General features: G+C 68.7%; 94 protein-coding genes and 1 other RNA gene (2 of these 95 only partly in view). 61 read left to right on the top strand and 34 right to left on the bottom strand.

What is annotated here, in order from left to right:
* Window positions 1–1,141, top strand: the 3' end of a protein-coding gene (locus AJAP_RS33500; RefSeq protein WP_038518961.1) for an ATP-dependent helicase. 2,117 nt of this gene lie to the left of the window's left edge; the window shows 1,141 of its 3,258 coding nt (coding positions 2,118–3,258); the start codon falls outside the window, past its left edge; the stop codon is at window positions 1,139–1,141.
* On the opposite strand, the gene AJAP_RS33495 is transcribed toward AJAP_RS33500, so the two are convergent.
* A complete protein-coding gene (locus tag AJAP_RS33495) occupies window positions 1,138–1,524 on the bottom strand; it encodes a DoxX family protein (RefSeq protein ID WP_038518959.1) in 387 nt (128 codons plus the stop codon). The genes AJAP_RS33500 and AJAP_RS33495 overlap by 4 nt on opposite strands.
* 88 nt (window positions 1,525–1,612) lie before the next feature.
* On the opposite strand from AJAP_RS33495, the gene AJAP_RS33490 reads away from it, so the two are divergent.
* Window positions 1,613–2,689 carry a potassium channel family protein gene (locus AJAP_RS33490; RefSeq protein ID WP_037332041.1) on the top strand — a complete coding sequence of 359 codons (1,077 nt, stop codon included), beginning with the start codon at window positions 1,613–1,615 and terminating at the stop codon, window positions 2,687–2,689.
* A gap of 170 nt (window positions 2,690–2,859) precedes the next feature.
* Window positions 2,860–3,264 carry a hypothetical protein gene (locus AJAP_RS33485; protein WP_143202652.1) on the top strand — a complete coding sequence of 135 codons (405 nt, stop codon included), beginning with the start codon at window positions 2,860–2,862 and terminating at the stop codon, window positions 3,262–3,264.
* 201 nt (window positions 3,265–3,465) lie between these two features.
* On the opposite strand, the gene AJAP_RS33480 is transcribed toward AJAP_RS33485, so the two are convergent.
* The gene (locus AJAP_RS33480) at window positions 3,466–4,551 is read right to left on the bottom strand and encodes a neutral zinc metallopeptidase (RefSeq protein ID WP_228694704.1); all 1,086 of its coding nucleotides are present in this window, start codon (window positions 4,549–4,551) and stop codon (window positions 3,466–3,468) included.
* Between the two features lie 216 nt (window positions 4,552–4,767).
* Between AJAP_RS33480 and AJAP_RS33475 the strand changes: the two genes are divergently transcribed.
* The 7 genes from AJAP_RS33475 to AJAP_RS33445 all read left to right on the top strand — a co-directional run bounded on the left by AJAP_RS33475 (window position 4,768) and on the right by AJAP_RS33445 (window position 11,593).
* Window positions 4,768–5,901 (top strand): hypothetical protein, encoded by a 1,134-nt coding sequence (locus AJAP_RS33475; RefSeq protein ID WP_038518956.1) that lies wholly within the window; start codon window positions 4,768–4,770, stop codon window positions 5,899–5,901.
* A complete protein-coding gene (locus AJAP_RS33470; RefSeq protein WP_038518953.1) occupies window positions 5,895–6,536 on the top strand; it encodes a DUF4129 domain-containing protein in 642 nt (213 codons plus the stop codon). The genes AJAP_RS33475 and AJAP_RS33470 overlap by 7 nt, the downstream gene beginning before the upstream one ends.
* Window positions 6,533–7,657, top strand: coding sequence for a DUF4350 domain-containing protein (locus AJAP_RS33465; RefSeq protein WP_038518951.1), 1,125 nt, complete (start codon window positions 6,533–6,535; stop codon window positions 7,655–7,657). Before AJAP_RS33470 ends, AJAP_RS33465 begins: the two co-directional genes overlap by 4 nt.
* A gap of 17 nt (window positions 7,658–7,674) precedes the next feature.
* Window positions 7,675–8,634, top strand: a complete 960-nt coding sequence (locus tag AJAP_RS33460; RefSeq protein ID WP_038518948.1) for an AAA family ATPase — start codon at window positions 7,675–7,677, stop codon at window positions 8,632–8,634.
* Complete coding sequence (locus tag AJAP_RS33455; protein ID WP_038518945.1) at window positions 8,634–9,920, top strand: DUF58 domain-containing protein; 1,287 nt, start codon at window positions 8,634–8,636, stop codon at window positions 9,918–9,920. Before AJAP_RS33460 ends, AJAP_RS33455 begins: the two co-directional genes overlap by 1 nt.
* A gap of 58 nt (window positions 9,921–9,978) precedes the next feature.
* On the top strand, window positions 9,979–10,725 hold the full coding sequence (locus tag AJAP_RS33450; RefSeq protein ID WP_038518942.1) for a maleylpyruvate isomerase family mycothiol-dependent enzyme: 747 nt from the start codon (window positions 9,979–9,981) through the stop codon (window positions 10,723–10,725).
* An 85-nt stretch (window positions 10,726–10,810) separates the two neighbouring features.
* The gene (locus tag AJAP_RS33445; RefSeq protein ID WP_038518939.1) at window positions 10,811–11,593 is read left to right on the top strand and encodes an RICIN domain-containing protein; all 783 of its coding nucleotides are present in this window, start codon (window positions 10,811–10,813) and stop codon (window positions 11,591–11,593) included.
* An 81-nt stretch (window positions 11,594–11,674) separates the two neighbouring features.
* On the opposite strand, the gene AJAP_RS33440 is transcribed toward AJAP_RS33445, so the two are convergent.
* Together AJAP_RS33440 and AJAP_RS33435 are read right to left on the bottom strand one after the other, a co-directional pair.
* Window positions 11,675–12,748: an SET domain-containing protein gene (locus tag AJAP_RS33440; RefSeq protein ID WP_038518938.1), complete on the bottom strand. Its 1,074-nt coding sequence runs from the start codon at window positions 12,746–12,748 to the stop codon at window positions 11,675–11,677.
* A gap of 17 nt (window positions 12,749–12,765) precedes the next feature.
* Window positions 12,766–13,773, bottom strand: a complete 1,008-nt coding sequence (locus AJAP_RS33435; protein WP_038518935.1) for a stage II sporulation protein M — start codon at window positions 13,771–13,773, stop codon at window positions 12,766–12,768.
* Between the two features lie 61 nt (window positions 13,774–13,834).
* On the opposite strand from AJAP_RS33435, the gene AJAP_RS33430 reads away from it, so the two are divergent.
* On the top strand, window positions 13,835–14,716 hold the full coding sequence (locus tag AJAP_RS33430; protein ID WP_038518933.1) for an RDD family protein: 882 nt from the start codon (window positions 13,835–13,837) through the stop codon (window positions 14,714–14,716).
* A 77-nt stretch (window positions 14,717–14,793) separates the two neighbouring features.
* Here the strand turns inward: AJAP_RS33430 and AJAP_RS33425 are convergent, their stop codons facing one another.
* Window positions 14,794–16,056, bottom strand: a complete 1,263-nt coding sequence (locus AJAP_RS33425) for a neutral zinc metallopeptidase (RefSeq protein WP_051972672.1) — start codon at window positions 16,054–16,056, stop codon at window positions 14,794–14,796.
* 267 nt (window positions 16,057–16,323) lie between these two features.
* Here AJAP_RS33425 and AJAP_RS33420 point away from each other — a divergent pair, with 267 nt between their 5' ends.
* The 11 genes from AJAP_RS33420 to AJAP_RS33370 all read left to right on the top strand — a co-directional run bounded on the left by AJAP_RS33420 (window position 16,324) and on the right by AJAP_RS33370 (window position 31,006).
* Complete coding sequence (locus tag AJAP_RS33420; RefSeq protein WP_321167135.1) at window positions 16,324–18,093, top strand: DUF2207 domain-containing protein; 1,770 nt, start codon at window positions 16,324–16,326, stop codon at window positions 18,091–18,093.
* 31 nt (window positions 18,094–18,124) lie between these two features.
* On the top strand, window positions 18,125–19,714 hold the full coding sequence (locus AJAP_RS33415; RefSeq protein ID WP_038518927.1) for a DUF2207 family protein: 1,590 nt from the start codon (window positions 18,125–18,127) through the stop codon (window positions 19,712–19,714).
* Window positions 19,715–19,735: 21 nt separating this feature from the next.
* The gene (locus AJAP_RS33410; RefSeq protein WP_038518925.1) at window positions 19,736–21,055 is read left to right on the top strand and encodes a M16 family metallopeptidase; all 1,320 of its coding nucleotides are present in this window, start codon (window positions 19,736–19,738) and stop codon (window positions 21,053–21,055) included.
* Window positions 21,052–22,428, top strand: coding sequence for a M16 family metallopeptidase (locus AJAP_RS33405; RefSeq protein WP_038518922.1), 1,377 nt, complete (start codon window positions 21,052–21,054; stop codon window positions 22,426–22,428). The genes AJAP_RS33410 and AJAP_RS33405 overlap by 4 nt, the downstream gene beginning before the upstream one ends.
* Complete coding sequence (gene nudC, locus AJAP_RS33400) at window positions 22,428–23,441, top strand: NAD(+) diphosphatase (RefSeq protein ID WP_038518918.1); 1,014 nt, start codon at window positions 22,428–22,430, stop codon at window positions 23,439–23,441. The genes AJAP_RS33405 and nudC overlap by 1 nt, the downstream gene beginning before the upstream one ends.
* A 786-nt stretch (window positions 23,442–24,227) precedes the next feature.
* On the top strand, window positions 24,228–25,478 hold the full coding sequence (locus tag AJAP_RS33395; protein WP_038518915.1) for an ROK family transcriptional regulator: 1,251 nt from the start codon (window positions 24,228–24,230) through the stop codon (window positions 25,476–25,478).
* A 10-nt stretch (window positions 25,479–25,488) separates the two neighbouring features.
* Window positions 25,489–26,871 (top strand): extracellular solute-binding protein, encoded by a 1,383-nt coding sequence (locus AJAP_RS33390; protein WP_037332011.1) that lies wholly within the window; start codon window positions 25,489–25,491, stop codon window positions 26,869–26,871.
* A 4-nt stretch (window positions 26,872–26,875) separates the two neighbouring features.
* Window positions 26,876–27,865: a carbohydrate ABC transporter permease gene (locus tag AJAP_RS33385; RefSeq protein WP_038518913.1), complete on the top strand. Its 990-nt coding sequence runs from the start codon at window positions 26,876–26,878 to the stop codon at window positions 27,863–27,865.
* The gene (locus AJAP_RS33380) at window positions 27,862–28,755 is read left to right on the top strand and encodes a carbohydrate ABC transporter permease (RefSeq protein WP_038518910.1); all 894 of its coding nucleotides are present in this window, start codon (window positions 27,862–27,864) and stop codon (window positions 28,753–28,755) included. The genes AJAP_RS33385 and AJAP_RS33380 overlap by 4 nt, the downstream gene beginning before the upstream one ends.
* Window positions 28,752–30,017: a 6-phospho-beta-glucosidase gene (locus AJAP_RS33375; protein ID WP_038518907.1), complete on the top strand. Its 1,266-nt coding sequence runs from the start codon at window positions 28,752–28,754 to the stop codon at window positions 30,015–30,017. Before AJAP_RS33380 ends, AJAP_RS33375 begins: the two co-directional genes overlap by 4 nt.
* The gene (locus AJAP_RS33370) at window positions 30,002–31,006 is read left to right on the top strand and encodes an N-acetylglucosamine kinase (protein ID WP_038518904.1); all 1,005 of its coding nucleotides are present in this window, start codon (window positions 30,002–30,004) and stop codon (window positions 31,004–31,006) included. Before AJAP_RS33375 ends, AJAP_RS33370 begins: the two co-directional genes overlap by 16 nt.
* 58 nt (window positions 31,007–31,064) lie before the next feature.
* On the opposite strand, the gene AJAP_RS33365 is transcribed toward AJAP_RS33370, so the two are convergent.
* Genes AJAP_RS33365 through AJAP_RS33350 form a run of 4 tightly spaced genes read right to left on the bottom strand, consistent with a single transcriptional unit; the run spans window position 31,065 to window position 33,799 of the window.
* A complete protein-coding gene (locus AJAP_RS33365) occupies window positions 31,065–31,574 on the bottom strand; it encodes an SRPBCC family protein (RefSeq protein ID WP_038518901.1) in 510 nt (169 codons plus the stop codon).
* On the bottom strand, window positions 31,571–31,897 hold the full coding sequence (locus AJAP_RS33360; RefSeq protein WP_016331552.1) for an ArsR/SmtB family transcription factor: 327 nt from the start codon (window positions 31,895–31,897) through the stop codon (window positions 31,571–31,573). The genes AJAP_RS33365 and AJAP_RS33360 overlap by 4 nt, the downstream gene beginning before the upstream one ends.
* A gap of 43 nt (window positions 31,898–31,940) precedes the next feature.
* Window positions 31,941–33,308 (bottom strand): GntT/GntP/DsdX family permease, encoded by a 1,368-nt coding sequence (locus AJAP_RS33355; protein ID WP_037332001.1) that lies wholly within the window; start codon window positions 33,306–33,308, stop codon window positions 31,941–31,943.
* Window positions 33,308–33,799, bottom strand: coding sequence for a gluconokinase (locus AJAP_RS33350; protein WP_038518897.1), 492 nt, complete (start codon window positions 33,797–33,799; stop codon window positions 33,308–33,310). Before AJAP_RS33350 ends, AJAP_RS33355 begins: the two co-directional genes overlap by 1 nt.
* Before the next feature lie 103 nt (window positions 33,800–33,902).
* Here AJAP_RS33350 and AJAP_RS33345 point away from each other — a divergent pair, with 103 nt between their 5' ends.
* Together AJAP_RS33345 and AJAP_RS33340 are read left to right on the top strand one after the other, a co-directional pair.
* Window positions 33,903–34,598: a FadR/GntR family transcriptional regulator gene (locus AJAP_RS33345; protein ID WP_016331555.1), complete on the top strand. Its 696-nt coding sequence runs from the start codon at window positions 33,903–33,905 to the stop codon at window positions 34,596–34,598.
* 38 nt (window positions 34,599–34,636) lie between these two features.
* Complete coding sequence (locus AJAP_RS33340) at window positions 34,637–35,590, top strand: cobalamin biosynthesis protein CobD/CbiB (RefSeq protein WP_174492061.1); 954 nt, start codon at window positions 34,637–34,639, stop codon at window positions 35,588–35,590.
* 544 nt (window positions 35,591–36,134) lie between these two features.
* Here the strand turns inward: AJAP_RS33340 and AJAP_RS33335 are convergent.
* From AJAP_RS33335 to AJAP_RS33325, 3 genes are read right to left on the bottom strand one after another with little or no spacing between them, the layout of a single operon-like run.
* Complete coding sequence (locus AJAP_RS33335) at window positions 36,135–36,755, bottom strand: FMN-binding negative transcriptional regulator (protein WP_038524369.1); 621 nt, start codon at window positions 36,753–36,755, stop codon at window positions 36,135–36,137.
* A gap of 54 nt (window positions 36,756–36,809) precedes the next feature.
* Window positions 36,810–37,631 (bottom strand): SURF1 family cytochrome oxidase biogenesis protein, encoded by an 822-nt coding sequence (locus tag AJAP_RS33330; RefSeq protein WP_038518895.1) that lies wholly within the window; start codon window positions 37,629–37,631, stop codon window positions 36,810–36,812.
* A gap of 23 nt (window positions 37,632–37,654) precedes the next feature.
* Complete coding sequence (locus AJAP_RS33325; RefSeq protein WP_037331995.1) at window positions 37,655–38,116, bottom strand: low molecular weight protein-tyrosine-phosphatase; 462 nt, start codon at window positions 38,114–38,116, stop codon at window positions 37,655–37,657.
* A gap of 130 nt (window positions 38,117–38,246) precedes the next feature.
* Between AJAP_RS33325 and AJAP_RS33320 the strand changes: the two genes are divergently transcribed.
* Window positions 38,247–38,567, top strand: coding sequence for a hypothetical protein (locus tag AJAP_RS33320; RefSeq protein WP_038518892.1), 321 nt, complete (start codon window positions 38,247–38,249; stop codon window positions 38,565–38,567).
* A 97-nt stretch (window positions 38,568–38,664) separates the two neighbouring features.
* On the opposite strand, the gene AJAP_RS33315 is transcribed toward AJAP_RS33320, so the two are convergent.
* Window positions 38,665–39,219, bottom strand: a complete 555-nt coding sequence (locus AJAP_RS33315) for a chorismate mutase (RefSeq protein ID WP_038518890.1) — start codon at window positions 39,217–39,219, stop codon at window positions 38,665–38,667.
* 31 nt (window positions 39,220–39,250) lie between these two features.
* On the opposite strand from AJAP_RS33315, the gene AJAP_RS33310 reads away from it, so the two are divergent.
* From AJAP_RS33310 to AJAP_RS33295, 4 genes are all read left to right on the top strand, one after another.
* A complete protein-coding gene (locus tag AJAP_RS33310; protein WP_038518888.1) occupies window positions 39,251–40,072 on the top strand; it encodes a Nif3-like dinuclear metal center hexameric protein in 822 nt (273 codons plus the stop codon).
* 17 nt (window positions 40,073–40,089) lie between these two features.
* Window positions 40,090–40,827: a zinc ribbon domain-containing protein gene (locus AJAP_RS33305; RefSeq protein ID WP_038518885.1), complete on the top strand. Its 738-nt coding sequence runs from the start codon at window positions 40,090–40,092 to the stop codon at window positions 40,825–40,827.
* Window positions 40,824–41,933, top strand: a complete 1,110-nt coding sequence (locus AJAP_RS33300) for a bifunctional RNase H/acid phosphatase (protein ID WP_174492060.1) — start codon at window positions 40,824–40,826, stop codon at window positions 41,931–41,933. Before AJAP_RS33305 ends, AJAP_RS33300 begins: the two co-directional genes overlap by 4 nt.
* A 112-nt stretch (window positions 41,934–42,045) precedes the next feature.
* Window positions 42,046–43,782 (top strand): hypothetical protein, encoded by a 1,737-nt coding sequence (locus tag AJAP_RS33295; RefSeq protein WP_038518883.1) that lies wholly within the window; start codon window positions 42,046–42,048, stop codon window positions 43,780–43,782.
* Window positions 43,783–43,828: 46 nt separating this feature from the next.
* On the opposite strand, the gene sfnG is transcribed toward AJAP_RS33295, so the two are convergent.
* The 4 genes from sfnG to AJAP_RS33275 are packed head-to-tail and all read right to left on the bottom strand — an operon-like array spanning window position 43,829 to window position 48,736.
* The gene (gene sfnG / locus AJAP_RS33290; protein ID WP_038518881.1) at window positions 43,829–44,920 is read right to left on the bottom strand and encodes a dimethylsulfone monooxygenase SfnG; all 1,092 of its coding nucleotides are present in this window, start codon (window positions 44,918–44,920) and stop codon (window positions 43,829–43,831) included.
* A 33-nt stretch (window positions 44,921–44,953) separates the two neighbouring features.
* Window positions 44,954–47,779 carry a BREX system ATP-binding domain-containing protein gene (locus AJAP_RS33285; RefSeq protein ID WP_038518878.1) on the bottom strand — a complete coding sequence of 942 codons (2,826 nt, stop codon included), beginning with the start codon at window positions 47,777–47,779 and terminating at the stop codon, window positions 44,954–44,956.
* 31 nt (window positions 47,780–47,810) lie between these two features.
* On the bottom strand, window positions 47,811–48,170 hold the full coding sequence (locus tag AJAP_RS33280) for a zf-HC2 domain-containing protein (protein ID WP_228694700.1): 360 nt from the start codon (window positions 48,168–48,170) through the stop codon (window positions 47,811–47,813).
* Window positions 48,171–48,181: 11 nt separating this feature from the next.
* The gene (locus AJAP_RS33275; RefSeq protein WP_037331979.1) at window positions 48,182–48,736 is read right to left on the bottom strand and encodes a sigma-70 family RNA polymerase sigma factor; all 555 of its coding nucleotides are present in this window, start codon (window positions 48,734–48,736) and stop codon (window positions 48,182–48,184) included.
* 246 nt (window positions 48,737–48,982) lie between these two features.
* Between AJAP_RS33275 and AJAP_RS33270 the strand changes: the two genes are divergently transcribed.
* From AJAP_RS33270 to rnpB, 5 genes are all read left to right on the top strand, one after another.
* Entirely contained in the window at window positions 48,983–49,633 is a 651-nt protein-coding gene (locus AJAP_RS33270; RefSeq protein WP_038518873.1) for a DUF4142 domain-containing protein, read from the top strand.
* Window positions 49,630–50,439 carry a ferredoxin gene (locus AJAP_RS33265; RefSeq protein WP_038518870.1) on the top strand — a complete coding sequence of 270 codons (810 nt, stop codon included), beginning with the start codon at window positions 49,630–49,632 and terminating at the stop codon, window positions 50,437–50,439. The genes AJAP_RS33270 and AJAP_RS33265 overlap by 4 nt, the downstream gene beginning before the upstream one ends.
* On the top strand, window positions 50,436–51,719 hold the full coding sequence (locus tag AJAP_RS33260; protein WP_038518868.1) for an NAD(P)/FAD-dependent oxidoreductase: 1,284 nt from the start codon (window positions 50,436–50,438) through the stop codon (window positions 51,717–51,719). Before AJAP_RS33265 ends, AJAP_RS33260 begins: the two co-directional genes overlap by 4 nt.
* Complete coding sequence (locus tag AJAP_RS33255) at window positions 51,640–52,200, top strand: COG4315 family predicted lipoprotein (RefSeq protein WP_228694698.1); 561 nt, start codon at window positions 51,640–51,642, stop codon at window positions 52,198–52,200. The genes AJAP_RS33260 and AJAP_RS33255 overlap by 80 nt, the downstream gene beginning before the upstream one ends.
* 14 nt (window positions 52,201–52,214) lie before the next feature.
* Window positions 52,215–52,613: RNase P RNA component class A (gene rnpB / locus AJAP_RS42675), an RNA gene on the top strand.
* Window positions 52,614–52,710: 97 nt separating this feature from the next.
* Here rnpB and AJAP_RS33250 read toward each other — a convergent pair.
* From AJAP_RS33250 to AJAP_RS33235, 4 genes are read right to left on the bottom strand one after another with little or no spacing between them, the layout of a single operon-like run.
* A complete protein-coding gene (locus AJAP_RS33250; protein WP_038518866.1) occupies window positions 52,711–53,346 on the bottom strand; it encodes a hypothetical protein in 636 nt (211 codons plus the stop codon).
* A gap of 50 nt (window positions 53,347–53,396) precedes the next feature.
* Window positions 53,397–54,539: a hypothetical protein gene (locus tag AJAP_RS33245; RefSeq protein WP_038518863.1), complete on the bottom strand. Its 1,143-nt coding sequence runs from the start codon at window positions 54,537–54,539 to the stop codon at window positions 53,397–53,399.
* Window positions 54,540–54,544: 5 nt separating this feature from the next.
* Window positions 54,545–54,877: a hypothetical protein gene (locus AJAP_RS33240; RefSeq protein ID WP_038518861.1), complete on the bottom strand. Its 333-nt coding sequence runs from the start codon at window positions 54,875–54,877 to the stop codon at window positions 54,545–54,547.
* Window positions 54,878–54,902: 25 nt separating this feature from the next.
* On the bottom strand, window positions 54,903–55,403 hold the full coding sequence (locus tag AJAP_RS33235) for a YbaB/EbfC family nucleoid-associated protein (protein WP_038518859.1): 501 nt from the start codon (window positions 55,401–55,403) through the stop codon (window positions 54,903–54,905).
* 292 nt (window positions 55,404–55,695) lie between these two features.
* Between AJAP_RS33235 and AJAP_RS33230 the strand changes: the two genes are divergently transcribed.
* The 9 genes from AJAP_RS33230 to AJAP_RS33190 all read left to right on the top strand — a co-directional run bounded on the left by AJAP_RS33230 (window position 55,696) and on the right by AJAP_RS33190 (window position 65,931).
* Window positions 55,696–56,559: an SCO6745 family protein gene (locus AJAP_RS33230; RefSeq protein WP_038518857.1), complete on the top strand. Its 864-nt coding sequence runs from the start codon at window positions 55,696–55,698 to the stop codon at window positions 56,557–56,559.
* A gap of 443 nt (window positions 56,560–57,002) precedes the next feature.
* Complete coding sequence (locus AJAP_RS33225) at window positions 57,003–57,269, top strand: hypothetical protein (protein ID WP_005166545.1); 267 nt, start codon at window positions 57,003–57,005, stop codon at window positions 57,267–57,269.
* A 9-nt stretch (window positions 57,270–57,278) separates the two neighbouring features.
* Window positions 57,279–57,755, top strand: coding sequence for a hypothetical protein (locus AJAP_RS43255; protein WP_073847573.1), 477 nt, complete (start codon window positions 57,279–57,281; stop codon window positions 57,753–57,755).
* A gap of 3 nt (window positions 57,756–57,758) precedes the next feature.
* Window positions 57,759–60,713: an ATP-binding protein gene (locus AJAP_RS33215; protein WP_037331966.1), complete on the top strand. Its 2,955-nt coding sequence runs from the start codon at window positions 57,759–57,761 to the stop codon at window positions 60,711–60,713.
* A complete protein-coding gene (locus AJAP_RS33210) occupies window positions 60,710–62,875 on the top strand; it encodes a hypothetical protein (RefSeq protein ID WP_038518855.1) in 2,166 nt (721 codons plus the stop codon). Before AJAP_RS33215 ends, AJAP_RS33210 begins: the two co-directional genes overlap by 4 nt.
* 3 nt (window positions 62,876–62,878) lie before the next feature.
* A complete protein-coding gene (locus AJAP_RS33205; RefSeq protein WP_038518852.1) occupies window positions 62,879–63,475 on the top strand; it encodes a hypothetical protein in 597 nt (198 codons plus the stop codon).
* A gap of 4 nt (window positions 63,476–63,479) precedes the next feature.
* Window positions 63,480–64,478, top strand: a complete 999-nt coding sequence (locus AJAP_RS33200) for a C40 family peptidase (RefSeq protein ID WP_038518851.1) — start codon at window positions 63,480–63,482, stop codon at window positions 64,476–64,478.
* A 102-nt stretch (window positions 64,479–64,580) separates the two neighbouring features.
* Window positions 64,581–65,699 (top strand): hypothetical protein, encoded by a 1,119-nt coding sequence (locus AJAP_RS33195; RefSeq protein ID WP_038524366.1) that lies wholly within the window; start codon window positions 64,581–64,583, stop codon window positions 65,697–65,699.
* 34 nt (window positions 65,700–65,733) lie between these two features.
* Window positions 65,734–65,931 (top strand): hypothetical protein, encoded by a 198-nt coding sequence (locus AJAP_RS33190; protein ID WP_007035345.1) that lies wholly within the window; start codon window positions 65,734–65,736, stop codon window positions 65,929–65,931.
* A gap of 153 nt (window positions 65,932–66,084) precedes the next feature.
* Here AJAP_RS33190 and AJAP_RS33185 read toward each other — a convergent pair whose 3' ends face one another.
* Window positions 66,085–67,050 (bottom strand): ATP-binding protein, encoded by a 966-nt coding sequence (locus AJAP_RS33185; protein WP_038518848.1) that lies wholly within the window; start codon window positions 67,048–67,050, stop codon window positions 66,085–66,087.
* 134 nt (window positions 67,051–67,184) lie between these two features.
* On the opposite strand from AJAP_RS33185, the gene AJAP_RS33180 reads away from it, so the two are divergent.
* On the top strand, window positions 67,185–68,594 hold the full coding sequence (locus tag AJAP_RS33180) for an RNB domain-containing ribonuclease (RefSeq protein ID WP_038518846.1): 1,410 nt from the start codon (window positions 67,185–67,187) through the stop codon (window positions 68,592–68,594).
* Window positions 68,591–69,352: a helical backbone metal receptor gene (locus AJAP_RS33175; RefSeq protein WP_038518844.1), complete on the top strand. Its 762-nt coding sequence runs from the start codon at window positions 68,591–68,593 to the stop codon at window positions 69,350–69,352. The genes AJAP_RS33180 and AJAP_RS33175 overlap by 4 nt, the downstream gene beginning before the upstream one ends.
* Window positions 69,353–69,391: 39 nt before the next feature.
* On the opposite strand, the gene AJAP_RS33170 is transcribed toward AJAP_RS33175, so the two are convergent.
* Both AJAP_RS33170 and gabT read right to left on the bottom strand, forming a co-directional pair.
* The gene (locus AJAP_RS33170) at window positions 69,392–70,822 is read right to left on the bottom strand and encodes an aldehyde dehydrogenase family protein (RefSeq protein ID WP_038518842.1); all 1,431 of its coding nucleotides are present in this window, start codon (window positions 70,820–70,822) and stop codon (window positions 69,392–69,394) included.
* Entirely contained in the window at window positions 70,819–72,150 is a 1,332-nt protein-coding gene (gene gabT / locus AJAP_RS33165; protein WP_051972671.1) for a 4-aminobutyrate--2-oxoglutarate transaminase, read from the bottom strand. The genes AJAP_RS33170 and gabT overlap by 4 nt, the downstream gene beginning before the upstream one ends.
* Window positions 72,151–72,260: 110 nt before the next feature.
* Between gabT and AJAP_RS33160 the strand changes: the two genes are divergently transcribed.
* Window positions 72,261–73,730: a PucR family transcriptional regulator gene (locus tag AJAP_RS33160; RefSeq protein WP_038518837.1), complete on the top strand. Its 1,470-nt coding sequence runs from the start codon at window positions 72,261–72,263 to the stop codon at window positions 73,728–73,730.
* Here AJAP_RS33160 and AJAP_RS33155 read toward each other — a convergent pair.
* A complete protein-coding gene (locus AJAP_RS33155; protein ID WP_038524363.1) occupies window positions 73,714–74,448 on the bottom strand; it encodes a cache domain-containing protein in 735 nt (244 codons plus the stop codon). The two genes, AJAP_RS33160 and AJAP_RS33155, sit on opposite strands and share 17 nt — an antisense overlap.
* A gap of 32 nt (window positions 74,449–74,480) precedes the next feature.
* On the bottom strand, window positions 74,481–75,224 hold the full coding sequence (locus AJAP_RS33150) for a FadR/GntR family transcriptional regulator (protein WP_038518834.1): 744 nt from the start codon (window positions 75,222–75,224) through the stop codon (window positions 74,481–74,483).
* 158 nt (window positions 75,225–75,382) lie between these two features.
* On the opposite strand from AJAP_RS33150, the gene AJAP_RS33145 reads away from it, so the two are divergent.
* From AJAP_RS33145 to AJAP_RS33125, 5 genes are all read left to right on the top strand, one after another.
* Window positions 75,383–76,804: a gamma-aminobutyraldehyde dehydrogenase gene (locus AJAP_RS33145; protein WP_038518833.1), complete on the top strand. Its 1,422-nt coding sequence runs from the start codon at window positions 75,383–75,385 to the stop codon at window positions 76,802–76,804.
* A 20-nt stretch (window positions 76,805–76,824) separates the two neighbouring features.
* Window positions 76,825–77,919, top strand: coding sequence for an ABC transporter ATP-binding protein (locus tag AJAP_RS33140; protein WP_038524360.1), 1,095 nt, complete (start codon window positions 76,825–76,827; stop codon window positions 77,917–77,919).
* A 28-nt stretch (window positions 77,920–77,947) separates the two neighbouring features.
* Window positions 77,948–79,153, top strand: a complete 1,206-nt coding sequence (locus tag AJAP_RS33135; RefSeq protein WP_038518830.1) for an ABC transporter substrate-binding protein — start codon at window positions 77,948–77,950, stop codon at window positions 79,151–79,153.
* 75 nt (window positions 79,154–79,228) lie between these two features.
* The gene (locus tag AJAP_RS33130) at window positions 79,229–80,113 is read left to right on the top strand and encodes an ABC transporter permease (RefSeq protein WP_038518829.1); all 885 of its coding nucleotides are present in this window, start codon (window positions 79,229–79,231) and stop codon (window positions 80,111–80,113) included.
* Between the two features lie 9 nt (window positions 80,114–80,122).
* Complete coding sequence (locus AJAP_RS33125; protein ID WP_038518826.1) at window positions 80,123–80,929, top strand: ABC transporter permease; 807 nt, start codon at window positions 80,123–80,125, stop codon at window positions 80,927–80,929.
* Window positions 80,930–80,974: 45 nt separating this feature from the next.
* Here AJAP_RS33125 and AJAP_RS33120 read toward each other — a convergent pair whose 3' ends face one another.
* Window positions 80,975–84,016, bottom strand: a complete 3,042-nt coding sequence (locus AJAP_RS33120; RefSeq protein WP_228694696.1) for a PQQ-dependent sugar dehydrogenase — start codon at window positions 84,014–84,016, stop codon at window positions 80,975–80,977.
* Window positions 84,017–84,405: 389 nt separating this feature from the next.
* On the opposite strand from AJAP_RS33120, the gene AJAP_RS33115 reads away from it, so the two are divergent.
* Together AJAP_RS33115 and AJAP_RS43850 are read left to right on the top strand one after the other, a co-directional pair.
* Window positions 84,406–93,903, top strand: coding sequence for a polymorphic toxin-type HINT domain-containing protein (locus AJAP_RS33115; protein WP_084098419.1), 9,498 nt, complete (start codon window positions 84,406–84,408; stop codon window positions 93,901–93,903).
* A complete protein-coding gene (locus tag AJAP_RS43850; RefSeq protein WP_148311608.1) occupies window positions 93,900–94,451 on the top strand; it encodes a hypothetical protein in 552 nt (183 codons plus the stop codon). The genes AJAP_RS33115 and AJAP_RS43850 overlap by 4 nt, the downstream gene beginning before the upstream one ends.
* Window positions 94,452–94,551: 100 nt before the next feature.
* On the opposite strand, the gene pip is transcribed toward AJAP_RS43850, so the two are convergent.
* From pip to panB, 3 genes are all read right to left on the bottom strand, one after another.
* Window positions 94,552–95,511, bottom strand: a complete 960-nt coding sequence (pip, locus tag AJAP_RS33110; RefSeq protein ID WP_038518823.1) for a prolyl aminopeptidase — start codon at window positions 95,509–95,511, stop codon at window positions 94,552–94,554.
* 89 nt (window positions 95,512–95,600) lie between these two features.
* Window positions 95,601–96,575: a right-handed parallel beta-helix repeat-containing protein gene (locus AJAP_RS33105; RefSeq protein WP_038518820.1), complete on the bottom strand. Its 975-nt coding sequence runs from the start codon at window positions 96,573–96,575 to the stop codon at window positions 95,601–95,603.
* Between the two features lie 237 nt (window positions 96,576–96,812).
* Window positions 96,813–97,688, bottom strand: coding sequence for a 3-methyl-2-oxobutanoate hydroxymethyltransferase (gene panB, locus AJAP_RS33100; protein ID WP_038518819.1), 876 nt, complete (start codon window positions 97,686–97,688; stop codon window positions 96,813–96,815).
* 244 nt (window positions 97,689–97,932) lie between these two features.
* Here panB and lysX point away from each other — a divergent pair, with 244 nt between their 5' ends.
* Both lysX and AJAP_RS33090 read left to right on the top strand, forming a co-directional pair.
* Window positions 97,933–101,250 carry a bifunctional lysylphosphatidylglycerol synthetase/lysine--tRNA ligase LysX gene (gene lysX, locus AJAP_RS33095; protein WP_038518817.1) on the top strand — a complete coding sequence of 1,106 codons (3,318 nt, stop codon included), beginning with the start codon at window positions 97,933–97,935 and terminating at the stop codon, window positions 101,248–101,250.
* Window positions 101,251–101,344: 94 nt separating this feature from the next.
* Window positions 101,345–101,932: a DinB family protein gene (locus AJAP_RS33090; protein ID WP_038518815.1), complete on the top strand. Its 588-nt coding sequence runs from the start codon at window positions 101,345–101,347 to the stop codon at window positions 101,930–101,932.
* 3 nt (window positions 101,933–101,935) lie between these two features.
* Here AJAP_RS33090 and AJAP_RS33085 read toward each other — a convergent pair whose 3' ends face one another.
* Window positions 101,936–102,472 carry a methylated-DNA--[protein]-cysteine S-methyltransferase gene (locus tag AJAP_RS33085; protein WP_038518813.1) on the bottom strand — a complete coding sequence of 179 codons (537 nt, stop codon included), beginning with the start codon at window positions 102,470–102,472 and terminating at the stop codon, window positions 101,936–101,938.
* 90 nt (window positions 102,473–102,562) lie between these two features.
* On the opposite strand from AJAP_RS33085, the gene AJAP_RS33080 reads away from it, so the two are divergent.
* A complete protein-coding gene (locus AJAP_RS33080) occupies window positions 102,563–103,189 on the top strand; it encodes a VOC family protein (protein ID WP_037335714.1) in 627 nt (208 codons plus the stop codon).
* Here AJAP_RS33080 and AJAP_RS33075 read toward each other — a convergent pair.
* Together AJAP_RS33075 and secA2 are read right to left on the bottom strand one after the other, a co-directional pair.
* Window positions 103,160–104,917, bottom strand: coding sequence for an NAD+ synthase (locus AJAP_RS33075; RefSeq protein ID WP_038524354.1), 1,758 nt, complete (start codon window positions 104,915–104,917; stop codon window positions 103,160–103,162). The genes AJAP_RS33080 and AJAP_RS33075 overlap by 30 nt on opposite strands.
* 148 nt (window positions 104,918–105,065) lie before the next feature.
* Window positions 105,066–107,393, bottom strand: coding sequence for an accessory Sec system translocase SecA2 (secA2, locus tag AJAP_RS33070; RefSeq protein ID WP_038518811.1), 2,328 nt, complete (start codon window positions 107,391–107,393; stop codon window positions 105,066–105,068).
* Window positions 107,394–107,542: 149 nt separating this feature from the next.
* On the opposite strand from secA2, the gene AJAP_RS33065 reads away from it, so the two are divergent.
* The gene (locus AJAP_RS33065; RefSeq protein WP_179948476.1) at window positions 107,543–109,114 is read left to right on the top strand and encodes an alpha/beta hydrolase; all 1,572 of its coding nucleotides are present in this window, start codon (window positions 107,543–107,545) and stop codon (window positions 109,112–109,114) included.
* 52 nt (window positions 109,115–109,166) lie between these two features.
* Window positions 109,167–110,717: an alpha/beta hydrolase gene (locus AJAP_RS33060; RefSeq protein WP_084098417.1), complete on the top strand. Its 1,551-nt coding sequence runs from the start codon at window positions 109,167–109,169 to the stop codon at window positions 110,715–110,717.
* A 79-nt stretch (window positions 110,718–110,796) separates the two neighbouring features.
* Here the strand turns inward: AJAP_RS33060 and AJAP_RS33055 are convergent, their stop codons facing one another.
* A complete protein-coding gene (locus AJAP_RS33055; protein WP_038518809.1) occupies window positions 110,797–111,465 on the bottom strand; it encodes an LppX_LprAFG lipoprotein in 669 nt (222 codons plus the stop codon).
* 89 nt (window positions 111,466–111,554) lie between these two features.
* On the opposite strand from AJAP_RS33055, the gene AJAP_RS33050 reads away from it, so the two are divergent.
* The 3 genes from AJAP_RS33050 to AJAP_RS33040 all read left to right on the top strand — a co-directional run.
* The gene (locus tag AJAP_RS33050) at window positions 111,555–112,820 is read left to right on the top strand and encodes an MFS transporter (protein ID WP_038524345.1); all 1,266 of its coding nucleotides are present in this window, start codon (window positions 111,555–111,557) and stop codon (window positions 112,818–112,820) included.
* A 68-nt stretch (window positions 112,821–112,888) separates the two neighbouring features.
* On the top strand, window positions 112,889–114,232 hold the full coding sequence (glnA, locus tag AJAP_RS33045) for a type I glutamate--ammonia ligase (protein WP_016331613.1): 1,344 nt from the start codon (window positions 112,889–112,891) through the stop codon (window positions 114,230–114,232).
* A 14-nt stretch (window positions 114,233–114,246) separates the two neighbouring features.
* Window positions 114,247–115,343 carry the 5' portion of an amidase gene (locus AJAP_RS33040; RefSeq protein WP_038518807.1) on the top strand. The gene runs 466 nt beyond the window's last position, so only the first 1,097 of its 1,563 coding nucleotides appear in the window; the start codon lies at window positions 114,247–114,249; its stop codon lies beyond the right edge, outside the window.

Here is a 115,343-nt window from a genome sequence, read left to right as displayed (position 1 = left end):
GCCCGCCGCGCTGCGCGGGGACTCGGAGGATCTGCCGGAGCTGCGGATCCCCGAAGGCGCGGACCGCAAGGAAGTCCAGGAAGCGCTGGAACTGCACGAAGAAGGCTTCGTCGCGCGGGAAGCGGATGAAGAGCGGCGGCTCTGCTACGTCGCGCTGACCCGCTCCGAGCACACCATGCTGATCTCCGGCCATTGGTGGAACGAGAGCAGCGCGCGGCCGAAGGGGCCGTCGGAGTTCTTGCTGGAAATCGGCGAGGTGATGCGGGGCAACTCGGTCGGCCGCATCGAGCCCTGGGCCGACGAGCCCGAGACCGACGGCGAGAACCCGCTGGTCGCCGACGCCCGCCGGTCGCGGTGGCCGGTCGATCCGCTGTGGCCGCGGCGCGAGGGCGTCACGAACGGCGTCGACATGGTGCTCGGGGCGATGGAGGACGCCGAGCATGCGGAAGAGGAGGAAGAGGACGATCCGGACGGCTGGATCTCCGACACCAAGGTGCTGCTGGAGGAGCGGGCGCGGGCGCGGGACCGGGTGCAGCAGGTCGTCCTGCCGCCGCATCTCTCGGTGAGCCAGCTGGTCGAGCTGTCGGCCGATCCCGCGGCGCTGGCCAAACGGCTGCGGCGGCCGCTTCCCGTACGCCCCAACACGTACGCGCGGCGAGGGACGGCGTTCCACGGCTGGCTGGAGCAGCGGTTCGGCGGCGAGCAGTTGCTGGAGATCCACGACCTGCCGGGGGCGGCGGACGTCGACGAGGCGCCCGACACCGAACTGGAAGCGCTGCAGACCGCGTTCGAGAAGAGCGAGTGGGCGCACCGGGTGCCGCACGCGGTCGAGGTGCCGTTCTCGGCGGACGTCGTGGGCGTGACGGTGCGCGGGCGGATGGACGCGGTGTTCGCCGACGCGGACGGCGGCTGGACCGTCGTCGACTGGAAGACCGGTGCCGTTCCGGAAGCCGACCGGGTCGAGTCGCTGGCCGTGCAGCTGGCGGCGTACCGGCTGGCCTGGGCGGCGTTGAAGAACATCCCCGTGGAGAAGGTACGGGCGGCGTTCCACTACGTGAAACACGACAAGACCGTCCGCCCGGCGGATCTGCTGGACGCCGAAGGACTACGCCGGCTCCTGCGAAGCGTCCCGACGATCTAAGCGCGGTCGCGGACCTTCAGAGCCCAGGTCACCAACGGGATCTGCAGCGGGACTCGGGCCCAGAAGGCCGCCCGCCAGTGCTTCGGGGCCTTCCGGCGGTCGGCGTCGACGGCCATCTTCACGTTGCCAGGCAGGACCACGACGAACAGCAGCGCGGCCGCGAGCCCGCCGAGCCGTCGCGTCTTCGGATTGGCGACCGCGGCGGCGACGCCCAGCTCGGCCACGCCGGATCCGTAGGTCCAGGCCCGAGGGGAGCCGGGAAGCTGCTTCGGGATGATGGCGTCGAACGGTTTCGGCTGGACGAAGTGCAGGACACCGGCCGCGCCGAGCAGGCCGGCGAGGAAATGGGCGGGCCGTTGAGACGGTCGGGAATCCGAAGACATGCCCTGAGCTTCGCATACCGAGCTGAACGGAAGGTACTTCGGCTATCCTCCCGACCGTGAGTGACGCGGACCAGGCCGGAGCCTGTGCATGAGGGTTCTCAAGCGTTTCCCGGTCAGGCTGAGCGACCGCCCGGACCACGAGCTCGTCGGTGTGATCCGGATGCCGGAGCTGACGGTCAGCCCACTGCGGTCGATCCTCAAACGGATCATCGGCGCGATGCTCGCCCTGCTGGCGACCGTGCTGATCGTCTACCTCGACCGGGACGGTTACCGCGACGCGAACGGCGACGGGCTCACGTTCCTCGACAGCCTCTATTACGCGACGGTGTCGCTGTCGACCACGGGTTACGGCGACATCGCGCCCGCGACGCCGTCCGCGCGGCTGGTGAACGTCCTGGTGATCACCCCGCTGCGGGTGCTCTTCCTCATCGTCCTGGTCGGTACCACACTCGAAGTGCTCACCGAGCGCTCCCGCCAGGCTTTCAAGATCCAAAAGTGGAGGACGAAGGTGCGTGACCACACGGTCGTCGTCGGATTCGGCACGAAGGGCCGGTCGGCGGTCAACGCGCTGCTCGGGGACGAGAACGTCGAACCCGACCACATCGTCGTCGTCGACACGGACCAGCAGGCCCTCGAAGCGGCCACGTCACTCGGGCTGGTGACCGTGCACGGCTCGGCCACCCGCGCCGACGTGCTGCGCGTCGCCGGGGTCCAGCGGGCGCGCGCCGTCGTCGTCGCCCCGAACCGGGACGACACCGCCGTGCTGGTCACGCTGACCGCCCGTGAGCTGGCGCCGAAGTCGCACATCGTGGCGTCGGTGCGGGAGGCGGAGAACGTCCACCTGCTGAAGCAGTCGGGCGCGAACCAGGTCGTGGTGTCGAGCGAGACCGCCGGGCGCCTGCTCGGCATGGCGACGTCGACGCCGCTGGTGGTCGACATGGTCGAGGACCTGCTCACCCCCGAGTCCGGTCTCGCGATCGCCGAACGCCCGGTGGAGCCGTCCGAAGAGGGCGGGTCGCCGCGGCATCTGCCGGACATCGTGCTGGGTGTCGTCCGCGACGGCGTGCTGTACCGGGTGGACGCCCCGCAGGCGGACGCGATCGAGCCGGGGGACAAGCTGCTGTACATCCGCAAGGTGACCGCGGCGGAGACGATCGAGCGGTAGCAGGGGCTATTTGCTATCACTCTGCCTGGACAAATGGGCTCCTCTGTTCTGCCGCTGCCACCACCTCTCCGGGCTCCTGTGTTTTGCCGCGAGGTTCTGGGAGCATGGCGTTCGTGCGCAAGCGATCGGACCCCGCCAGAGGGCTCACCCCGGGGTGGAACTCCCTGGCCGTGGCGGCCGGGGTCGGCCTGCTGGTGGTCTTCCTGGCGTGGTTCGCCGGGCCGGGACTGTTCGGTATCTCGAACGAGACCAAGGGGACGACCGTGCAGGCGGAGGTCGTTCAGCCCGCACCCTGTACCGGCGGCGCCACCGAGAGGGTCAAGTTCGAATTCGGCGGCGCGCCCATGGAAGGTTCGCTCAACGGCTGCGGACACGGCCAGGGTGAGCGCATCGAGGTCGTCGTCCCGGACGGGGCCGCGGGGGACGCCGTGTCGGTGCACGCGGCCGATGCGACGGCCGGAGCGAGCGACGCGCGGCGGCCGCTCGGGCTGGCACTGCTGGTGTTCAGCTGCTTCGCGGGCGGGATGTACGTCTTCCTGGTGTTGCGGGGGCCTCGGGTTCCGGTGACGGCCTGATCGTCGGTCCAGGTGGTCGTGAGTGGCGATTCGGGTTCTAACCCGAATCGCCACTCACGACCACGGTGACCAGCCGCACCGGGCAAGCCGGAATCGCCCACGGCCCCGCATCCGTCGGCGAGCGGCAACCCCCACCCGAAACGCGTGAAGGCCTCCTTCCCTCGGCTCAGCCGAGGGAAGGAGGCCTTCACGCGCGAAGAGTCAGGAAACGGCGCTCGAAGGAGCCGAGAAGGTGTTGCAGTCGGCGATCCGGTTGTTGCTCGCACCGGCCCGCCACCACGACGCGTAGTGCGCGTTCGTCCCGTGATCCTGGCTGCGCGAGGTGTTGTCGCCGCGGGTCTCCTGGTCGTTCCAGGCCTTGTTGTACATGTCCCGGCTGACCGTGCCGCCCTGGTCGACGTGCGCGCCGAGGAACATCCCGGAGAAGCACTGCGCCTGCAGTTCCTTGCGCCGCGACATCTCCAGCCCGGCCGGGCTGTTCTGGCCGGCGTCGTAGATCTTCTGCCAGGCCGCGTCCATCAGCCCGGCGACCTCCTGCACGTGATGTCCGTACTCGTGCGCGAAAAGGGCCAGGTAGACGCCGGGGTTGTTGCCGTACTGGTCGGTCTGCAGACCGCGGAACGGCACGTAGAGGTTGTTCTCGCAGTAGTACGCCGCCGTCGCGATGCCCACTTGGATGGTGCCGCATTCGGTTTCGAAGCTGGCCCCGGTCGGGAAGTGCAGGGCGGGCGGGGTGAACGGCAGGTCGTAGGCGTCGAGGAACGGGCCCCAGGCGTTGTCGAGGCATTTGCCCGCGGCGGTGAAGAACGCCTCGGCGGCCTGCTGGCTGCTCTGCCACTGCGGCAGCGTGCAGACCCGGTTCCGCAGGCCGGCGTTCGGGTCCTGGAGGATCGGGTGGTCACCGAGTTTGAGGATCTTCTGCGGCCCGCTCGACGAAGACGGCGCCTTGGTCGGTGACGACGGGAACGGGTTCGTCGACGACGAGGGCGACGAAGACCCGCTCGGCGGCAGTCCCGCCTGCGAAGGCGTGTTCGGGAGGGTGCTGTAGCCCGCATTCGCTACGTGATCGGAGTCGTCACGATTGAGTGAAACGATCGCGACCAGGCCGAGGACCAGCACGGCGACCGCGCCGAGGCAGATGGCGACGATCGCGCCAACGGACCGGCGCGGCGGCGGAGGCGGGAAGTGGTGCGGCGCGCCCTGCCACTGGGCAGGGGGCTGGCCGTGCACCGGCGGTGGCTGGACGGCGCCGCGTGGCGGCCACTGGCCGTGGGGCGGTTGCGTCATCAAGTCGGTCCCGGTGGTTCTAGGGGCGAACCGGGGGCACCCGGTCCGATGTTCAGCATAACGAGCTAACGGCGTCCCCACCCACAGCTCGGCTGCAGAGGGTATCCAGCGTGAGGCGAGCGGTCACCCATCAGTGTCGTCCCCCCAGCTCTGGCCGGGTGTCGGACCCTCTGGAAGAGTGTTCGTAAGCAACGTGAACGGGTAAGGGGCTGTCGCATGACGGAGACCGGCGGACCGTCCGGGCCGGAAGGCACCGAGACGCCGAAGCCGCAGGCGGGGGAATCACCACAGCCGCAGGCGGATACACCGGCCCCGCCGCAGTCGGACACGCCGACGCCGCCGCAGGGGCAAGCGGCGCAGCAGTGGCAGTCACCCTCCGGGGCGACGCCGCCGCCTCCGCTGCCGTCGTACCAGCCCCCGCCGCAGCAGCAGTACCCGAACTGGAAGGTCGGCCTCGGCAGGCCCGGCGTCATCCCGCTGCGCCCGCTGAACCTGACCGACATCCTCGACGGCGCGGTCACGGCCATGCGCAAGTACTGGCGGATGGTCTTCGGCGCCGCCGCGGTCACCGCCGTGCTCACCGCGGCCATCAACCTGGTCGGACTGCTGCTGGTCGACACGACGGGCGACCTCGAACAGGTCCGCGATCTCGGCCCGGCGGCCACCGATCAGGAACTGATGAACCAGATGGTCGGCATCCTCGGCGGGACGCTGGCGACGTCGTTCATCACCCTCGTCGCCACCCTGCTCGGGACGACCGTCCTGACCGGATTCCTGACCGTCCTGATGGGCAAGGCCGTCCTCGGCAAACCGGTCACGTTCAAAGAGGCCGCGAAGGAGGCGGCGCCCCGGCTGCTGCCGCTGCTCGGGCTGACCGTGCTCTACACGCTGGCGATCCTGGTCGGGGCGATCTTCTGCCTGCTGCCCGCGATCATCCCCTACACCTTCTGGGCGCTGGCCAGCCCGGCGTTCATCCTCGAACGCGGCACCGTGATGGAGGCGTTCCGCCGGTCGGTGAAGCTGGTCTCCGGCATGTTCTGGCGGGTCTTCGGGATCCTGTTGCTGGCGTACGTGATCTCGTCGTTCCTGGCGTCGATCATCACGATCCCGTTCAGCTTCAGCGCCTTCCTGTCGATCTTCGGCAATCTGGACCAGATCTACGTCCCGTCGACCGGTGACCTGATCCTCCAGTCGGTCGGCACGGTGATCGCCCAGACGATCGTCGGCCCGTTCACCGCACTGGTCACCGTGATCCTCTACATCGACCAGCGGATGCGCCGCGAGGGCATGGACATCGAGCTGGCCCGCGCGGCCGGCATCCAGACGCCGCCTCCGCCGCAGGCATGGTGACGCGCTTCCTCACCGAGGTCCCGGTCGACATCGACCGGGACACCGCCCGGCTGCGCGCCGCCGAGGAGCTCTCGGGACCGGCCTACCAGGCCGCGAAACCGAGCTGGCTGTCCGAGGCGTTCACCTGGGTGGTCGAGAAACTGCTGGGTTTCCTCGAAACGGTCAATGGCGTCGTGCCCGGCGGGATCTTCGCCGTGGTGCTGCTGGCCGTCGTGCTGATCGTGCTGGTCGTGGTGATCCGGCTGAAGTCCGGACCCTTGGCGACGTCGGCCAGGAGCGGGCGCGCCGTGTTCGCCGGGCAGCGCAAGGCTTCCGGCGAACATCGCAAGGCGGCCGAGGAAGCCGCGGCGCGGGGCGACTTCGACGACGCCGTGCGTGAGCGGTTCCGTGCCGTGGTGCGGTCCTTGGAGGAGCGGGCGCTGCTCGACGAGAAGTCCGGACGGACCGCCGACGAGGCCGCCCTCGAAGCCGGACGGCTGCTTCCCGACGTCGCCGAGCCCCTGCGCGCCGGCGCCCGGCTGTTCGACGACGTCCACTATGGAGACATCCCCGCCACGGCGGACGGCTACCGGTCACTGTCCGATTTGGACGAACGCTGCCGTCGTGCCCGGCCGGTCGCCTTGGCGGCCGGATGACCTCGGTTTCGCCCGACGCCCGCCGGATCTGGCGCGGGGTGCGGCTCCCGCTCGCGGTCGTCCTCCTGATCGTGCTGACCGGCACGCTGCTCGTGCTCCTCCAGGGCGAGCAGACCACCGGCGCGCTCGAACCGGGTTCCTACGAGCCCGGCGGCGGCCGCGCGCTGGCGACGTTGCTGGAACGGGAAGGCGTCAAGATCCCGGTCGTGCGCACCGCCGCCGAGGCCAAGGGAGTCGCGAGGGACGCGACGGTCTTGATCACCAAACCCGAGTACGTGCCCAAGAGCGCCTTCGCGGAGATCAGGCAGAACGCCGAGCACATCGTGCTGGTGCAGCCGAGCCCCGGCACGGTCGAGGAAGTCCTTCCCGGCGTGCGGGTGAGCGGCCAGGCCGAGATCGAGACCCGCACGCCCGAGTGCGAGGCCGCGGATCCCGTGGCGGCGGGGAGCGCGACGATGGGCGGTCTGAAGTATTCGGCCACGCAACCGCGGGCCCTGGACTGCTACGGCGGCTCGTATCTCGAGGTCCCCGGTCCACAAGGGACGGTGACCGTGCTCGGCACCCCCGCCCCGCTGACCAACGAGTGGCTGGCCGACGAGGGCAACGCGGCGCTGGCGATGCGGATGCTCGGCAAGCACGAGCGGCTCGTCTGGTACCTGCCGACGCCCGCCGACCCCTCGCTGGAGACCGAAAAGAAGCCGCTGTCCGAACTGATCCCGGCGGGCTGGTCGTACGCGGCTCTGCAGGCCGGGGTCGCGGTGGTGCTGCTGGCGTTGTGGCGCTCGCGACGGCTGGGGCCGGTGGTGACCGAGCCGATCCCGGTCGTGGTCCGCGCGGCCGAGGCCACCGAGGGCAGGGCGAGGTTGTATCGCAAGGCGAAGGCCGCCGCGCACGCCGGGGAAACCTTGCGTGAGGCGGCCCGCGCGCGGCTCCGGCCGTTGCTGGGGCTCACCCGCGACGCCGAACCGGCCGCGTTGGTGGAGTCCGTCGCCGCGCGGACCGGCCGGGCGCCCGCGGAGATCGGCGCGCTGTTGTACGGGGATCCGCCCGCGGATGACGCCGCGCTGGTGCGGCTGGCGGACGGACTCGATGTCGTGGAACGAGAGGTGGAGCGGTCTTGAGTAGCGATCAGTCCAGTATGGACGGTGCGGCCGAAGCCCGGGCGGCGCTGATCGCCCTGCGCGCCGAGGTCGGGAAGGCCGTGGTGGGCAACGACGCGGCCGTCACCGGGCTCATCATCGCGTTGCTGTGCCGGGGACACGTGCTGCTCGAAGGCGTTCCCGGGGTGGCGAAGACCTTGCTGGTGCGGGCGTTGGCGGCCGCGCTGGACCTGGAGACGACGCGGGTTCAGTTCACGCCGGACCTCATGCCGGGCGACATCACCGGCTCGATCGTCTACGACGCGCACAGCGGCGAGTTCTCCTTCCGCGAGGGCCCCGTGTTCACGAACCTGTTGCTGGCCGACGAGATCAACCGCACGCCGCCGAAAACGCAGTCTTCGCTGCTGGAGGCGATGGAAGAGCGTCAGGTCTCCAGTGACGGCAAGACGCGGCCGCTGCCCGACCCGTTCATCGTCATCGCGACGCAGAACCCGGTCGAATACGAAGGCACGTACCCGCTGCCCGAGGCGCAGCTGGACCGGTTCCTGCTGAAGCTGACCATGCCGATGCCGTCCCGCGAGGACGAATTCGGCATCCTTTCCCGGCACGCGCAGGGTTTCGACCCGCGTGACCTCGGCGCGGCCGGGGTCACTCCGGTCGCCGGGATCGCCCAGCTCGACGCCGCACGGCGCGCCGTCGCCGGGGTCACCGTGCGGCCGGAGGTGCTCGCCTACATCGTCGACGTCTGCCGGGCGACGCGGTCGATGCCGTCCGTGCGGCTCGGCGTCTCCCCGCGTGGCGCCACCGCGCTGCTGGCGGCGACGCGGGCGTGGGCGTGGCTCGCGGGCCGTGATTACGCCACCCCGGACGACGTCAAAGCCTTGACACGGCCGGCATTGCGGCACCGTCTCGACCTGCGGCCCGAGGCCGAACTCGAAGGCGCGACCGCCGACGGCGTGCTGGACCGCGTCCTCGCGTCCGTGCCCGTTCCGCGCTGATGGCCGTCACCGGGCGGCTCGGGCTGCTGGCGCTCCTCGCGGCGCCGGTGGTCGGTTTCCTGCTGCCCTCGTGGGCCGGGATCGGGCTGGCCGCGGCGGTGCTGCTTCTGGTGGTGGTGCTGGATCTCCTGCTCGCCGGGAGTGTGCGACGGCTTCAGTTCGCGCGGTCCGGCGCGACGTCCGTGCGGCTGGGGGAGGAGTGCGAGGTCACGCTGACCGTGGCCAATCCCGGCGGCCGTCCGGTGCGCGCGTGGCTCCGCGACGCCTGGCCGCCCAGCGCCGGCGCGGAGGACCGGCACCGCCTCACCCTGCCTGCGGGCGAACGCCGTGTCGTGACCACACGACTTCTGCCGACCCGTCGCGGCGACCGGACGGCGGTCCGGGTCACCGTCCGGTCGACCGGGCCGCTGGGGCTCGCCGCCCGGCAGGGTTCGCACGACGTGCCGTGGACCGTGCGGGTGCTGCCGCCGTTCCACAGCCGCAAGCATCTGCCGTCGCGGCTGGCGCGGCTGCAGCAGCTCGATGGCCGCAACGCGGTGCTGATCCGGGGCCAGGGCACGGAATTCGACTCGTTGCGCGAGTACGTGATCGGCGACGACGTCAGGTCGATCGACTGGCGGGCTTCGGCGCGCGCGTCCGACGTCATGGTGCGGACCTGGCGTCCCGAACGCGACCGGCACGTGGTGCTGGTGCTCGACACCGGCCGCGTTTCGGCGGGCCGGGTCGGGGACGCGCCGCGGCTCGACGCGGCGATGGACGCGGCCCTGCTGCTGGCCGTGCTCGCCGCCCGGGCGGGTGACCGTGTCGATCTGCTGGCGTATGACCGGCAGGTCCACGCGGCGGTCCAGGGATCGACGGATCTGTTGCCCGCCTTGGTGAACGCGATGGCGCCGCTCGAACCGTCGCTGGTCGAGACCGACGCGCGGGGCATGGTCGCGGAGGTGCTGCGGCGGACCCGGCGGCGCGCGCTGGTCGTCCTCCTGACCGGGCTGGACGCGGCGCCGCTGGAAGAAGGCCTGTTCCCGGTGCTGTCGAAGCTGACCTCGCGGCATCAGCTGATGATCGCTTCGGTCGCGGACCCGCGGGTCGCCGAGATGGCGGCGGGCCGTGGCGACGCGGAAGCCGTCTACGACGCGGCGGCGGCCGAGCGGGTGCTGGCCGAACGGCGCCAGGTCACCGCGCGGCTGGCGCGGCACGGGGTCGAGGTCGTCGACGCCGTGCCCGAGGATCTGCCGCCGCGGCTGGCGGACCGGTATCTCGCGCTGAAGGCCGCCGGACGACTGTGATGTCGAGAGCCGCGCGCCGGCTCCGACCTCCTGGCGAACCGAGCACCAGGAGGACACGATGGATTTCGACCGGCACTGCGCGGAGATCGTCACCCAGGCCGAATTACTCACGACCGAACTGGCGGACGCCGACCTGACGACGCCCGTGCCGTCCTGTCCCGGCTGGACGCTGGGCGCGCTGGTGCGGCACCTCGGCGGCGGGCACCGCTGGGCGGCCGAGATCGTCCGGAGCCGGGCGACGGCGCCGGTTCCCGACGACCAGGTGCGCCGGGTGGACGGCGACGATTCCGGCCCGTTGCCCGCGTCTTGGCTGGTGGACGGTGCTTCCGCGCTGGCGTCCGCGCTGCGGGACGCGGGGCCCGACGCCGAAGTCTGGGTGCCGTTCCACTACCGGACCGCGTCGTTCTACGCGCGTCGTTTCACCCACGAGACGCTGGTTCACCGCGCCGACGCGGCGCTGGCCGCGGGCCTGGAGTTCCGCGCTTCGCCCGAAGTCGTCCGCGACGCGATCGACGAGTGGATGGAACTCGAATCGCTCCCGCTGCATTTCGAGTTCAGGCCGGAGAAGCGGGAGATCCTCGGCTCCGGCCGGTCCGTCGGTTTCGAGTCGGGGGAACACGCGTGGTTCCTCGGCCTCGACGGCCCGGTCGTCACCTGGGAGCGGGGTCGGCTCGGGGCCGCCGTGACCGTGCGTGGCTCGCTGACGAATCTGTTGCTGGCGCTCTACCAGCGCGAGGACGCCGAGGACGTCGTCGGTGATCTTGATCTGTTCAAGCTGTGGCAGACGCATGTGCGGTTCGGCTGAACCCGATGGAGTGGTGCCGGTTGGCGGGCGGGGGCGCGGGCGGTTAGCTCGGAAGGAGATCCGGACCGACAGGATGGGGCCAGGTTTGCGCAAGCTCGTGCTGTTCTTCGCGGTGCTTCCGGTGGTGCTGCTCGTGTCACCCGCTTCCGCGCAGCCCGCCGGGAAGCCCGTCTACCTCGCCGACGGGGGCGGAACCGTCTCCTTGGCCGCGGCCGACGGCAAGCTTTCGCTCGCGGACGCGAAGGACGCCAACGCGCAATGGGTGTACGACAAGGCGGCGTTGTCGTACAAGCATGTCGCGAGTGGACAGTGCCTGACGGCGATCAGCCCCGTCGACGGCGTCGGCGTCAAACTCGTGGCGTGCGACGGCAAGGACCGCCACCAGCAGTGGCGCCGCAACGCCGGGCTGCCCGGGCTGGTTCTGCTGGCGAACGTGGCGACCGCGCGCTGCCTGACCGCGGAGGCGCCCGCCGTCGGATCGCGTCTGTACCAGGAGGTCTGTTCGCTGCCGGGGCTGTCCAACACCTGGGCGGCGGGGGTGCGGACACTCGCGATCCTGTCGGGGAACGGGCAGCGGCTGTCCACGAAGACGCCCGGCCAGCCGTTCGTGGTGCGCGTGATCGGTGAGAACGGCCAGCCCGCGGCGGACGTGCCGGTGAACTTCTTCGTCCGCGCGGCACGGCCGAAGAACGTGCTGGTCTTCGAAGGCGGCTCCGAGACGGCGGCGGCCAAGACCGGCGCCGACGGTTCGGCGACCAGCCCGAAGATCGTGCTGACCGAACCGGGCGAGTTCGAGATCCGGTTCACCGGCAGCGCGAGCCTGGAGGACGGGAACAGCATCACCTTCGAGGGCAGCTGCACCTGCTGAGCTGCGGCCGGGTTGGTCGTGAGTGGCGTTTCGGGTTAGAACCCGAAACGCCACTCACGACCAACCCGGCCCACGCGAAACCTAAGCCACCAGCGCGAAACTCGAGTAGTACTCAGCCGACGGATCCCGCGAACCGTTCCGGTCCGGGCTGACCTCGGCGCCGACCCAGCCCTGGAACGCGCCCGCGTCGTCGATCACCTGCAGCAGCGGGCGGACGTGACTGTTGCCGAGGTAGCAACCGTTGTAGGACAGGCATTCGCACCAGAACTCGTAGCTGTTGCGCCGTCCGCCGAAGGCGTCGCTCAGGTAGTAGAACCGCCTGTCGCCGGTGTCGATGATCTTCTTCGCGCAGGCCTCGTATCCGGCGCCGGGGAGGCAACAGGAGGTCGGGTCGCATCCGGAGTCGTACTGCACGTACCCGAGGCAGGAGCCGTCGTCGCACTTGTTCCACGCCGGGCCGACGCCGAGCGCGCCGCTGCTGCCGCGGGTCCAGTTCGTGATCGCGCGGCGGTTCACGCCCTGCCCTTCGAGCAGGTACGACCGCTGGGTCGCGCGGACCGAACTCATCGGGGCCTTGCTGGTCTGCGCGAGGGAGGCGTTGCTGCCGTAGGCGATGCCGCTGGTGATCGAGTAGTTGTCGCTCACCAGTTGCAGACGTCCGAGACCGGGCCGCGTCTCCGAAACAGCCCACGTCTCCGTGAGGTTCACGGGAGTGGTGGTGCCGTCGACGGTGCTGCTGGTCCAGGTGATGGCCACCTGACCGGAGTTCTCGGCGTAGGTGCCGGTGAAGTGGCCGTTCGGAGCGCCGGTGAAACCGGGCGCGGTCTTGATCGGGCAGTTGTTGCGGGGATTGGTACCCGGCGCCCAGTCACCGCAGTAGTAGACGTCGCCGCTGTCGACCGGGACGGGGAAGCCCGCCTGGCTCCAGGTCCAGAAGTTGTGCGCGACGGTGTTGTCGGCCGGGTTGAACACGAGATAGCCGAGGCGGACGTAATTGCGGTCGGCGTCGGTCCGGAATCCGCCGACGCTCACCACCCAGTTCAGCTTGCCCGACGGCGCGGACACGGTCCTGGCCTGGGACGCGCCGACGAGGAGCGTCGAGGCGAGTACGGACAGGACGACGATCGCGAAGGCGCGTAACCGTTTTCTCCCCATGAAAGGAGCTAACCAGGTCAGCCCGCTTCCGGTCGAGAATCTCCAGCGTATCGCCAGTCGACATCACCCACTTCGCCCGCTTTCGCGGCGCGACGCCCGACAATGAACACGTAAAGTAAGAATGCGATCTCGGCGATTACTCCGATTCCTATCCTCGCCCAGGTCGGCAGGCCCGACGGCGTCACGAAACCCTCGATCACGCCGGAGATCAGCAGCACGACGGTCAGCCCCAGCGCCATCACCACGACCGACCGCCCTTGCTCGCCGAGCGCCGCCGTCCGGGAACGGCGTCCCGGGTCGATGACCGTCCAGCCGAGCTTCAGGCCCGTCCCGGCCGCGACGAAGACCGCGGTCAGCTCCAGCAGGCCGTGGGGCAGGATCAGCCCGAAGAACACGTCGAGCCGTCCGGCCGAGGACATCAGCGCCGCGCCGATCGCGAGGTTCAGGGAGTTCGCCCAGAGCGCGTAGATCACCGGGACGCCCAGCACCACGCCGAGGAACAGGCAGGTCGCGGCCACCCAGGCGTTGTTGGTCCACACGCGCGCGGCGAAGGAACCCGCGGGGTCGGACGAGTAGTACGTCTCGTATTTCCCGCCCGGCGCGGTCAGGTCCTTGAACTCCTCGGGCGAGGCCAGCGACGCGAGCACTTGCGGGTCTCCGGCGATCCACACCGCCGCGATCGCCATCACCGCGATCGACGCCGCCGCCGACGCCAGCCACCAGCGACGGCTCAGGTACAGCGCCGCCGGGAACCGGTGGGTGAAGAACAGGCCGACCTCGCGCCAGGCGGGACTGTGCGAACCGGTGACGGCCGAGCGCGCCTTCGCGACGAGGCCGGACAGCTGCGCCACGAGCACCGGGTCGGGCGCGACCGAGCGGATGATCGAAAGATGCGTCGCGACGCGCTGGTACAGCGTCACCAGCTCGTCGGCGTCCGGGCCGCTGAGCTTCCCGGCGCGGCCGACGAGGTCGCGCAGCCGGTTCCATTCGGCCTGGTGCGCGGCGACGAACACGTCCACGTCCAACTCGGAGCCCTCCCGGCGATCGTCCTTGGTCGCCCAGCCTATTCGTCACTACGCTTGCCGGGTGGAACAAGAGTCCGAACTCGTCACCGGCGAGGCCGTCGTCCTGGACGTGCGCGCGGCGAAACTGGCCAGCCGCGGGCTCGCCATGATGCTCGACGTCGCTCTCCAGCTGATCGCCCTGATCGTCGCGATGCTGGTGCTCAGCCAGGTCGCCGTCTTCGGTGACGAAGCGCTGGCACTGACGCTGTTCCTGGTGACCCTTGTGCTGATCATGGTCGGCTACCCGGTGATCTGCGAGACACTGAGCCGCGGCCGCACGCTCGGGAAGATGGCGCTCGGCCTGCGGGTGGTCCGCACCGACGGCGGCCCGGTGCGGTTCCGGCACGCGCTGGTCCGCGGGCTCGCCGGATTCTTCATCGACTTCTGGGCGCTGGGCATGCTCGGCGTCGTGGCGGTGGTCACGTCGCTGCTGTCACCCAACGGCCGTCGCGTCGGCGACTACCTCGCCGGCACGCTGGTGATCCGGGAACGCATGCCCGCCGCGCGCACGCCGTACGTCGGGATGCCGCCGCAGCTGGCGTACTGGGCTTCGCAGCTGGACCTGACCCGGCTGCCGAACGATCTCGCGCTGGCCGTCCGCCAGTATCTGGGCCGCACGAGCGAGCTTCGCCCCGAAGCGGCCGAAGCGCTCGGGTACGGGCTCGCGCAGCAGGTCGCGGCGGCGATCGGGGCTCCGGTGCCGCCGGGGGTGCCGTCCTGGGCGTACCTGTCGGCGGTGCTGGCCGAGCGGCGGCAACGGGACCAGGCGAAGCTGCAGCCGGCGGTCCAGTACGGGCCGCCTGCTGTGCAGTCCTATCCGCAGCCGACCGCCCCCGCCCCGGTCGCCCAACCGCAACCGCCCACGGAACCGGCCCCGGAAAACCCCTTCGCACCTCCGGGCTGACCTACCCGCCGTCCCGCGTGCAGGCCTCCTTCCCTTGGCTCAGCCGAGGGAAGGAGGCCTGCACGGACAGTCGCGCATCAGGAAACGTCGGCCGACTTCGCCGCCCACGTGTTGCACTGGAACATCCGATTCTTCTGCGCGCCGTGCTGCCACCACGAGACGGCGTGCGCGTCGGAACCGTGGTCGCGCGGGCCGCCGTTGTGGTCGCCGCGGTCCTGTGTCTGCCAGGCGTCGCGGTACATCGCCTGATCGACCGAGCCGCCGCGCCCCACCGTCGAACCCAGGAACGTCCCGGAGAGACACTGCGCCGAAAGCTCGTTGCGCCGCGACATCTCCAGGCCCGCCGCCGAGTCGGTGCCCGCCTCGTACCGTGCGTCCCAATAGGCCTCTGAGATCCCCGAAAGCGCCTGGATGTGATGCGCGTACTCGTGGGCGAAGACCGCCAGATAGACCCCGGGCCGGTTGCCGTACTGAGAGACCTGAAGGCCTTCGTACGGCATGTACAGCGTCTCGTTCTGTGAGCAGTAGAACGCCGCCACCGAGCCGCCGCTGGCGTCACCGCACGGGCTCGACCAGTTCTTGCCGGACGGGTACTTCACGGTCGGGACCCGGAACGGCAGTTTCGTGTAGTTCATGACCTGCTGCCAGACGCTGTCCAGGCACGGCCGCGCGCTTTCGAAGAACGCCGCCGCCGCGTCCGGGTTGTTCGCCCAGCGCGAGAGGTTGCACGGCTGGTTCGGCAGGCCGACCTGGGAATCGAGCCACAGCGGGTTGTCCGCCAGCTTGTGGTGCGGCTGCGGGCCGGACGGGGCACGGCTGGCGGACGTCTCCCGGGTCGAGCCGGCCGACGTCTCGCGTGTGCCGGTCGAATCACGCGAACTTGTGGCCGTCGTCGTCGACGAAGCTGTATCGCTGGTCGTCGTGTAGTCCGAAGTGGAGGTTGCCGAATAGCTGGAGTAGCCGACGTCCGCGACGTGTTTCGACTTGCCGTTCGCGATGGTGATCACCATGAGCAGCCCGCCCATGACCGCCATCACGGCCACGATTGCGACCGCCGCGATGACCCCGCCGTTCGACTTCTTGGCTTGATATCCCCCGTAGGGCGCGAAAGCGGGCTGGGCGAAACGCGGGCCGTACGGAAGCTGCGGCGGGCCGACGGCACCGGGCCGGAACGGGACCGGCGCGCCGATCTGCGGCGGCGGCAGCGGTGCCGCGCCCGGCGGGGGTAGCGGCATGCCACCGCTCGGCGGACCCGGCCGGAACGGCGGCGGAACCGGCGTCGGCCGGGAAATCGGCGGGCGACCGGGCGGGACGGGACCCGGCCGGTTCGGCGGCGGCATCGGCCGGCCCCCGCGCGGTGGAAGCGGACGCGCTCCCGGCGGCGGGAGTGGACGCCCGCCCTGTGGCGGGAGCGGTCGGCCGCCCTGCGGCGGCCGGGGTGGCTGCCGTGGCGGTGGCGGAGTCGGCCGGCGCCGCGGATCAGGCGGGCCGGGCGGCTGCTGGTTCATCGAGTGGATCCCCCATGCGTTCGGCAACGCCGTTCGCCCAGGTGGCGGATTCGGCGTTTCGGCGGTCAGCATAGATCGGCTGCCCTAGAGTGTGTGGCTGTGTTGACGAAATGGGGGACGGCGGTCGTGGCCGTCGCGGCGAGCTCGGCCTTGATGGCCCCGCCGTCGGATACGAACGTTCCGGAGGCGCCCGGAGCGGGCCCTTCGCTGACCAACGCGCCACAGCTGCCGAAGCCGCCGCCGCTGGGCGCGCGCGGCCAGCTCGGCCTGCTCCAGCCGCCGAGCGGGGCGTCCGCGAACGTCGCGGTGAAGGTGGAACGCGACGGTTCGCTGTCGATCACCGAGCAGGTGACCGTCCCGGGTGGACAGCACCTCGTGCGCCGGATCCCGTTGAAGGTTCCCGCGGGTGAAGAGCAGGACCGCGTGTACGCGATCCGTGACGTCTCGGTCGAGGGCACGGGCAAGACGGAGACGAACGGCGAACAGCTGGTCGCCACCTTCGATGGCGGCGCGGCCACCCTCAAGTACAAAGTGGACGGTGCGGTCGCGGACGTCAACGGCGCGCAGCAGGTGCGCTGGCAGGTCGCGAGCGGCTGGGACGGCGAACTGTCCCGGGTGTCGGCCTCATTCAGCGCGCCGACGCGCGAAACGCCCACAGTGGACTGTTTCGCCGGGTCGCTCGGTTCGGACCGGCAGTGTTCGCTCGCGGAGACCGACCACAGTGGCGTCGTCCGCATCGAGCAGGACAAGCTCGCGCCGGGCGAACGGGTCGACCTCGCCGTCCAGCTCCCGGCGGGCACGGTGCCCGCGAACGCGCGCTTCGAGCAGATCGCCTCGGTCGGCGGCGCCTTCGCCCTCACCACCCTCGCCGGTATCGGATTCGGGGCGCTGGCTCTGTTCCTGATCCTCGGCGCGCTCGCCGTCTGGCTGCTGCGCCGCCGTGACCGGGGCGCGCTCGCCGCGGGCACCGGCCCGGTCGACGTCCTCATGCGGGAGGGCGATCGGGTCTCCTTCGCCTCGCCCGACGGTGTCCTGCCCGGACAGGTCGGGACGGTCGTCGACGAGACGGTCGACGTCGTGGACGTCAGCGGAACGGTGGTCGATCTCGCGGTCCGCAACTACCTGTGGATCGCCGAGGTCCGCGGCGCAGGGACGGTCGATTGGCAGATCGCGCGCCGCAACGCGCCGGACGAGCACCTCGCCGCCTTCGAGCGCGAGATCTACACCGCGCTCCTGCCCGAGGGCACCGATTCCGTGCTGCTGTCGGAACTCCGCGGTCGCGGAGCCGTCGATCTCCGCGTGGCGGGCGAGGCGATGTACGCCGACGTCGTGCGCAAGGGCTGGTTCTCCCGGCGCCCGGACAAGGGCAAGAGCAAACTGACTTGGGCGGGTATCGGGCTGATCGCGCTCGGACTCGTGGCCACCGTCGTCCTGACCTTCACGGCCGGCCACGCGCTGCTCGGCGTCGCGGTCGCGCTCGCCGGGGTCGCGACGTTGCTGGGCGCCGCGTGGGTGCCGCCGAGGACCACGCGCGGCAGGCGCCTGGTCGGCCAGGTGCGCGGGCTGCTCGAATATCTGCACACCGTCAAGGTCGCCGACATCCCGTTGGGGGACCGGGAAATGGTGTTCTCCCGGTCGCTGCCGTACGCCATCGTGCTCGGCGACACCGAGCACTGGCTCCGGACGTTCGAGGGGCTCGACCCGTCGGCGGACGGTTCGGCCGGGCTGTACTGGTTCGGCGGGCTCGAGGGCGATCGGGATCTGCGCCGGTTCGCCGCGCATCTGCCGTCGTTCCTGTCCGCTTTGGACGGTTTGCTCGCCGAGTCCGGGCATTTGCGCTCGCTGCGCCCGGAGCCGGTCCCCGCCTGACGTGAAGTACCGCATTCAGAGGACTAAATGCGTGCTGTTGCCGGTGCTTCTCCTGCTGGTGCTGGGTGCGGCACCGGCGGGAGCGCAGAGCGAACCGCAACTGCCAGCACTGCCGAACAGCGCGGAGATCTCGCTCAAGGTGGAACGCGACGGCGCGCTCACGGTCGTCGAGGCGGTGTCCGTGCCGAGCGAGGCGACGATGACCCGCCGGATCCCGCTCCGCACGGCCGCCCCGCGCGACCGCGACCGGATCATCGGCATCCGGGACGTCGTCATCGAGGGGGCGGGCAACGCCGAGCTGACCGATGACGAGCTCACCGTCAAGCTCAAGGGCGGCACCTCGATCGTCCGGTACACAGTGGACGGTGCGGTCGCCGAAGCCGACGGCCTGACCCGCGTGAGCTGGCAGCTCGCGGGCGGCTGGGACGCCCGGCTCGAACTCGTGCGGGCGAGCTTCGCCGCGCCGGCCATCCCGAACGCGGTCTCCTGTTACGTCGGGCCCGAGGGGTCGCGCGCGCACTGCGCGACCGCCCAGATCGCGCATTCCGGGCTGACCCGGTTCAGCCAGCAGAACCTCGCGCCGGGGCAGCGGATGGAGATCTCCGTCGAACTGCCCGGCGGCACCGTCCCGGCGAACGCGCGGCTGGAGCCGTCGAAGACCTTCGCCGGGGCGTTCGTGCTCACCGCCCCGGTCGGCTGGGCGTGGGGTGGCTTCGCCCTCGTGCTGATCGCGGCCGCCGTCGGCCTTGCCCTCCTGCGGAGGCGGGACAGGCACCCGGGCGACGCGCTCCCGGTCCGCTTGCTCACCGGGAAGGCGTTCTCGTCACCCGACGGTGTGCTTCCCGGACAGGTCGGGACCGTCCTCTCGGGCCGCGCCGACGCCGTCGACCTGGCCGCGACGGTCGTCGACCTCGCGGTCCGGAACTACTTCTGGGTGAGTGAGGAGCCCGGCGAGCTGACCGGCTGGCGGCTCGTCCGCCGCAATCCGCCGGACGAGCAGCTGACCGACTACGAACGCGCCGTGTTCGACCTCCTCCTGCCCGGCGAAAGCGAGTCGGTACTGCTGTCGGAGATCCAGGCCGCGCGGATCGGCGTCGAATCGGTGCGGGAGAAGCTGGACGACAGCGTTGTCGAGCGCCGCTGGTATTCGCGTCTGCCGGGCAGGCTGACGCGCGTCGGCCTGCGGATCTGCCTTTACGGCCTGTTCCTCACCGTCCTGCTGGCCCTGACCGTCGGCTACGCGCAGCTCGGGCTGATCGTCATCGCCGCGGGCGCGGTACTCGCCGTCGCCGCCCGATGGCTGCCGGTGCGCACCGGCGCCGGAGTGCTGCTGCACCGGCGGCTCCTCGGCGTCCGTGAGGCGCTACTGGCGACCAAGGCGACGGACGTCCCGAAGCTCGAACGCGAGGTGCTCCTTTCCCGGGCGCTGCCGTACGCGCTCGCTCTCGGCGAACAAGAACGGTGGGTCGCCGGATTCGCCGAACTGAAGGGTCCGCCCAAGATCTACTGGTACGGCAAGGAAGACGACGGAGAGGTCCCGATCGCGCGGGTGAGCGACTTCACCGCCGCACTGGTGGGAACCTTCGCCGCGACCCGCCAGGGTCGTCGCCTGGAGGCCTGAGTAGCCCGTAGGGTGGTGCGCATGGCCGATCCCGAGCTTGTCCGATTCACCCTCGACAACGGTCTGCGCGTGGTGCTCGCGCCCGACACGACCGCTCCGGTGGTGGGTGTCAGCGTCCACTACGACGTGGGCTTCCGTTCCGAGCCCGAAGGGCGCACCGGTTTCGCGCACCTCTTCGAGCATTTGATGTTCCAGGGGAGCGAGAGCCTGGAGAAGCTCGCGCACTTCCGGTACGTCCAGTCGAGTGGTGGCAGTTTCAACGGCTCCACCCATCCGGACTACACGGACTACTTCGAGGTACTCCCCGCCGCGGCTCTCGAGCGCGCCCTGTTCCTCGAAGCGGACAGGATGCGGGCGCCGAAGCTGACGCAGGAGAACCTGGCCAACCAGATCGACGTGGTCAAGGAGGAGATCCGCCTCAACGTGCTGAACCGGCCGTACGGCGGGTTCCCGTGGATCCTGCTCCCGCCGGTGCTGTACTCCACGTTCCCCAACGCGCACAACGGTTACGGCGGTTTCGAGGATCTCGAACAGGCCACCTTGGACGACTGCGCGGCCTTCTTCGACACCTACTACTCGCCCGCGAACGCGGTGTTGACCGTCGCCGGTGACTTCACCGTCGAGGAGGCCCGCGAGCTGATCGAGAAGCACTTCGGCGACGTTCCGCACCGGCCCGCGCCGCAGCGTCCGTCGTTCGCCGAGCCCGCCCCCGAGGGCGAGCTGCGCGGCGAGCACGTCGACCCGCACGCCCCGCTGCCCGCGGTCGGCGTCGGCTACCGCATGCCGGACCCGATCAACGACCTCGACGGCTACCTGGCGAACCTCGTGCTCGCCGGCGTGCTGACCGATGGCGACGGCTCCCGGCTGCAGCAGCGGCTGGTGCACCGTGAGCCGCTGGTCGTCGACATCGGCGCGGGCGCCGGGCTCTTCGGCCCGTTCGAGGCGCGCGACCCGGACACGTTCACCATCACCGCGATCCACCCGCACGAGGTGAGCACCGACCAGGTCCTCGCCGCGCTGGACGAGGAACTGGAGAAGCTGGCGGCCACGCCGCCGGAGGACCAGGAACTCAAGAAGGTCACCGCGCGCTGGGCCGCGAGCCTGCACTCCGAGCACGACAAGCTGGTGTCCCGCACGCTGGCGCTCGGCTCGTTCGAGCTGCTCTACGGCGACGCGTCGCTGGTGTACCGGCTCGCCGAGAAGATGTCGGCGGTCACCGCGGAAGCCGTTTCGGCGGCGGCGAAGGCGCTGCGGCCGGACTCGCGGGCCGTCCTCGTCGTCCGCCCCGGCAGTGCTGATTCCGAGCAGGCTGATTCCGAGCAGGAAGGTTCCGAGCAGTGAGCGCACCGCACCGCACCGCCGAGGAGATCGGCCGCACGGCCGCCGGGCCGCGTCCGGTCCCGTCGCTGGGGACGCAGCGCGCCGCCGCGGATCTGTCCCATGTGGACACCACGCTGAGCAACGGCCTGCGGGTGCTCGCCGTCCGCAAGCCCACCGTGCCGCTGGTCGAGCTGCGCGTCTGGATCCCGTTCGCCGGTGAGGACAAGCTGCACCCGGCCACCGCCGAGGTGCTGGCCGAAACCCTGCTGACCGGCACCGCCCGTCGCGACCGCATCGAGATCGACGCGGATCTGGCGTTGATCGGCGGCGACCTCGCGTCCGGCGTCGACCCGGAGCGCCTGGTCGTCACCGGCACCTCGCTGGCCGACGGCCTCCCGACGATGCTCGACGTCCTCGCCGACGCGCTCACCGGCGCGTCGTACGCGGACGCCGAGGTCGAGCGGGAACGCGAGCGGCTCATCGAGCGGATCGCCGTGTCCCGCACGCAGCCGAGGACGATCGCCCGTGAGGCGCTGCAGAAGCACCGCTACGGCGACCACCCCGCCGTGCGCGAGGTCCCGCAGGCCGAAGACGTGGCCGTGGTGACGCCCGAGCAGGTTCGCGCGTTGCACCGGGCTTCGGTGCTGCCGCGGGGATCCGTGCTGGTGATCGTCGGCGACATCGACCCCGAGACCGTCATCGGCGACCTGGAGAAGGCGTTCGGCGGCTGGGCTTCGGACCGTTCCGCCGTCCGCCTGCCCCCGCTGCCCGACCTCGTCGGCGGCAATGTCCTGCTGGTGCCGCGGGCCGGTGCCGTGCAGTCGCAGATCCGGCTGTCCGCGCAGACCGTGTCGCGCACGGACCCGCGGTACCCGGCGCTGCAGCTGGCGAACCTCGTCTACGGCGGGTACTTCTCCTCGCGGCTGGTCGAGAACATCCGTGAGGACAAGGGTTACACCTACAGCGCGCACTCCGGATTCGAGTTCACCGACAAGACCGCCGTGGTGAACGTCGACGCGGACACCGCGACCGACGCGACCGCCGCCGCGCTCATGGAGACGCGATACGAGCTGGCCAGGCTGGGTCTCGTGCCGCCGACCGCCGAAGAGGTCGAGTCGGTGCGCCAGTACGCGATCGGTTCGCTGGTGACGGCCGCGTCGTCGCAAGGCGGCCTGGCCGCGCAGCTGTCCGCGCTCGCCGCGACGGGGCTGGGTGTCGAATGGCTCGCCGGGCACCCGGAGCGCCTCGCCGCGGTCACCGCCGAAGACGTCGCGAACGCCGCCCTGGAGTTCTTCGCGCCCAAGCGGTTCACCGGGGTCGTCGTCGGCGACGCCGATGTCCTCGCGCCGAAGCTGACGGCGCTGGGCGACGTGACCGTCGGGGAGCCCGCCTGATGGAGACGCCGTTCGGGTTAGGGGCGCTCCCGACGCTTTCGCGCTCCACGGCGGACCGTCAGGAATCCTTGCGCACCAACCCGGACAGGCTCGCCGAGCGCTGGCCGAACGCCCGGGTCGTGCTGCTCGACGAGCACGCGCGCACCCCGGTGGTGGAGGGTTCCGGCAGCCTCGCGACCCGCAAGTCGCAGGAGTTCGGCACCGAGCCGCCCGCCGAGGCGGTCTTCCTGGGGGAGTGGCAGGGCACCGACTACTGGTCGATGCCCGGCCGCCCCGCCGGCGAGACCGAGACCGTCGAAATGGCGGGCAGCTGGGGCGTCGTGGAACAGGTCGCCCGGCACGAAGGCGAGATCTGGGTCGACCTGCGCGGCTACGGCGACCTGCTCGACGACACGTCTGCCGGGCTGTTCACCACCGCGCAGGCGCTGCAGGCCTGGCGGCGGCAGGCGAAGTTCTGCACGCGCTGCGGAAGCCCGACCGAGCTGGTCCAGCTGGGCTGGGCGAGCAAATGCACCGGCTGCGGCCGGGAGGAGTACCCGCGCACCGACCCGGCCGTGATCTGCCTCGTGCACGACGACGCCGGCGTCAACGGCGAGCACGTCCTGCTGGCCCGGCAGCCGATCTGGCCGCCGGACCGGTATTCGATCCTCGCCGGTTTCGTCGAGGCGGGGGAGTCGCTCGAAGGCTGTGTCGAGCGGGAGATCCGCGAAGAGGTCGGCGTCGAGGTGCGCGATGTGCGCTATCTCGGCAGCCAGCCGTGGCCGTTCCCGCGGTCGATCATGCTCGGTTTCACCGCGCGGGCGGACATCTCTTCTCAGCTGGTGCCCGCCGAGGGGGAGATCGAAGAGGCGTTCTGGGTTTCGCGCGAAGAAGTGCGGGCTGCTTTCGCGAACAGTCAGCTGCGGAACGCGGGCGCCGTGCCGACCCCGATCGCCGGCGGGACGCGGCAGCTGGTGCTGCCGGGGAACTCGTCGATCGCGCGCGTGATGCTGGCGGCCTGGGCCGGCGTCTGACCCGTTCCGTGAAGGCCTCCTTGAGGGACTCGTCTTTGCTTGTCCACTGGTGTGGGTCGCGCCTGACGGGTTCGGGGCGTTGTACATCCGTTGATGAAGGATTTGGGACAGTGAACGTCCCAAATCCTTCATCGACAACGCTCGGCCCGGTCCGGAACGGCGCCCACGCACAGGTCAGCCGTAGATCAACAATTACCGTTCCGTGAAGGCCTCCTTGAGGGACCCAGAGTCCCTCAAGGAGGCCTTCACGGACTCGATAATCGCCGCGTTCGCCTCACTCGCACCAGCAGTCACAACGGCTGCGCGTGAAGGCCCCCTTTCCTCGGCTCAGCCGAGGAAACTCGACCTTCACGCCTTTGCCGAGTACATGAAGGCCCCCTTCATTGCGCCTAGCGCCATGAAGGGGGCCTTCATGTACTCAGGCGGGTTCGACCACGAGCCGGTAGCCAGAGCCGAAGGGTTGGCGATTCGCCCTCAAGGCGGCGAAGAACACCTTGCGGCGGTTCGCCGTCCCCACCGCGTCGCCGAAGGGCCGCCCGGGAGGCCTCGAACCTCCTGAGCGGCCCTTCGTCGTCTGGCACGGACCACTCACCAGGCAGGTCCGCCCGAACAGCCACCCTCCGCACCGGTACGTATACCCGCTGTGCGGAACACGGCAAGCGTTACCTCCCCGTTTCCCGACCCCGTTGACGGCTGTGGCTCGGCTCACTACAGTCCCCGGAAACCGTCTGTAAAGTTTCCTAACGAAGTCGGGAGTGAACTCCAGTGCGAGCCGGCAGTCCGCGAATGCTGCGCGAGATCAACGATCGCGCGGCCATCGAGGTCCTCCTCAGGGAAGGGCCGCTGACGCGCTCCGAGCTCGAAGTCGCGATCGGCCTGTCCAAGCCCGCGACGGCGCAGCTGCTCACCCGCCTCGAACAGGACGACGTCGTCACCAAGGCCGGCGTCCGCGGTGGCGGCCGTGGCCCGAGGGCGCAGCTCTGGCAGGTCAACGGCGGCGTCGCCTACGTCGCGGCCGTGGACTTGACCCCGCAGACGGCCGACTTCGTCGTTTCCGACGTCACGGGCGCGGTGCTCGCCGAGTACCAGGTCCCGCTGCCGGTCCACGAGGGCGCGGACGTCGTCGGCACCTTCGGCGCAGCGCTCACCCACGTCGCGAACAGCGCCGGGCTCGCCGCCACCGATCTCCGCCACGTCGTCATCGGCGCACAGGGCGCGTTCGACCCGCGCACCGGCCTGCTCTCCTCCGCGCCGCACATCCCGGGCTGGCTCGGGTTCGACGTGCCGAGCAGGCTCAGCCGGGAGCTCGGTGTCGAGGTCACCATCGAGAACGACGTCAACCTCGTCGCGATCGTGGAGATGACGGTCGGCCAGGCCGTCGGGCTCGACGACTTCGTGATGATCTGGCTCAGCGACGGCGTCGGCGGCGCGGTGGTGGTCGGCCGCAGGCTGTTGCGCGGCGCGACCGGCGGTGGCGGCGAGATCGACTGGATGCGTGTCCCCGATCCGGTTTCCGTTGCCACGCGGAAGGAAACGGCACGCGGGGGAGATCGTTTCGGCGACCTCGTCGCGTCGCCGGCGGTCGTCGAGCTGGCCGCCGCGCACGGCTTCGAGGCCGAGACCGGCGCCGACGCGGTCGCCAAAGCCCGCAAGAGCGGCAATGAAGCCTTCCTCGACGACCTCGCCCGCCGTGTCGCGGGTGGGGCGGCCAGCCTGATCGCGGTCGTCGACCCCGAACTCGTGCTGCTTTCCGGCGACACCAGCCGGGCCGGTGGCGACGAATTCGCCGCGCTGGTCGCGAAAAGGCTGCACGAACTGGTCCTGCCCCGCACCCCCGTCGGGGTCGCTTCGGTGCAGGGCAACGCGGTCCGCGCGGGCGCGCTCCAGTCGGCGCTCGCCACCGTGCGCAGGGACGTCTTCGGCGTCAACACCCCTTCGCTCCTCGGGCCGAGACGGTCCGGGGCGGGAGAGCCGAACCCGATCGTGGCTATCCCGGATTCACGAACAGAACCACCGTCTCCCGCCCCAACCAACTAGGAGGAGGGTCATGAGTTCCACGACCCAGGTTCGGAGAAGCGGCCGCCGTTGGCGCGGCTCGATAGTGCTCGGCGCGGTCACCGTCGCCGCGCTGGTGTCCGCCTGTTCGGGCGCCGCAAGCGGCCCGAACGGCGGGTCGGGCGACGCGGCGGCCGCCCCGGCCGCGGACGCGAAGCTCACGCTGACCGTCTACAGCAAGTTCACCGACCGTGAGTACAACGTGGTCACCGCCGGGCTCAACAAGCTCAAGGCGAAGTTCCCGAACATCGAGATCAAGCACGAAGGCCAGCAGGACGACGACAAGATCACCCAGTCCATCCGCGGTGGCAACCCGCCGGACGTGGCGATCTCGTTCTTCACCGACAACCTCGGCGCGTGGTGCTCGACGGGCAGCTTCCAGGATCTCAAGCCCTACATCGATCGCGACAAGATCGACCTGAACCAGATCCCGGACGCCGTCCGCAGCTACACCGAATACCAGGGCAAGCGCTGTGCCATGCCGCTGCTCGCCGACGTCTACGGCTTCTACTACAACAAGGACATGTTCGCGGCGAAGGGCATCACGTCGCCGCCGAAGACGACCTCGGAACTGTTCGAGGCCACCAAGAAGCTCACCGAGTTCAACCCGGACGGCTCCATCAAGGTCGCCGGTTTCCTGCCGTCGATGCCGTTCTACGCCAACATGGCGCAGTACTGGGCCCCGAACTTCGGCGCCACCTACATCGGCCCCGACGGCCAGTCGCACCTCGCCGACAGCCCCGAGTGGAAGGCGATGTTCGACTTCCAGAAGCAGCTCGTGGACTTCTACGGCGGCCACGCCAAGGTCGAGCAGTTCAAGGCCGGCCTCGGCGAGGAGTACTCGGCGGACCACGGTTTCCAGCGCGGCAAGCTCGCGATGATGATCGACGGCGAGTACCGCACCGCGTTCATCAAGGACCAGGCGCCGGAGCTCAAATTCGGCACCGCGGCCCCGCCGGTGCTCGACAGCAAGCCGGACCGCTACGGCGGCGCGTTCACCACGGGCACGATCATCGCGATCCCCAAGGGTGCCAAGAACCCCGGTGCCGCTTGGGAACTGATCAAGCAGGTCACCCTCGACACCTCGACGCTGGTCGACCTGTCGAACGGCCTGAAGAACGTCCCGAGCACCAAGGCCGCGCTGACCGACCCGAAGCTCGAGGTCACGCCGGAGTTCAAGACGTTCCTCGACCTGTACAACGGCGGAAAGCTCATGCCCAACCCGTCGACGCCGATCGGTGACGCGCACCTCAAGGCCGTCAACGACTTCGCGGAGAAGTGGCAGGCGGGCAACGTCCCCGACATGATCGCGGGGCTCAAGCAGGTCGACGCTCAGATCAACGACGAGCTGGCCCAGAAACGCGCCGGCGGCTGATCGCATGACTTCGACCCTGGATCCCAGGGCGGTCGCCTCCCCTTCCGCGTCCACCCGGACGCGGAAGGGGAACGCAGCGCGCCGCCGTCGCACCGTCTTCTACTTCATCGCACCGGCGACCCTCGGGTTCCTGATCTTCTTCGGGTACCCGCTGATCGCCACGGTGTACTACTCGTTCACCCGCTACGACCTGATCAACGCGCCCGAGTTCATCGGTTTCGACAACTACATCCGCATGTTCACCAGCGAAGCGCTGGTCGGTACCGCCGCGTACAACACGTTGTGGCTGGTGATCGTGCTGACGTTCTGCCGGGTCGTGTTCTCGCTCGGCGTGGCGTCGATCATCTCGCGGCTGAAGTCGGGCGTCGGCCTGGTGCGGACGCTCTGCTACCTGCCCTCGCTGGCCCCGCCCGCCGCGGCGACCCTGGCGTTCGTGTTCCTGTTCAACCCGGAATACGGCCCGGTCAACGCGTTCCTGCGAGCGGTCGGCATCGACGGCGGCCTGTGGTTCAACGACCCGGCGATGTCGAAGCCCGCGCTGACCCTGCTGGTGATGTGGGGTTCGGGCGAGCTGATGATCATCATCCTGGCGGCGCTGCTCGACGTTCCGCAGGAACAGTACGAGGCCGCCGAACTCGACGGCGCCGGGCCGGTCCGCCGGTTCTGGCACGTCACGCTCCCGTCGATCTCGCCGGTGCTGCTGTTCGGCATCGTCAACTCGATGATCTTCGCGTTGCAGTTCTTCACGCAGGCGATCGTCGCGGGATCGGCCGCCGCGGGCGCGGCCGACGTCGCGGGCAACACGAGATTCATCGGCGCACCACAGAATTCGACGCTGACCTATCCGGTTTGGCTGTACGTCCAGGGTTTCCGGTACTTCAACATGGGTTACGCGGCGGCGATGGCGGTCCTGCTGTTCATCGTGTCGGCCGGGTTCACCTGGATCCTGGTCCGGCAGCTGCGCAAGACCCAGCATCAGGAGGAGGGCGGATGACCACACTGGCCGAGCCCCGGCACACCGCCCCGGCATCCGAACCGCCGAGGGTGCGGGTGCGGCGCCAATGGGACAAGAAGCTGTACTGGATCGCGACGCACAGCGTGGGCATCGCGATGGGCGTGATCTTCATGCTGCCCATCCTGTTCGTGTTCCTCACCGCGGTGATGTCCAGCGATCAGGCGCTCTCGTCGAACTTCTGGCCGAAGGAATGGCACTTCGAGAACTTCATCGAGGTGTTCGAAAAGGCGCCGCTGCTGCAGTATTTCGGCAACAGCATCCTGTATTCGACGCTGGCCACCGTGGGGGCGCTCGTCTCGGCGATTCCGGCGGCGTACGCGCTTTCGAAGCTGAAGTTCCGCGGGCAGAACCTGTTCTTCATGCTGACCATGGCCGCGATGATGCTGCCCCCGCAGGTCACCGTCGTCCCGTTGTACGACCTGTGGGTGCGGCTCGGGTTCACCGGGACCCTGGTTCCGCTGATCGTGCCGTACTTCTTCTTCGACGCGTTCTCGATCTTCCTGCTGCGGCAGTTCTTCCTCACCATTCCGAAGGACTACCTCGAAGCCGCGAAGATCGACGGCTGCAACGAGTTCCAGGCGATGGTCAAGGTGCTGATCCCGATGGCGAAGCCGGGGATCGCGGCCACCGCGATGTTCTGCTTCCTGTTCACCTGGAACGACTACTTCGGTCCGCTGCTCTACACCGGTGAGACCCGCGACAGCTGGCCGCTCTCGCTGGCGATCGCGTCGTTCCGCGGTATGCACCACGTGGAATGGAACCTCACCATGGCGGCCACCGCGCTGATCATGCTGCCGGTGATCGTGCTGTTCGTGTTCGCGCAGAAGTCCTTCGTCAAGGGCATCACATTCACAGGGGTCAAGGGATGAAACTGGCAGTCGTCGGTGGTGGGTCCACTTACACGCCCGAGCTGATCGACGGGATCGCCGGACGGCGGTCCACTTTGGACGTCGACGAGATCGTGCTGATCGATCCGGACGCGTACCGGGTGGAGGCGGTCGGGGACTTCAGCAACCGGTTGCTGAGCCACGCCGGGCATCCGGCGCGGGTCCGCACCACGTCGAGCCTCGAAGAGGGCGTCGACGGCGCGTCGGCGGTGCTGATCCAGCTGCGGGTCGGCGGGCAGCGCGCCCGCCGGGGGGACGAGACGTTCCCGCACGCCTGCGGCTGTGTCGGGCAGGAGACCACGGGCGCGGGCGGCCTCGCGAAGGCGCTGCGCACCGTGCCGGTGGTGCTCGACATCGCCGACCGGGTCCGCAAGATCGCCGGGGACGACACGTGGATCGTCAACTTCACCAACCCCGTCGGCATCGTCACGCGGGCGCTGCTGAACGAGGGCCACCGCGCCGTCGGCCTCTGCAACGTCGCGATCCACCTCCAGCGCACCTTCGCGCATCTGCTCGGTGCCGGGATCGACGACGTCAAACTCGTCCACACCGGACTGAACCACCTGAGCTGGGAACGGAAGGTGCTCGTCAACGGCGAGGACCGCTTGCCGGAACTGCTCGCGGAGCACGCGGAATACCTCGGCGAGCACGTCACCGCGCCCGTCGAGTGGATGCGGCGGATGAACGTCGTGCCGTCGTACTACCTGAAGTACTACTACGGGCACGACGAGCAGGTCGCGAAGCAGCGCACCGAGCGGCCGCGCGCGGACGTCGTGAGCGACGTCGAGGAGGAACTGCTCAAGGTGTACCTCGACCCGGAGGTGGTGACCAAACCGGAGCAGCTGGAAAAGCGGGGCGGTGCCTACTATTCCGAGGCCGCGGTGCAGCTCGTGCACGCGCTCACCTCAGGCGGCCCCGCCGAAGAGCACGTCGTCAACGTCCGTAACGAAGGCACATTCGACTTCCTGCCGGACGACGCCGTCATCGAGGTTCCGTCCCTTGTGGACGGAAACGGGCCGCGCCCGATCGCGCAGCCGCCCGTGGAGCAGCGGTTCGCCGGGCTCATCGCCGGGGTGACCGCGTACGAGCACCTCGCGCTGGAGGCGGCGATCAAGGGCGGCCGGGACCGGGTGGCCGACGCGTTGCTCGCGCATCCGCTGGTCGGCCAGTACACCAAGGCGGATCAGCTCGCCGACTCGCTGGTGCAGATCAACCGTGAGTTCCTGCCGTGGGCGGGGGCATGACGGCCGGCTCACAGGACGTCGTCGTCGCGATCGACGGCGGCAACAGCAAGACCGACGTCCTGATCGTCTCGCGGGACGGGCGGGTGCTCGGGCAGTCGCGAGGACCGGGTGCTTCCCCGCAGAACATCGGGGTCGACGGCAGCGTCCAAGCGCTGGAGAAGCTGGTCCTGGAAGCCCTTCGCGGGGCAGGGCTTCCCGACGAACGTCCTTTCGCGACACATACGTCGGCCTATCTCGCGGGGCTGGATTTCCCGCGGGAGGAAGAGATCCTGCACGCCGCGCTGGCGGCACGCGGCTGGAGCGACACGCTGATCGTCGGCAACGACACGCTCGCGCTGCTGCGTGCGGGCAGTTCCGACGGGACGGGCGTGGCGGTGGTGTGCGGCGCCGGGATCAACGGTGCCGGTGTCAGCGCCGACGGCCGTGAACACCGGTTTCCCGCGCTGGGCAAGATCTCCGGCGACTGGGGCGGCGGCTACCGGCTCGGCGAGGAGGCGCTGTGGTGGGCCGTCCGCGCCGAGGACGGCCGCGGTCCGGGGACGGCTCTGCAGGCCGCCGTCACCGCGCACTTCAAGGCGTCTTCGGTGCTGGATGTGGTGCAGCGCCTGCACTTCCAGGATCTGCACTCCGATTCGATCCACGGCCTGTGCCCGCTGCTGTTCGCCGTCGCGGCGGACGGCGACGAGGTGGCGCAGGACGTGGTCGACCGGTTCGTCGAAGAGGTCGCTCTGCTGGTCTCGGTCATCCTGCGGCGGCTCGAACTCACCGAGGAGGCACCCGAAGTCATTCTCGGCGGGGGAGTGCTGACCGGGGTCGGCGCGCAGGTGATCGCGGAGATCGAACGGCGGTGCCTGAAAGTGGCGCCGCGGGCGTCGATCCAGGTGGTCGATGTGGCTCCTGTGGTCGGTGCGGCGCTGTTCGCGCTGGACACGATCGGCGCTTCCGCCTCCGCGAAGGCCTCTCTGAAGGCCGCGACCAAACGGGTCTAGATCGCGCGTGAAGGCCTCCTTCCCTCGGCTCAGCCGAGGGAAGGAGGCCTTCACGCGCTCAGGAAGCGGCGGGGACGAGCGGCTCGTCCGTCTCCAGCAGCGTCTTGAGGTCCGACAGGATCCAGGCCCAGCCACCGCCGGCGTTCTCGCCCGGTCCGGCGTTGATGTCCTCCTGGGAACCGTTGACCAGGGCGGCCGTCGTCGGCGCGTCGGTGACGTCGTGGGTGACGGTCAGCCGGGTGCCCGCGGTCTTCGTCTCTTCGATCTCGTAGGTGAGCTTGGTGTACGGCTCCTTGTCGAAGGACGGGTCCATCAGGAGCTTCCAGGTGATGACCAGCTTGCGTGGCGGATCCACCTCCAGGACCTCGCCGTCGACCAAGTCGTTGGTGAAACCCGCTTCGACGTACTCGGGCGTCGGGTGGGTGGCGTGCTTGCCGCCCGGCCGCAGGTCGAAGTCGACGAGGCCGGTGTAGCCGTACTTCCGCGACCACTCGGGCTTCGTGATCGCGTCCCAGATCTTCTCCGGGGTGGCCTTGATGTACACGCGGTAAACCTGGGTGTCGGTCATGAGGGCTCCTCGGTCTCGAGTTCGGCTTTGAGGTCGAGCAACGCGGTCACGTTGCGCTCCGTGAACTTGTCGATCCACCTGTCGTGGATCTGCCGGATCGGTACCGGGTTGAGGAAGTGCTTCTTCTCCCGGCCCTCCTTGCGCGTGACGACAAGTCCGGCTTCTTCCAGCAGTTTCAAGTGCTTCATCACGCCGAACCGGCTCATGTCCACTTCGGACTCGAGTTCGGTCAGCGTGCGGCCGTCACGCGCGAACAGCTGGTCGAGCAGGAACCGGCGAGTCGGATCCGCCAGGGCCTTGAAAACCAGGTCGTCGTCGGGCACGTCGGAAGAATAGGTGACTAAAAGGTCACGTGTCAAGCCGGACCTACAACAAGGCGCCCAGCGGCAGGATCAGCGCGATCGCGACCACCGAGATCACCGTCTCCATGATCGACCAGCTCTTCAGCGTCTGCCCGACCGAAAGCCCGAAGTACTCCTTGACCAGCCAGAACCCGGCGTCGTTGACGTGGGAGAAGAACAGTGAACCGGCGCCGATCGCCAGCACCAGCAGCGCGCTGTGCGACGGATCCATGGTCGCCGCGAGCGGCGCCACGATGCCCGCGGCGGACACGGTGGCGACCGTCGCCGAACCGGTGGCGAGCCGGATCGCGACCGCGACCAGCCAGCCGAGCAGCAGCGGCGACAGGTTCGCGCCGGTGGCCAGGCTGGTGATGACGTTGCCGACCCCGGCGTCGACGAGGGTCTGCTTGAACCCGCCGCCCGCGCCGACGATGAGCAGGATGCCGGCGATCGGCGGCAGCGAATCGGCCACTGTGGACGAAAGCTTGTCCCGCGTGAAGCCCGCGGATTTGCCCAGGGTGAGCATGCCGAGCAGTACCGCGGCGAGCAGGGCCACCAGCGGGTCGCCGATGAAGTCGAGCACGCGGCGGAGGTGGTTCTCCTTCGCCAGCAGGATGTCCGCGAGCGCCTTGCCCATCATCAGCACGACCGGCAGCAGCACCGTCGACAGCGTCGCGAGGAAGCCGGGACGTCGTCCGTCCGAAGAGGACGATTCCGGGACGAGCCGCTCCGGCGCGACGGCGTCCGGGACCATCTTGGCGGCCAGCCTGCCGAACAGCGGACCGGCGATGATCACCGTCGGGATCGCGACGAGCAGGCCGAAGGCCAGGGTGAGGCCGACGTTCGCGTTCAGCGCGCCCGCGGCGGCGAGTGGGCCGGGGTGCGGCGGGACGAGACCGTGCAGCACCGAAAGCCCGGCGAGCGCGGGGATTCCCAGCATCAGCAACGGTTTCCCGGTGCGCTTGGCGACCAGCAGGATCACCGGGATCAGCATGACCAGGCCGATCTCGAAGAACATCGGCAGGCCGATCAGCGCGGCGACCAGCGCCATCGCCCACGGCAGGGCGCGGTCGCCCGAGCGGCGCAGGATGGTGTCGACGATCTGGTCGGCGCCGCCGGAGTCGGCGAGCAGTTTGCCGAGCATCGCGCCGAGCGCGATCAGCACGCCGACCGACGCGACGGTGGAGCCGACACCGGAACTGAAGCTCTTGATCAGCTTGTCGACCGGCATTCCGCCGACGAGCCCGAGCACGCCGGAGCCGAGGATGAGGGCGAGGAACGGATGCTGCTTCGCCTTGGTGATCAGGACGACGATCACGGCGATGGCGAGCACCGTCGCGCCGATGAGGCGGGTGTCGTGTCCGGTCCAGGCGGCGGCGAGGGTGGTGGTCATCAGCGGTCCTTGAAAGCGGAAAGGGCGGTTTCGACGATCTCTTCCGGCTTCTTCGCGATGTCGGCGACGAGGCCGTGCTCGTCCGGACGCAGCGGTTCGAGGTCGGCGAGCTGGGAGTCCAAAAGGGACACCGGCATGAAGTGGCCGGAGCGGGTCTTCATCCGATCGGCGAGCAGGTCGCGGTCGCCGTGGAGGTGCAGGAACCAGACTTTCCCGCCGCTGCGCAGGATGTCGCGGTAGCGATACTTGAGCGCGGAAGACGTGACGACGCCGCCGGAGCACTGATGGTCGGAGATCCAGGTGGCGATGGCTTCGAGCCAGGGTTGCCGGTCCTCGTCGTTCAGCGGGTGGCCGGAGCTCATCTTGTCGATGTTCGCCTTCGGATGGAACGTGTCCGCTTCGGCGTAGTCGACGCCGAGGCGTTCGGCGAGTGCCGTGCCCACGGTCGTCTTGCCCGAGCCGGAAACGCCCATCACCACGATGACGGTCATCCGTACCTCCCACGTCGTTGTAGCCGGGACGAGTACAGCTCAAAAGTACTACTTAAGCAACATCAAGTACTACTTAATCGAGTCAGAACGTTAGAGTCGCCTGGTGGGCAACGACAGGCATGCCGAAGTGCTCGACGCGCTCGGCTCCGCGATCGCGAACGGGGAGCTCCCGCCGGGCTCCGTACTGCGCTCGGAGGAGCTCCAAGAGCGGTTCGGCGCCTCTCGCACGGTGGCGCGCGAGGTGGTGCGAGTCCTCGAAACGATGTGCCTGACCAGCAGCAAGCGCCGGGTCGGGGTGATCGTGCGCGAGCCGAGCGAGTGGAACCATTACGACCCGAGACTGCTCCGCTGGCAACTCGACGGCTCCGAGCGGAAGACCGCGCTGCGCACCCTCACCGAACTGCGTTCCGGCGTGGAACCGTGTGCCGCCCGGTACGCCGCGCTACGGGCGACGCCGGAGGAGGGCGGCCGACTCCGGGCCTTGGCGAAGCGGCTTGAGGAGACGGCGCACCGGCGTGACCTCGACACTTTTCTGGGGCACGACGTCGCTTTCCACGATCTGCTGCTGTCCTCGTCGCGGAATCCGATGTTCGCCCAGCTTTCGGCGGTCGTCGCCGAGGTGCTCGCCGGGCGGACCGGGCACGGCCTGATGCCCGAGGAGCCGCAGCCCGAGGCCGTCGCCCTGCACGTCGAGGTCGCGGTGGCCGTCGACGCCGGTGACCCTGACCGGGCCGAACGCGCGATGCGGGACATCGTCATCCAGGCGCGTGACGAGATGGCCGTCCTTCTGGACGGATGATCTTCGAGTAATCTCTGCAGGTCTTCCAGGGATACTGCATGCAGGGGGCGATGGTGAGCGCGGCGCGCGCGATCGGCTTGGTGTTGGGGGTGGCCGCGGACGGGGCGATCGGGGACCCCCGGTCGCGGCGTCCGGTGACGGCGTTCGCCAGGGCGGCTTCGGCGGTGGACGCGAAGGTCCGGTCGAAGCATCCGGTGACCGGGGTCCTGTGGACCGGCGGCCTCGCGGGCTCCGCCGTGCTGGCGGGCGTACTCGCCGAGCGGGCGGGACGGCGCAGCCCCGTCCTGCAGGCGACCACGACCGCGGTGACGACCTGGGCCGTCCTCGGCGCCGCCGGGCTGGCCGCGCACGGCACCTCACTGGCCCGGGATCTCGAAGAAGGCGAACTCGAGACCGCTCGCGGCACACTGTCCACACTGGACCCGCGAGTCGCCGACGATCTCGGCGTCATCGGCCTCTCGCGCGCTTCGGTGGAAACCCTCGCCGAGAACACCGCGGACGTCGTCGTCGCGCCGCTGGTGTGGGGAGCGCTGGCCGGCGTTCCCGGTCTGCTCGGCTCGCGCGCGATCAGCCTGCTGCGCGGCATCGGCCGCGGACGCCCCGAGCGGTACCGGTGGCTCGTCGCCCGGCTGGATGAAATCGTCCATCTCGTGCCCACGCGGGTCGCGGCCGGCCTGACCGTGCTCGCGGCCCCGGTCGTCGGCGGCTCGGCGGGCGGCGCGTGGCGGGCGTGGCGGCGGGACACCGCCGCGCACCCGAGCCCGAACGCCGGCCGCGTCGAGGCCGCTTTCGCCGGGGCGCTGGAGATCCGCGTCGGCGGGCGGACGGTGTATCCGCACGGGGTCGAGGAACTGCCGGTGCTCGGCATCGGGCGCAACCCGGACGCCGGGCATGTGACGCGGGCCGTGGAGCTTTCGCGGGTGGTCGGGTGGCTGGGCGCTCTCAGCGCGGTGGTGCTGGCGGGTCTCGTCGGGCTGCGGCGCCGTCGCTGACCTGCGCTTTCCCGGCGGCGGGGGAGCAAGGGACCTTTGCTACCACTTGGGTCGGGGGTGTGTGGATATAGGGACGTTGAGTGTCCCTGTTTCCACACACCTCTTACTCCGCGTGGTGACTGTGTGGATTTTGTTGCGTTGGGTGACCCGAAATCCACACGGTCCTCGAGCAGGGGGAGCAGGGGACCTTTGCTACCACCAGGCCCCTGACCTGCGGAAAGAGAGCAAGGGACCTTTGCTACCGCGGAGGGTTGTGTGGATTTTGGGACGTTAGATGTCCCGAAATCCACACAGTGACCGCGGGCGGTCCTGGCTGCGCGACGGGCGGGGAGCAAGGGACCTTTGCTGCCACTTGGGTCGGGGGTGTGTGGATATAGGGACGTTGAGTGTCCCTATATCCACACACCCCTTACTTCGCGTGGTGACTGTGTGGATTTTGTTGCGTTGGGTGACCCGAAATCCACACAGTCCTCGAGCAGGGGGAGCAAGGGACCTTTGCTACCACCAGGCCACTGACCTGCAGAAAGAGAGCAAGGGACCTTTGCTACCGCTCCCGCTGAGCCAACCGCGCCCGCGCCCCTGCGTCCATCGGCCCATCGCGTCGCGCGAGCTCGGCGTCGATCCGTGACCGGTCGGCCGGCTGCTTGTTCCCGCCGAACTTGAACTTCGCCCGCACCCCGGTCACGGTCAGCTCGACCCCGCGGATGCCGGGAAGCAGCCGCTTGTCCGGCGCCTCGGTCGCGCTCACCGCCGCCCTGCCCGAACCGGGCTCGAAACGCGCGAGCTGCCGGTCCAGGAGCGCGGCCTTCTCCGCGGCGTCGTCGATCAGCCGGACGTCGCATTCGAGCTGGACCGACGAGTAGTACGACGTCGGCACACCGTGCGGCGGGTCGGCCGGGGTGTTCCAGTCGGAGCGGATGTAGGTGTGTTCGTCGATCACCGCGAGCAGCGCGCGCGGGTGTTCCTCCAGCAGCGGCCAGACCGGATTGGGGCGCGCGAGGTGCAGCAGGACCGTTCGGTCACCGTCATAGGCGAAGTGCACCGGGTTGACGATCGGCAGGTCACGGCCCACGCCGCCGGCGATCAGCTGGCCGAAATCGTGCGTCGAGAGCCAGGCCCGCCATTCGGCGTCGTCGTGGGCGGCGTCCCACGGGTGAATCAGCATGCTCGAAGCCGAACACGCGAAATGGACCTGCGAAAGGTCCATTTTCGGGTCGAATCAGGTGGCCACTTCGGAGCGTTCGTCTTCGGCCAGCATCTCCGCGACGCTTTTGCGCCGCTGCGGCCGCTCGGTGGTCAGCGCGCCGCCCGGCTTCAGCTCGCGGACGGTGAAGTACAGCCACCCCATCACCGCCATCGCGCCGAACGCGATCCACTGCAGGGCGTAGGAGAAGAACGGTCCCGCGTCGGTCTGCGGCAGTGGCAGCGCGCCTAGGACGCCGGGCTGGTTCACGTCGAGTTGGAAATAACCCGGACGGATGTCCAGCTTCGCGGCCCGCGCGACGACCTGCGAATCGACGACGTAGCTCTGCAGCTTCCCGCCGGTCGACTCGTCGGCGAAGGCGTCGCGGTTCTTCCCGTCCTTCTCGTCGTGACGTGCGCGCGTGACGATGTCGACCGTTCCGGCCGGGGGCGGGGCGAAGGGGAGCGCGCGCGATTTGTCGTCGAGCCGGACGTACCCGCGGTCCACCAGCACGATCGTGCCCTCGACGGTCCGGAACGGAGTTAGGACCTCGAAGGCCGCTTCGCCCTGTACGGAGCGCAGACGGGCCACGACCTCGCCCTCGGGCAGGTACGTGCCCTTCAACGCGACCAGGTGCCATTCGGTGCGCTGATCAGGCACGGCGCCGTTGGGGAGCAGCTCCTCCAGCGAGCGCGGCTGCCCGGAGAACGACTCCCGCAGCGCCGCGTTCTGGTGCTCGCGTTCGGTGTTGCGGGAGAACTGCCATGGCGCCAGCAGGGTGAAGCAAGTGATGGCGAAGGTGAACACCACCAACGTCAATGCCAGCCACCCGGGCTTCAGCAGGAACTTCAACCGCACCCCACCACGGTAAGCGGTCGGCCTCAGGCGTGTGCGCGCACCCAGTCGAGCAGGCCCGGAACGGCCCGCTCGATCATGCCGAGGACGTCCTCGAAACCGTCGTCCTCGCCGTAGTACGGGTCCGGGACCTCGGCGCCCTCGGGCGCGGACGGATCGAACTCGCGCAGAAGGCGGACCTTCGCCGGGTCCGACACCTTGCGCCGGAGGAACGACAGATGTCCTTCGTCCGCCGCGAGCAGCAGGTCGGCGGCCAGATGTCCGCGGTCGACCTCGGCCGCGACATGGCCGGTCGGGTAGCCGTGTTCGGCGAGCTTCGCGCGGGCCCGCTTGTCCGCGGCCTCGCCCACGTGCCAGCCGCCGGTGCCCGCGCTGGACACCTGCACGAGGTGATCGAGACCCGCCTCCTCGGCCTTCGCGCGGAAGACGAGCTCGGCCATCGGGGAACGGCAGATGTTGCCGGAACAGACGAAGACGATGTGCAGCACCTGATCAGTGTGAAGGCCGACGGAGATCGACCGCTCACCGGCTCCGAACGGCTACCGGGCGCGCGAAGCTGGAAAGCCGGGACGAAGCGGGAGTAGACCTCCTGGAGAGAAACACGCAGGAAGGTCGCGTATGAGCGCACCAACACCCAGCGTCGAGTCGCCGGCAACCGGGCTCCGCTGGTACCGCATCACCGTCAAGCTTCCGCACCCCTACGAGGTCGGGCGGATCCTGTCGGAGCACCACTTCGTCCAGGCGAGATCGCCGAAAGAGGCGATGACCAGGATGCCGTTGCACCTCCGGTCGAGCGCGTCCGTCGCGCCGTACCAGGTCGTCCGGCCCGACGTCGCCGATCAGGCGACGAAGGCCTATCGCGCGGTGCTGTGGACGGGGCGCGTGATGCGCGCGGCCGGCCGCTGGGCGATCAACAAGGACGCGAAGGCCCTGGACTGAGCCGGGGTGGTAGCAAAGGTCCCTTGCTCTCTTTCCGCAGGTCAGCGACGTCCCTGGCCCAAGTGGTAGCAAAGGTCCCTTGCTCCCCATCCGCAGGTCAGGAGCGTGAACACGCCGACCGCACGGCCTCCGAAAGCGCCCCCGAGTGCAGCCGGTCCAGCCCACGCCGCGCGTCGGCAAGCCGCACCGTGACCGCGAGCCGCGCATCGCACGACCGCCGCGCCCGCGCGTCCCGGGTCTCCGCGAGTTCGGTGAGCAGCCCCGCGTTGAGCCGGTCGATCACCGGCCGCACCTCGGTCCCCAGATCGGGTCGCCCGGGCGGCCGCGTGCCGGGGTGCTCGGTCCACCGCGCGTACAGGCCGCGCTGCACGACCTTGTTCGCCTCGATCTGGTCGCGGAAGAACCGCACCACGCTGTCGGCGTCGAGACCGAGGCCGGGCGCCTTCGCGGCCATCGAGTCGAGGATCTGCCGTTCGCGCACCGGGTCGTCGATCGGCGACGGCGTGCCGAACTTCGCGGCCGCGACCTTGTCGGCGATCTGGACGCGCTGAGCGGCCAGGTCGGTCAGTTCCCAAAGGCCTGGAGACGCCGATGCCGGCGCGGGTGACACCACGAGAAGCAGCGAAACAGCACAGAGCACCCGAAGTCGCATGCCCGGAAACGCTACATGCGAAAATCCCCGGGTGCCCGCGCTAGCCGAAGTCATCGCCGCCCTGGAGCAGGCGTATCCGCCCGAACTCGCCGAATCGTGGGACGCCGTCGGACTCGTCTGCGGCGACCCGGCCGAGCACGTGGACAAGGTCCTGTTCTGCGTCGACCCGGTCGACGAGACCGTCGACGAGGCGATCGCCGGGGGCGCGCAGCTGATCGTCGCGCACCATCCGCTGCTGCTGCGCGGAGTCCACGGCGTGCCGGCGGACAGCACGAAGGGGCGCCTCGTGCACCGCCTGATCCGGGCCGGTGTCGCCCTCTACTGCGCGCACACCAACGCCGATTCCGCGTCCCCCGGCGTCTCCGACGCGCTGGCCGACGCCATCGGCCTGACCGTCCTCGGGCCGCTCGATCCCCGCGAAGACGGCGTCACCGGCATCGGCCGCATCGGTGAATTGCCCGCGCCCGAACCGTTCTCCGCCTTCGTCGAACGCGTCGCGAACGCCTTGCCCCGCACGGAGCCCGGCGTCTACGGCGCGGGCGACCCGGATCGCCCGATCCGCCGCGTGGCCGTTTCCGGTGGCTCCGGCGACAGCTATCTCAAGCGGGCCACCGCCGCCGGGGTCGACGCGTACGTCACCGCCGATCTCCGGCATCATCCCGCCGGCGAGCACCTCGCCGACATCGCCGAAGTCCCCGCCCTGGTCGGCGTCACCCACTGGGCGAGCGAGTGGCCGTGGTGCGAGCAAGCCTCGGGCGTCGTCCGTGCCGCGTTTGCGGGTAACGTCGACGTTCACGTCTCCACGCGGTGCACCGACCCGTGGACGCTACGGGCCACCCGAACCGAGCACTAAGAACTCCAAGGAGCACCGTGAAGGCCGACCCCGCCGTCCAGCGCCAGCTGCTCGAACTCGCGAAGGTGGACGCGGAACTCTCGCGTACCGCCCACCGTCGCCGCACCCTGCCGGAGATCGCCGAGATCGACGCGGGCGAGAAGACGGTGCGCGAACGACGTGACGCGCTGGTCTCGGTCCAGACGGCGGCGTCCGACCTCGACCGCGAGATCGCCCGTCAGGAGAAGGAGATCGAGTCGGTGCGCGCTCGCGGAGACCGCGACCGCAAACTCCTCGAATCCGGTTCCGTCGCGGCGAAGCAGATGACCGACATCGAGCACGAGCTGAACAGCCTCAGCCGGCGTCAGTCCGCGCTCGAGGACGACCTGCTCGAACTGATGGAACGCCGCGAGGCGCTCGAACTCGACGCCCAGCGCACCAGCGCCGAGGTCGCGAAGGCCGAGGGCGAGGTCGCCGAAGCCATCGGGCGCCGCGACGAGCACTTCACCGACCTCGACACCACCAAGGCACGCCGCGACGAAGACCGCGCCAAGCTCCTGCCGCGCTTCCCGGAAGACCTGCTGAAGCTCTACGAGCGGGTCCGCGCGCACAAGGGCATCGGCGCGGCGTTGCTGCGGGCCCGCCGCTGCGGCGCCTGCCAGCTCGACATCGACCGCCGCGAGATCGCCGAGATCAAGGCGGCCCCGGAGGACAACGTCATCCAGTGCGAGAACTGCGGCGCCATCCTGGTGCGCACCCTGGAGTCCGGCCTGTGACCGACCACGTGCTCGTCGAGGCCGACGGAGGTTCGCGGGGCAACCCGGGGCCCGCCGGGTACGGCGCGGTCGTCAAGGACGCGGCCACCGGCGAGGTGCTCGCCGAGCGCAAGGCCTACGTCGGCATCGCGACCAACAACGTCGCCGAGTACGGCGGCCTGATCGCCGGGCTCGCCGCGGCCGCCGAGCTCGGAGCGTCCACAGTGGACGTCCGGATGGACTCGAAGCTCGTGGTGGAGCAGATGTCCGGGCGCTGGAAGGTCAAGCACCCGTCGATGCAGCCGCTGAACGCCGAAGCCAAGGAGCTGGCGGCGCGGTTCTCGCGCGTGCGCTACGAGTGGATCCCGCGTGCGGAGAACTCCCACGCGGACGGCCTCGCGAACGAGGCGATGGACGCGGGGAAGCAGGCGGAAGCGCCGAAGAAGACCGTGAAGCAGGACAGGGTCAGCCCCGTCGGCTGGACCGGCGCGACCGGGACCCCGACCAAACTGCTCCTCGTGCGGCACGGCCAGACGGCGATGTCGGTCGAGAAGCGGTACTCCGGCCGCGGCGACGTACCCCTCACCGAGCACGGCAAGCAGCAGGCGGCCGCCGCCGCGAAACGCCTCGGCGCGATGGAGGGCCTGGTCGTCGACGGCGAGGCGGCGCCGATCATCGCCTCACCGCTGATCCGCACCCAGCAGACCGCGCAGGCGATCGCGGACGCGCTCGGCGGCCGGGTCGAGACCCACCCCGGGCTGATCGAGACCGACTTCGGCGAGTGGGAGGGCCTCACCTTCAAAGAGGCCATGGACCGCGACCCCGAATTCCAGACCAGCTGGCTTTCCGACACTTCGATCGCGGCGCCGGGCGGGGAGAGCTTCGACGGCGTGCACCGGCGGGTCCGTAAGGCCCGCGACGAGCTGATCGCGAAGTACGGCGGCCGGACGCTGGTGCTGGTCAGCCATGTCACGCCGATCAAGGCGCTGCTGCGGATGGGCCTGGACGCCGGGCCGTCGCTGCTGTTCCGCCTGCACCTGGACCTGGCCTCGCTGTCGATCGTCGAGTTCTACCCGGACGGCAACGCCTCGGTCCGGTTGGTGAACGACATTTCGCACCTCTCCTAGCCAGGAGATTGTGGCGCGGATCACGCCTGGATATGACGTGTCGCGGGCGGCCGATGGGGTATTGGCTACAGTTTCGGCGACGGCACGTGAGCGAAAAGGCAAAGACGGGGACATGACGGCGAGCGCACTCAGCGAAGCTTCCGAACAAGGCGTGCCCGATCCGGCGGAGACGCCGGCCCGTCGTGGCCTGGCCGCCCGTGTCGCACCGTACCTGGCGGTCCTCGCCGGAGTGGCGGCGCTGGCCTGGCACGCCACCCTCTACGGCCACTGGATCGTCGACGACGCGGCCATCACCTTCTCCTACGCGCGCAGCTTCACCGACGGCCTCGGCCCGGTGCTGCAGCCGGGGCAGCCCTCGGTCGAGGGCTGGTCGAACTCGACGTGGCTGGTGATGCTGGCGCTCGGCAAGCTCGTCGGCGTCTTCGACAGCGGCATGCTGTTCGGCCTACCCGACTACGTGCTGTTCCCGAAGCTGCTGGGGCTCCTGTTCACCGCCGGAACGCTGGCCGCCTGCCACATCGCGGCGAAGCAGATCTTCGCGCGCTTCGCCTGGCTGGCGACGTTGGTCGTCGGGCTGACGCTGGCCGCGATCCCGTCGTTCGTCATCTGGACGATCTCCGGGCTGGAGAACTCGCTGTTCGGGATGGCCGTCGCGTGGCTCGCCGTGCTGCTGTTCGTGGCCGTGCGCAAGGACACCCTGCTCACCGCGAAGGTCGCCGTCTGGTCCGGGGTGCTGGTCGCGTTCGCCGCGCTGACCCGCCCCGAAGGCCTGATCTACGGCGGCGCGTACCCGCTCGTCGTCCTGTTCCAGCTGCGGAAGCCGCTGCTGGGGCAGAGCATCAAGTTCGTCGTGGTGTCGGTGGTCGCGTTCGCGATCCCGTTCGGGGCGTACCTCGCCTGGCGGATCGCGGAATTCGGCAGGCTGCTGGCGAACCCGTCCATCGCCAAGGGGCAGGGGCTGCCCGGGCTTTCGGCGCTGAAGCAGCCGTTCGAGCTGGTCGGCTACGCCGGTGTCGCCGGCACGATCCTGCTTGCCCTGACCATCGGGTACGCGCTGGTCCGCGCGGAATGGCGGCGCGCGCTGATCGCGCTGCTGGTGCCGCTGGCGCTGGGCATCATCGCCTACGGCGTGATGGTCCCGGACTGGATGGGCCAGCACCGTTTCGCGACGCCGATCTGGATCCTCTCGGTGCTGGCGGGAACGCTGGCCGCCGGTGAACTCCTGCGCCGTTCGCGGGCGGCGCTGCGGACCGTCGTGGTGCTCGTGCTGGTCGCGGCCGCGATCCCGTCCGGGATGGGTTTCGCGTCGGCGTCGAAGAAGTTCCAAGAAGTCCCGACGGTGCCCGCGTGCCTCATCGCCGACCGCTTCGGCCGCGGCTTCAACACCATGGCCGACATCCTGGGCCTCCAGCAGGCGTCGCTGCTGCTGCCGGACCTCGGCGGCTCGTCGATGACCAGCCGCCTGCACCTGGTCGACATGGCCGGGCTGGTCGAGGCGGACGTCGCGGACTTCCTCAAGAAGGGCGACCTGCCGGGGCTGCGCGACTACGTGTTCGACAAGGTCAAGCCGACCTTCATCCACTCGTGGGGCCCGTGGGCCGCGGGCAACGGCATCACCGTCGACCCGCGGATCGACCGCGACTACGAGCCGATCTTCGTGTACCCGGGCAGCGGGCCGCGCAACGGCGACTTCGTGCGCAAGGACGCCGTCTCCAGCCCCGAGAAGCTGAAGGCCGTCCGGGACTACGCCGCGAAGACCATGCCGGACGTGGAGAAGGCGCGCTTCGGCGGGCCGCTCAAGGACTGCGGCCCGACCATGCACCCGGGCCAGACCGTCTACCTCCCGTAAACGCCCGCATTTCGTCCTCTGAATGCGGCCCACCGCATTCAGAGGACTAAACGCGGTCGAGGGCGGCTTCCTTCTCCCGGATCACGGGCAGCACGTGTTTCCCGAAGTGCTCGACGTCCTCCAGGTAGTGCAGGAAGCCGAGCAACAGCAGGTTCGCCCCGCGCTTCTTGTACTCGATCGCCCGGTCCGCGATCTGCTCCGGCGTGCCGATGAGCCCGGTGCGGAAGCCGTCGTTGTACTGCACCAGATCCTTGAACTCCGAGTCGGCCCACATCCCCTTCTTGTCCGATGTGGAGCTTCCCGCCTGCTTGACCGCGCCGCGGAAACCTTCGACCGCCTCGGTGTTCGCCTTCTCGACGATCTCGCGCAGCACGGCCTTCGCCTCGCTCTCGGTCTCCCGCGCGATCACGAAACCGTTGAGCCCGAAGCGAACGGCGTGGTCGTTCTGGGCCGCGTAGCCGCGGACTTCTTCGACCTGCTCGCTGAACCCGTCGAAGTCCTTGCCGTTGCTGAAGTACCAGTCGGAGACCCGGCCCGCGAGCTTCCTCGCGGCGGTGGAGTTGCCGCCCTGGAAGATCTCCGGATGCGGCCGCCCGACCGGTTTGGGTTTGATGTCGAAATCGTGGATCCGAAAGAAATCGCCGGCGAATTCGGCGTGGTCGCTCGTCCAGAGTTCCTTCAGCACGCGAATGAATTCTTCCGAACGACGGTACCGTTCGTCGTGTTCCAGCCACGGTTCGCCGAGGTTCGTGAATTCGTCCTTGAACCAGCCGCTGACCACGTTGACCGCCGCGCGCCCGCCGGAGATCACGTCCGCGCTGGCGATGAACTTCGCGAGCACCCCGGGATGCCACAGCCCTGGATGGACGGCGGCGATCACCTTCAGCCGCTGCGTCGCGAGCAGCAGCGCGAGGCTGAACCCGGTCGATTCGTGCTGGTAGGCGGCACCGTAGCTGGCCGTGTAGCGGACCTGGCTCAGCGCGTACTCGAAGCCGCTGTTCTCCGCGAGGACGGCGAGATCCCGGTTGTACTCGTATCCCCAGTCGGTGCGCTGCTCGATGTCGCTGGTGACCAGACCGCCGCTCACATTGGGGACCCAATAGGCGAATTTAAGTGGTTCGGATTCGATTCCCGGCATGCCGCGGAGTGAACCCGCCGCCCCCGGAAACCGTCAATCGGTGTCCACGCGCTGAGACCGCCCGAGCGCGGAACCCAATTCGGTGCGTCCGGTGATGCCCAGTTTGCGGTAGGCCCCGGACAAATGCAGTTCGACGGTGCGGCGGGTCAGGTGCAGTGCTTCGGCGATCTCCCGGTTGGTGAGACCCTGTGACGCCATCAGCGCGACGCGGTATTCCTGTTTGGTGAGACCGTGTTCGTTGTCCTTCGCCGTCGCGAGACTCGTCCGCGCGTCCCGCAACGCCTCCGCGGCCCGCCTCGCGAGCGGTCGCGCCCCGCAATGCTTGCTCGACTGCGCGGCCATCCGCAGCGTGCCGACCGCCTTTTCGGCCTGCCCGTGCCGGGCCTGCAGCACGCCGAGTTCGGTCAGCGCCTCGGCCAGCGCGAGTTTCGCGGTCGACCCGCCGAGCACGTCGACGGCCCTGGTGAGCAGGCGTTCGCCCTCTTCGTCCTCGCGGACGAGACCGGCCGTGGTCAGCGCGCCGCCGAGGATCCTGGGCGCTCCCCAGCGTTCCGCGGCCTCGAGATCCTCCTCCGCGAGCCGGGCCGCCGCGTCGGTACGGCCGAGCGCCAGCGCGGTGCGGGCGGCGTGCGCCCGCCAAGGCGCGAAGCCGGGGAAACGCATGCCGTGGTGTTCGAGACGGCGGCCGCAGCCGCGCAGATCTTCGTACCCGAGCTCCGGTTCACCGGTGGCCGCACGCAGTCTGCCTCGGGCGTAGAGCAGGTAGTTGTGCGTGAAAAGTGCTTGTGTGGCCCCGAAATCGACGCGATCCAGCAGCGCTTTGGCGACGTCGTGGCGGCCGAGGTCGACCGAGACCTCGATCAGCCTCGCCGCGCACAGCACCGCGATCGGGCAGCGGCTGGTGACCCCGCGTTCGTCGAACTGCCGCACCAGCGATTCGAAGTGGACACTCGCCCGCACCAGGTCTCCGCCCGCCTGCAGGGCGATCCCGCGGGCGAGGGTGGCGAGGGCGCCCTTCGGCACGTGGAAGTCCCACGGCAGGCGTTCGGTGTCGAGCACTTGGCAGAGCTTGTCGGTGAGCGCGGGTTCGTCGGCGAGGGCGGCCGTCGCGAGCGTGAAGAAGTACGGCTGCTCGAACAGTTCGGGCTGCTCGCCGGACAACGCCTCCCCGAAATGCCGGACGGCGTTCGCCGAGGACTCTCCGCCGCGCACCGTGTCGAGCGCGAGGAGACCGGATCGGCTCTGCCGCGAGGCGGGATCGTTCAGCGGCGCCCATTGCCGTTCGAAGTCGCGGAAGTCCGGCGGTGGCCCGAGTCTGCTGCCTGCTTCGGCGAGATAGGTCATGCACAGCAGCGGCCAGACGGCGTCGGGCCCGCCCGCGTCGAGCCGCGCGGCGAACTGGCCGGCGGAGTTGATCGCCAGCCGCGCGTCCGGGCCGCAGCACAGGGAAAGGATCATGGCCGTCGCGACGAAGGCCGCGGTTTCCCGGTCGTCGATGTGGTCGATGGCCTCGCGCACCCTGGCGGGGGCCGAATCCTGGTCGCAGTGGAATTCCGCGTGCGCGAGCTGAAGCAGGATCGCCATCCGCTTGCGTTCGCTGAGCCGTTCTTCGAGCGCGCGTGAGAGGAACCGGACGGACAGCTCCGGGTCGCCCTCGACCACGGAATGCCGGGCGGCCAGCCGCAGGACGTCGACCGCCCAAGGGATCCTGATCGCGGTCGCCTCCAGGAGATGGACGCCGACCCGCTCCGGCGCGGCACCCGCGTCGTGCAGGAGCCGCGCCGCCCGCGACTGGGTGACGGCCCTGGTGGTGAGCGGCATGTCGGCGAGCACCGAGTTGCGGACGAACCGGTAGGTCAGCGACGGCCGGTGGCTGTTGGTCAGCAGGTGCACGCGCACCATCGTGTCGATGGCCTCCAGAGCGGTGCTCTCGTCGACCCCGGCGAGTTGTGCCAGCAGGTCGAAACTCGCGTCCTCGCCGAGGATCGCGACGGCTTCGAGCACTTTCGGCGCGGCGGTGTACTCGTGCATGCGGACCCGCAGCACCTCGCCGATCATCGCCGAGCCCGCGGTGTCCAGATCCATCCCCGGGACCAGGCGGCGGCGCAGCGCGCCGAGCAGGAACGGGTTGCCGCCGGTGACCTCGCGGCATTCCTCGGCGAACCGTCCGACGGAGACCTGGAGGAATTCGGCGACGTGCCGGGTCCCGAGCCCGCGCAGCCGGATGGTCGCCGGGGTGCAGCCGGACATCTCCAGCAGGGCGACCTCACCGGTCTGCAGATGCCCGATCAGCGAGGTCAGCACGACCACCACCGGCAACTGCTCGACCCGGTGCCGGATGTAGGCGAGGCAGCGCATCGACCACGGGTCGGCGAGGTGGATGTTGTCGATGCCGAGGAAGACCGGCCCCTGCTCGGCGGCGTGCCGGACGATGCGGAAGAAGGCGTCGAGCGCCTCCGTCTGTTCCCGTTCGGTCCGGGGAGGGTGATCCGGCAGGATTTCGGCCGCGTGCGGCGTGCGCGGCCGCGGCGATCCGGGTTCGGCGGGCGCGTGGGTGAGCCCTTCGACCAGCTGACGGCCGACGCCGCCGCTCAGGTGGGTTTCCAGCCGGGACGCGGTGGCGATCGCGACGGTGAACCCGGCCGCTTCGGCGAGCTCACCGGCCGCGGTGAGCATCGAGGACTTGCCCATCCCGAACTCGCCGACCACCACCGCGCTGACGGCGCGGCCCCGCAGGGCGGCGCGGAGCAGTCCGGTGATCGTGTCGAGTTCGCCATCTCGACCCAGTAACCCGGCGGCGCGGCGCTTCGGTACCGAAGGCCCGCCGAAGGGACTCTCGGGATTTACTTCGGTATGCACCGTAGAGACCTTCGTGTCGGCTTGCGGCAGACTACTCGCATGTAAGCGGTAACGGGAGTGATCGCTGGTCGTCGAGGGGAGCAGGAGCCGGGATGTCCGCATCCGACGAGATCCGCCGGGACGATCGTTGCGACGACATCAAGGCCGCGACGACGCACGCCAGGAAGACCACGACGAGGTTGGCCGTGATCATCGACAGCCGGCCGCGACATCGCGCGGCGACGGGGGACAGGTAGCGCAGATCGGCCTTCGCCAGCGCGTCTTCCACCGACGCGAATTCCGCGACCTGCCGTCCGCATCGCGCGCAGCCCTTCAAATGCTTCTCGAAGGCGTGCGCCTCGGCGCGGTCCAGCACGCCGAGTACGTACGCCGCCACATCGGTGTGTTTCACCTTTCGCTTCCTCATCGGGACCCCAGTTCTCCTAACGACCGTCGCAATGTCTTCATGGCCGCGTACAGCCGTGATTTGACCGTTCCCTCCGGGATCCCCAATATCACCGCCGCCTCCCGGACCGTATGCCCGGTCAGATACGTCTCGTAGATGACGGCCTGATATTTGCCGTCCAGATAACGCAGTGCTTCGGAAATGACGAGTGCGGACAGTGACTGTTCGGTCCGGTCCGCTATTTCGGCGTTTTCGGAACTGTCCAGCTCGACCTCCTGTGGCCGGGCGCGCCGGTTTCGCCAGCCGTCTATCACGATCCGCTTGGCGACCGTGAGCAGCCAGCCGCGCAACATTCCTGGCTCGCGGTTCAACGTGTCCGAATGCTGCCAGGCGCGGATCAGTGTTTCCTGGACCACGTCTTCCGTCCATTGTTGATCATGGCCCGTCAGGTACATCACCTGCCCGAACAACGTATCCCGGAAATCCTTGTACAGCACCGAAATGAACTCGTCCGGAACCTCGCCCGGCCGATGGTCGCCATCGAACCGGCATCCTCTGCCCACTGCTTCCATAAGATTCGCTACCTCCCCGGCGGTGGAGGATTTCACGGGTTCGTACACCGTAGCGCAGACTATCGCCGTGAGCCATGTGCAGTAGTGGGTCGTTTACATTTAGTCGGCCGGTACGTATCGCGGCGATAAACGGTTCTAAATGTGTCGTGTGATGCACATCACACTGGCCTGCTCCGGCTAGATCGAACCGGCCGCTCCGGTTCGCCGTACTCCCAGTGAGGCACTTCGAGGACGGGGACGGGTGAAATGATCTATCGGCTGTTCGGACTGGTGATCGCCTGCTTGGTGATATGGGCGGGAACGCCCACCCATGCCTTCGCGGAAATCGACGCCCATGATCGTGAACTGCTCGTCCAGGTGCGCCAAGGGAGTTTGTGGGAAGGGCCGATCGGTCGTCAGGCGGAACAGCGCGGGAGCGGGCAGCGGGTACGGGAGGTCGGCCGGAAACTCGCCGACGACCACGACCGGCTCGACGCCCAGGTCCGGGCGCTCGCTTCGAAGGTCCGCGTCGAACTCCCCGCCGAACCCACCGCGGAACAGCGTTCCTGGATCGACGAGATCACCGGGGCCGCCGGCGCCGACTTCGACCGCCTCTACGTCAATCGCGCCCGCGCCGCGCAGGGGAGCATCTTCGGTCTCGCCTCCCAGGTGCGGGCCGCCACCCGCGACGACGCGATGCGGTCCTTCGCGCAGACCGCCGTCGACACCGTCATGCGGCATATGACCCTGCTCGAAAGCACCGGCATCGCCGAGACCACCTCGCTGATGGTCGCTCCCGGCGGCGGTGACGAACTCGACGGCGGCGACCTCGCGCTCGGCGTGCTCATGGCGGGGATCGCCGGGGGCGCGACCTTCGGGCTCGTCCGGGTGCTCGGGGCATCGGGCAGGCGCGTATGAACTCCGCGCTCCTGGCGGTCATCCCGGCCCCGTCACCTCATGACAGCGGGGTGCGGGACATCGCCGCCCTGTCGGCCCGGTTCGCCTACGTGACCATGTGCCTGACGCTGGTGTGGGGCGTACTGAGCGCCACCGGCTGGATCAGGCGCGTCACCGGTCACGAAGCGTTGCGCGGAGGTCACGTCGTGCTCGCGGTGTTCAGTCTCGCCACCGGTGTCGTCCATGGACTGTCCTATCTGTTCCTCGACGACGAGTCGTTCGGTGTCCTCGCACTGCTGATCCCGTTCGCCGGTGGTGGGTTCGCGCGGCACGCGGCCGGTGTCGTCGGGCTGGAACTGTTCATCGCCGTCTCGGTCACCGCGGCGGTGCGCCGTGGCGCGGCCGATCCCCGGGGGCAGCGGTTCCATCAGGCCGGCTACTTCGCGGTCGGCCTGCTCGCGATCCACTCCTGGCTGGGCGCGTCCGCGAACGGGAACCTCGCGACGGTCTGGCTCGGCGGGATCACCGTGCTCACCCCGGCCGTCGTGCTCACCGTGCTGCGGGTGCTCCCGCCGCGGGCGCTGGTCCTGCTGGGACTGCTCGAAGGCGACACCGGCCGGGCCGAGCCGGTCCGGATCTCCGTCGACGACAAGAAGTGCCACCGCTACGCCATCTGTCAGGCCGAAGCACCGCAGGTCTTCCAATTGCAGGGCGACGGACAGCTGCGCTACCTCCGGAAACCCGGCGCCAAACAGGTGCCGCTCGTACAAGCCGCGGCCAGAGCCTGTCCGATGCGGGCGATCCGATTACAGGGGGCGCGACGATGAGCGAACGGATCGTCGTGGTCGGCGGCGGGCTGGCCGGGCTGCGCTGCGCGGAACGGTTGCGGGAACTGCGGTTCGACGGCGAACTGGTGATCGTCGGCAACGAGCCGGAGCCGCCTTATCACCGGCCGGCGTTGTCGAAGCAACTGCTGACCGGCGCCACCGGCCCGGCGGAGATGATGCTCGCCAGGCCCGACGAGATCGACGCCGAATGGCGATTCAACACCCCGGCGACCCATCTGCAGCCGGGCCGCCAGGTCGTCCATCTGCCCGGGGCCGAGGAGCTGCCCTACGACGGGCTCGTCATCGCCAGCGGCGTCGAACCGCGAAGGCTTTCCGGTGTGCCGCACGGACATCCGCGGGTGGTCGTGGTCCGGACCCTGGCCGACGCCGCGGAACTGCGCGACAACCTCGCCGCCGACCACGGGCCGGTCGCGGTGCTGGGCAGCGGGTTCATCGGCTGCGAGGTCGCCGCCAGCCTGCGCGAGATCGGCCGGGAGGTCACCGTCATCGGCCGGTCGGCGCATCTGCTCGGCGAGGTCGTCGGCAAGCACATCGGGCAGAAGCTCTCGGCGCTGCACCGCTCGCGCGGGGTGCGGCTGGCGCTGGGCGCGTCCATCGACAACTGGCAGACCACGCCGAACGGGTTGCGGCTGCGGTCGTCCGACGGCTGGATCCTCGATGTCTCGTGTGTCGTGGTGGCCGTCGGCACGGTGCCGTCGATCTCGTGGCTGCGCGGGGCGAAACTGCCGCTCGACGACGGCGTCGTCTGCTCGCCGACCTGTCACGTGCTGGGAATGAACAACATCGTCGCCGCCGGGGACGTCGCGCAATGGCCGAACCTGCGTTTCGACGAGACGCCGCGGCGGGTCGAGCACTGGCTCAACGCAGTCGAGATGGGCCGTGCGGCCGCGGAGAACCTCCTCGCCGGGCCGCAGGCTTCGCGGCCTTTCGCGCCGGTGCCGCGGTTCTGGTCCGAACAGCACGGCATGCGCATCCAGGCGGGCGGCATCCCGAAGCTCGGCACCGACACCGTCGCGCTCGCTTCACCCGTCGGTGGCGAACGGCCCGTCACCGGCTTCGTCCGCAAGGGACGCCTCGTCGGTGTCGTCGGCCTCGACAGCCCGTCCGCCGTCCTCCACTGGACCAACGAGATCGCGGCACAGAACCCCGTCAGCCACCCGGGAGAAACGGAGACGCCTGATGCGCCGATCGCGGTTGACCATGCTCGTCGTCATCGCGGCGCTCGTCGTGGGCGCCGCGATGTGGTGGCAGGCGGCTGAACCCGCGTCGCGGACGGCTCAGGCTCCGGTGACGGAATCGCTCCCCAGCCCGCGGGTGTCGCAGCCCGTCACTTCGCGCGCCAGTACTCCGACGGACCCTCCGCCCGGCACGCGGCTCACCGCCGTCTACATGACACGGATGGGGCAAGCCGTCCTCGACGAGACCGGCGCCGTGCTGTTCCGCTACGAACGCGACAACCCGCACAAGGCCCGTTCGACCTGCCTCGGGGACTGCGCCGCGGTGTGGACCCCCGTCACGACGACCGGCACGCCCCTGGTGACCGGCATCGATCCGGCACTGGTCGACACCATCAAGCGTCCCGAAGGCGCCAAGCAGGTGACCTTGGCCGGTTGGCCGCTCTACAAATTCGCCAACGCGCGGCCCGGCGAATGGACCGGGCAGGGCACCGACCACGTGTGGTTCGTGGTCGAACCCGACGGACGGCGCAACCTGAACTGCCTGCCGGCACCCGTGCAGTAGGATTCGCCGACGGACGAGTCGGCGGGGCGGCCGCGAGCCGGGAGACCGGTTCGAGGAAAGTCCGGACTCCACAGGGCAGGGTGGTTGTTAACGGCAACCCGGGGCGACCCGCGGGACAGTGCCACAGAAAACAGACCGCCTTCGCTCGCTTCGCGGGCGGAGGTAAGGGTGAAACGGTGGTGTAAGAGACCACCAGCGTCCTGGGTGACCAGGACGGCTAGGTAAACCCCACCCGGAGCAAGGTCAAGAGGGAGCCGCGAGGCTCCTGCGCAGGCGATCGAGGGCTGCCCGCCCGAGTCTGCGGGTAGGCCGCTCGAGCCCGTCGGCGACGGCGGGCCTAGATGGATGGCCGCCACCCGTGCCGCCGCAAGGCGGGGCGGGGACAGGATCCGGCTTACACGCCGGCTCGTCCGTACTACTTCTCGAGGGCCCTCGGCAAATGCGGCGAAGGACGCCCTCCTCGCATCGCATGCGGGGAAGGCGTCCTTCAGCCCTCAAGAACCGAGCGAGCTACCTCGGCGCGTCCGGCCGTCCGGTCCAGTGAATGGTGTCCGGGAACTCGAAACGCTCCCGCAGGTACCGCTCCTCGGTGCGTCCGTGCAGCGTGAACGCGAAACTCGAACCGTCCGGCCAGGTCAGGACCCGTTTGCGGAAGTCGATCGCGGGAGCCTGCGGTTTCCTGGCCTGCCAGAGGATCTCCGGCGGCGGCGCGTCGGCCAGGTCCCGGTAGGTCGAACCGGTGTCCACCATCGCGATCGCGGACGGCGAGCACACCAGCCAGGGCCCGCTCGCCTTCCGGACCCGATCGGCGGGTTCGAGCGCCATCGCGTTCGCGGGGCCCTTCACGCGGATCTCCCGCTGGAACGGGTGACCGCCCTTGCCGCCGCCGCTGCCCGCACCGTTCAGCAGCGCGAAGACGTAGACGAACGCGCCGCCGATACCGCGGAAGACGTTCCAGAAGAACCGCCGGACGAGCCGCTTCCCCTTGACCGTGCCGTCCAGGCGCCTGCCGGGTACGTCGAAACCCAGATCGGTGTCGCCCAGTCGCAGCACGATGACCGGCTCGCGCCACTGGGCGGCCACCAGTTCCTCGACCCGTTCGCGGAAGCCAGGACGGACGAGGGCCTTCTCAGCCTTGTCCTCCATGCGCTCTTGGTGCGCGAAGATCTTTTCCGCCGCCCGCTGCCGGGAGTCGCTCAGATGTCGAGGTTCCCCCGCGTCTCCTCCGGGCTCTTGTCCCCGCCGATCTCGCTCTTGTTGAACCACGGCTCGTTCTCCCCCTCCGGCGTCACGGCTTCCTTGCCTTCGGTGTACGCGGCCTTGCCGGCTCCGATGCCGCCCTTGACGGCCGCGCCGGAGACCAGCGGGCGCGCGCCGACCGAGGTGCCGAACATCGTGGTGAGCACCCGGTTGCTCGGCGTGAGCGCGACCCCGGCGGTGTTCTCCAGGACGTTCAGCGAGAACTTCGACTCACCGGCGTAGGTACCGATCCGGAACTTCCTCGTCATGTCCACGACCTTGGTCGCGTACTTCGCGAGGTACTCGATGAAGGTGTCGAGCAGCTTGCCGAACTTGCCGAGGTACTTGGTCACCTTCTGCAGCACGCTGGCGGCCTTGGCGATGGACGCGGTCATCGCGGCGGCGACCGAGCTGCCGAAGCTGATCACCGACGCGGCCAGCGCGGGCAGCCAGATGGTGATCAGCCAGGAGATCAGCTCGGTGATGATGCCCTTGATCAGCTCCTCGATGACCACCATGACCATCGACCACATCTGCAGCACCTCGGCCACCGATCCGGCGGCGGAGCCGACGCCGCGGATCCCGGCCGAGAAGTCGCCCAGCGCCTCCTTCGCGGCTTTGCCGGCGTCGTCCACCCACTCGGCGAGCGCCGCGTCACCGGTCTTCTCGAAGTCGTCGGCGAGGGCGACGAAACCGTTCGCGAGGGTCACGAAGTTCTCCGACGCGTGCCCGATGGCCGGGCCGTCGCCGGTGACCTGGTGCAACGCGTCCTGCAGCGGCTGGACCAGTTCGAGCAGCATGTTCAGCCCGTGGCTGACCAGCCAGCCGATCGGGTCCATCGCGAAGGTGACCATGTCCGTCGCGGCGGCGCCGACGAAAGCGGCCCCGTCTCCGACCAGCGCGGCACCCGCGGAAGCCAGTTCGGCCGGGTTGTCCGCCTGGGCCGCCTGCTGGGCGTGCGAGGCGATCGACTTGCCCGACTTGTAGATCGTGCCCGCCACCGGCACGTGCCCCATCGCGCGATCGAGGTTCGCGCTCATGCTCTCGTCGTACGCCTGGACGTCGATCCCGTCGGCGATGCTCGACTTCTCCTCGGTCATGACCCCTACTTTCCGAGCGTTTCGTCGATGGTCGCCTCGTGCTTGCCGAACTCGACCTTTCCGGCTTCCTCGATGCCCCGGTACATCTCCGAGGCCTTGTTCAGCTTGGAGATGAACCCGTCCACGCCGTCCTTCATGTCGTTCATCAGCGAACGGAGTTCGCCGAGCCGATCGGTGTAGCCCTGCTTGGCCCAGATCCCGACGACTCCCCACGCCTCGTCGGTCACGTCGGCGGCGTCGATCTTGGCGCCGAACTTCTCCGCTTCCTGCTCGTAATAGGGGAGTTGCTGGGCATACGCGGCGATCGCCGCGATGTTCGTCTCGATTCCCTTTGACATCGTGGGAGTCCCTCGGTCGGTTCGGTCAGCTGCGGCGCAGGAAGGAGCCGTCGTCGAAGTAGTCGTCGTCGTCCCGCGGGGCGGGGCGGCGCGCCGGGCGGGATGGCTGCTGCGGTTGCTGCCGCTGTGACGCGGGTTCTTCCTCGACGGTTCCGAACGCCTCGGCCTGCGCCTCGCGAACCTGTTCCGACGTGTTGACGCCGAACGCCTCGCCGAACGTCTCGTCCACGATCCCGGCCTGCTGCTGAGCGGCGCCGGCGACGGCCTTGCGCAGGGTGCTCATGATCACCGAGGACAGGTGGCCCGCTTCGAGGCGCATGGCGCCCGCGCTGAGCCGGAGGTCGGTGACGGTTCCGCCCGCCCCGGCGACGACCGTGACCTCGCCGGAGGGGGAGGTCACGGAGGTCTCGACCTGCGCGATCCGCTCCTGCATGTCGCCGACTTCGGCGAAGCGCGCCTCGGCCTGGCGCACCTTGGCCTGGAAGTTCTCGAACTGGGCGATCAGTTGTTCCATCTGGGCGGACATCGTCGCTCCCCGTGCGCTGTGGTGATCCGTCTTCAGGAGTATGACGTAGCCGAGCCGGTTCGGTTCCCGCGTCGTCTCGGGGGTGGTAGCAAAGGTCCCTTGCTCCCCTTCGCGAGGACTGTGTGGATTTCGGGTCACCCAACGCAACGAAATCCACACGGTCACCACACGCCCCCCTGCTCCGCCAAGTGGTAGCAAAGGTCCCTTGCTCCCACGGGCACCGCGGCAGGTCTCTTGCTCCATTCGACGCCGAAATCTGCGCACGCCAGTTACCTGCCGGTAGGGTGCCCCCATGGGTGAAGCGAGTCGGGTCACGGGACGTTTCCGCGGGACGTTCGATGTACTGCATTCCCTTACCTACTTCGCCCCCGAGACGGAAGAGGCGCTCACGGGCGCCGGTCTCCGACCGGGGCGCATGACGTACTTCGCGGGCCGCGCGGCGCCGATGGGCGCGGTCGGGCCCGGCGTGGTCGCGGCGACGTTCTACAACTTCAATCCCGAACTGGTCGCCCGCCACATCCCGCGCGCCTGGACGCTGGCCACGCCCGAAAAGATCATCGAAGCCCGGTTCGAAGCCGTCGACGCGGCGCTGACCCGGCTCCTCGGCAAAGAGACCCTCGGCTCCGAAGCGGTCGCCGAGGCGGCCGAACTCGCCCGCGAGGCGACCGGCGGCTGCCAGCCCGACGGCCGTCCGCTCTACGCCGGGCACGCCGGCCTCGACTGGCCGAGCGAGCCTCATCTCGTCCTCTGGCACGCCATCACCCTGTTGCGCGAGCACCGCGGGGACGGCCACATCGCCGCGCTCGTCGCCAACGGGGTCGACGGGCTCGCCGCTCTCGTCTCGCACACCGCCACCGGCAAGGGGTTCCTGCCCGAGGCGGCCAAGGCCTCCCGCGGCTGGAGCGACGAGCAGTGGGACGCCGCGGCGGCCAAGCTTCGCGAGCAGGGCGTCCTCGATGACCAGGGCGGCCTGACCGAGGCCGGGAACGATCTTCGCGAGCGGCTCGAAGTCGCCACGAACGCGGCTTCGGCGGGGCCTTGGGAGCATCTCGGCGAAGAGAAGACGAAACGGCTTCACGAGCTGTGCGGGCCTTTGAGCCGCCAGGCCGTCGAAGCCGGCGCTTTTCCCGCGAATGTGTTCTCGACGGGCCGATAATCACGCTATGTAGTGAAAATGGCCGTCCCGATTTCGCTTTGGGTAACGGAAGCGTGACTTTCGCTTGATCGGCGTTCGCGTTTTTTGTGGAATGCGTGCTCACCCAGCGGACTCGCGAGAAGCCACCGAACGAGTCATGTCACACTGGTCGAGGCCGGATTCTCCTCGGCCGACCCGTACTCACAGTGAGCAAGATGCCTCGCAAGCGAGTGAGGCCGTTCGCACACTGCGAAATACGGGTGGCCGGGGTTAATCCAGACGACCCTTGCAACGATGATGGAGACCGAGGATGGTCGTGGTGCTGTGCCTCGCTCTGTGAACTGTAGACAAAACGACATCTACAGAGCGCGCTTTGACCACTACGCCTCGTGACGCCATGATGTTCGAAGCACCACCGAGCCAGAACCGCGCGAACCCCCTCTCCGCGCACCGGGAGTAATGCGATGATGACCTTGACCACCCTCGACACGCTGGCCGCCGGCGAGCTCGGCACCGGCAACGTCCGTACCTGGCTGATCGACAACATCATCCCCCTGGTGCTGCTGGCCGTCGCGCTCCTCCTGTTGTGGCTGGGCGGTGGCAAAGGGGACAACGCGGGTGTCATGCGCCGACTCGCCGGTGTCGTGATCGCGCTGGCGATCATCGGCCTCGCCGTGAGTGGCGCCGGAGTCAACGTGGGCCAGTGGATCGCCGGCCTCTTCACAGGCTGAGGGCTCGCGTTGCGTATCCGCACCGATGACGAGGTCTACCGGGTCGATGCCGTATGGCTCGGCCCGCCGAAAGCGACTTTTCCCTGGAGAGCCCGCTACGTCGCGTGGCTCGTCGGTATCCCGGTCTTCCTGCTCGTGCTCACCGTCGAACGGTGGGCGGGCTGGAGCTTCGGGTTCTTCTCGACCGCCTGGGCCTTCGTCGCCACAATTGTGATCACCAGATTGATCACGGCCAAGATCAGCCACGAGCGTCCGCTGGGCGCCGTGGCCGCGATGGCGGCGAAAGAGCTCAACACACCAAGAGAACGGACCACGGGCACGGGTGGCGCGGCCAGCGCGTCCCGCGTCCGGGTACGGGCGAGCCGCCCGCTACCGAAGCACCGCAGGAGACGGCAGTACCAGCACCACGGCTACGGCGGCGGCGCCGGAGCTCAGGGAACACCACGAGCGCGTCGGAGCCGCCCCGCGGCTCGGGCCGGGAGGTAGTCGTTGTTCGGTCGCGGCGGAAGCCGAGGAAAACGTGATCGAGACCTGCAGCAAGGGGCCTGGAACCCGCCCCAGCAGGTCCGCTCCGCGCAGCCCAAGAAGGCCGGCAAGGGGAGGCGGTTGCCCGGAGAGGCGGCCATACCCTCGTATACCCCGTCGATCGCGGCGCGAAGCATCGACGGGCACCTGTTACGCACCGGTTATGAGGTGTACGCCTGGTACCGGCTCGCGCCGCAGCGCTGGTCGTTCCGGTCGGACTCGCAGCGCCGCGACCTGATCGCGGCCATCGCCGGGCAGTACGCGGAGCTCCAGGGCCGCTGGCTGCACCTGCGCGTGACCAACCGGCCGTACCCGATCCGCATGTGGGCCGAGGCCCACGTGCACAACGCCGTCGGCCGTCCCCAGGACGTCCAGGGCGCGTTGTCCTTCGACGACTACCTCATCGGCGAGCAGCAGCAGCTGATGGGCCGTTCGATGGCCGAAAAAGAGGTCTACCTCGGCGTCCAGGTGCAGACCCGGCGGATGATCGACCGCGCGGTCGAGAGCGCCGCCCCGGTGCTGCGCAAGATCCTGCCGGAGGCCGTCGACGCCGAGCTGGCGGCGCTCGACTCCGAGGTCGAGCACCTCGACCAGGTGATCGGCTCGGCCGGGCTCGAAGGCCGTCCGGTGCACGCCGAGGAGATGTCCTGGCTGATGCACCGCTCGTGCTCGCTGGGCCTGCCCGCGCCGCGCAACATGCCCGCGGTCCCGGGCGCCGCCTGGGAGCCCGAGGACCTCGCCAGCTTCACCGACGCGGCGGATTTCCACGCCGAGCCGTACGCGCCGACGGTCACCGTCCGCGGCCGCACCGGGTCGAACGCCGGGGTCTCGCGGCATCTCGCGGTCCTCACCGTCGGCCAGATGCACGGCCTGCAGATCCCCGAGGTCGACGACCCCTGGATCCAGCACGCGGACCGGCTGCCCGCCGCGGTCGAGGTGTCCGCGCGGATCTACGTCCGGCGCCCCGAAGAGGTCGCCGGTGAGCTGCAGCGCCAGATGAACAAGGTGCGTTCGCAGGTCAAGCACTACACCGACGAGCACGAACTGGAGCCGCCGCAGTCGCTGGCGCGCCAGGCGGGCCGGGTGCTGGAGATCGACGACGAGATGACGTCGGGCTTCACCGCGCTGGCCACCCGCGTGCGTTCGTGGTGGCGGCTGGCGGTGTCCGGGCCGACGGAGCGCGACGCGCTGCGCCTGGCCCAGCAGCTTCTCGACCTCTACAAGCCGAAGATCGCCGTCGAGCATCCCGAGGCCCAGTACGCGCTGGCCAGGGAGTTCATCCCCGGCGAGCCGCTGGCCTCGGCGGCGTACATGCGCCGCGGTTCGGTCGTGTGGGCGTCCTCGGCGGTGCCGACGGCGACGGCCGAGGTGGGCGACCGCCGCGGCATCCTGCTCGGCGAGACCGTGACCGCGACCCGGCGCCCGGTGGCGTGGGACCCGTGGATGGCGCAGGAGATCCGCGACGGTTCCGGGCTGACGGCGATGGTCGCCGGCCTCGGTGGCGGCAAGTCGTTCCTCGGCGGCGGCATCGTCTACAAGACGCTCCGCGCGGGCGCGCACTGGACGATCCTCGACCCCTCGGGCCCGCTGTCGCGGCTGTGCGACCTGCCCGAGCTGCGGCCGTACGCGCGGCCGATCAACCTGCTCAACGCGCAGCCCGGCATCCTCAACCCGTACCGGGTGGTCGCCGAGCCGCAGATCGAGCATTTCATGGACGAGGACGACCCCGAGCGTTCCTGGCGGCGGGAGAAGGCCCTCGCGGGCGCGACGCGCCGTCGTCTCGTGCTCGACGTCCTCACCGGTGTCCTGCCGTACGAGGTCTCGCGGATGGCGCAGACCCGGATCGTGCTGCTGCGCGCCGTCCGCGCGGTCGGCGGCCGGTTCGACGCCGACCCCGGCCAGGTCATCGACGCGCTGCGCCGGGACTCCAGCGAGCACCACGAGCACGCCGTCGTCGTCGCGGACTTCCTCGACGAGATGCGCGAGCGGATGGCGCTGCTCATCCCGGAGACCGACGCGGACCCGTACTCCGAGACCCGCGACGACCGGATGACCGTGCTGACCATGGCGGGGCTGACCTTGCCGAAGGACGGCGTCCCGCGCGAGTACTGGACGGACGCGGAATCGCTCGGCGTCGAGATGCTGAACCTCGCCGCGTGGCTGACGCAACGGTCGGTCTACGAGAAGCCGAAGGAACTGCGCAAGGGCGTCTGGATCGACGAGGCGTTCTTCCTCTCCGAGGTCCCGACCGGTCGCGTGCTGATGAACCGCTTCGCCCGTGACTCGCGAAAGTGGAACGTCCGGGTGCTGCTCTCCTCGCAGATCCCCGCGGACTTCCTGAAGATCCAGGGTTTCGTGGCGCTGCTGGACTCGGTGTTCGTCGGCCGTCTCGACGACGACGACGCCCAGGCGGACGCGCTGCGCCTGCTGAAGGTCCCGGTCGGCGTCGGCTACGAACAGGTCGTCGCGGCGCTGGGCCGCCGTCCCGGTTCGCAACGCGATCTCCAGCGTGACGTCGAGCCTCGGCAGTTCATCTTCGGTGACGGCGCCGGCGGCGTGGAGCGGATCCGCGTCGACTTCTCCGGCCCGCACCTGGAACACCTGCGGCGGGTCATGGACACCACGCCGGGTTCGCCCGACGCCAAACCGTCGAAGCCGGGCAACGAGATCGCGGTCCCGGAGGAGAAGCAGTACGTCCCGACACCACCCGAGGACGACTTCGAGCTCGAAGAAGACCTCGAGCTCGCGGCCGAACTCGAAGTCGGCCTCACCGATGAGCAGATGCTCGGCGCCCCGGACCCGTTGGCGGCCGAAACCGGAGAAGTGCAAGGCGCCGTCCAAAATGGACATAACGGGAACGGGAGTCAAGGCGAGCACGCGCGCGCCGGCAAGGGTGGCACCGGCAGGGACGCCGCATGAACACAGTGCTGACACTGGCGTTCGTGCTCGCGTTCGCCGCCGGCTGGCACGCGCTGCGCCGCCGCCTGAAAGAGGGGCCGCGGCCCGGTAAGACCAGACCGAGCCGCCGGGCGACGATGTTCGTCGTCATGCTGATCCTGGGCCTGCAGGCCGTGGCGACCGCTCCGGCGGCGTCGGCCGCGGCCTGTGGTGAGGCACCGAACCCGGAACGCCCCGGCGCGGGCATGGTCGGCGCGCTCGACCCGCCCGCCACCGCCAAGGGCGAAGGCGGCAGCCCGTACAACGTCTACGGGTACGCGGGACACGTCTGGGACACCTTCGAAACCGACTGTGGCCCGCTCGCCGGGATCACCTCGCCCAACTCGACGATCGACACCTGGGCGGGCAACCAGCTGTTCAACATCGGCAAGAACATCGTCGGTGCCACGAACTCGCTGCACTACACGGTGTTGCAGGGCAGCCTGCTCAGTCCGCTGTACAACGCCGTCAAGGCCGGGGCCGAGAAGGTCTACAACAACATCTACGCCCAGCTGTTCGGCCTGGCCGCGCTGATCATGTCGATCATGTTGTTCCGCAACATCTGGCGCGGCGATCTCGCCGCGGTCAGCAAACGGGCGCTGTACGGGCTCGCCGCGGTCTGGCTGGCCGCGTCCTCGTTGGCGCTGCTGCGGTTCCTCGATCCGATCGACAACGCGATCGTGCAGACCACGACCAACATCCAGGCCGGGTTCATCGACGAGGCCAAGACCCCGCCGCCCACCGAACCGCCGCCGCCCGCGGCGCAACCGTGCCAGGCGACCCCGGAGGCCGTCGCGGCGCGCCAGCCGTGGGACCGGGTCCCGACCGAACTGCATTGCCGGGTCGTCTACGACAACTGGCTCCGCGGGGAGTTCGGCAGCCCGGATTCGCCGCAGGCCATCCAGTACGGCCCGCCTCTGCTGGACGCGCGGGCCTTCACCTGGAGCCAGATCCAGCAGGGCGGCGACGCCGACGCCGCGCTGGTGGACTCCAAGAAGGCGGCGTTCAAGGACATCTCCACCAAACTCGGCCCCGCGACCGGGTACTTCACCGGTGAGGACGGCAGCCGCGTCGGCGCCGGATTCCTTTCGCTCGGCCAGGGAATCTTCTACTCGCTGTTCCAGCTGCTCGCCAAGGCGACGGTGCTGCTCGCCCAGGTGCTGATCCGGATCTTCGTGCTGACGGCTCCGCTGATCGGCCTGATCGCGTTGCTGCAGCCACAGATCATGCAGCGCATCCTCAAGGTGGTCGGCGCGGTCGCCTTCAACCTGATGGTGCTCTCGGTACTGGCCGGCGTGCATACGCTCCTGCTGGAGGCGATCTTCACCGCGGGGAACTCCTTGTCCCTGCTGACGAAGATGGCGCTGGCGGCCATCATCACCGTGCTGCTGTTCATGGTCGGGCGCCCCGTGCGGCGGCTGTGGCAGATGGTCGAGATGTCCGTCGGCATGGTCGGCGGCGCGATGCCTTCACCGCGCGGCGGGCTCTTCTCCCGCTTCCGCAAGAAGAACAACGAACCGACCCCGCAGGACGCCTTCTGGCAGAACGTCCGCGACACCGACGACGTCGTCGACGGAGACCTTCGCGGTCCCGTGGGCGCGACGGTCGGCGGCGGGCGGTTCCGGCCCGAGGCGACGATCTTCGCCAGCTCCCAGCGGCTCGACAACGGTTCCGGTGCCATCCGCCCCGCGGCGGCGTGGTCGGGAGCGCCGTGGCCGGGCGCGGTCGGCGGTGGTGGCGGCCTGCCCGCGCTGCCCGCCGGCGGTGGCGGAGGCGTCCCGGTGTTCGGCCAGTACAACCCGTCCGCGGGCAATCCGGGCGACTCGATGTTCACCTCGGGCGGGCGGAGCCCGATCCAGGTCCCGAGCCGCCGGGTCGACACCTCGCCGGTCGCCGACCGGCGCTGGAGCGACGAACCGGAGCCGGTCGTGGTGCCGTCACGGATGAACTCCGCGGGCGGCGGCTACACCACGCCGGACTATTCGGGTGCCGTGCCGGTGCAGGCGGGGCCGTCGACGCCGCGTCCTCGCCGGGTCGATCCGGAGGTCGTCGCGGGCAAGCCGGTCTTCGTGCTGTACCGGCCTTCGCGCGGGCTGGAGGTCCGCGAGGAAGTCCGGGACACAGACCACGCCGTGGGTCGGTGATCCATGCCGATCCGGACCAACCGCGGCCGTACCGCGGTCTACCGCAGACTGTGGGGCTGGCCGCTGCGCTCGCCCCGGCACCTCATCGGCACGCTGGTGATCCTCGCGGTGGTGCTCACCGCGCTGGGCATCCTGCTGCCCAAGGCCATCGGAAAACCGGGACAGACGGCCAACGGGCCGGGTGCTTCGGCGACGACCACCTCGCGAACCGGCGTCGCGGCGCCGGTGACCGTGACGTCGACCTTGCCGCCGAGGCTCACCACCCAGTCGCCGCCGTCTTCCGCGCCACCTGACCAGGACGGGATCCGGGTCGCCAAGGAGTGGGTGACGGCATGGGCGAATCATCCCGACGGCACGACGACCGAGCAGTGGCTGAACGGCTTGAAGCCGTACACCACCGAGGAGTACCTCGCCGGGGAAATGACCTCGGTGGATCCCGCGAACATCACCGCGACCAGGGTCGCCGGGGAGCCGCAGGTCGTCTCCTCGCTCGCCGGGTCGATGGAGGTGGAGGTCGCGACGGACGGCCCCAAGGTCCGGGTCACCGTCGTCAAGACGAACCCGGGATGGCGGGTCACCAAGTACACCCAAGCGGGCTGACCCGATGAAGATCGGGATCATCGTCGGCGTGCTGATCGCCGCGGTCTTCGCCGCGGTGGTCACCACGAGCACGGTCACCAAGGTGGTGACCGACCACGTGGAGGCCCAGTCGGGCGGGATCGTCAAGACCTCCTGCGACGCGTCGGTCGGGCCGACCCTGCCGGGGCAGACCGATCGCGGTTCTTCGGACATCAACAAGCTGGACGAGGAACAGAAGGGGATCGTCGCGCTGATCATCTCGATCGGCAAACAGCGCACGCTGTCCCCGCGCGCGTGGCAGGTGGCGATCCAGGCCGGGATGACCGAGTCCAAACTGCGGAACCTGACCTACGGCGACCGCGACTCGCTCGGCATCTTCCAGATGCGGCCGTCGATGGGCTGGGGCACCGTCGCGCAGGTCACCGACCCGCCGTACCAGGTCAACAAGTTCTTCGACGTGCTGCTCGCGGTGCCGGACTGGGAGAACATGCGGCCCGGCGACGCCGCCCAGCGCGTCGAACGCTCCGGCTTCCCCGACCGGTACCACAACTGGGAACCGATGGCGGCGCTCCTCGTGCAGAACGAGGGCCAGATCGTCGACGTCGTCGGCTGCGGGACGAGCGTGGGCAGTGTCGTGCCGCCGAGCCAGGCGGCCGCGCAGGCCATCAAGTTCGCCCTCGCCGAGCAGGGCAAGCCGTACGTCTGGGGCGCCACCGGTCCGAACAGCTATGACTGTTCCGGCCTGATGCTGCGGGCCTACGAGTCGGCGGGGATCATCATTCCGCGGGTTTCGCGTGACCAGTACAAGGGCGGCGCGATGCTGCCGGTGCGTCAGGCGCAGCCGGGTGATCTGCTGTTCCTCGCCACCGTGCCGTCGAACCCGGCGACCATCCACCACGTGATGATGTACCTGGGTGACGGCAAGATCGTCGAAGCGCAGCAGACCGGGGTGCCGGTGCACATCCGCGACTTCTCCTTCGACGAGGCCGAAGTGGTCGCGCAGGCGGTCCGTCCTGGCGTTTAGCATGGTGAAAGCGTGGTATCGCGATCGCGGGACCATCCGATTCACCCGAAGTGGCGGCCTGTCCACCGGCGAGCGGCCGCACACTGGCAGAGGATGAAGAACGTGGCACGGAAATTCGGAAGGCGAGGCAAGCCCGCGGCGGGGAACGGCCCGGAGGTCGATCCCCGCGATCTCTTCGGCACCGCCCAGCCCGCACGGCAGGCGGCGCGGCCGGCGTCGAGCACGCCGCTGGCCGATCAGCTGAACCAGGGCTGGCCGGGCGTCGACCCCGGTTACGTCGTGTTGCCGCGTTCGCTGGCCGAGGGGATGTCGCTGCCCTGGCAGCAGCAGATGGCCGCGTTGCTGGCGCAGTTCCATCAGGAGAACGGCAGGCTCGCCTGGCCGATCTACCGTGTCGTCCCTTCGCGCTACGAAAAGCTCGTCGACCTCGACGAAGAGCAGCTGGCGGAGGCCGGCTACCTGGTCGAGATGGACACCGAAGGCGAGATGATCTACCGCGAGCGCAGTGGGCGGAAGGTCGAAGATCCGGCGAACACCACTGTGCTCGTCTCGTGCCTGGACCCGATCCCGAAGCCTTCGCAGCGCCAGGCGCCTCCGCCGCCTTCGCAGGCCGCGCCGCCCGCGACCGGGCAGCCGCCGCGTGCTCCGGCGCCGATGAACATCGGACCCGCGCCGGTGTGGCGTACGGTCGCGCCGCCTTCCGGGCCGCCCGCTCCGCCGTTGCCGGGCAATCACGGGGCTCCGCAGGCTCCCGCACCTCAAGCGCCCACACCTCAGGCGCCTCAGCCACCCGCGACTCAGGCGCCCGCTTCTCAGCAGGTGCCCGCGCCTCAGCCACCCGTGTCCCAGGCGCCCCCGGCCCAGGCGCCGCCTCCGCTGCCCCAGCCCAGCCGGATGCAGCCGCCGGCGGTCAGCGCCCCTCCGGCCACTCCGGAGGTGCGACCCGCCGCGGCGAGTCCGGCCGAGCCGGAGCCGCCCGTCAGTCCTCCCGATCCGCCTGTCACGGCGCCGCCGTCGGCCGCGATGCCGGCGTCACCCCCGCAGGGGATTCCCGTCGCGCCGGAACCGGCGACTCCGCCGCGTGGTGTGCCGATGCACCGGGGCTGGTTCGACGAGCTCGCCGAGAACGTGCCGGAAAGTTCGAAGGTGGATCAGCCCGAGGGCGGCGAGTTCGGCCCGACCGGCGATCCCACGGAGATCCCCTACCGCTATCGCAAGTGATGACAGGACGTCCGGGTGATGTCAGGCTTGACGTATGTCGAGCGACCCGAACCCGGATCAGGGCTGGTACTTCAACACCAAGACGAACCAGGTCGAGCACCTGGAACGAGGCCGCAGCATCGACCTCCTGGGCCCGTACCCGGACGAGGCGACGGCCAGGCGCGCCTTGGAAATCGCCAAGGAACGCACGAAGCAGGCCGACGCCGAAGACGCCAAGTGGAACGGCGACTGACCCGCACCAGGCCCGCACTCACGTGATCAGCGGCGTGACTCGCGTGATCGAAGCCGGAACTCGCGTGCTCAGCGGCGGAACACCCGAGTCACGCCTCCAATCACGCGAGTCACGTCCCTGATCACGCGAGTCACGCCTCCGCGCACACTGCGATCAGGCGTCCTGTCCGGCGAGTGCCGGTCCCATCACGAACTCCGGGTCCACCTGGGCCGTGAGGTCTTCCCCGGCCCGCCCGCTGCCCCACGCCCGCGCGTTGCGCAGGTGGAACTCGACGCCCTGCCGCTGGTAGCGGGCCCAGTCGCGCCGCTCGCCGTCGACGGTCGCGAGCATCGAGCCCAGCGTCCCGAGGTTGTGCGCCTCGAGTTCGCCGATCGGGCGCGCGCGGCCGCGTTCGGCGGCGCGGACGTGCCGCGAGTTCTCCATCCAGCCCAGCAGGGCGTCGCCGACCTCTTCGCGCAGGAACTCGATGTCCTCGTCCTCGGTCACCTTGTTGCCCACGACGACCAGCCGCACGCCGAAGTCCCGCGCGTAGTCGGCGTACTGCCGGTACACGCCGACGCTGCGCACGGTCGGCTCGCACACCAGGAACGTCACGTCGAACCGCGTGAACAGCCCGGACGCGAACGCGTCGGCGCCCGCGGTCATGTCCATGACGACGTACTCGCCCGCGTCGTCGATCATGTGGTTCAGCAGCAGTTCCGCCGCGCCGACCTTCGAGTGGTAGCACGCGACGCCGAGGTCGTCCTCGTCGAACTGCCCGGTGACGCCGAGCCGCACGCCGCCGAACTCGCGGAAGCACGCCTCGAAGATCGGGTTGTCCTCGAACGGCCGGACCAGCCGCGACCCGCGCCCCGGCGGCGTCGTCTTGATCATCGAGGCCGCGTCGGCGATCCGCGGGTTGTCGCCGCGCAGGTACTCCTTGATCAGGCCCATGTTGTCGCCGAGCGTCGGCCACGCGATGGCCTCTTCCTCGCTCGCGCCGAGCGCGACGGCGAGATGCTGGTTGATGTCCGCGTCGATCGCCAGCACCGGTTTCCCGCCGCCTGCCAGGTACGCGGTGAACAGCGACGCCAGCGTGGTCTTGCCGCTGCCGCCCTTCCCGACGAACGCGATCTTCACGCCACGGCCCTTCCTGTCGTTTTGAAAAGGGTATCGGTTTTCATTTCGATCCGTAACGTACACCCGACCGGCCCGCACCCGAACGGGCGATCAACGGCGCCGGATCGGGATAGGGTTGGGTGGTGCCTCCACTCGTGATCAGGACACATGCGGCGGGAGGGGACTTCGGTCACCTGCGCGCCGAGTTCGTGCTGCCGGAGTCGTTCGGGCCCGACGTGCTCGCCGAGGCGGAGGCGGCGGTCGTCGACCCGCTCGAGTCGGCCGGGGAACGCGAGGACGCCACCGGTCTGCCCTTCGTCACCATCGACCCGCCCGGCGCCAAGGACCTCGACCAGGCGGTGCTGATCGAACGCGTCGACGGCGGCGGCTTCCGGGTCCACTACGCGATCGCCGATCTGGCCGCGTTCATCCCGCCGGGTGGCGCGCTCGACAAGGAGGCACGCCGCCGCGGGCAGACGCTCTACCTGCCCGACGGGAACGTGCCGCTGCATCCGCCGGTGCTGTCCGAAGGCGCGGCGAGCCTGCTGCCGGGGGAGACCCGGCCCGCCGTGCTGTGGACCGTCGACGTCGACGCGAACGGCGAGCCGACGGCGACCAAGGTCCGCCGGGCATTGGTCCGGTCCACCGAGCAGTTCGACTACGAGACCGTCCAGGCCTCCATCGACGCGGGCGACCCGCATCCCTCGGTCGCCGCGCTGCCCGAGCTCGGCCGCCTGCGGCGCGAGCTCGCGATCCGGCGCGGCGCGGTCGAACTGCAGCTGCCGGAGCAGGAGATCAGCGGCGACCCCGACGGCGGCTGGGCGCTGATCCAGCGGCCGCGCAACGACGTCGACGCGTGGAACGCCGAGATCTCGCTGCTCACCGGCATGGCCGCGGCCAAGATCATGATCGACGCGAAGATCGGCGTCCTGCGCACGCTGCCGCAGCCCGACCCCGAGGCGGTCGAATGGCTGGGCCGGTCCGCGCAGGCGCTGAACATCGACTGGCCGGAAGGCAAGAGCGTGTCGGAGTTCCTGGCCGCGCTCGACCCCGGGCAGCCCGCGTCCATGGCGCTTTTCGCCGACACCACAAGGCTTTTGCGCGGCGCCGGGTACACCGCGTTCGACGGCGAACTGCCGGAGCTGACGACGCACGCCGGGATCGGCGGCGCGTACGCCCATGTCACCGCGCCGATCCGGCGCCTGGTCGACCGGTTCGCCACCGAGATCTGTCTCGCGGTGAGCGCCGGCCGCGAAGTGCCCGAGTGGGTGCGCGCGGCGCTTTCGGAGGTGCCGGAACAGATGTCGGCGTCCGACACGCTGGCGGCCAAGGTCGAACGCGCCACCATCGACCAGGTCGAGGTCTGGGTGATGGCCGAGCACATCGGCGGCGAGTTCAGCGCGATCGTGCTGCGCGCGGAGGAGACCAAGGCCGAGATCCTGGTCGAGGATCCGCCGGTGATGTCCAAGTGCACGGGCGAAAAGCTGCCGGAGGGCGAGCGGATCCGCGTCCGGCTCACCGCGGTGGACGTCGACAAGCGGAAACTGTCGTTCGAGCGGGCATGATCGACGACCTCGGCGAAGTGGTCCCGCTGCGCGAACCGGCGTCGCGGGTGGTCTCGCTCGTGCCGTCGCTGACCGAGGCCGTCGAGGTGAGCGCGCCGGGACGGCTCGCCGGCGCGACGGACTACTGCACCCATCCGGTCGATCTGGACGTCCCGCGGGTGGGCGGCTCCAAGTACCCGAACGTCGACAAGGTACTCGAACTCGAACCGGATCTGGTGCTGGCGAACTCCGAGGAGAACCGGCCGGAGGACGTGGAACGCTTACGCGCCAACGGAATCCCGGTCTGGGTGATGGAGGCGTCGGCGACCGTGCCCAGTGCGCTCGCCTCGATCCGGCGGATCCTGACGCAGGCCTACGACCTCGCCGAGCCCGAGTGGCTGGTCGAGGCGGAGGAGATCTGGCGGGAGACGGTGCCGGAGCGGTTCCGCGCGGTCGTGCCGGTCTGGCGGAAGCCGTGGATCGTGCTCGGCCGGGACACCTTCGGCGGTGACGTGCTGCATCGCGTCGGAATCGGCAACGTCTACGCGGACCACGAAGAGCGTTACCCGCGCCCGAAGCTCGACGAGCTCCAAGCGCGCTTCGCGGCCGAAGAGGCGAACCTGCTCGTGTTGCCCGACGAGCCCTACGAGTTCACTGACGCCGACGGCCCCGAAGCGTTCCCCGGCGCGAAGCACGTCCTGGTCTCCGGTCGCTATCTGACCTGGTACGGCCCTTCGCTCGTCGAAGCGCACGCCCACCTCACGCATTTCGTCCTCTGAATGCGGTAGTAGCGCATCCAGAGGACGAAATGCGGGGCGTCAGAGGGTCAGGCCGGTCAGGACGGTGACGCGCTCTTCGGTGAAGTCCGCCATCGCCGACGCCGGGCCCTCGCGGCCGACACCGGAGTCCTTCACCCCGCCGTAGGGCATCTGGTCGGCGCGGAAACTCGGCACGTCGCCGACGAGCACGCCACCGACCCGCAGCTTCGCGGACACGTCGAACGCCGTCGGCAGGTCACGCGTGAACACGCCCGCCTGCAGACCGAAACGCGAGTCGTTGATCCGGCGCACGCCGTCTTCCACCGAGTCCACGCGGGTGATCGACACGACCGGCCCGAAGACCTCGTCGGCCATCACCGACGCGTCCTCCGGCACGTTCGCGAGCACCGTCGGCTCGACGGTGGCGCCGTCACGCTTGCCGCCGGTCAGCAGTTCGCCGCCCGCCTCGACCGCCGCCGTGATCCACGATTCCACCCGGGATGCGGCCGCGGTGTTGATCAGCGGCCCGACGTCCACGCCGTCGGTGCGCGGGTTGCCGGTCCCGAGCGCGCGTACCTGCTCCAGCACCTTGGCCTGAAGCTCTTCGTAGACGTCGGCGTGCGCGTACACGCGCTGCACCGAGATGCACGACTGACCGGCCTGGTACATCGCGAACGTCGCGATCCGCTGCGCCGCGAAGTCCAGGTCCGTCCAATCAGGACAGACGAGTACCGCGGCGTTGCCCCCGAGTTCGAGCGCGACGTGCTTGCGCGGCACGCTGTCCCGGATCCCCCAGCCCACCGGCACGGAACCGGTGAACGACACGACCGGCAGGCGCGGGTCGGCCACCAGCTTGGCCGATTCCTCGTTGCTCACCGGGAGGATCGACCAGCTGCCGGCGGGCAGCTGGGTCTCGGCGAGGATCTCGCCGAGCAGCAACGCGGTCAGCGGCGTCGCGGGCGCGGGCTTGAGCACGATCGGCGCGCCGACCGCGATCGCCGGCGCGACCTTGTGCGCCACCAGGTTCAGCGGGAAGTTGAACGGCGTGATGCCGAGCACCGGTCCCTTCGGCACGCGGCGCACCAGCGCGAGCCGTCCGGTGCCGCCGGGGTCGGTGTCGAGCCGCTGCAGGTCACCGGAGAACCGGCGGGCCTCCTCGGCGGCCCAGCGGAACGTCGACGCCGCGCGCCCGATCTCGCCGCGCGCCCACTTCAACGGCTTGCCGGACTCGGCGGTGATCAGCTGCGCGATCTCTTCGGACCGCTCACCCAAAACTCGGGACACGTGGTCCAACGCGCCCGCCCGGACGTGCGCGGGCAGCGTCGCGAACTCGTCCTGGACGTCGTGCGCGGCCTGGACCGCGGCTTCGATGTCCGAAGTGGACGGAACGTGGTGCGAACCCGCCTCGCTGCCGTCGAAGGAGTGACGGACGACGACGGTCTCGTCGCTGGTGACCGGCTTTCCGGCTACCCAGTAAGGGAATGTGGTCACTTGGAGGCCTCCGTACGGACAGCGTGATCGAGGACCGACAGGCCCTCTTCGAGCAGTTCGGTGGACAGGGACAACGGCGGCAGCAGACGGACGACGTTGCCGTAGGTGCCGCAGGTGAGGACGACGACGCCCGCCTGGTGACAGGCCTGCGCGACGCGTTTGGTCAGGTCGGCGTCGGGTTCGGTGGTGCCCGGCTTCACGAATTCGGCGGCCAGCATCGCGCCGCGGCCGCGGACGTCGCCGATCACACCGGTCTCCTCGGCCAGCGCGCGCAGCCGCGGCAGCACCGTGTTCTCGATGCGCTTCGCCGAAGCCGCGAGGTTCTCCTGCCGCATGATCTCGATCGAGCCGAGCGCCGCGGCGCACGCGATCGGGTTACCGCCGTAGGTGCCGCCGAGGCCACCCGGCGGGACGGCGTCGAGCAGTTCCGCGCGGCCGGTGACCGCGGCGAGCGGCAACCCGCCCGCGATGCCCTTGGCGGTGGCGATCAGGTCCGGCACGACCTCTTCGTGCGTGGACGCGAACCACTCGCCGGTGCGGCAGAACCCGGTCTGCACCTCGTCGGCGACGAACACGACACCGTTTTCGGTGCACCAGCGGGAAAGCGCGGGAAGGAAACCGGGGGCGGGCTCGATGAAACCGCCTTCACCCTGCACCGGCTCCAGCACGACCGCCGCGACCTGGTCGCCGCCGATCTGCTTCTCGATCCGGTCGATGGCGATCCGCGCGGCCTCGGGACCGGACAGGCCGTCGCGGTACGGGTACGACCCCGGCACCCGGTAGACCTCGGGCGCGAACGGGCCGAAGCCGTGCTTGTAGGGGATGGACTTCGCGGTCAGCGCCATCGTCAGGTTGGTGCGGCCGTGGTAGGCGTGGTCGAACACGACGACCGCCTGACGGCCGGTCGCGGCGCGGGCGATCTTCACCGCGTTCTCGACGGCTTCGGCGCCGGAGTTGAACAGCACCGAACGCTTCTCGTGCGTACCCGGCGTCAGCTTGTCGAGCGCTTCGCACACCTCGACGTAGCCCTCGTACGGCGTGACCATGAAACACGTGTGCGTGAACCGGCCCGCCTGCTCGCGGACGCGGTCCACGACGGCGGGGGCGGCGTGGCCGACGTTGGTCACCGCGATACCGGAGCCGAAGTCGATCAGGACGTTGCCGTCGGCGTCGGTGAGCAGGCCGCCTTCGGCCGAGGTGACGTAGACGGGCAGCACCGAGCTCACACCGGCGGCGACGACGGCCGCGCGTCGTTCCTGCAGGGCGCGCGAAGCGGGGCCGGGGATCTCGGTGCGCAGCCTGCGCTGCGTTGCGGTGGTGGCGGTCACGGCCAAACTCCTGCGGACGCGAGGGACGGTGGTCGCCCTCCAGGATGGGAGCCGCGCCCGGCGCCGTCAGCTCGACATCTTGTCGATATCGAGGCGTAGAGTTGGACAACATGGCACTGACCCTCGCCGCCCTCGTGGCCGAACGCCCGCTCAGCCTGCGGGTGCGCGCGGCCGAGGCGGCGCTCGACCGGCCGATCGGCTGGGTCCATCCCACCGAACTGACCGATCCGCAGGCCTTCCTCGAAGGAGGCGAACTGCTGCTGACCACCGGTCTCGCCCTCGACGAGACCACGTCACCCGGGTACGTCCGGCGGCTAGTCGACGCGGGCGTGGCGGGGCTCGGTTTCGGGGTCGGCCTCAGTCACGAGAGCATCCCTCGGTCCCTTGTGGACACCGCCGAAGAGGTCGGGCTCCCGGTTCTGGAGGTGCCGAGGAAGACGCCGTTCATCGCGATCACTCGCGCGGTATCCCGCGCGGTCGCCGCCGACGAATACGCCTCGCTCGTACGCACCGGCAAGGGACAGCAGGAGCTGACGAGGACCGCCGTCGGCAAAGGCGGTCCCGGCGGTGTGGTGCGGAAGCTGGCGAAGCTGGTCGACGGCTGGGTACTCCTGCTCGATTCGTCCGGTGCGGTCACCGAGGCTTCGCCTTCCGCGCGGCCCTTCGCCGACGAACTCCAGGACGACTTCGCGCGGCTGCGCGCGGGCACGCTGGTGACGGTGGCGGGGGAGTACGAGGTGGTCCTGCAGACGCTCGACACGCGCGCGCGGGGTGTGCTCGCCGTCGGCACCCGTGAGCCGCTCGACGCCGCCGGGCAGCATATCGTCAATACCGCGGTGTCGTTGCTTTCCCTTGCCCTGGAACAGAACCGTGAGCACAGTGGAGCCCTGCGGCGGCTGAGGTCCGGGCTGTGCGACCTGCTCGCCGCGGGGCACGGCGAACTCGCCACGCGGACGATGAAGTCGCTCTGGGGCGGTGTCCCGGAAGCGCCATGGTCCGTGCTGGCCGTCACCGGTCCGGCGAGTGCGCGACGGGCGCTCGCCGACGCGCTCGACGCCGAGACTTCCGGAGACAAGGTGTTCTTCGGCGAGTCCGGGGCGTTCGTGCTCGCTGTCGGCGACGTTGAGGCGGTCGCCCGGCACGCTTCCCGGATCGGCGGAATGCACGCAGGGCTGTCCGAACCTGTATCCACTGTGGACTTCCCGGTCGGGCTACGGCAGGCGAAACAGGCGGCGGAAGCGGCGAAGGCCGAGCGGACCCCGCTGGTCCGGTTCGCCGAACACGCCGGGCGTGGCTTCCTGGAGATCGTCGATTCCCAAGCGGCGCAAGCGTTTTCGGACAGCTTGCTGGCGCCGCTGCGGCATCATGACGAAACCGGCAGGGGGGAGCTGGTCGCCTCACTGACCTGCTGGCTTGAACACCACGGTCACTGGGATCTGGCGTCCGCGCGGCTCGGCGTCCACCGGCACACCTTGCGCAACCGCATGCGCAAGGTCGCCGAACTCACCGGCCGCGACCTCGATTCCCCTGGCGTACGCGCCGAATTCTGGCTGGCGCTGCAGGTCAGCGCTCGGACCTGACCAAGGCGATCGGCGAGTCCCCGCAGCGCCGCAGCTGTGCTCCGGTCTCCGTCGTGACCGGCTCCGCGCCGGCGGACCACCACGCCGGGACGTCGACCTCGCGGACCAGCGAGCCCGTCGCCTGCCGCGCGTTGTTCGACACGATCACCCTGCCCTGCGCGTTGACCAGCGCCGCGCGGCCGCCGAGGGCGCGCAGCTTCGGCTGCAGCAGGCGCTCGACCTCGCGCACGTAGATGTCCGCGCCGACGACGCCCGCGAAGGCCCCGTCGCGCTGGACGGGGACGGTGAAGGTCAGCGTGTATTCGTCGGTGCAGAGGTAGTCGACGTACGGGCCGTTGATGTGGCGGCGGCCCGTGTCACGCGGGACGGTGAACCACGATTGCCGGGTGTAGTCCAGGAAGTTCTCGCTGTCCGGATCGAGGCTGATGACCAGCTGCACCGGCTCGGCGTCACCGGTCTCGGTCCACCATTCGAAGCCGAATTCCTGATCGGCCAGCGCGTTCGGCGCGCTGATGAACCCGGCGCCCACGACCAGGCCGCCGAGGACCTCGAAGACCTGCGGCCGGAGACGGGTCAGGTCTTCCGCGGTGGCATCGGCGGATGCGGCCAGGAGCCCCTCGGCGCCGGTCAGTACCGGCTTCAGCCGGCCGAAGACGTCCTCGACCAGGGCGGATACCTGTTCGACGACCTCGGAACCGGCGGACGGTGTGTCGTTCACGATGCTCACCTCGGATGCGCGGATGTCGCAGCTTAAGGGGCCAGAAGGTCTAAATGCACGTCCGCCAGCCGGTCTATCGCTTCGAGGATGTGCTCCTCGGTGAGCTTCCTGGCCAGCTCGCCGTCGCCCTGTGCGATGGCGGCGGCGATCGCGCGGTGTTCGGCGTAGGCGTTCTCGCGGGTGCCGTGCGGCTCGAGCGGAAGCCACAGCAAACCACCACGTTCGCTCTGCAACTGCACTTCTTCCCTGGTCAGCCGCGGCGATTGGGCGGCCGCGGCGACTTCGAGATGGAACTGGCGCTCGGCGCGCGACGCTTCCGCGCCGGTGGCGGTGCGGATGTCCTCGGTCGCCAGTTCGAGCCGCTCGATGTCTTCGGGCGAACTCCGCTCGGCGGCGAGTTTGGCCGCCGCGCCCGCGATGGCGAGGTAGTGATCGCCGACGTCGCGAAGCTCGGACAGCGAGACCGTGCGAAGGCGCTCTCGCCACGAAGCGGCCGAAGGGTTGGCAGGCGTCTTCACGAAGCTTCCGCCGCCTCGGCCGCGTCGCGTCTCGACAAGGCCCTGCTGTCGCAAGGCCACGAGCGCTTCGCGAACCGTCACGGTGGAGACGCCGAACTGGGCGGCCAGCTCGGCTTCGCTCGGCAGCTGTTCCGAATCGGCCAGCAGCCCGAGCGTGATGGCGTCGACCAGCCGCGAGGTGACCGCTTCCGCCCGGCCGATCTGGTCGAGCGGAGCGAACATCGCTGATCGCGCGCTGTGCGACATCCCCTTACGCATGGTGGCCCTTCGCCCGTACCGCTACCCGATGGAACCAATCTTGCACCATCGTCTTGTCATTTAACCTATGGACTTATATGTTTTAGCTCCCGCGCCGCCCCACAAGGGAGCAAGGGACCTTTGCTACCACCTCACGCCCCCAGGCCCCTGGAGGTCTCGTGCAGCAGTTGAAGCACTTCATCGGCGGTGAGTACACCGGATCCGCGTCGGGCAAGGTCGCCGACGTCGTCGATCCCGTCACCGGCCGCCCGTATTGCACCGCCGCCGTCGCCGGCCCCGAAGACGTCGACCGCGCGCTCAAGGTCGCGGCCGCCGCCTTCGAAACCTGGCGCGAGACCACACCCGCGCAGCGCCAGCTCGCGCTGCTGAAGATCGCGGACGCCGTCGAGGCTCGCGCGGACGGCCTCGTCCTCGTCGAATCGGCGAACACCGGCAAGCCGGTCGCGCTCACCGCGGCCGAAGAACTGCCGATGATCGTCGACCAGTTGCGTTTCTTCGCGGGGGCCGCGCGTGTCCTCGAAGGACGGTCGGCGGGCGAGTACATGGAAGGACATACCTCTTTCGTCCGCCGAGAACCGATCGGCGTGTGCGCGCAGGTTACGCCGTGGAACTATCCGCTCCTCATGGCGGTCTGGAAGATCGCGCCCGCGCTCGCCGCGGGGAACACCGTGGTGCTCAAACCGGCCGACACGACGCCCGCGTCGACCCTTCTCTTCGCCGAGATCTGCGCCGAATTCCTGCCACCCGGCGTACTCAACGTGATCTGCGGCGACCGCGAAACCGGGCGGGCGCTCGTCGAGCACGAGATCCCCGCGATGGTGTCCATCACCGGTTCCGTACGAGCCGGGATCGAAGTCGCCGCTTCGGCCGCGAAGGACGTTAAGCGCGTACACCTCGAACTCGGCGGTAAAGCGCCCGTAGTCGTCTTCGCGGACGCCGACATCGAAGCGGCCGCAGAAGGTATCGCCGCCGCCGGCTACTTCAACGCGGGCCAGGACTGTACGGCGGCGACGCGTGTCCTGGTCGCCGACGAGGTCCACGACACCTTCGTCGCGGCTCTCACCAGGCAGGCGCGGGCGACCACCACCGGCAAACCCGATGACACGTCGGTCAGCTACGGGCCCCTCAACAACGCCGCCCAGCTCGACCGGGTCGCCGGTTTCGTCGACCGGCTGCCCTCGCACGCGATGGTCCACTGTGGAGGTAAGCGGCATGGGGACGAGGGTTACTTCTACGAACCGACGGTGATCTCCGGCGTCCGCCAGGACGACGAGATCAGCCAGACGGAGATCTTCGGCCCGGTCATCACCGTGCAGCGCTTCGAGACCGAAGCCGAAGCGCTCGCCGCGGCCAACGGCGTCGAGTACGCGCTCGCGTCGTCGGTGTGGACCACCGACCACCAGCGGGCGATGCGGCTGGCCGGGAAGCTCGATTTCGGCTGCGTGTGGATCAACACGCATATCCCGCTGGTCGCCGAAATGCCGCACGGCGGCTTCAAGAAGTCCGGCTACGGCAAGGACCTCTCGCTCTACGGCCTCGAGGACTACACCCGCGTCAAGCACGTGATGAGCGCGCTGTGACGACCACCGAAAGGCACGCCATGCCTCATCAAGCGCCCACCGCCGCCGCGGGGGAGCAAGGGACCTTTGCTACCACTTCCGCAGGTGGAGGCGGGATTCCGGCCATCCGGCTGCGCGGGCTGCGCAAGGAGTTCGGCCAGGTCCACGCGGTCGACGGCGTCGACCTCGACATCCCGCCCGGCGAGTTCTTCTCCATGCTCGGCCCGTCCGGTTCCGGCAAGACGACCGTGCTCCGCATGATCGCCGGCTTCGAACTGCCGACGGCGGGCACGATCGAACTCCACGGCCGCGATGTCAGCCGCCTCGCGCCGTTCGACCGCGACGTCAACACCGTCTTCCAGGACTACGCGCTCTTCCCGCATATGACGGTGCAGCAGAACGTCGAGTACGGCCTTCGGGTGAAACGCGTCCCTCGCGCGGAGCGCCGTCAGCGCGCGAAGGAAGCCCTCGACACCGTCCGGCTCGGTGAGTTCGGGGAGCGCAAACCCGACCAGCTCTCCGGCGGCCAGCGGCAACGGGTCGCTCTCGCCAGGGCACTGGTCAACCGGCCCAAGGTGCTCCTGCTCGACGAACCGCTCGGCGCGCTCGACCTGAAACTGCGCCACACCATGCAGACCGAGCTGAAGCAGATCCAGCGCGAGGTCGGCATCACCTTCATCTTCGTCACCCACGACCAGGACGAGGCGTTGACGATGAGCGACCGCATCGCGGTGTTCAACGCCGGCCGCATCGAACAGGTCGGTTCACCGGTCGAGGTCTACGAGCGGCCCGCGACGGCGTTCGTCGCCGGCTTCGTCGGCACCTCGAACCTGCTCAGCGGCGGCGGCGCCGAGAACATCATCGGCAAACCCGGTGTGTTCAGCATCCGCCCCGAGAAGATCCGCATCGACGCCGATCTCTCGAAATCCGCCGAGGTCGGCGAGACCAGCGCCACCGGCACCGTCACCAACACCGTCTACGCCGGTGCGACCGTGCGCTACGAGGTCACGCTCGACGCCGGTGGCCAGCTCTCCGTGGTCCGGCAGAACACCGCCGAACCCGCGGACTTCGAAGGCGGCCGTGTCCGCCTGAGCTGGCGGCACGAACACAGCTTCCGCGTCCCCGAAGCCGGTTAGTTCTCCCCCTGTACCGAAAGGTTGTTCAATGAAGAACAGGAAACTCGCGCTCGCCGGCCTGCTCGGCGCCGGCCTGCTCGTGGCCGCCTGCGGAACGTCCGGATCCAGTTCGACCGCCGCCGCGCCCGGCGGACAGGGGTTCACCCCGCCGAAGCTCGACGCGCTCGCGCAGCTCGGCCAGCCGGAAGGCCAGGTCAACGTGCTGGCCTGGCCCGGCTACGCGGAGAACGGCTCCAACGACCCGGCCGTCGACTGGGTCACCGGCTTCGAGAAGGAGACCGGCTGCAAGGTCAACGTCAAGGCGTTCGGCACCTCTGACGAGGCCGTGAGCCTGATGAAGACCGGACAGTACGACGTCATCTCCGCCTCCGGTGACGCTTCGCTACGGCTCATCGCGTCCGGCGACGTCGAACCGGTGAACACCGCGCTCGTCCCGAACTACGCCGACGTCTTCGACTTCCTCAAGAACCGCCCCTGGAACAGCGTCGACAACGTGTCCTACGGCGTGCCGCACGGCTGGGGCGCGAACCTGCTCACCTGGCGCACGGACAAGGTGACCCCGGCACCGACGTCGTGGTCGGTCATGTTCGACGCGAACAGCCCGTACAAGGGCAAGATCTCGGCCTACGACTCGCCGATCTACATCGCCGACGCCGCGCTGTACCTGCAGACGCACAAGCCCGAACTCGGGATCAAGAACCCGTACGCCTTGGACGACAAGCAGTTCCAGGCCGCCGTCGATCTGCTCAAGCAGCAGCGCCCGATGGTGGGGGAGTACTGGTCGGACTACCTGAAGGAAAGCCAGGCGCTCAAGAGCGGCGACGCCGTCGTCGGCACCGCCTGGCAGGTGACGGTGAACCTGACCAAGAGCGAGGGCGCGCCGGTCGAGTCCGTGCTGCCGTCCGAAGGCGCGACCGGCTGGTCGGACACCTGGATGGTGGGCGCGAAGTCGCCGCACAAGACGTGCTCCTACAAGTGGCTGAACCACATCGTCAGCCCGAAGGCGAACGCCCAGGTCGCCGAGTACTTCGGTGAATCGCCCTCGAACCCGAAGGCGTGCGCCGAAACCAAGGACAAGAAGCACTGCGAGACCTACCACGCCGGTGACGCCGCGTACGCCTCGAAGATCCAGTACTGGACGACGCCGATCACGCAGTGCCTCGACGGCCGCACCGACGTCAAGTGCAAGGACTACGGCGAGTGGACCCGCGCCTGGACCGAGATCAAGGGCTGACCTCCCGAACTCCGGGAGCGGCCGGTGGGCCCCCCGCCGGCCGCTCCCGGTCCCATCCCACACCTGGTGGAGACGATGACGACCACCCTCGATTCACCGAGGCGGAAAGCCTCCGCCTACCTGTACCGCAAACCCAAGCTGCGCCTGGGAATCCTGCTCTCCGCGCCGATGCTGTGGCTCGGCCTCGCCTACCTCGGCGCGCTGGCCGCGTTGTTCGTGACCGCGTTCTGGAGCACCGACGTCTTCACCGGCCAGGTCGTGACCGAGTGGTCGCTGAACAACTTCGTCACCCTGTTCAGCGACGCGGTGTACCGCACGATCACCCTCCGGACGGTCGGGATCGCCGCGCTGGTCACGGTGGTCACCGCGATCATCGCCTTCCCGATGGCGTTCTACATGGCCAAATTCGCCTCACCCAGGGCACGGCGGCTGCTGGTGATCGCCGTCATGACGCCGCTGTGGGCGAGCTACCTGGTGAAGGCCTACGCGTGGCGGACCATGTTGTCGGGCAACGGGGTTCTGCACTGGCTGCTCAACCCGTTCGGCCTCGACACCCCCGGCTACGGCGTGCTCGCGACCGTGATCACACTGTCGTATCTCTGGCTGCCGTACATGATCCTGCCGATCTACGCGGGCCTGGAGCGGCTGCCGAACTCCTTGGTGGACGCCTCGGGCGACCTCGGCGCCCGGCCGTTCCGGACCTTCCGCTCGGTGGTGCTGCCGGTGACCTTCCCGGCCGTCGTCGCCGGCTCGATCTTCACGTTCTCGTTGTCGCTGGGCGACTACATCGCGGTGAAGATCGTCGGCGGCACGTCGCAGATGCTGGGCAACGTCGTCTACGACAACATCGGCGCGGCCAACAACCTGCCGTTCGCGGCGACCGTCGCGACCGTGCCCGTGGTGATCATGCTCGCCTACCTCGCCGCCGTGCGCCGCACGGGCGCGCTGGACAACCTGTAGGAGCGCGCGATGCGGCTTTCCCGGACGACCAAATACCTGCTGCTGGCCGCGCTCGTGCTCGGCCTCGGCGTCATCTACTTCCCGCTGCTGGTGGTCCTGCTCAACTCTTTCAACGCGGACACCACCTTCGGCTGGCCGCCGTCGAGCTTCACCCTCGAATGGTGGAGCCGGGCCGCGGAGAACGAAGGCGCGCTCAACGCGCTCGGCACGAGTGTCCAAGCAGGACTCGCGGCGACCGCGATCGCCCTGATACTCGGCACGATGGCGGCCTTCGCACTGCAGAAGTACCGTTTCTTCGGCCGCAACCAGGTGTCGCTGCTGATCATCCTGCCGATCGCGCTGCCCGGTATCGTCACCGGTATCGCGCTGAACAACGCCTTCCGCACGATCCTCGGCATCGACCTCGGCCTGTTCACCGCGATCGTCGCGCACGCGACGTTCTGCATCGTGGTGGTGTTCAACAACGTCGTCGCCCGCCTGCGGCGGATGGGCGGCAACCTCGAAGAGGCGTCGATGGACCTCGGCGCCGACGGGCTCACGACGTTCCGGCTGGTGACCTTCCCGATGCTGCGGTCGGCCCTGCTGGCCGGCGGCCTGCTCGCCTTCGCCCTGTCGTTCGACGAAATCATCGTCACGACGTTCACCCTCGGGACCGGGCTGGAGACCCTGCCGATCTGGATCCTGAACAACCTGTTCCGGCCGAACCAGGCCCCGATCGTCAACGTCGTGGCGGCGGTGCTGATCCTGGCCTCGACCGTGCCGGTCTATCTGGCGCAACGGCTTTCCGGCGACACGACGTCGGGCGGACGGCTGTGAGACAACGCCGGTGCGGCCCTTTGTGGGCCGCACCGGCGTTTTCACTCAATACCGACGGTCTTCGATCGCTCCCGTCGATCCGTTGTAGGTGATGTAGCCGTACTGGAAGTCGCTGCGCTTACCCGTCGGCGTGTTGTACTCGCCACTGATCGGGAAGCCGAGATACGACGTCTGCCAGCCGAGGTCCCGCCAGCGCAGCCGGATCAATCCCTTGACCTCCCAGGCGACGTTCGTTCCCGCACGCCAGTAGATCGAATGATCGAAGCCGCCTTGGCGGAAGTGGTTGTACTTACCGGTGTTGCCAGGAGTCCACGTCTCGTCGGTGATGGGATAGCCGACGCCGGTTTGCCAGCCGATCGCCTTGTAGCGCTCGCGAATCGAGCCGTGGATCTCGAAGGCGCCCGTCGACGCCGACCAGTAGATCGAGCCGTTCCCACTGAAGTGGTTGTATCGTCCGACACCGTCGGGCGTGGCCGTCTCGTCGGTGGTCGGGTAACCGAAGAACCGCTCCCAGTCCAGTGACCGCCACTTCTGCCAGATACTGCCCATCACGAAGTGGGCGCCGGTCGCCTCGGTCCAGTAGATCGAGGCGTTGTTGTTCATGAAGTGGATGTAGCGGCCGATCCCGTCCGGAGTGCCCTTTTGGTCGGTGGTCGGGAAGCCGAGCGACCCTGCCTCGCCGTTGGTCGCCTGCCACTTCGCCCGGATCTCGCCGTGGATCGCCATCGCTCCGATGCTCGACGTCCAGTAGATCGAGCCGGCACCCGTGGTCGGTCCGCCAGTGAAGTCGTTGTAGCGACCGTTACCCGCCCTGGCCACCAGCTCGTCGGTGGAAGGAGATCCGAGGAACGCGTGCGCCCCGAGCGTGACGTACTTGGTCAGGATCTCTCCGGCGACGGCTTTGACGCCGTGCTGATCCGTCCAATACAGACGGCCGGATGCGTACTGCTGCCAATGGCCGTCACCCTCGATGAGTTCCAGCCCCACCGGAGCACCCATCAGCGTCCGGATAGGAGCCTCGTCCGCGTAGCGCTTCTGGATCGGGGTCTGGTACTCGGCACGGAGGGTGAGTCCCGCGACGGGCATTTGGACCTGACGGACCGGCTCGGTGCTCTGGTTGTCCGGCCATTTGACGAAGTTCGCCGCGTCCAGGGATTTGGGAGGCGCGGAGATCTGAACGGGGGAGTTCACGGTCACCAGCCGGTTGGTGCTCTCGTTCGCCCCGATCTTGATCCGCGCCGGACGGTTGCCGGCGACGGCCAACCGAGCCGTCCGGGGGTTGACGGTGTACCGCTGACTCGTGATGACGCCACGGCTGTTCTCCGCCGTCGCGATGACCACGACACGGGTGTCGGTCTCGTTCGGGAAGGCGAATGAGAAGGTGGGGCCCGTGCCGGTACGCAGCGTGGTGTATTCGCAGGTGTCGCTCAGAGGACAGCGCATCCGCTCGGCCCGCCACTTCGCGGTCAGCGGTCCATCCGTGGGGTCCTCGGCCGAGGAAACACCCACGGAGACTGTTTCGCCGCCGGAAAAGACGGTGTTCGGGTCAGCAGTCGCGAGCGAAAGCGAGGGTGTGGCTTCACCGGGAAGGAAGGTCTGGCTGGCGTTCGTCACCGCACCGTGCGCGTCGCTCACCGTGAGACTGACCGTCACCGCGTCGCCGGTCGAGTAGGTGTGTTCCACGACCTGACCGCTACCGATGGTGCCGTCGCCGAAGGTCCATTGGTAGTCGAGGGTGTCCAGGTCCGGGTCGCTCGACCCTCCCGCGTCGAGCGAGATCTTCTTCGTGTCCGGCGTCACGGTTCCGGTGAACGCCGCGAAGGGAGCCTTGTTCGCCGGCTTGTAGCTCAACCTGCGCAGTTTGGAAGATGCGGAGTCGGCCAGCACGACGTCGCCGTTCGGTGCCGTCAGAACGGCGACCGGATCGCCGATGTCGGAGGCGATCGCGTTGATCGCCTGGGTGGGCTTGCCCCCAGCGTCGAACGCGAAAGTCGAAAGCGTGTGACCGCTCTTGTTGGCTACGAAATGAAGTCCCCGATAAATCTCGGGATACGAAGTCCCGGTGTAGGGAACTCCGCCGACAAGGGTATCCGTCGCGCCCTGGGTCGCCTCACTGATCGGTGCGGAGTTCGCGACGTTCGCGCATTCCGGGAGGTCGCGATAGCCAGGTGCACGCGTGGTCCCTTCCCAACAGGGCCATTTCAAGTTCTGGCCGGGGAAGGCGAGATTCGCTTCGCTGCGGGCCGCCCAGCCGATGTCGGTGACGACGACACCGCCTCGCGGATCCACCGCGATCCGAGGGTCGCGCAGTCCGCTCGTGTAGTTGCGGCTGCGCCAGGACGTCGGAGCCCCCGGGTCGTAGAACGGATTGTCCACCCGGCCTTTGCCGTCCGTGCCGATGCGAAGTACCTTGCCCGTCGGATGAGCGGGATCCAGCGCTCGCAGTGCGTACTTGTCCACATTGTCCTTGGTCGCACCGGCCGGAGCTTGAACGGTCGCGTTGTCCCCGACAGCGACCCAGAGGACATCGCCGCCGGGATCCACGACAACGTCCTGGATCCCCTTGCTGTCGGCGTTGACCGGGAACTCCAGAACTGGGGTCTCGTCCGTGAGTCCCGTCGGTGCGCCCACACCCTCCGCCCGCCATTTGCTGAGGCGGAACACCTGAGTGGACGTACTGGTCGCGAGCGCCCGAGTGGTATAGACCGTTCGACTGGTGGTGAAGTCCGGTGCCACCGCGATGCCGGTGAGGCCGAGCGAACCGGCGGTGTGCACCGGAAGTGAGGCGATCTGTACCGGCTGGCCACCTCGCGGTACCAGCTGTACCGATCCCAGGCGGCCGGCGGTCAGCGCACTTCCGTCCGGGAGGTAGGCGGCGTCGGTGAGATCTCCGGCCTGCTGGCCGGTGGGTGTGTCGATCAGGGCGAACCCCGTCGGGAGCGCCGGTGCGGCCTGTGCCGGGGGCGCCGTGGTGACCACGGTGCCGAGCAGCACCGTGGCGGCCGCGGAGACGACCAGGGATCTTCGAGTCCGCATTGGACCTTCCTTCTCCGAATACGGAGAGTGCCATGCGCGGAAAGTGCTCACGAACGCACAAAAAATCGCGTCGGCGCGACAGAGTTGCCCATTCTGTAACGCGACGCGACCTTCCGCCCCCAGCGCCCTCGTTTTTGACTATGAGCACGCCGGACGCTAGCGGCTGGTCAGAGCGCCGTCATTCGGCCGAAAGTGTGATTCGGTCGACCCTGTCGAAGATTTGTGATCTAGCTCATCATCGGCTAACGCGCTAATCGAACTATCGAACGCATGATCGATCACCGTTCGGTCATCCACGTGTGCCCATTCGACCACGGCCATTTGGCCCAAAATCGGCAAAAGGCCTTGCCGGACGTCTCGTCACCCAGCAATATCAACTCGCCGACCTGCTCTCAAGGAGCCGAGGGCCGTCCTGGTTGGGCAGCCCAAGGGGGGAAGTCATGAAGCGGATCCGTCGTGGACCTGTCCTGCGCGCAAGACTCCGGGTGACGCTCGCGTTGCTGCTGATCGTCGCACTCGTGGCGACGCTGGGGCCGGCGGCTTCGCAACGGTTTCCGTCGTCGGACGAGGCGGGTGCGTCGGCTGTGGCGGACGCACCGAAGCAGGAGTCGGGATCCGCGGAAGGCGTCGCGGACCGTCCGACCCCCGACAACGCCGCCACTCCCGCGGTCAATCGGGCGACAGCCGCTTCACTTCAGTCGAAGTACCCGCCGATCGCCTTTCCCGAACCCGCCTCTGACAAGCGCAGCAGCGCGACGGTCGTACCGCCGCCTGCCGCGCAGGTGCGTGGTTTCGACGCGCAGGCCAGCAAGGAACTGCCGCAGCAGCGCACCACGCACAGCAGTGTTTACGCCAATCCCGACGGTACGCAGACCACCGTCTACGGCCAAGACCCGCTGAACTTCCCGCGGCCCGAGGGTGGATTCGGTCCCATCGACACCCGCGCCGTCCCCGATCAGGCAGGCGGCTGGCGCAAGGCGGGCGACGAGCTTCAGGTCCACATGGGACAGACAAGCGGCTCGATGCGGGTGAGCGACGGCGCCGGGCATGAGGCGGCCTTCAGCCTGCTGGGTGCGCGGGCGACGGCCGGGCACGCGGAAAGCAACGCGGTCGGGTACCCCGACGTTCTGCCGAACGCCGACATGCGGGTCGAGTTCACCGCGGGCGCGGCCAAGGAGTGGTTCGTCCTCAAGAATCCCGACGCTCCCCATGCCTGGGAGTTCGCGCTGGATCTGAAGGGACTCGAGGCGAGGATCGCCGATGGTCAGGTGGTCTTCGTCAATCAGGCCGGCGCCGTCGTCCTGCGTGTCCCGCTGGGTTACATGCTCGACTCGAGCCGTCAGGAAAGCGGTGAACCCGCGACCTCCTATGGCGTCACCTACCGGCTCGGAAGCCGTGATGGCAAGCAGATCCTCCGGGTGGAACTCGACTCCGCGTGGCTGCGGGACCCGGCAAGAGTCTACCCCGTGCGGGTCGATCCCACCGTGGTCAAGGAGTCGGTCAGCACCGGCAACCTAGTGGTGGAGAACGGCACTCGGTACACCAACCACGGCGAGTTGCGTATCGGCCGCAGCGGCGGCAAGACCGCTTCGAGCTACCTGCGCTTCGGCGGCATCGGCGGAGATCTGAAGGACAACCGGATCTTCGGCGCGCAGCTGCAGCTGACCAACTTCTGGTCCGGCTCCTGTACTCCCCGTCCGATGAGCGTGCACCCGGTCACCGCGGACTGGGGTTCCTCCGGAACACCCCCGATCGGCGGTGCGCTGGGTGGCGGGGTCTTCTCGCACGGGTACATGGCCCCCTTGGCGACCAGGTCGAACTGCCCGACCGCCCACGAACTGATCGACCTGGGCGTCGGCGGCCGGGACCTCGTCCAGCAGTGGGCGGGCGGCGCTCCGAACCATGGTCTCGCCCTTCAGGCGCCGACGGACCCGGCGGCGTGGAAGCGCTTCACCGGCTTCGGCACGGCCAACCCCCCGCGGCTCTACGTGACGCACTCGCCTTACAACGCCGACTACCGCATCGACCGCGCCACACCGGAACCGCCGGTCACCCGCACGGCATCGGGCAAGGTCAAGATCACCGTGACGAACCGCGGTGCGCAGGCCTGGTCTCGTAACGACTTCGCGCTGGGATACCGCGTCTACGACCGGAGTGGTAACTTTCGCGCTTCTCACCTCGCGGCCGAGCTTCCCGGTGACGTGGCGCGAGGCGCTTCCGTCACACTCGACGCGGAGATCAAGCCGATCGAGGTGGGCAGCTATCTCCTCGACTTCAGCATGCTTCGCAAGCCCGGCGACTACTTCACCGATCACCAGGTCGCGCCCGCTCGTATCGGCCTCGACGTGTACGACGTGCCGCCGTTCATCAAGCAGCAGTACCCGCTCAACGGCGCCTCCGTCCAGACGCTGACCCCGCAGTTGTGGGCGAGCGGTATCGACGTCGACCCGCCCGCGGGCAGCACCCTGAAGTACCGGTTCGAGGTTTGCGAAAAGGGCGCGAACGACAACCCGGTCAACTGCTTCAGCTCGGCACACCAGACGAGTCCGACGTGGACGGTTCCGGACAAGAAGTTGTTCTGGAACAAGATCTACCTCTGGCGCTCGTTCGCGTTCGACGGCACCAGCGAGAGCGAAGCGCTGCCGTTCAGTGCCATCTTGAGCGCCGTCCCGCAACCGGCGATCACCTCGCATATGGCCATGACCCCGCACAGCGGAACCGACCGTGACTTCGACCCGATGGTCGGCAATTACCACTCCAGTGCGATCGACGTCCAGATGCCGACGGCCGGCCCCGGCCTGAGTGTCATCCGGACCTACAACACCTTGGATCCCCGCCGCGACCACTGGTTCGGCACGGGATGGGCGACGAAGTACGACATGCGCGTGGCCCGGGACTACGCGGGGAACGCCCTGGTCACCTATCCCGACGGCCAGCAGCTGAGGTTCGGGCTGAACCCGGACGGTACCTACGCGCCGCCGCAGGGCCGGTTCGCCGGTTTCAAATCCGAGCCGGACGGCGGCTGGTCGCTGACCGACAAGTCGGCGACCACGTATCGCTTCGACTCCGCGGGCAAGCTGACCGGTTACACCGACGGCGTCGGGCGCGGCGTCAGGATCTACTGGGAGGGTGACGCCCTCACCCGTGCCCTCGATCTGGCCAGCGGGCGGCAATTGGTCTTCCTGATCCAGGATCGCAAGGTCGCCGAGGTGTTCGCGACCGAGGTCAACGGCCAGATCCGGAACTGGAAGTACTCCTACGAGGGCAACCGGTTGCGACAGGTCGAAGACCCTCTGGCGAACATCACCCGGTACGACTACGCCGATCAGTCCAGGTTCCGCACGGTCGTCAATGACACGGCACCGGACGGCTACTGGCGATTGGGTGATCAGAACGGCGAGACAGCCGTCAGCCAGGTTGCGCTCAACCGGGGCAAGGACAACGGCAAGTACAAGAACGTCGTGCTCGGCACGGCGGGAGCGGTGCCGGGCTCGGCCGACACCGCGGCGACCTTCAACGGGACGACCTCGGTACTGCAACTCCCGGACGGGGCGGTCAAGAAAAGCAGGGATCTCTCGGTCGGGTTGTGGTTCAAGACCAGTGGTGCCGGTGTCCTGCTGGGCTATCAGCAGAACGAGATCTCGGGTTCCCTGCAGAACGCCTACACCCCGGCGTTGTACGTCGGGACGAACGGAAAGCTCTACGGGCAGTTCGCGGACGGCACGACCGCGCCGATGAGCACCCCCGGTGTGGTCAACGACAACAAGTGGCATCACGTGGTGCTTTCCGGATCGCTGGCGACACAGTGGCTTTATCTTGACGGTGCCCAGGTCGCGACCAAGCAGGGCGTGATCGATCACGGCAACCAGACCAAGACGTACGTGGGCGCCGGCTTCGTCTCCGGTAACTGGCCTGCCAAGCCCGGCAACGACCACGGGTACTTCGCCGGAGCGATCGACGAGGTGGCCGTCTACACCAAACCTTTAGGGGACAACGCGGTCCGCGAGCAGTTCCAGGCTGCTCAGCCGTCCGAAGGGCTCAGCAAGATCACCCTGCCCAGCGGCAAGATCGCCGCCGAGGTGGAATACGACACGGTCAGCGAGCGGGTGAAGAGCTACACCGATCGCAACGGCGGGAACTGGCGGCTCGGCGTGCCGGTGATCACCGGTGAAGAGAACAATCTGATCCGCACCGTTCAGTTCACCGATCCGGGAAACCGCAACCACACCTTCGACTACGACCCGGTTCGGGGCCGGATTCTGCGGACGGTCACCCCGCTGGGGCTCGGCGTCCGCCCGGAAGACCAGGCCGGGCAGCCCGCCGGGGAAGTCGGCTACGGGATCCGAACCTACGACTACGACGACGAAGGCAACCAGAACACCATCGTCTCCGAGAACCTCAATGAGGTCACGCTCGGATTCGACCAGCGGGGCAACGTCATCAGCAAGCGGACCTGCCAGATGCCCGGTCGCTGCCAGACCGAATATTTCGGCTACCACTTCAGCCCGGACAACCCGCTCGATCCGCGTAACGACAAGGTCGTCTGGAGCCGGGACGGAAGGTCCACGAACGCCGAGGACAACCGGTACCTGACCACATACCTCTACAACGCCAAGGGCGACCTTCTCAGTCAGAAGATGCCCGACGGCGGCGAGGTCGTGCACAGCTACACCACGGGCACCGAGCAGCCGCTCGACAACGTGAGCGTCCCGGTTCCGGCCGACCTGTTGCTGTCGACGGTGAGCGCGACGGGGGAGAGCACGAACTTCCGGTACTACAGCACCGGCGATCTCGGCGAGATCCAGCAAGCGTCCGGAATGCGGACACGATTCGTCTACGACGCCGCCGGACGGCGGACCTCTTCCACGATCTACGTGGACGCGTACCCCGACGGCATCACGACCACCTACGAATACGACGCGCTTTCTCGCGTGAGGGCCGAGACAGGGCCTGAGACCACGAACGCCGTCACCGGTGTCAAGCATCGTGCGCGGACGGTCATGTCCTACGACAAGGACGGGAACATCGAGCGCGAGGAGGTTTCGGACCTCGTCGGCGGTGACCCTTCCCGCGTCACCACTCGTGAGTACGACGACCATGGCCGTCTCGTGCACCTCGTCAACCCGGAGGGCAAGGAGACACGGTACGGCTTCGACGTCTTCGGCAACCGGATGTTCGAAATCGACGCGAGCGGTGTGAAGAAGTCCTACGCCTATACGGCTCGCAATGAAGTCGCCGAGGTGCGCCTGCACGGCTGGCACGGTGGCGTGGTCGACCCTGCGGACGGGGACGGCCGCCCGGGTGACGGGGAAGGGGATACCGATCCGGCGAACTCGAAGCCGACGGTGCTCGAGTCCTTCCGGTACGACGAGTCCGGACGACAGATCCTGCATGTCGACGCGATGGGCCGTACGACGCGGAACAACTACTACGCCAACGATCTGGTCGCTCAGGTCGTCGCGGAGGGCTACAAGGATCCCGTCACCGGATACGTTCGAGACCTCGTGCTGGAGAACAACAGCTACGACGGCGCCGGGAACCTGACCAAGCAGACCACGGCCGGAAACCGGACCACGACCTACGACTACGACACGGTCAACAGGCTCACACAGTCGATCGAAGACCCCGGCGGACTCGATCGCAGCACGAGGTTCACCTACGACCGCAGCGGCAATGTGATCCGCACCGAGAAGTCCGGTAATCCCTCGAACACCGGTGGCGGACAGGTGAACACCCTTGAGGTCACCGAATTCGAATACAACGCCTCCGGCCAGCGAATCAAGCAGACCGTCCACAATGGTCAGGAACGACTGATCACCAGCTGGGACTACGACGAACGCGGGATGCCGGTGTCCGTCACCGATCCTCGTGGGAGCCAGTCGTCGTCCCAATACACGACGACGATGGCGTACGACCAGCTGGCCAGGCCCATCCGGGCCACCGGTCCGCGAGTCCGCACGGAGTCGAACGGCGGCGCGCCGGTGGACGCGCAAGCGACCATGATCACCGGCTACGACACCTTCGGTTCGGTCACGCACACGAAGGACCCGCTCGGTCGCGTCACCACGGCCGAGTACGACAAACTCGGGCAGCTGGTGAAGGCGAGCCTGCCGTCGTACACGCCGCCCGGCGCCACGGCGCCGATCACACCGACCAAGGAGATCCGGTACGACGCCGTGGGGCGCGTGATCAAGCAGATCGACGCCCGGCAGCACGCGACCGAACTGCGGTACGACCAGCTGGGAAGGCTGCTTGAGCGGCACGACCCGCAGGACAACGGCACGGCCGCCGGTGTCTGGAAGTACTCGTACACGATGACCGGCCTGCCCCTGTCCGCGACTTCGCCGACGGGTGCCCGGGTCGAAGCGACCTATGACGAACTGGGCCGCAAGGCCACGTCGACCGCGGTGGAGCGGTTCCCGACGCCTGCCGCGTACACCACGAAGTACCGGCACGACGACGCGGGCAACGTGGTGGCGATCGAGAATCCGGCCGGCGAGAAGAGCCTGAACACCTACGACAAGCTGAACCAGCTGATCACCGCGGTCGACCCGGCCGGGGTCACCACCAAGCGGGGCTATGACCGGCAGGGCAGGCTGGTCCGGGCGAGCGACGGCGCGGGCGCCACGAAACGGCTCAACTACGACCTGGCCGGGCGCGTGATCTCCGAGTTCGACGTCGACGGCCAGTGGACCGGCTCGCAGCCGCTGTTGCGGGAGCGCAAGTTCACCTACGACCCCGCCGGCAACATGCGGACGTCGGAGGACTGGGAAAAGCGGGTCACCACGTTCAGCTACGACGCGGCGAACCGGCTGTCCAGCCAGATCGAGCCCGTCGCGGACGGGAAGACGATCACGACGTCATTCGGCTACGACGCGGCCGGAAACCGCACCAGGTTCACCGACGGCCGATCCAACAAGACCGTCTTCACCTACAACAGCCTGAACCTGCCGGAGTCGGTGGTCGAGCCGTCCACCGCCGCACATCCCGCGCCGGCCGACCGGACCTGGACGCAGTCCTACGACGCCACGGGCAACGCGACCCGGCTGACCGCGCCCGGAAACGTGAACCGCGACCGGACGTTCGACGCGCTGAACCGGATGCTCACGGAGACCGGCTCGGGCGCCGAGACGCAGACCACCGGCAAGGTGCGGACCTATGACGCCGACGGCCGTGTGCGGGTGGCAGGAAGTAACGCGTACACCTACAACGACCGCGGTGGTCTGCTGACCGCGACCGGTACCTCCGGCGCGTCGTCCTTCGAGTACGACAACGCCGGGCGCGTCATCACCCGGAAGGACGCCGCCGGCACCACCGGTTACGGCTACCTCAAGGGCCGTCTGGACTCCGTGACCGACGGCGCGACCGGCGGCAAACTGACCTACGGCTACAACGAAGCCGGCAAGGTCAAGACGATCGACTACGGCGCCGGTCGCGTCCGGACCTACGACTACGACAACCTCGCGCGGCCGAAGTCCGATGTCCTGAAGGAAGCGAACGGCACGGTCCTCTCGTCGATCGCCTACACCTACGACCCGAACGACCGGGTCAAGACGAAGACGACCGCGGGGCTGGCCGGCTCCGGTCAGAACAGCTACTCGTACGACTTCCAGGGTCGAATGCTCTCCTGGACGGACCCGTCGGGTAAGTCGACCGAGTACGGCTGGGACGACTCGGGCAACCGGGTCAAGGCGGGTGACAAGAACGCGACCTACGACGAGCGGAACCGCGTCCTCGCCGACGGCGACTACACCTACGCCTACTCGCTGCGCGGTTCGCTGAGTTCACGCACGTCGTCCGGCATGGAGGAGAAGTACTCCTTCGACGCCTTCGACAGGCTGGTCAAGTTCGGCACGACCGAGTACACCTACGACGACTTCGACCGGCTCGCCACCCGAGGCGGGCAGAAGTTCTCGTACGCGGGCATGGAACGAGACACAGTCAGCGACGGAGTCTCGCGCTTCGGCCGCGGTCCGGATGGCTCTTTGGTGTCGCTCTCGCAGGGAGCCGATTCCCGGCTCACGCTTTCCGACCGGCACGGCGACGTCGTCGGCGCGCTGGCGCCCGCATCGGGTGGCGTCGTCGACTCGACGGCGTACGACCCGTACGGCAAGCGGATCGCGTCGACCGGTGCCTCGCGGACGGTCGGTTTCCAGGGCGACTGGACGGATCCCGACAACGGGAACGTCAACATGGGGGCGCGGTGGTACCAGCCGGGTTCCGGCACGTTCGCTTCGCGCGACAGCATCGAGCTCCCGTTCTCGCCGTCGATCAGCGCGAACCGCTACTCGTATGTGCTGGGTTCGCCGCTGAACTACTTCGACCCGGATGGCCACGGCTGGTTCAGTGACCTGTGGGACAAGGCGGGCACCATCGTGCACACCGCCCTGGACGTGGCGGGCATGATCCCCGGCATCGGCGAGATCGCCGACCTCGCGAACGCCGCGATCTACGCCGCTGAAGGTGACTGGGAGAACGCCGCCTGGTCGGCGGCGGGCGCGATCCCGTTCGGTGGCAACGCCGCGACCGCGGCGAAGTGGGCTCGAAAGGCGGGCGACTTCATCGGCAACGGCCGGCGAGCGGGCCGCCACGCCGACGACGCGATCGGTCTTGGCCGTCGCTATGGCGACGATGTCGCCGGTGCTGCTCGCCGGGGTGTTGATGATGCTGCGGCGGCTGCTGCTCGGAAGGCTTCTGCTGTTGCGGCTGCTCGTAAGGCGGCTGCCGCCGCCGCTGCGGCCGCGGCTCGGCGGGCCGCGGCGATCCTGGCGAAGAAGAAGGCGGCCGCGGCTGCCGCGCGGGGTGCCGCGGAGCGGACGGCGAAGCGGAATCCGATTCCGACGTTGAAGGCGGCTTTGAAGCCGGTGTTCAAGGGGACGGATCTGGTGTCGTCGTCGCCGTTGACGCCGGCTCGGGTGGTGCAGGCGTTCAAGGCGGATGTGCAGGATTCGGGTCGGGTTTTCGATTTCTTCAAGAAGCAGGTGGTGGGGGACGGGAACGTCGTCCAGAACGTCGCAGAGACCGTGACGGCGGTGTCGGAGGTTGCTCAGTCGGGGGCTTCTCCTGATGATCTTTTGTCCGCTTTGGGTGGTTTGGCTGGGCGGAACAAGAGCCGGGGTAAGCATCACGACGAGTCGTCGAGCGGTTCGGCTACGAGCTGTGTGTCGAAGAACAGTTTTGATCCGAACACGCTGGTGGTGATGGGTGACGGGTCTCGTAAGCCGATCAAGGATGTGAGGGTCGGGGACAAGGTCCTGGCGAAGGATCCGACGACGGGGCGTACTGCGGTTCGGGTGGTGACGGATGCCCGTTCGCATGCGAGTAAGCGGACTCTGGTCGAGGTCGGTGTCGCGAGCGGTGCCGATCGTGGGTCTGTGGTGGCGACGGATGAGCATCCGTTCTGGGTGGAGTCGGAGAAGCGGTGGTCTCACGCTGTTGATCTGAAGGCCGGTCATCGGCTGGAGACCGGGGATCATCGGGATGCGACGGTCACGGGGACGCGGTCATGGTCGGAGGTGCGGCGGGTCTACAACCTGACCGTCGATGGTGACCACACGTACTTTGTCGTCGCAGGCCAGACACCGGTTCTCACCCATAACGACGACAAGTGCCTGCTTGGCGCCGCTCGAAAGGCTCGGGACGATTTGGCGGAAGAGGTCGGCGCAAGCAAGGCTACTGTTACGGGAGGATTCGACCCTGCTACAGGACGTACTGCGGCAGGTTGCAACAGTAATCCGACGGGGTGCGCAGAAGATGATGTTGTCCGTCAGCTCGGGATCGATCCCAAATCTGTTCAGTTCACTGAAGCCATCCGCCCGCGCACGTCAGGGCAGGTGCCGATCTGCACGCGTTGTCAAGGAACCTTTGATCAGTCGCAATTCCCTCCGGGTACACTGGTGAAGCCTGGTGGTCCATGGGGAATCGAGGTTGTTTCGTGAATGTCGTGGCGACAGCGCTGATTGAATCCATCGATTGGGCTTCACTGAGAACTGCTTCGGGTGTCGGTGATGGGCTGCCAAGCGCTTTTAACTCTGTTATTGAAGCTACGTCGGAAGTGGAAGCGAAAGCGGCATACTGGAGTATTGATAATGAAGTCCTAGTTCAGGGGGAATCGTACGAATCGGCGTTGCCTGCGCTCGAGGTTCTCCTCGCGATGCTGCCAGATGTGGTTCTCGGTCCCGTGCGTAAATGTATCGCCGAGCTGATACAGCAGATTGTTTTCAGTCAACCGCACTCTTCCGAGATTGAGCGAGGAAATGATCGGATTTCAGAGCGCTGTGTGACTCTCGCGAAGGAGGCTACGTGGGTGTTTTATGGATGGCTTTCTGATTCGGATCAGGATGTAAGGGAGTGTGCTTTGCTGACTCTTCATAAACTGGAGGGCGGTGAGGCTAGGGCGGTTGAAGTATTCAATCGTTATCGGGTGGTCGATAAGTCGAGCGGAATTCAGAAGATATTCTCTCAGATGGACAAAGGGTTGTTGTGATCAGGTTGCCTGCTCGTGGGATCAGGTAGGAACCAGGTGATACATGACCTCGCCGCCTTTGGGTGGCAGGCATGCTCTCGGTTCGAATGCCCCGGCCGACTCAAGGCGAGCGAAAAGAGTCCGTCGCTTCCCGAAGCGCCGCCAGCATCCCCGGATCCGTCACCGCGTGTCCGGCCGCTTCGACGAGCTCCAGCTTCGAGTCCGGCCAAGCCCGGTGCAGCTCGTAAGCGGTCGCCGGCGGGCACACCGCGTCGTACCGACCCTGCACGATCACGCCAGGAATCCCCGACAGCTTCCCGGCCTCCCGGATCAGCTGCCCTTCCTCAAGCCACGCCCCATGGCAGAAGTAGTGCAGCGCCAGCCGGGCGAAGGTGACCGCGAACTCCGGCGACGCGTACTGGTTGTGGAAGGCGGGATCCGGGCGCAGGCAGACGATCGCGCCTTCCCAGGTGCTCCAGGCGATGGCCGCACGTTCCCGGATCGCCCGATCGGGGTGATAGACGAGCTCGCGGTACGCCGACAGTGGGTCGTCGCGGCGGTCTTCGGGGATCGGCGCGAGGAAGTCTTCCCACTCGCGGGGGAAGAGGTTCGCGGCGCCGCCGTTGTAGATCCAGTCGAGTTCGCCGCGGCGGACGGTGAACACGCCGCGCAGGATGATCTCGCTGACGCGGCTCGGGTGGGTTTCGGCGTAGGCGAGGGCGAGGGTCGCGCCCCACGAACCGCCGAAGAGCTGCCACTGGTCGAGATTCAGCCGTTCGCGCAGCTTTTCCATGTCCGCGACGAGGTGCCAGAGGGTGTTGGCCGACAGGTCGACGTCCGGCGTGCCGATATGCGGAGTGCTGCGCCCGGCGCCGCGCTGGTCGAACAGGATGATCCGGTAGGCCTCGGGATCGAAATGCCGCCTGGCCATGGGGGAGATGCCGCTACCAGGGCCTCCGTGCAGCACGACCACGGGTTTGCCGTCCGGATTCCCGGCTTCCTGGCAGTAGATCCGGTGCCCGTCGCCGACGTCGAGCATGCCCTCGGCGCGCACCTGGATCGGCGGGTACAGGTCATCCATAAGAACACTCTGCCCGAATCGGCGAGTGTTCGAAGGGTGGGGGCCCGCCCCCGCCGCCGGGCTGAGCGGGCCCCCGGTCTTCGGTCGCGTCAGCAGCCCGCCGTGGCGGCCACGTTCGCGAATCCCTTCCCGGCGCCGGTCACCTTGTTGCTCGCGCAGACCTTGTTACCCGTCGCGGCTTTCACGAGATAGAAGCCGTACGCGTAGCTGGACTGCACGTCCGCGGTGTTGCCGGAGAAGGTGTTGCCGCGGCCCCAACCGTCGAGCTGGACGTGGACCTCGAAGCCGCCGTAGGTCGCGTCGTGCACGAAGACCTTGCTGCCCCGGTTGTCCGCGACCACGTAGTTGTTGCCCTTCATGTCCACCCAGCTGTCGGCGAAGTGCTCGCCGCTCTGCCCGGTCCCGTCGAAGATGTTGCCGCGCAGTTCGCCGCCGGTGGTGCCTTCCTTGATGTCGATCGACTCGGCTCGCACGTTCGGGCCGATCTTGTTGTTCAGCGCCTTGTTCCGGTCGCTCCGGTCGGGCGTGCCGCCGGGCCAGTTGCCCTTCGCGGAACCGAAGTAGATGCCTTCGCCGTAGCCCGCGTACTCGCGGCCGGTGTCGGTCACCTCTGAGTTCTTCACGACGTTGTCGGTGCTCGTGTACTGGAAATGGATGCCCTCGTGGCCGACACCGGCGACCTTGATGCCGTCGACGACGGTGTTCTTGACGCCCGTCGCCATCAGGCCTTTCTGGCCACCGGTGAGGGTGAAGCCGGTCAGGTTCCAGTAGCTGCCGGTCAGTTCGAGCGTGCGCCCGGCCGAGGCCTTGATGACCGCGCTTCGCGGACCCTTCAGCGTGATGCGGCTGCTGGACGTGCCGCTCTTCGCCGCCTTGAAGTTGCCCGTGAATGTCGTGTCGGCCGCGAGTTCGATGACGGTGCCTGGAGTGACCGAAGCGAGCGCCGCCGTGAGCTGCTCCGAAGTCCCTACGCGGACCGTCGCGGCCTGTGCCGGGTACGCCGCCAACGTGGACAGCAGGGCCGTACCGGCCGCAACGGCCAGAACCCGCTCACGAACACGCATCCGTGGTCCTCCTCGTCGAGGGATCGAAATTCGGTCGTGGCGGCGACGGGCTAGACGTTAAGCCTCTTTACGAATGAGAGTCAAGGACATGATTGAAGTTCATATACGTGAACAACTAAAGGAGGGTGATCAGGCAGGGCCCACCCGAAAAGAGAGCAAGGGACCTTTGCTACCGCGCTCCTCGGTCGGGAGTGGTAGCAAAGGTCCCTTGCTCTCTTTTTGCAGGTCAGAGGCGGGTCAGTCGTGGAAGGAGTGCTCCGGCGCCGGGAATTCGCCTCGCCGGACGTCCTCCGCGAACGCGGACGCCGCCCCGGCCAGCACGCCGGCGAGGTCGGCGTACTTCTTCACGAAGCGAGGGGTCTTGCCGCGCCGAAGCCCGGCCATGTCCTGCCAGACGAGCACCTGCGCGTCGCAGTCCGGCCCGGCGCCGATGCCGACGGTCGGGATCTTCAGTTCGTGCGTGATCCGCTTCGCCGCTTCGGCGGGCACCATCTCCATGACGACCGCGAAGGCGCCGGCCTCCTCCAGGGCGAGCGCGTCGGCGAGCAGCGCTTCGGCCGCTTCGCCGCGCCCCTGGACGCGGTAGCCGCCCAGATTGTGTTCACTCTGCGGCGTGAATCCGATATGTCCCATCACGGGGACGCCGGCCGACGTCAGCGCCTCGACGTGCGGAGCGAATTTCCGTCCGCCTTCGAGTTTCACCGCGTGCGCGCGGCCTTCCTTCATGAACCGCACCGACGTCTCGAGCGCCTGCTGCGGTGAAAGCTGATACGAACCGAACGGCAGATCGGCGACGACCAGGGACCGCTTCACCGATCGGGTGACCGCGCGGACCAACGGAAGCAGCTCCTCCACGGTCACCGGAAGCGAAGTGTCGTAACCGAACACGTTGTTCGACGCGGAATCCCCGACGAGCAGCACGGGAATGCCCACTTCGTCGAACAGCGCGGCGGTGTACATGTCGTAGGCGGTGAGCATCGGCCAGGCTTCGCCGCGCTCCTTCATGTCGCGAAGGTGATGTATGCGGACCTTCTTCCCAGATGTGGCCTGGGGCGCCGCGCCGGTCCCGTACGGAGCGGTGAGCTCGCCGGAATCCTTTTCGGTGGCAGACATCCTTGTCGACCGTCCTTCCCTCGAGGCCTCGAAGAGGTCCCCGGGTCGTGGAGCTGAACAGGACAAAGCCTGACATGCCCGGATACCGCTCCCAAGGGCCTGCGACCAGCTTCACACCGCGGCGTCACGCCTGTGGATGAGGAAATTCAGACCAGAGGATGATGATCGTTGACAACCACACAGGGTTGTGTGACGTCAAGTAAGTACAGCTGTCGATCCCCTGTGTGTACCGCGAAGGACCAGAATGGCAAACCCAGTGAGCCGAGTCGCGCCGTGGAAGGCGAGGGCCGGCGGGATCGTCGCCACCCTCGTGCAGCTCGCGGCCGTGTTCTCGGTGATCCTCCTGCTCGCCGGCGGCGTGAAGGGGCCGGTGCTCAGGACGGGTGACATCGCCTTCTCGGCCTTGAGCATCCCGACGAACGCGAGCCTCGTGATCGTCTTGCTGCTCGTGGTCCTCGGTGCCGCGCTTCGCCGCCGCAAACGAGCGGCCCTCTACACGCTTCTGCTGTTCCAGGTCGGCGGCCTGGCGGTGACGCTGGCCTTCCAGGCCGCCCTGCTGTGGTCGCCCGAACTGCTGAAACTGGGTCCGTGGCAGGTCCGGCACATCCCGCATCAGGTGTGGGTACTGGCCATCGCCGACCTGATCTCGATCGGGATGATCGCGTTCCTCTGGATCCTGCGTCCCGCGTTCCCCGCCCGGCTCGCGCCCGGCGCCTGGCGTGACGGCTTCACGGTGCTGTTCGGCGGCTTGGCCGCGGTCATCCTGGTCGGTTGGGGCTTGAGCGAAGCCTTTCCTGGTCGTCTCGCCGACACCTGGGCGCGGTTCGCCTGGGTGGTCAACCACACGACCGGGGAGAACATCCAGCTGCGCCGGGTCGGCATCGGCGAAGGGCCCGCCTGGCTCGATCTCGTGCTCGACCTCAGCGCCACGGCGGTCGCGACGGCCGCGCTGTACACGCTCTTCCGCGGCGTGCGCAGCCGTCGCTTGAGGACAGACGAGGAAGAACTGCGCGTACGCCGTCTTCTGGCCGAACACGGCGAAGACGACTCCCTCGGCTATTTCGCCACCAGGCGCGAGAAGAGCGTCGTCTTCTCGCCGAATGGCCGCGCCGCCGTGGCCTACCGTGTGCTCGCGGGCACCAGTGTCGCGAGCGCGGATCCCATCGGCGATCCCGACGCCTGGCCCGACGCGGTCCGCGCCTGGCTGAACGAGGCGCGCACCTACGGCTGGACGCCGGGCGTGCTCGGCGCGAGCGAACACGGCGCGAAGGTCTACGCCGACGCGGGCCTTCGCGCGCTGGAGATCGGCGACGAAGCCGTCCTCGACGTCCGTGACTTCAGCCTCGCCGGGCCGGAACGCCGCTCGGTCCGGCAAGCGGTCAAACGGATCGAAAGGGCCGGATACAGCACGAAAGTCCGGCGGCACAGCGAAATCCCGGCCGACGAAATGGCGGGGCTGTTGCTGCACGCGCAGCAATGGCGTGGCGCGGAGACCGAACGCGGGTTCTCGATGGCGCTCGGCAGGCTCGGCGATCCGAGCGACGGCCGTAGCGTGATGGTGGAGGCGTACGACGCCAAGGGCGAGCTTCGCGGCATGCTGTCGTTCGTGCCGTGGGGCCGTCGAGGCCTGTCGCTCGACCTGATGCGGCGCGACCGCGACGCCGAGAACGGGCTCAACGAGTACATGGTCGCCGAGGTCGTCGCGGCGAGCTCACACCTTGGCGCGCAACGGATTTCGCTGAACTTCGCGATGTTCCGCGCGGTCTTCTCCGAGGGAGAGCGGATCGGCGCGGGCCCGGTGCTGCGCGCCTGGCGCGGCGTGCTCAGCATGGCGTCACGGTTCTTCCAGCTGGAATCGCTCTACCGGTCCAACGCCAAGTACGGGCCCGACTGGGAGCCGCGTTTCCTGTGCTATTCCTCGGCTCGACGGCTGCCGCGGGTCGGTATCGTCGCCGGCGCGCTCGAAGGTTTCGTCCCGACAGGACGATCGGGACGGGCGCTGAAACTGGAGACGGTCACCGAGGAATTCGTCGCCGAAGTCCACCGTATCGAAGCGAACGCGGCCACTCCCGCGCCCAAGGAGGTACGCCGCCCCGACCAGGTCCGTGTGCGGATGGCGAAGCTGGATCGCTTGCGGGAAGCCGGGATCGACCCCTACCCGGTCGGTTTCGCCCGGGAAGATCTGCTCGGCGACGTCGTTTCGAAGTTCGGCGATCTGAGCCCGGACACCCACACCGGTCATCGGGTCCGCGTCGCGGGCCGGGTGCTCGCGATGCGCAACCTCGGTGGGCTCTGTTTCGCGCGGGTCAAGGATTTCAGCGGCGAGATCCAGCTGATGCTCGACGCCTCCGTGCTCGACCTCGGCGGTTGGCGGCGAGGCGTCGACCTCGGTGACCATGTCGGCGTGAGCGGGCAGGTCGTGACGTCGCGGCGCGGTGAGCTTTCCGTGCTCGTCGACGAATGGACCGTGACGGCGAAGAGCCTGCATCCGTTGCCGGACAAGCGAAAAGGCCTCACCGACCCGGAGACGCGGGTGCGGCAGCGGTACCTGGACCTCGCGGTGAACCCGGACTCGACGGCGATGCTGCGGATGCGTTCGACCGTCGTGCGCGCGGTGCGGGAGCGGCTGCACCAGGGCGACTACCTCGAAGTCGAGACGCCGATGTTGCAGACCGTGCACGGCGGCGCCAACGCCCGCCCGTTCATCACGCATATCAACGCCTACGACATGCGGATGTACCTGCGGATCGCGCCCGAGCTCTACCTGAAGCGGCTTTGCGTGGCGGGCGTCGAGCGAGTCTTCGAGCTGAACCGGAACTTCCGCAACGAGGGTGTCGACGCGACGCACAACCCCGAATTCACCATGCTGGAGGCATATCAGGCGTATGCCGACTACAACACCATGCGGACCTTGACGCGCGAACTCGTGCAGTGCGCCGCGGAGGCCGCGTACGGCGCGCAGGTGGTTCGCCGTCCGGGGCCGGACGGGAAGGTCGTCGAGTACGACATTTCCGGTGACTGGCCGGTGATCCCGGTCCACGAAGCCGTCTCGGCTGCGCTCGGGGAGAAGATCGACGCGAGCACCTCCGTCGCCGAACTCCAGCGGCTGTGCCGCGCGGCCGGGGTGCCGGTGAACGAGGACGCCGGGCACGGCGATCTCGTGCTGAAGGCGCACGAGCACCTGGTCGAAGGCGCGACCGTGCTGCCGACCTTCTACACCGACTATCCGACCGACGTCTCGCCGCTGACCCGGCAACATCGCGTGGACCCGCGGCTGGCCGAGCGCTGGGACCTGATCGCGTTCGGCTCCGAGGTCGGCACGGCCTATACCGAGCTGACCGACCCGCTCGAGCAACGACGGCGGCTGGAGGCCCAGTCGCTGCGCGCCGCGAGCGGGGACGTCGAGGCGATGGAGCTTGACGAGGACTTCCTGCTCGCGCTCGAACACGGGATGCCGCCGACCGGCGGGCTCGGCATCGGCGTCGACCGGCTGCTGATGATGCTGACCGGGGCGTCGATCCGGCAGACGGTGCTGTTCCCGTTCGTGCGGCCGCAGGGGTAAGTGGTAGCAAAGGTCCCTTGCTCCCTTCCGGGCCGAATCGCCCCAGGAAGCCGGTGCCGGGTGCCATGATCCTCTTCCAACGGAAGGAGCCATCATGGCTGGAAACGTTCCCCCGGTCGCCGACGAGCGCGAAGGACTCCTCGCGTACCTCGAGCAGCAACGCCACGTCCTGCGCATCGCCGCGCACGGCCTCACCGAAGAACAGGCCAGAGCCGTCCCGACCAGAAGCTCACTGAGCGTCGGCGGCCTGATCAAACACACCGCGTTCACCGAAGACGGCTGGATCGACATCCTCCTTCAGAAGCCCTCGAAGCCGATGGACGAGGCGATGAAGGAGTACGAAGCCGGCTACGTGATGGCTGACGGCGAGACGCTCGAAGACGTCTTCGCGCGCTACGACGAAGTCGCCCGCCGCACCGCGGACGTCATCGCGGGTATCGCCGACCTCGGCCAGCCGGTCCCGGTGCCCAAGGGCGTGCCCTGGTACCCCCAGGACGTCGACGCGTGGTCGGTCCGCTGGGTGCTGCTCCACCTCATCGAGGAGACCGCACGGCACGCCGGGCACGCCGACATCATCCGCGAGCACATCGACGGCGCGACGGCGATCCCGTTGATGGCCGCCGCGGAAGGCTGGCCGGAGACACCTTGGCTCAAGCCCTGGTCGCCGGGTCAGAGCGACTAGAACCTAGAACAAGGTCGGTTCGTCCGCCAAAGCGCCTTCGATGACCAGCATCCGGCGCTTGGTGGCGACCCCTCCGCGCGCGGAGAAGCCGCCGTCCTTGCCGCCGGCGGCGAGGACGCGATGGCACGGCACGATGATCGGGACCGGGTTCCGGCCCATCGCCTGCCCCACGGCCTGCGCGCCGCCGGGCATGCCGAGGATGTTCGCGATGTCGCCGTAGGTCAGCGTCTTGCCCGCGGGGATCGTGCGGATGAATTCGTACACGCGGTGGTGGAAGTCCGGTACTCCTTCGTAATCGAGTTCGACGCCGGTGAGGTCCGTGCGCTTGCCGTCCATCAACGAGACGATCCCGTCGATCGCGCGCTGGATCTCCTCCGGTGGGGTGGATTCGGTCGCCTGAGGAAGACGCGCGGCCAGTCGCGCCCTCGTCTTCTCTTCACTGCCCTCGGGGAGCTGGACCGCGATGACCCCGCGTTCGCTCCACGCGATGCCGCAGTCACCGATCGCGGTGCCGAACACGGAGTAGCCCGGTGCCGTCATGAGCCCAGGGTACGAGAGCGGTCCGACAGTTTCGGATCCATCGCCAGGCCGCGGTGCCGCCGGAGCCGTCGCTGCGGTAGGAGTATGGACATGAGCGACCTCGTGCTGGATCACCTCGTCTACGCCGGGCCGGACCTCGAAGAGGCCGTCGAGCGCGTCGCCGAGCTGACCGGCGTCACGCCGGTACGCGGCGGAAGGCATGTCGGTTTCGGTACGGCCAACTACCTGGCCGATCTGGGCGCCGGTGCCTACCTCGAGGTGGTCGGTCCCGATCCGGATCAGCCCGAGCACATCGGGCCGCGTCCGTTCGGCATCGACGAGCTGACCGCTCCCGCCCTGATCACCTGGGCGGCGCGTGTGGACGGCATCGACGAAGCGATCGCTGAGGCACGCCAACGCGGCTACGACCCGGGCGAAGCGTCCGAGATGTCACGGACCACCGACGACGGCGAACTGCTGACCTGGCGCCTCACCGGTGCGGGCGGCCTCGACGGGCTCGCGCCCTTCCTCATCGACTGGGGGAGCACCCCGCATCCGACGACGCGGGGGCTCCCGTCGATCCCGCTGCTCATGGTCACCGGCGTCCACCCCGAGCCGGCCGCGGTCGAAGCCGCGGTCCGCGCGCTCGGGATGGACATGCTCGTCCGGCGCGACGAGAAGCCCGGCCTGGTGGCCGTGCTGACGAACTCAGCCGGGAAGCAGGTCGCGCTGAGCTGAGCGGGTCACGACGGTGCCCTCCCGCCAGCCGTTGGTCATCGGCAGCCGCCGGTCCCGCCCGAACGCCTTGAACGTGATCTTGGTGCCCGGCGGATACTGGCGGCGCTTGTATTCGGCCTTGTCGACCATTCGCACCACGCGGTCGATGGTCTCCGGCTCGAAGCCCGCGTCGACCAGGTCGACGTAGCCGCGGTCTCCCTCGATGTAGTCGTCGAGGATGTCGTCGAGCATCAGGTAGTCGGGCAGCGAGTCACTGTCCAGCTGACCCGGGCGCAGCTCCGCGGACGGCGGCTTGGTGATCGAGTTCTCCGGGATCGGCGGGGTTTCGCCGTTCTTCTCGGCTTCCTTGTTGCGCCACTTGGCCAAGTGCCAGACGTGCGTCTTGAACAGGTCCTTGATCGGCGCGAAGGCCCCGACGGCGTCGCCGTAGATCGTCGAGTAGCCGACGGCGAGTTCGGTCTTGTTGCCGGTCGCCAGCACCAGGTGACCGTCCTGATTGGACAGCGCCATCAGCAGCATGCCGCGGACACGGGCCTGGATGTTCTCCTCGGCGAGCCCGGTCAGCTGAAGCTGCTCGACGTAGACCTTGACCATGTCCGCGATCGGTTCGACGCGATAGTGCGCGCCGATCCGGCGGGCGAGGTCTTCGGCGTCGCCCTTCGAGTGCTCCGAGGAGTACTCCGAAGGCATCGAAACGCCGTAGACGTTGTCGCCGCCCAGCGCGTCGGCGGCCAGCGCCGCCACGACCGCCGAGTCGATGCCGCCCGAGAACCCGAACGTCACCGACGAGAAGCCGTTCTTGTGCACGTAGTCCCGCAGACCGACGACGAGCGCGTGCCACACCTCGGCTTCGTCCGACAGCGGCTCGCTGATCGCGGACTCGGTGCTCGGGGTGTACGCCGGGACCGGGTCTTCGCCGAGCACGCGACGCTTGACCCGCAGGCCTTCGAACTCGCCTTCGGCGGTGTGACCACCGGCGACGAGGTCCGTGTCGACGACGAGCAGGTGCTCGACGAACTGCGGTGCGCGCGCCAGCAGCCGTCCGTCCGCGCCGACCACGATCGAGTCGCCGTCGAAGACGAGGTCGTCCTGACCGCCGATCTGGTTCGTGTACACCAGCGGCGCCCCGGCCTCGGCCGCGCGGCGGGCGATGAGCGGCAGGCGGATGTCGTCCTTCGCACGCTCGTAGGGCGAAGCGTTGGGCGCGACCACGAGGTCCACTCCGGCCTTGCCCAGCGCGGAGATCGGGCCGCCGTCCTGCCAGACGTCCTCGCAGATCACCATGCCGACGTCGACGCCGTGGAAGCGGACGACTTCGAGCTCCTGGCCCGGCTTGAACCAGCGGTGCTCGTCGAAGACGCCGTAGTTGGGCAGGTGGTGCTTGAACTGGCGTGCGACCACTTCGCCGCGGTACAGCGCGGCGGCCGCGTCACGCGGGCCGGTCTCGTCCAGGTCGAGGTAGCCGATGTAGGTGAGCACCTCGCCACAGCCGGCTTCTTCGAGCCGCCGGGCGAGAACTTCGACCATCTGCTTCGAGGCGGAGGCGAAGGTCGGGCGGAGGGAGAGGTCCTCGACGGGGTAACCGGTGAGGGACATCTCCGGGAAGACGACGATGTGGGCGCCTGCTTCGGCGGCCTTGCGAGTCCACTCGACGGTGAGCTCGGCGTTGCCTTCGAGGTCGCCGACGGTGGTGTTGACCTGGGCCAGTGCGATGCGCAGTTGCGGCATGCCGACATTCTCACCCACCGGCGTCCGCGGGGACGACCGGATGTGCCGAATCGCCCACCCGGGTGCGGCGGCGCGAAAAGAGAGCGGGGGACCTTTGCTACCGCTCTCCAAAAGAGAGTGACAGCAAAGGTCCCCCGCTCCCCGCGCGCTACTTGCGCTTGATCATGCTCCGTACCTTCTTGATGGTCTGCTCGAAGTCGGAGTCGAACGGGTTGTCGTGCACCAGGTAGGTCCACGTCGTGTTCGCCCGCCGCACCCCCGCGTCACCGAGGTCGATCCCGTTGTCGGTGATCTCGGCCTCCTCGAGCGTCTTCGCCGCCCGCTCGGCCGCCTCCGGGATGATCTTGTGGAACTCGGGGATCGCCGCGCGGTGGAATTCGTCGATCGGCGTCTCCCGCGCCAGCGCCCGCAGGTGGATGCTCTCCCGCACGTCGGTCAGGAACGCCAGGTGGTCCGACCACAGCTGGTCGATGTGGAACAGCAGCACCTCGCGGCTCAGCTGCTCGACGCGAGCCTCGTCGTCGACCTTCTCCGAAAGCTCCTTGAACTTCTCCGGGTGCGCCTTCTCCAGCACCTCCGCCGCGTGCGCCGTCCGCAGCACCTTGTCCCGGTGCTCCAGCAGCTCGCCGCGCTGCCGCTCGATCAGCCGCGTGTAGCGCCAGGTGTTCCGGTGGATCTCCAGGTCGACGCCCTCGGCGACGCGCTGGGCGTGGTTGATCTGCCGCAGCGCCGCCGGGTCGACGATCTCGCCGCTGCCCACGTCCGAGCTGATGCCCTCGGGGATGTCCGGCGCGTTCGACAGCACGAGCTCGTCGTTCAGGCTGGCGAAGAACACCGCGCTGCCCGGGTCGCCCTGTCGCCCGGACCGGCCGCGCAGCTGGCCGTCCAGCCTGCTCGACGGGTAACGGGCGGTGCCGATCACGTGCAGGCCGCCCAGCTCGACGACCTCGTCGCGGCCGTCGCCGTCCTTGCCGCCCAACCGGATGTCGGTGCCTCGGCCCGCCATCTGGGTCGAGACGGTGACCGCGCCCTTCTTGCCGGCGTCGGCGATGATCGCGGCCTCCTCGGCGTCGTTGCGCGCGTTGAGCACGACGCATTCGAGGTCGACCTTCGCCAGCTTCTCGGCCAGCTCTTCGGATTCGGCGACGTCCTGGGTGCCGACGAGGATCGGCCGCCCGCTCTCGTGCACCCGCCGGATCTCCTCCTCGATCGCGCGCAGCTTCTGCGACGGCGACCCGAAGATCCGGTCCTCCTGGTCTTCACGGATGTTCGGCGTGTTCGGCGGGATGACCGCGACCTCGAGCTTGTAGAACTCGCGCAGCTGTTCGGCGACCGCGACCGCGGTACCGGTCATGCCCGCGACCTCGGGATAACGCGCCAGCAGCGCCTGCACGGTGATCGAGTCGAGGATCTCGCCCCGGTCGGTCGCCTTGACCTGCTCCTTCGCTTCGACGGCGGCCTGGAGGCCGTCCGGCCAGCGCTGAAGTTCGGCGACGCGGCCGCGTGCGGCGTTGATCAGCTGCACCTTGCCGTCGCGCACGAGGTAGTCGACGTCGCGAGTGAGCAGCGCGTGCGCGTGCAGCGCCACGTTCACCGCGGGCAGCCTGTCCGAGCCCGTCTCGTCGTAGAGGTTGATGTCGTCGCCGAGGGCCTTCTCGACCACCGAAGCGCCGGCCTTGGTCAGCCAGGCGTTGCGGCCGTCGGCGTCGGTCTCGTAGTGGAGCCCGAGCCGCAGCCGCCGGACGATGTTCGCGACCTCTTCGTCGGCGTCGGTGTGGTCGATCGATCCGGCCATCACCAGCGGCACGCGGGCCTCGTCGACCAGCACCGAGTCGGCCTCGTCGACGATCGCCACCTCCGGCTCGCGCTGGACGAGGTCCTCTTCGCGCGTCACCAGGCGGTCGCGCAGCACGTCGAAGCCGATCTCGCTGACGGCGCCGTACGTGACCTCCTTCGCGTACGCCTCGCGGCGTTCGTCGCGGGAATGCGCGGGCTCGACCCAGCCGACGGAGACGCCGAGCAGGGCGTAGATCGGGCCCATCCACTCCGCGTCACGACGGGCGAGGTAGTCGTTCACCGTGACGACGTGGACGTGCTTCCCGCGCAGGGCGTACCCGGCGCCGGCCAGCGCACCCGCCAGCGTCTTGCCCTCACCGGTCTCCATCTGCACGATATGCCCGCTGAGCAGGCCCATCGTGCCCAGCAACTGGACATCGAAGGCACGCTCGCCGAGTGCCCGCCGCGCGGCCTCGCGACCGAGCGCGCAGACCTCGATCAGCTGTTCGTTGCCGAAGGAAGCGGCTTCCCGAAGCTTGCCGGCCCGCTCTGTCAGCTCCTCGTCGGAGAGCTTCTCCAACTCGGGCTCGAGCTTCTCGATGGCCGGCAGCAGCGCTTCGTAGCGGGTCAGCTCGACGCTGCCCGGCCGCTGGATGATCCGGCGCAGCTTCTTGCCCACCCGGCTGATCAGTGCTGCCACCCCTGTGCTCCCGTCTGCTCTTCTGCCGTCCGCACCCGTATCACCAACGCAGTGGTGGTGCGGCCGAGTTCCACGGCCGATGGCACGATCCAACCGTGTCCACTCATGTCAGCGCCAGGTCCCGTGCCCGTCGATTCGCCGCGATCACGCTGTCCGGCCTGCTCGCGGTCACCGTCGCCGCGTGCTCGTCGGGAGAGGGTAGAACCCAGCCGCCGCCTCCGGCCACCGAGTCGCACGCTCCGACCGGACCGGTGCCCGCCGGACTGGAGAAGTTGTACGGACAGAGCCTGACCTGGGCCGACTGTGCACCCTACGCGACATCCGATGACGCGAAAGCGGCGTTTCGAGTGAAGGACGCACAGTGCGCCCGGCTCACCGTCCCGCTCGACTACGCGAAGCCCGAAGGCGACTCGATCACGCTCGGCCTGTTGCGCCGCAAGGCGCTGGATACCGACGAAAGGATTGGGGCGCTCGTGGTCAATCCCGGCGGCCCCGGCGCTTCCGGGATGCAGGCCGCGGCCGGTCTCGCCTCCCGGACGGCGACGAACGAGCTGGGCAAGCGCTTCGACATGGTCGGCTTCGACCCGCGCGGCATCGGCGCGAGCCAGCCCCAGGTCCGCTGCCTGACCGACGCCGAACGCGACGCGGACCGCGCGGACGACAGCGAGACCGACGGCTCACCCGAGGGGGTGAAAAAGCAGGAGGCCGAGTCCCAGGACTTCGCGGCGAAGTGTGCCGAGCGGACCGAACACGGCGCCGCGATGCTCGCGAACCTGGGCACGCGTGACGTCGTCAAGGACATGGACATCCTGCGATCGGTCCTCGGCGAGCCGAAGCTGAACTATCTCGGCTACTCCTACGGGACGCGGATCGGGTCCGCCTACGCCGAGGCGTTCCCGGCGAACGTCCGCGCGCTGGTGCTCGACGGAGCCGTCGACCCGGAGCAGGACGCGGTGGAGTCGCTGGTCGGGCAGGGTCAGGGTTTCGGCAAGGCGTTCGGGGAGTTCTCGAACTGGTGCGCCGCGCGTGAGGACTGCGCACTGGGGCGCGACGCCGCCGGCGTGACGAAGGCGTTCCAAGACCTGGTGCGGCCCCTGATCGACTTCCCGGTGCCGGTCAGCGACGGCCGGAAACTGTCGTACGAGGACGCGACGACGGGCGTGATACAGGCCCTCTACCAGGAAGATCTCTGGGAACCGCTGAACTCCGCGCTCAACGACCTGAAGCGCCAGCGCGGCGACGGCCTGGAAAAACTGGCCGACCTCTACAACGAGCGCGGCGCCGACGGCCGCTACGGGACGACGCAGGACGCCTTCGTCGCGATCCGCTGCGTCGACGACCCCCGGGTCACCGATCCGGCGAAGATCCTCGACGCGCAGAAGCGGTACGCGCAGGCGGCGCCGTTCCTCGACGACGGCAAGCCGGACGGAGCCGCACGTGACTCCTGCGCCTTCTGGCCCGTGCCGAACACCTCGGAACCGCATCAGCCGAACGTCGAGGGCCTGCCGAAGACGCTGGTCATCTCGACCACGAACGATCCGGCGACCCCGTATCAGGCGGGCGTCAACCTCGCGAAAGCGATCAAGGGAGCTTTGCTCACGTTCGAGGGAAACCAGCACACGGTGTTCCTCCAGGGCGTGTCGTGCGTCGACCAGATCGGTATCGACTACCTGGTGAACGGCGCCCTGCCGGACGAGGGCACGCGCTGCGCCGCCAAATAACGAGTTCGGCGCGAAGGGCCTTGAGCGGCCGGGACGCTGCGAAGATCGCGAGATGAGCCTTCGCCGCGTCCCGGCCGTGCTCGTTGTCGCCGTGCTGGTCGCCTCCTGCACGACACAGCAGCCACAGCCCGCGCCGTCGGCGTCGCCGACCACCACTGCGTCGCCGACTCCGGACCCGAAGGCACTCGAGAAGTTCAGCAAGCAGAAACTGGCGTGGGGCGCGTGCGCGTCGTTCAAGGACAAGGCGTTCGACTGCGCGAAACTCACCGTGCCGCTCGACTACCTGAAGCCGGACGGCGAAACGATCTCGATCGGCGTCCTCCGGCACAAGACGAAAAGCTCCGGGAGACGCATCGGCTCTCTCGTGCTCAATCCGGGTGGCCCCGGTGGCTCGGGCGTCTCGGCCGCGGCGCGGATCGCGAAGTCGCGGCCCGCGGCGGCGCTGGCCGAGCGCTTCGACATCGTCGGATTCGATCCGCGTGGCGTCGGGACCAGCGAGCCGAAGCTCGTCTGCCTCACCGATGCCGAACGCGACGCGGATCGCGCGGAAGATTCGGAAAGCGACTCCACGCCCGCCGGGATCGCGAAGCAGCTCGCCGACGCCAAGTCGTACGCCGCGAAGTGCGCCGAGCGCACGAAGCACGGCACAGAGCTTCTCGCCAACATCGGGACCAGGGACGTCGTCCGCGATCTCGACGTCCTGCGCTCGGCCCTCGGCGACGAGAAACTCACCTACCTGGGCTTTTCGTACGGGACGCAGATCGGGACCGCCTATGCCGAGGCCTACCCGGACAAGGTGCGGGCGCTGCTCCTCGACGGCGCGGTCGATCCCGAACTCGACACCGCCGAATCGCTGGTCACACAGATGGCGGGCTTCCAGAACACGTTCGCCGAATTCGGCAAGTGGTGCGCGGCTCGCCCGGATTGCGCGCTCGGCCGTGACGCGGACGCGATGACGAAGGCGTTCCAGGACCTGGTCCAGCCGCTGATCACCGCCCCGGCACCCGCGGGGACCCGCAAGCTCTCGTTCGAGGACGCCATCACCGGCACCAGTGCCGCGCTGTACTCGCAGGACGCGTGGAAATTCCTCAACGACGGGTTCGCCGAGCTCAAGCGGGGAAGTGGCAAGACGCTGGTCGCGCTGGCCGACAACTACTACGGCCGCGAGCCGGACGGCCGGTACACCGGCATCCTCGACGTGTACTTCGCCGTCCGATGCGTCGACAGTGCGCGGATCGCCGACAGACGCGTCATCGACGACGCTCACCGGCGGATGCTTCAGGGCGCGCCGTTCCTGACCGGCGGCACGCCGGACATGAGCGAACTGGACATCTGCTCGGTGTGGCCGGTGCCCGCGACGTCGGAGGTGCACAAGCCGGATGTCGACGGCCTGCCGCAGCCCCTGATCATCTCGACCACCGACGACCCGGCGACCCCGTATGCGTCCGGTGTGAACCTGGCGAGGGACCTCAAGGGAGCTTTGCTCACGTTCGAGGGCGCGCAGCACACTGTCTTCCTCGACGGCAACGAGTGCGTCGACAGCGCCGGCCTCGCCTACCTGATCGATGGCGAACTGCCCGCCCCCGACACCCGCTGCACCTAGCGGGGGAGCAAGGGACCTTTGCTACCACCGGGCCCGCTGACCAGGCATTTCCCGCCCAAAAGGGAGCGGGGGACCTTTGCTACCGCCCGGCCCCCACGACCACCGCGTTATGCCTGCTCAACGCCAACTCCAGCATCACCGCGAACTCCTCCGGCTTCGTCGGCGGCACCTGCAACCACACCCGCACCAGCCGCCGCGGCTCGTCCCGCGAAATCCACAGCTTCACGAACACGTCCGACTTGATTTCCGGCACGATCCCGCCGATCACCGCGGCCGGCACCTTCGCGGCGATCCGGAACGACTCGGTGTCCTGCACCCGCTCCCACCGCTCGCCCCGCAACTCGGTCGCCCCGGTCAGCAGCCTCCGAAGCCCACCTTCAGGCCCGAGCATCGCTTCAGGCGTGTACGGCGGCGAAGCCGGAATCACCCGCTCCCCACGGGGCCCACTGAGCGTGATCTCCGAGCCGGACAGCCGGTAGTCGACCTTCATCCGTTCGAAGTCGTCCTGCAGATCGGCCTTACCGACCGCGCCGCCCTCGAGGCTGACTTCGCCGTTGAGCCCGCGCACCGGCAACCCGGTGACGACACCGTTCACCCCGAGCGTGAACCGCACGCTGCGCAACGAGACGAGGGAGTCGGCCGCCGCGCTCACGTAGTCCTGGGCAGGCGGGAGCGGGGGAGACCCCGCGCAACCGCCGATGAGCCCGACCGTGAGCAGCAGCGCCGGCACGAGGTGACGGCAGCGCATGGCCAGAGCCTATGTCCATGGCCCGAATCTTGCGCACAGTGTCCTTCCGGCCGCTTTCGTCGATCGCCGCCGCCGATGACGCTGTATCCGTGCAAACCGAGACCCGTCTCCACCGCGCGTGGTTCGTCGCCGCCGCCGCATTCATCGCCCTGCTCGCCGCCGCCGGTTTCCGCGCGGCCCCCGGCGTGCTCATCGACCCGCTTCACAACGAGTTCGGCTGGTCACGCGCGACGATCGCGTCGGCCGTCTCCGTGAACCTCGTCCTCTACGGTCTCTTCTCGCCCTTCGCCGCGGCTCTCATGGAGCGCTTCGGCATGCGACGCGTCGCTTCGACGGCGTTGTTCGTCGTCGCGATCGGCGCGGGCGGCACGGTGTTCATGAACGCGAGCTGGCAGCTCATCCTCTGCTGGGGCGTGCTGGTCGGCGTCGGCACCGGCTCGATGGCGATGAGTTTCGCCGCCACGGTCGCCGCCCGCTGGTTCGTCCGCAGCCGCGGCGTCGTCACCGGCGTCCTCACCGCGGCGGGCGCCACCGGCCAGCTGATCTTCTTGCCGATCGTGGCGAACCTCGCCGTCGACGAAGGCTGGCGGACGGCGTCGCTCGTCATCGCCATCGCCGCGCTGGCCGTCGTCCCCGTCGTTCTCCTGGTGGTCCGCGATCACCCGTCCGACGTCGGAACGACCGCCTACGGAGCGGAGCCAGGCGAAGTCGCTCCCGTCGCCCGCACGGGTGGTTCCGCCCGCCGCGCGCTGTCGGTCCTCGGTTCGGCGGCGCGCACGAGGACGTTCTGGTTGCTCGCCGCCGGCTTCGCGATCTGCGGCGCCACGACGAACGGCCTGGTCAGCACGCACTTCGTGCCCGCGGCGCACGACCACGGCATGCCACAGACGACCGCCGCCGGCCTTCTCGCCCTCGTCGGCATCTTCGACGTCGCAGGCACGATCGCCTCGGGCTGGCTCACCGACCGCGTCGATCCCCGGATCCTGCTCGGCGTCTACTACGCCCTTCGCGGCGTTTCGCTCGCTCTGCTCCCGCAACTGTTGAGCGGAACGGTGGAACCGAGCATGTGGGCGTTCATCGTCTTCTACGGCCTCGACTGGGTGGCGACGGTTCCGCCCACCGTCGCGCTCTGTGTCCGGCAATACGGCGCCGCCGGGCCGATCGTCTTCGGCTGGGTTTTCGCCAGCCACCAGCTCGGAGCCGGTCTCGCGGCCTTCGGCGCCGGCGCGATCCGCGACGCGTCGGGCAGCTACGCGCTCGCTTGGTACATCGCCGCGAGCCTCGCCGTCATAGCTTCGGTCGCTTCGCTGTCGATCACCAAGGCGGCCAAGCCCGAGCCGGTCCTCGTGGGGTGATCCACCACTTCCGGTCGATCGGCGCGTCGCGAAACATGTCGTTAACACGTTCTCGTTAGGGTGCGGCCATGGATCGCCAGCAGGAGTTCGTGCTCCGTACCTTGGAAGAGCGCGACATCCGTTTCGTCAGGCTCTGGTTCACGGATGTGCTGGGGTTCCTCAAGTCCGTCGCGGTGGCGCCGGCCGAACTCGAGGGCGCCTTCAGCGAGGGCATCGGCTTCGACGGATCGGCCATCGAAGGCTTCGCGCGCGTCTACGAGTCGGACATGGTCGCGAAGCCCGACCCCGCCACGTTCCAGGTCCTCCCCTGGGAGACCCCGGACGGCGGCCCGTACTCGGCGCGCATGTTCTGCGACATCGCGATGCCGGACGGCTCCCCGTCCTGGGCGGATCCCCGGCACGTCCTGCGCAGGCAGCTCTCGAAGGCGGGCGAAGCGGGCTTCACCTGCTACGTCCACCCTGAGATCGAGTTCTTCCTGCTCTCGAACCTGCCGGACGACGGCAGCGAGCCCGAGCCCGCGGACAACGGCGGCTATTTCGACCAGGCCAGCCACGCGACCGCGACGCACTTCCGCCGCCACGCCATCGAGACGCTCGAAGCGATGGGGATCTCGGTCGAGTTCAGCCACCACGAGGGCGCGCCCGGTCAGCAGGAGATCGACCTCCGGTACGCCGACGCGCTGACCATGGCCGACAACGTGATGACCTTCCGTTACGTGGTCAAGGAGGTCGCGCTCACCCAGGGGGTCCGCGCGACCTTCATGCCGAAACCCTTCACCGACCAGCCGGGTTCCGGGATGCACACCCACGTGAGCCTGTTCGAGGGCGATCGCAACGCCTTCTACGACGCGGAAGACCCGTACGAGTTGTCCGCGACGGGCAAGGCCTTCGTGGCGGGGCTCCTGCACCACGCGAAGGAGATCTCGGCGGTCACCAACCAGTGGGTGAACTCCTACAAGCGGCTGATCAGCGGCAGCGAGGCCCCGACCACCGTTTCGTGGGGCCGCGCCAACCGCTCCGCGCTGGTCAGGGTTCCGATGTACTCGCCCGGCAAGGCGTCGTCACGCCGCGTGGAGATCCGCACGCTCGACTCCGCGTGCAACCCCTATCTGGCGTACTCGGTCATCCTGGCCGCCGGTCTGAAGGGCATCGAGAAGGGCTACGAGCTCCCGCCGCCCGCCGAGGACAACATCTGGCAGCTGTCGGACGCCGAGCGCCGCGCCGCCGGATACGCCCAGCTCCCGCAGAACCTCGGGGAGGCGCTGGCGGAGATGGAAAAATCGGAACTTCTGCCCGAAGCGCTCGGAGAGCACGTTTACGACTTCTTCCTTCGCAACAAACGTGTTGAATGGGATAACTACCGCAGCGCGGTGACCCCGTACGAGCTGCGGACCCTGCTTCCGGTTCTCTAGACGAAGGAGACCTGATGGTGCGGCGGCCGGTGTTCGGAGTTTTGACGGCGTTGGTCGCCGCGACCATCGCGGCGAGTGCCGCACCAGCGGCATCGGCCGCCGGAAAACCACTCGATCTCGACGCCGCCGACATCCCCGCGCTCCAGGCCCGGATGTCCTCCGGACGGCTGACCGCGGTCGGCCTGACCTCGGCTTATCTCGACCGCATCCACAAGGTCGACCGGAAGGTGAACGCGATCATCGCGGTCAATCCGGCCGCGATCGCGCAAGCCGCGGAGAGCGACGTCCGGCGCCGCGCGGGCAAGACGCGCGGACCGCTGGACGGCATCCCGGTCCTGGTGAAGGACAACGTCGACACCCGCTCCCAGCAGACGACGGCGGGGTCTCGCGCACTGCGCAGCAAGCCCGCGAAGGACGCGACTCTGATCCGCCGCCTGCGCGACGCGGGCGCGGTCGTCCTCGGCAAGGCGAACCTGTCCGAGTGGGCGAACTTCCGCGCCGCCAAACCCACTTCCGGGTGGTCGGGCGTCGGTGGACAGACGAACAACCCATACGTGCTCGACCGCAACCCGTGTGGGTCGTCGGCAGGATCCGCCGCCGGTGTGGCCGCTTCACTCGCCCAGGTGGCGATCGGCAGTGAGACCGACGGCTCGATCGTCTGCCCGGCCGGGATGACCTCGACCGTGGGCCACAAACCGAGCCTCGGCCTGGTCAGCCGCACCGGCGTCGTGCCGATCTCGGCCGAACAGGACACCGCCGGCCCCATGGCCAGGCACGTCGTCGACGTCGCGCTGACCCTGTCCGCGCTCCAAGGCCGCGACCCGAGCGACCCGGCCACCGGCACGTACCCGCCGAACCAGCCGACCGACTACGCCGCGCACCTGCGGCCCGGCGTGCTGAAGGGCTCCCGGATCGGGCTCTGGCGCCTGCCGGTCCTCGGCCCGGACGTCGAAGCGGTGATGACGAAGACCAAGAATTCGCTGGTCAAAGCGGGCGCCGAGGTCGTCGAAGTGACACCGCCGTACCAGGCCAGGCTCGGCGAACTGGAGTTCCCGGCCCTGCTCACCGAGTTCCACCGCGACATCGATCGCTACCTGGCCACGCGCCCCGA

This window comes from Amycolatopsis japonica, assembly GCF_000732925.1.
Classification (GTDB): domain Bacteria; phylum Actinomycetota; class Actinomycetes; order Mycobacteriales; family Pseudonocardiaceae; genus Amycolatopsis; species Amycolatopsis japonica.
This window is presented reverse-complemented; position numbering and strand designations above follow the sequence as displayed.

Excerpts from the sequence above, each read along its gene's own strand:
- AJAP_RS33495 (WP_038518959.1), bottom strand. The coding sequence starts at position 1,524 with ATGTCTTCGGATTCCCGACCGTCTCAACGGCCCGCCCATTTCCTCGCC.
- AJAP_RS33490 (WP_037332041.1), top strand. The coding sequence starts at position 1,613 with ATGAGGGTTCTCAAGCGTTTCCCGGTCAGGCTGAGCGACCGCCCGGAC.
- AJAP_RS33480 (WP_228694704.1), bottom strand. The coding sequence starts at position 4,551 with ATGACGCAACCGCCCCACGGCCAGTGGCCGCCACGCGGCGCCGTCCAG.
- AJAP_RS33475 (WP_038518956.1), top strand. The coding sequence starts at position 4,768 with ATGACGGAGACCGGCGGACCGTCCGGGCCGGAAGGCACCGAGACGCCG.
- AJAP_RS33470 (WP_038518953.1), top strand. The coding sequence starts at position 5,895 with ATGGTGACGCGCTTCCTCACCGAGGTCCCGGTCGACATCGACCGGGAC.
- AJAP_RS33465 (WP_038518951.1), top strand. The coding sequence starts at position 6,533 with ATGACCTCGGTTTCGCCCGACGCCCGCCGGATCTGGCGCGGGGTGCGG.
- AJAP_RS33460 (WP_038518948.1), top strand. The coding sequence starts at position 7,675 with ATGGACGGTGCGGCCGAAGCCCGGGCGGCGCTGATCGCCCTGCGCGCC.
- AJAP_RS33455 (WP_038518945.1), top strand. The coding sequence starts at position 8,634 with ATGGCCGTCACCGGGCGGCTCGGGCTGCTGGCGCTCCTCGCGGCGCCG.
- AJAP_RS33450 (WP_038518942.1), top strand. The coding sequence starts at position 9,979 with ATGGATTTCGACCGGCACTGCGCGGAGATCGTCACCCAGGCCGAATTA.
- AJAP_RS33440 (WP_038518938.1), bottom strand. The coding sequence starts at position 12,748 with ATGGGGAGAAAACGGTTACGCGCCTTCGCGATCGTCGTCCTGTCCGTA.
- AJAP_RS33425 (WP_051972672.1), bottom strand. The coding sequence starts at position 16,056 with ATGCCGCCGCCGAACCGGCCGGGTCCCGTCCCGCCCGGTCGCCCGCCG.
- AJAP_RS33410 (WP_038518925.1), top strand. The coding sequence starts at position 19,736 with ATGGCCGATCCCGAGCTTGTCCGATTCACCCTCGACAACGGTCTGCGC.
- nudC (WP_038518918.1), top strand. The coding sequence starts at position 22,428 with ATGGAGACGCCGTTCGGGTTAGGGGCGCTCCCGACGCTTTCGCGCTCC.
- AJAP_RS33395 (WP_038518915.1), top strand. The coding sequence starts at position 24,228 with ATGCTGCGCGAGATCAACGATCGCGCGGCCATCGAGGTCCTCCTCAGG.
- AJAP_RS33390 (WP_037332011.1), top strand. The coding sequence starts at position 25,489 with ATGAGTTCCACGACCCAGGTTCGGAGAAGCGGCCGCCGTTGGCGCGGC.
- AJAP_RS33385 (WP_038518913.1), top strand. The coding sequence starts at position 26,876 with ATGACTTCGACCCTGGATCCCAGGGCGGTCGCCTCCCCTTCCGCGTCC.
- AJAP_RS33380 (WP_038518910.1), top strand. The coding sequence starts at position 27,862 with ATGACCACACTGGCCGAGCCCCGGCACACCGCCCCGGCATCCGAACCG.
- AJAP_RS33375 (WP_038518907.1), top strand. The coding sequence starts at position 28,752 with ATGAAACTGGCAGTCGTCGGTGGTGGGTCCACTTACACGCCCGAGCTG.
- AJAP_RS33365 (WP_038518901.1), bottom strand. The coding sequence starts at position 31,574 with ATGACCGACACCCAGGTTTACCGCGTGTACATCAAGGCCACCCCGGAG.
- AJAP_RS33355 (WP_037332001.1), bottom strand. The coding sequence starts at position 33,308 with ATGACCACCACCCTCGCCGCCGCCTGGACCGGACACGACACCCGCCTC.
- AJAP_RS33350 (WP_038518897.1), bottom strand. The coding sequence starts at position 33,799 with ATGACCGTCATCGTGGTGATGGGCGTTTCCGGCTCGGGCAAGACGACC.
- AJAP_RS33340 (WP_174492061.1), top strand. The coding sequence starts at position 34,637 with ATGCAGGGGGCGATGGTGAGCGCGGCGCGCGCGATCGGCTTGGTGTTG.
- AJAP_RS33335 (WP_038524369.1), bottom strand. The coding sequence starts at position 36,755 with ATGCTGATTCACCCGTGGGACGCCGCCCACGACGACGCCGAATGGCGG.
- AJAP_RS33320 (WP_038518892.1), top strand. The coding sequence starts at position 38,247 with ATGAGCGCACCAACACCCAGCGTCGAGTCGCCGGCAACCGGGCTCCGC.
- AJAP_RS33315 (WP_038518890.1), bottom strand. The coding sequence starts at position 39,219 with ATGCGACTTCGGGTGCTCTGTGCTGTTTCGCTGCTTCTCGTGGTGTCA.
- AJAP_RS33295 (WP_038518883.1), top strand. The coding sequence starts at position 42,046 with ATGACGGCGAGCGCACTCAGCGAAGCTTCCGAACAAGGCGTGCCCGAT.
- sfnG (WP_038518881.1), bottom strand. The coding sequence starts at position 44,920 with ATGCCGGGAATCGAATCCGAACCACTTAAATTCGCCTATTGGGTCCCC.
- AJAP_RS33275 (WP_037331979.1), bottom strand. The coding sequence starts at position 48,736 with ATGGAAGCAGTGGGCAGAGGATGCCGGTTCGATGGCGACCATCGGCCG.
- AJAP_RS33270 (WP_038518873.1), top strand. The coding sequence starts at position 48,983 with ATGATCTATCGGCTGTTCGGACTGGTGATCGCCTGCTTGGTGATATGG.
- AJAP_RS33265 (WP_038518870.1), top strand. The coding sequence starts at position 49,630 with ATGAACTCCGCGCTCCTGGCGGTCATCCCGGCCCCGTCACCTCATGAC.
- AJAP_RS33260 (WP_038518868.1), top strand. The coding sequence starts at position 50,436 with ATGAGCGAACGGATCGTCGTGGTCGGCGGCGGGCTGGCCGGGCTGCGC.
- AJAP_RS33255 (WP_228694698.1), top strand. The coding sequence starts at position 51,640 with ATGCGCCGATCGCGGTTGACCATGCTCGTCGTCATCGCGGCGCTCGTC.
- AJAP_RS33250 (WP_038518866.1), bottom strand. The coding sequence starts at position 53,346 with ATGGAGGACAAGGCTGAGAAGGCCCTCGTCCGTCCTGGCTTCCGCGAA.
- AJAP_RS33245 (WP_038518863.1), bottom strand. The coding sequence starts at position 54,539 with ATGACCGAGGAGAAGTCGAGCATCGCCGACGGGATCGACGTCCAGGCG.
- AJAP_RS33240 (WP_038518861.1), bottom strand. The coding sequence starts at position 54,877 with ATGTCAAAGGGAATCGAGACGAACATCGCGGCGATCGCCGCGTATGCC.
- AJAP_RS33235 (WP_038518859.1), bottom strand. The coding sequence starts at position 55,403 with ATGTCCGCCCAGATGGAACAACTGATCGCCCAGTTCGAGAACTTCCAG.
- AJAP_RS33230 (WP_038518857.1), top strand. The coding sequence starts at position 55,696 with ATGGGTGAAGCGAGTCGGGTCACGGGACGTTTCCGCGGGACGTTCGAT.
- AJAP_RS33225 (WP_005166545.1), top strand. The coding sequence starts at position 57,003 with ATGATGACCTTGACCACCCTCGACACGCTGGCCGCCGGCGAGCTCGGC.
- AJAP_RS33210 (WP_038518855.1), top strand. The coding sequence starts at position 60,710 with ATGAACACAGTGCTGACACTGGCGTTCGTGCTCGCGTTCGCCGCCGGC.
- AJAP_RS33205 (WP_038518852.1), top strand. The coding sequence starts at position 62,879 with ATGCCGATCCGGACCAACCGCGGCCGTACCGCGGTCTACCGCAGACTG.
- AJAP_RS33200 (WP_038518851.1), top strand. The coding sequence starts at position 63,480 with ATGAAGATCGGGATCATCGTCGGCGTGCTGATCGCCGCGGTCTTCGCC.
- AJAP_RS33190 (WP_007035345.1), top strand. The coding sequence starts at position 65,734 with ATGTCGAGCGACCCGAACCCGGATCAGGGCTGGTACTTCAACACCAAG.
- AJAP_RS33175 (WP_038518844.1), top strand. The coding sequence starts at position 68,591 with ATGATCGACGACCTCGGCGAAGTGGTCCCGCTGCGCGAACCGGCGTCG.
- AJAP_RS33160 (WP_038518837.1), top strand. The coding sequence starts at position 72,261 with ATGGCACTGACCCTCGCCGCCCTCGTGGCCGAACGCCCGCTCAGCCTG.
- AJAP_RS33150 (WP_038518834.1), bottom strand. The coding sequence starts at position 75,224 with ATGCGTAAGGGGATGTCGCACAGCGCGCGATCAGCGATGTTCGCTCCG.
- AJAP_RS33140 (WP_038524360.1), top strand. The coding sequence starts at position 76,825 with ATGCCTCATCAAGCGCCCACCGCCGCCGCGGGGGAGCAAGGGACCTTT.
- AJAP_RS33135 (WP_038518830.1), top strand. The coding sequence starts at position 77,948 with ATGAAGAACAGGAAACTCGCGCTCGCCGGCCTGCTCGGCGCCGGCCTG.
- AJAP_RS33130 (WP_038518829.1), top strand. The coding sequence starts at position 79,229 with ATGACGACCACCCTCGATTCACCGAGGCGGAAAGCCTCCGCCTACCTG.
- AJAP_RS33125 (WP_038518826.1), top strand. The coding sequence starts at position 80,123 with ATGCGGCTTTCCCGGACGACCAAATACCTGCTGCTGGCCGCGCTCGTG.
- AJAP_RS33115 (WP_084098419.1), top strand. The coding sequence starts at position 84,406 with ATGAAGCGGATCCGTCGTGGACCTGTCCTGCGCGCAAGACTCCGGGTG.
- pip (WP_038518823.1), bottom strand. The coding sequence starts at position 95,511 with ATGGATGACCTGTACCCGCCGATCCAGGTGCGCGCCGAGGGCATGCTC.
- AJAP_RS33105 (WP_038518820.1), bottom strand. The coding sequence starts at position 96,575 with ATGCGTGTTCGTGAGCGGGTTCTGGCCGTTGCGGCCGGTACGGCCCTG.
- panB (WP_038518819.1), bottom strand. The coding sequence starts at position 97,688 with ATGTCTGCCACCGAAAAGGATTCCGGCGAGCTCACCGCTCCGTACGGG.
- lysX (WP_038518817.1), top strand. The coding sequence starts at position 97,933 with ATGGCAAACCCAGTGAGCCGAGTCGCGCCGTGGAAGGCGAGGGCCGGC.
- AJAP_RS33090 (WP_038518815.1), top strand. The coding sequence starts at position 101,345 with ATGGCTGGAAACGTTCCCCCGGTCGCCGACGAGCGCGAAGGACTCCTC.
- AJAP_RS33085 (WP_038518813.1), bottom strand. The coding sequence starts at position 102,472 with ATGACGGCACCGGGCTACTCCGTGTTCGGCACCGCGATCGGTGACTGC.
- AJAP_RS33080 (WP_037335714.1), top strand. The coding sequence starts at position 102,563 with ATGAGCGACCTCGTGCTGGATCACCTCGTCTACGCCGGGCCGGACCTC.
- AJAP_RS33075 (WP_038524354.1), bottom strand. The coding sequence starts at position 104,917 with ATGCCGCAACTGCGCATCGCACTGGCCCAGGTCAACACCACCGTCGGC.
- AJAP_RS33060 (WP_084098417.1), top strand. The coding sequence starts at position 109,167 with ATGAGCCTTCGCCGCGTCCCGGCCGTGCTCGTTGTCGCCGTGCTGGTC.
- AJAP_RS33055 (WP_038518809.1), bottom strand. The coding sequence starts at position 111,465 with ATGCGCTGCCGTCACCTCGTGCCGGCGCTGCTGCTCACGGTCGGGCTC.
- glnA (WP_016331613.1), top strand. The coding sequence starts at position 112,889 with ATGGATCGCCAGCAGGAGTTCGTGCTCCGTACCTTGGAAGAGCGCGAC.